General features: G+C 64.5%; 101 protein-coding genes, 8 tRNA genes and 2 riboswitches (1 of these 111 running past the window's edge). Of the genes, 60 read left to right on the forward strand and 49 right to left on the reverse strand.

The features are described 5' to 3' along the window. Positions 1-2 precede the first annotated feature (2 nt). The 3 genes from dtd to C8E02_RS13930 are packed head-to-tail and all read left to right on the forward strand — an operon-like array spanning position 3 to position 1,622. Complete coding sequence (dtd, locus tag C8E02_RS13920; RefSeq protein WP_120811909.1) at positions 3-455, forward strand: D-aminoacyl-tRNA deacylase; 453 nt, start codon at positions 3-5, stop codon at positions 453-455. Next, positions 452-1,006, forward strand: a complete 555-nt coding sequence (locus C8E02_RS13925) for a GNAT family N-acetyltransferase (RefSeq protein WP_120811627.1) — start codon at positions 452-454, stop codon at positions 1,004-1,006. The genes dtd and C8E02_RS13925 overlap by 4 nt, the downstream gene beginning before the upstream one ends. 52 nt (positions 1,007-1,058) lie before the next feature. Beyond that, positions 1,059-1,622, forward strand: coding sequence for a cysteine hydrolase family protein (locus tag C8E02_RS13930; protein ID WP_120811629.1), 564 nt, complete (start codon positions 1,059-1,061; stop codon positions 1,620-1,622). A gap of 128 nt (positions 1,623-1,750) precedes the next feature. Here C8E02_RS13930 and miaA read toward each other — a convergent pair whose 3' ends face one another. Continuing rightward, positions 1,751-2,707 (reverse strand): tRNA (adenosine(37)-N6)-dimethylallyltransferase MiaA, encoded by a 957-nt coding sequence (gene miaA / locus C8E02_RS13935; protein ID WP_120811632.1) that lies wholly within the window; start codon positions 2,705-2,707, stop codon positions 1,751-1,753. Between the two features lie 139 nt (positions 2,708-2,846). After that, positions 2,847-3,170, reverse strand: coding sequence for a ferredoxin FdxA (gene fdxA, locus C8E02_RS13940; protein ID WP_120811634.1), 324 nt, complete (start codon positions 3,168-3,170; stop codon positions 2,847-2,849). Positions 3,171-3,265: 95 nt separating this feature from the next. Here fdxA and gluQRS point away from each other — a divergent pair, with 95 nt between their 5' ends. The 5 genes from gluQRS to gcvP all read left to right on the forward strand — a co-directional run bounded on the left by gluQRS (position 3,266) and on the right by gcvP (position 10,668). After that, positions 3,266-4,174: a tRNA glutamyl-Q(34) synthetase GluQRS gene (gene gluQRS / locus C8E02_RS13945; RefSeq protein ID WP_120811637.1), complete on the forward strand. Its 909-nt coding sequence runs from the start codon at positions 3,266-3,268 to the stop codon at positions 4,172-4,174. Between the two features lie 249 nt (positions 4,175-4,423). Next, positions 4,424-5,758, forward strand: a complete 1,335-nt coding sequence (locus C8E02_RS13950) for an amino acid permease (RefSeq protein ID WP_120811640.1) — start codon at positions 4,424-4,426, stop codon at positions 5,756-5,758. A 121-nt stretch (positions 5,759-5,879) separates the two neighbouring features. Further along, a riboswitch (glycine riboswitch) is annotated at positions 5,880-5,981 on the forward strand. Between the two features lie 11 nt (positions 5,982-5,992). After that, a riboswitch (glycine riboswitch) is annotated at positions 5,993-6,087 on the forward strand. A gap of 32 nt (positions 6,088-6,119) precedes the next feature. Further along, entirely contained in the window at positions 6,120-7,205 is a 1,086-nt protein-coding gene (gene gcvT / locus C8E02_RS13955; protein ID WP_120811642.1) for a glycine cleavage system aminomethyltransferase GcvT, read from the forward strand. A 76-nt stretch (positions 7,206-7,281) separates the two neighbouring features. After that, on the forward strand, positions 7,282-7,668 hold the full coding sequence (gcvH, locus tag C8E02_RS13960; protein WP_047967190.1) for a glycine cleavage system protein GcvH: 387 nt from the start codon (positions 7,282-7,284) through the stop codon (positions 7,666-7,668). 144 nt (positions 7,669-7,812) lie between these two features. Then, on the forward strand, positions 7,813-10,668 hold the full coding sequence (gene gcvP / locus C8E02_RS13965) for an aminomethyl-transferring glycine dehydrogenase (RefSeq protein ID WP_120811646.1): 2,856 nt from the start codon (positions 7,813-7,815) through the stop codon (positions 10,666-10,668). Between the two features lie 92 nt (positions 10,669-10,760). Here gcvP and C8E02_RS13970 read toward each other — a convergent pair whose 3' ends face one another. After that, positions 10,761-11,003 carry a hypothetical protein gene (locus C8E02_RS13970; protein ID WP_120811649.1) on the reverse strand — a complete coding sequence of 81 codons (243 nt, stop codon included), beginning with the start codon at positions 11,001-11,003 and terminating at the stop codon, positions 10,761-10,763. A gap of 178 nt (positions 11,004-11,181) precedes the next feature. On the opposite strand from C8E02_RS13970, the gene C8E02_RS13975 reads away from it, so the two are divergent. From C8E02_RS13975 to C8E02_RS13985, 3 genes are all read left to right on the forward strand, one after another. Then, positions 11,182-12,117 carry a DUF808 domain-containing protein gene (locus C8E02_RS13975; RefSeq protein ID WP_047967187.1) on the forward strand — a complete coding sequence of 312 codons (936 nt, stop codon included), beginning with the start codon at positions 11,182-11,184 and terminating at the stop codon, positions 12,115-12,117. 131 nt (positions 12,118-12,248) lie between these two features. Next, the gene (locus C8E02_RS13980) at positions 12,249-13,553 is read left to right on the forward strand and encodes a hemolysin family protein (RefSeq protein WP_120811652.1); all 1,305 of its coding nucleotides are present in this window, start codon (positions 12,249-12,251) and stop codon (positions 13,551-13,553) included. A gap of 133 nt (positions 13,554-13,686) precedes the next feature. Then, the gene (locus C8E02_RS13985) at positions 13,687-15,015 is read left to right on the forward strand and encodes an O-acetylhomoserine aminocarboxypropyltransferase/cysteine synthase family protein (RefSeq protein WP_211329254.1); all 1,329 of its coding nucleotides are present in this window, start codon (positions 13,687-13,689) and stop codon (positions 15,013-15,015) included. Positions 15,016-15,115: 100 nt separating this feature from the next. Here the strand turns inward: C8E02_RS13985 and C8E02_RS13990 are convergent, their stop codons facing one another. After that, the gene (locus C8E02_RS13990; RefSeq protein WP_120811654.1) at positions 15,116-16,363 is read right to left on the reverse strand and encodes a TIGR03862 family flavoprotein; all 1,248 of its coding nucleotides are present in this window, start codon (positions 16,361-16,363) and stop codon (positions 15,116-15,118) included. A gap of 291 nt (positions 16,364-16,654) precedes the next feature. Between C8E02_RS13990 and C8E02_RS13995 the strand changes: the two genes are divergently transcribed. Then, positions 16,655-17,131: an NUDIX domain-containing protein gene (locus C8E02_RS13995; RefSeq protein ID WP_170152172.1), complete on the forward strand. Its 477-nt coding sequence runs from the start codon at positions 16,655-16,657 to the stop codon at positions 17,129-17,131. Beyond that, positions 17,131-17,472, forward strand: a complete 342-nt coding sequence (locus tag C8E02_RS14000) for a thioredoxin family protein (RefSeq protein WP_120811657.1) — start codon at positions 17,131-17,133, stop codon at positions 17,470-17,472. Before C8E02_RS13995 ends, C8E02_RS14000 begins: the two co-directional genes overlap by 1 nt. A 92-nt stretch (positions 17,473-17,564) precedes the next feature. Here C8E02_RS14000 and C8E02_RS14005 read toward each other — a convergent pair whose 3' ends face one another. The 3 genes from C8E02_RS14005 to folD form a co-directional block, all read right to left on the reverse strand. Beyond that, the gene (locus C8E02_RS14005) at positions 17,565-18,170 is read right to left on the reverse strand and encodes a hypothetical protein (protein WP_120811660.1); all 606 of its coding nucleotides are present in this window, start codon (positions 18,168-18,170) and stop codon (positions 17,565-17,567) included. A 3-nt stretch (positions 18,171-18,173) separates the two neighbouring features. Then, positions 18,174-19,034 carry a formyltetrahydrofolate deformylase gene (gene purU / locus C8E02_RS14010; RefSeq protein WP_120811667.1) on the reverse strand — a complete coding sequence of 287 codons (861 nt, stop codon included), beginning with the start codon at positions 19,032-19,034 and terminating at the stop codon, positions 18,174-18,176. Between the two features lie 86 nt (positions 19,035-19,120). Beyond that, entirely contained in the window at positions 19,121-19,972 is an 852-nt protein-coding gene (folD, locus tag C8E02_RS14015) for a bifunctional methylenetetrahydrofolate dehydrogenase/methenyltetrahydrofolate cyclohydrolase FolD (protein WP_120811915.1), read from the reverse strand. Positions 19,973-20,203: 231 nt separating this feature from the next. On the opposite strand from folD, the gene C8E02_RS14020 reads away from it, so the two are divergent. From C8E02_RS14020 to C8E02_RS14040, 5 genes are all read left to right on the forward strand, one after another. Beyond that, positions 20,204-20,280 (forward strand) — tRNA-Pro (locus C8E02_RS14020). Positions 20,281-20,298: 18 nt separating this feature from the next. Then, positions 20,299-20,375 (forward strand) — tRNA-Arg (locus C8E02_RS14025). 23 nt (positions 20,376-20,398) lie between these two features. Next, a tRNA-His gene (locus tag C8E02_RS14030) sits at positions 20,399-20,474 on the forward strand. Positions 20,475-20,523: 49 nt separating this feature from the next. Then, positions 20,524-20,599, forward strand: a tRNA-His gene (locus C8E02_RS14035). A gap of 119 nt (positions 20,600-20,718) precedes the next feature. Continuing rightward, a complete protein-coding gene (locus C8E02_RS14040) occupies positions 20,719-21,390 on the forward strand; it encodes a GntR family transcriptional regulator (RefSeq protein ID WP_047967180.1) in 672 nt (223 codons plus the stop codon). Positions 21,391-21,429: 39 nt separating this feature from the next. On the opposite strand, the gene C8E02_RS14045 is transcribed toward C8E02_RS14040, so the two are convergent. Further along, positions 21,430-22,602: an ABC transporter substrate-binding protein gene (locus tag C8E02_RS14045; protein ID WP_120811672.1), complete on the reverse strand. Its 1,173-nt coding sequence runs from the start codon at positions 22,600-22,602 to the stop codon at positions 21,430-21,432. Between the two features lie 87 nt (positions 22,603-22,689). On the opposite strand from C8E02_RS14045, the gene C8E02_RS14050 reads away from it, so the two are divergent. The 3 genes from C8E02_RS14050 (at position 22,690) to C8E02_RS14060 (ending at position 26,924) form a co-directional block, all read left to right on the forward strand. Further along, positions 22,690-25,329: a PAS domain S-box protein gene (locus C8E02_RS14050; protein WP_120811675.1), complete on the forward strand. Its 2,640-nt coding sequence runs from the start codon at positions 22,690-22,692 to the stop codon at positions 25,327-25,329. Further along, positions 25,326-25,958, forward strand: a complete 633-nt coding sequence (locus tag C8E02_RS14055) for a response regulator transcription factor (protein ID WP_047967177.1) — start codon at positions 25,326-25,328, stop codon at positions 25,956-25,958. Before C8E02_RS14050 ends, C8E02_RS14055 begins: the two co-directional genes overlap by 4 nt. A 108-nt stretch (positions 25,959-26,066) precedes the next feature. Next, complete coding sequence (locus C8E02_RS14060) at positions 26,067-26,924, forward strand: dienelactone hydrolase family protein (protein ID WP_120811677.1); 858 nt, start codon at positions 26,067-26,069, stop codon at positions 26,922-26,924. Between the two features lie 97 nt (positions 26,925-27,021). Here the strand turns inward: C8E02_RS14060 and C8E02_RS14065 are convergent, their stop codons facing one another. Continuing rightward, on the reverse strand, positions 27,022-27,600 hold the full coding sequence (locus tag C8E02_RS14065) for a DUF5610 domain-containing protein (protein WP_147424504.1): 579 nt from the start codon (positions 27,598-27,600) through the stop codon (positions 27,022-27,024). A 173-nt stretch (positions 27,601-27,773) separates the two neighbouring features. Beyond that, complete coding sequence (locus C8E02_RS14070; RefSeq protein WP_120811684.1) at positions 27,774-29,558, reverse strand: acyl-CoA dehydrogenase C-terminal domain-containing protein; 1,785 nt, start codon at positions 29,556-29,558, stop codon at positions 27,774-27,776. Between the two features lie 185 nt (positions 29,559-29,743). Here C8E02_RS14070 and C8E02_RS14075 point away from each other — a divergent pair, with 185 nt between their 5' ends. The 6 genes from C8E02_RS14075 to C8E02_RS14100 all read left to right on the forward strand — a co-directional run bounded on the left by C8E02_RS14075 (position 29,744) and on the right by C8E02_RS14100 (position 36,162). Further along, positions 29,744-30,301, forward strand: coding sequence for a DUF2062 domain-containing protein (locus C8E02_RS14075; protein WP_120811917.1), 558 nt, complete (start codon positions 29,744-29,746; stop codon positions 30,299-30,301). After that, positions 30,288-30,845 (forward strand): NUDIX domain-containing protein, encoded by a 558-nt coding sequence (locus C8E02_RS14080; protein WP_047967173.1) that lies wholly within the window; start codon positions 30,288-30,290, stop codon positions 30,843-30,845. Before C8E02_RS14075 ends, C8E02_RS14080 begins: the two co-directional genes overlap by 14 nt. Beyond that, complete coding sequence (locus tag C8E02_RS14085) at positions 30,832-31,143, forward strand: PilZ domain-containing protein (protein ID WP_238377308.1); 312 nt, start codon at positions 30,832-30,834, stop codon at positions 31,141-31,143. Before C8E02_RS14080 ends, C8E02_RS14085 begins: the two co-directional genes overlap by 14 nt. Before the next feature lie 195 nt (positions 31,144-31,338). Beyond that, positions 31,339-33,267: a PrkA family serine protein kinase gene (locus C8E02_RS14090; RefSeq protein ID WP_047967172.1), complete on the forward strand. Its 1,929-nt coding sequence runs from the start codon at positions 31,339-31,341 to the stop codon at positions 33,265-33,267. Positions 33,268-33,341: 74 nt separating this feature from the next. Next, on the forward strand, positions 33,342-34,613 hold the full coding sequence (locus tag C8E02_RS14095; RefSeq protein WP_120811690.1) for a YeaH/YhbH family protein: 1,272 nt from the start codon (positions 33,342-33,344) through the stop codon (positions 34,611-34,613). Between the two features lie 34 nt (positions 34,614-34,647). Further along, entirely contained in the window at positions 34,648-36,162 is a 1,515-nt protein-coding gene (locus C8E02_RS14100; protein ID WP_120811693.1) for a SpoVR family protein, read from the forward strand. Positions 36,163-36,394: 232 nt separating this feature from the next. Here C8E02_RS14100 and C8E02_RS14105 read toward each other — a convergent pair whose 3' ends face one another. The 5 genes from C8E02_RS14105 to C8E02_RS14125 form a co-directional block, all read right to left on the reverse strand. Next, positions 36,395-37,786, reverse strand: coding sequence for a sensor domain-containing diguanylate cyclase (locus C8E02_RS14105; RefSeq protein ID WP_120811695.1), 1,392 nt, complete (start codon positions 37,784-37,786; stop codon positions 36,395-36,397). Between the two features lie 212 nt (positions 37,787-37,998). Then, positions 37,999-38,745 (reverse strand): ATP-binding cassette domain-containing protein, encoded by a 747-nt coding sequence (locus C8E02_RS14110; RefSeq protein ID WP_120811698.1) that lies wholly within the window; start codon positions 38,743-38,745, stop codon positions 37,999-38,001. Continuing rightward, the gene (locus C8E02_RS14115) at positions 38,738-39,709 is read right to left on the reverse strand and encodes a FecCD family ABC transporter permease (protein WP_120811701.1); all 972 of its coding nucleotides are present in this window, start codon (positions 39,707-39,709) and stop codon (positions 38,738-38,740) included. The genes C8E02_RS14110 and C8E02_RS14115 overlap by 8 nt, the downstream gene beginning before the upstream one ends. Before the next feature lie 18 nt (positions 39,710-39,727). After that, positions 39,728-40,531, reverse strand: coding sequence for a 4-hydroxy-tetrahydrodipicolinate reductase (dapB, locus tag C8E02_RS14120; protein ID WP_120811704.1), 804 nt, complete (start codon positions 40,529-40,531; stop codon positions 39,728-39,730). After that, complete coding sequence (locus tag C8E02_RS14125; RefSeq protein ID WP_245961162.1) at positions 40,531-40,842, reverse strand: outer membrane protein assembly factor BamE; 312 nt, start codon at positions 40,840-40,842, stop codon at positions 40,531-40,533. Before C8E02_RS14125 ends, dapB begins: the two co-directional genes overlap by 1 nt. 158 nt (positions 40,843-41,000) lie before the next feature. Here C8E02_RS14125 and fur point away from each other — a divergent pair, with 158 nt between their 5' ends. Genes fur through C8E02_RS14140 form a run of 3 tightly spaced genes read left to right on the forward strand, consistent with a single transcriptional unit; the run spans position 41,001 to position 42,848 of the window. After that, complete coding sequence (fur, locus tag C8E02_RS14130) at positions 41,001-41,438, forward strand: ferric iron uptake transcriptional regulator (RefSeq protein WP_202902742.1); 438 nt, start codon at positions 41,001-41,003, stop codon at positions 41,436-41,438. Positions 41,439-41,473: 35 nt separating this feature from the next. After that, entirely contained in the window at positions 41,474-42,139 is a 666-nt protein-coding gene (gene aat / locus C8E02_RS14135; RefSeq protein ID WP_245961163.1) for a leucyl/phenylalanyl-tRNA--protein transferase, read from the forward strand. Next, positions 42,123-42,848 carry an arginyltransferase gene (locus C8E02_RS14140; protein WP_120811710.1) on the forward strand — a complete coding sequence of 242 codons (726 nt, stop codon included), beginning with the start codon at positions 42,123-42,125 and terminating at the stop codon, positions 42,846-42,848. Before aat ends, C8E02_RS14140 begins: the two co-directional genes overlap by 17 nt. 70 nt (positions 42,849-42,918) lie before the next feature. Here the strand turns inward: C8E02_RS14140 and C8E02_RS14145 are convergent, their stop codons facing one another. The 8 genes from C8E02_RS14145 to C8E02_RS14180 are packed head-to-tail and all read right to left on the reverse strand — an operon-like array spanning position 42,919 to position 48,854. Further along, on the reverse strand, positions 42,919-43,389 hold the full coding sequence (locus C8E02_RS14145) for an outer membrane lipoprotein (RefSeq protein WP_245961164.1): 471 nt from the start codon (positions 43,387-43,389) through the stop codon (positions 42,919-42,921). A gap of 24 nt (positions 43,390-43,413) precedes the next feature. Continuing rightward, positions 43,414-44,442, reverse strand: coding sequence for a quinone-dependent dihydroorotate dehydrogenase (locus C8E02_RS14150; RefSeq protein WP_120811712.1), 1,029 nt, complete (start codon positions 44,440-44,442; stop codon positions 43,414-43,416). Between the two features lie 44 nt (positions 44,443-44,486). Then, positions 44,487-45,077, reverse strand: a complete 591-nt coding sequence (locus C8E02_RS14155) for a malonic semialdehyde reductase (protein WP_120811715.1) — start codon at positions 45,075-45,077, stop codon at positions 44,487-44,489. Positions 45,078-45,105: 28 nt separating this feature from the next. Next, positions 45,106-45,927, reverse strand: coding sequence for a flagellar motor protein MotD (motD, locus tag C8E02_RS14160; RefSeq protein ID WP_120811718.1), 822 nt, complete (start codon positions 45,925-45,927; stop codon positions 45,106-45,108). 19 nt (positions 45,928-45,946) lie between these two features. Further along, positions 45,947-46,879 (reverse strand): S49 family peptidase, encoded by a 933-nt coding sequence (locus tag C8E02_RS14165; RefSeq protein ID WP_120811721.1) that lies wholly within the window; start codon positions 46,877-46,879, stop codon positions 45,947-45,949. A gap of 39 nt (positions 46,880-46,918) precedes the next feature. Then, complete coding sequence (locus C8E02_RS14170) at positions 46,919-47,281, reverse strand: Rieske (2Fe-2S) protein (protein WP_120811723.1); 363 nt, start codon at positions 47,279-47,281, stop codon at positions 46,919-46,921. Further along, positions 47,257-47,916 carry an HAD-IA family hydrolase gene (locus C8E02_RS14175; RefSeq protein WP_120811726.1) on the reverse strand — a complete coding sequence of 220 codons (660 nt, stop codon included), beginning with the start codon at positions 47,914-47,916 and terminating at the stop codon, positions 47,257-47,259. Before C8E02_RS14175 ends, C8E02_RS14170 begins: the two co-directional genes overlap by 25 nt. Next, positions 47,913-48,854, reverse strand: coding sequence for an RluA family pseudouridine synthase (locus C8E02_RS14180; RefSeq protein WP_120811729.1), 942 nt, complete (start codon positions 48,852-48,854; stop codon positions 47,913-47,915). Before C8E02_RS14180 ends, C8E02_RS14175 begins: the two co-directional genes overlap by 4 nt. A gap of 511 nt (positions 48,855-49,365) precedes the next feature. Here C8E02_RS14180 and C8E02_RS14185 point away from each other — a divergent pair. The 6 genes from C8E02_RS14185 to crcB all read left to right on the forward strand — a co-directional run bounded on the left by C8E02_RS14185 (position 49,366) and on the right by crcB (position 53,301). Continuing rightward, positions 49,366-52,257: an Rne/Rng family ribonuclease gene (locus C8E02_RS14185; RefSeq protein ID WP_120811732.1), complete on the forward strand. Its 2,892-nt coding sequence runs from the start codon at positions 49,366-49,368 to the stop codon at positions 52,255-52,257. 89 nt (positions 52,258-52,346) lie between these two features. After that, a tRNA-Asn gene (locus C8E02_RS14190) sits at positions 52,347-52,422 on the forward strand. 66 nt (positions 52,423-52,488) lie between these two features. Next, a tRNA-Asn gene (locus tag C8E02_RS14195) sits at positions 52,489-52,564 on the forward strand. Between the two features lie 68 nt (positions 52,565-52,632). Further along, a tRNA-Asn gene (locus C8E02_RS14200) sits at positions 52,633-52,708 on the forward strand. 69 nt (positions 52,709-52,777) lie between these two features. After that, positions 52,778-52,853, forward strand: a tRNA-Asn gene (locus C8E02_RS14205). Between the two features lie 70 nt (positions 52,854-52,923). Beyond that, positions 52,924-53,301, forward strand: coding sequence for a fluoride efflux transporter CrcB (crcB, locus tag C8E02_RS14210; RefSeq protein ID WP_120811736.1), 378 nt, complete (start codon positions 52,924-52,926; stop codon positions 53,299-53,301). Positions 53,302-53,425: 124 nt separating this feature from the next. Here the strand turns inward: crcB and alaS are convergent, their stop codons facing one another. The 3 genes from alaS to recA form a co-directional block, all read right to left on the reverse strand. Further along, entirely contained in the window at positions 53,426-56,056 is a 2,631-nt protein-coding gene (gene alaS / locus C8E02_RS14215; protein ID WP_120811737.1) for an alanine--tRNA ligase, read from the reverse strand. Between the two features lie 117 nt (positions 56,057-56,173). Next, positions 56,174-56,620 (reverse strand): recombination regulator RecX, encoded by a 447-nt coding sequence (gene recX, locus C8E02_RS14220; RefSeq protein WP_120811740.1) that lies wholly within the window; start codon positions 56,618-56,620, stop codon positions 56,174-56,176. Continuing rightward, entirely contained in the window at positions 56,620-57,684 is a 1,065-nt protein-coding gene (recA, locus tag C8E02_RS14225) for a recombinase RecA (RefSeq protein WP_047967069.1), read from the reverse strand. The genes recX and recA overlap by 1 nt, the downstream gene beginning before the upstream one ends. A 241-nt stretch (positions 57,685-57,925) precedes the next feature. Between recA and hrcA the strand changes: the two genes are divergently transcribed. The 5 genes from hrcA to recR all read left to right on the forward strand — a co-directional run bounded on the left by hrcA (position 57,926) and on the right by recR (position 63,005). After that, on the forward strand, positions 57,926-58,942 hold the full coding sequence (gene hrcA, locus C8E02_RS14230; protein ID WP_120811743.1) for a heat-inducible transcriptional repressor HrcA: 1,017 nt from the start codon (positions 57,926-57,928) through the stop codon (positions 58,940-58,942). Positions 58,943-58,989: 47 nt separating this feature from the next. Beyond that, positions 58,990-60,006 carry a lytic murein transglycosylase B gene (gene mltB, locus C8E02_RS14235; RefSeq protein ID WP_120811746.1) on the forward strand — a complete coding sequence of 339 codons (1,017 nt, stop codon included), beginning with the start codon at positions 58,990-58,992 and terminating at the stop codon, positions 60,004-60,006. A gap of 30 nt (positions 60,007-60,036) precedes the next feature. After that, a complete protein-coding gene (gene dnaX, locus C8E02_RS14240) occupies positions 60,037-61,986 on the forward strand; it encodes a DNA polymerase III subunit gamma/tau (RefSeq protein WP_120811749.1) in 1,950 nt (649 codons plus the stop codon). A 4-nt stretch (positions 61,987-61,990) separates the two neighbouring features. Next, on the forward strand, positions 61,991-62,329 hold the full coding sequence (locus tag C8E02_RS14245; protein WP_120811752.1) for a YbaB/EbfC family nucleoid-associated protein: 339 nt from the start codon (positions 61,991-61,993) through the stop codon (positions 62,327-62,329). A 76-nt stretch (positions 62,330-62,405) separates the two neighbouring features. Further along, a complete protein-coding gene (recR, locus tag C8E02_RS14250) occupies positions 62,406-63,005 on the forward strand; it encodes a recombination mediator RecR (protein ID WP_047967064.1) in 600 nt (199 codons plus the stop codon). A 215-nt stretch (positions 63,006-63,220) separates the two neighbouring features. Here the strand turns inward: recR and dapE are convergent, their stop codons facing one another. The 4 genes from dapE to C8E02_RS14270 form a co-directional block, all read right to left on the reverse strand. Further along, entirely contained in the window at positions 63,221-64,348 is a 1,128-nt protein-coding gene (dapE, locus tag C8E02_RS14255) for a succinyl-diaminopimelate desuccinylase (RefSeq protein ID WP_120811755.1), read from the reverse strand. Beyond that, entirely contained in the window at positions 64,345-64,695 is a 351-nt protein-coding gene (locus tag C8E02_RS14260; RefSeq protein WP_047967062.1) for an ArsC family reductase, read from the reverse strand. Before C8E02_RS14260 ends, dapE begins: the two co-directional genes overlap by 4 nt. 25 nt (positions 64,696-64,720) lie before the next feature. Further along, positions 64,721-65,842, reverse strand: coding sequence for a PilT/PilU family type 4a pilus ATPase (locus C8E02_RS14265; protein WP_120811757.1), 1,122 nt, complete (start codon positions 65,840-65,842; stop codon positions 64,721-64,723). A gap of 127 nt (positions 65,843-65,969) precedes the next feature. After that, positions 65,970-67,628, reverse strand: a complete 1,659-nt coding sequence (locus tag C8E02_RS14270) for a long-chain-fatty-acid--CoA ligase (protein WP_120811760.1) — start codon at positions 67,626-67,628, stop codon at positions 65,970-65,972. A 276-nt stretch (positions 67,629-67,904) separates the two neighbouring features. Between C8E02_RS14270 and rimP the strand changes: the two genes are divergently transcribed. The 7 genes from rimP to pnp all read left to right on the forward strand — a co-directional run bounded on the left by rimP (position 67,905) and on the right by pnp (position 76,977). Next, a complete protein-coding gene (rimP, locus tag C8E02_RS14275; protein ID WP_047967078.1) occupies positions 67,905-68,333 on the forward strand; it encodes a ribosome maturation factor RimP in 429 nt (142 codons plus the stop codon). Positions 68,334-68,387: 54 nt separating this feature from the next. Beyond that, positions 68,388-69,866: a transcription termination factor NusA gene (gene nusA / locus C8E02_RS14280; RefSeq protein WP_047967059.1), complete on the forward strand. Its 1,479-nt coding sequence runs from the start codon at positions 68,388-68,390 to the stop codon at positions 69,864-69,866. A 36-nt stretch (positions 69,867-69,902) separates the two neighbouring features. Next, entirely contained in the window at positions 69,903-72,851 is a 2,949-nt protein-coding gene (gene infB, locus C8E02_RS14285; protein WP_120811763.1) for a translation initiation factor IF-2, read from the forward strand. 81 nt (positions 72,852-72,932) lie between these two features. Further along, positions 72,933-73,400: a 30S ribosome-binding factor RbfA gene (gene rbfA / locus C8E02_RS14290; RefSeq protein WP_245961165.1), complete on the forward strand. Its 468-nt coding sequence runs from the start codon at positions 72,933-72,935 to the stop codon at positions 73,398-73,400. Continuing rightward, the gene (gene truB, locus C8E02_RS14295) at positions 73,397-74,323 is read left to right on the forward strand and encodes a tRNA pseudouridine(55) synthase TruB (RefSeq protein WP_120811766.1); all 927 of its coding nucleotides are present in this window, start codon (positions 73,397-73,399) and stop codon (positions 74,321-74,323) included. The genes rbfA and truB overlap by 4 nt, the downstream gene beginning before the upstream one ends. Before the next feature lie 72 nt (positions 74,324-74,395). Then, complete coding sequence (rpsO, locus tag C8E02_RS14300) at positions 74,396-74,665, forward strand: 30S ribosomal protein S15 (protein WP_047967077.1); 270 nt, start codon at positions 74,396-74,398, stop codon at positions 74,663-74,665. A 164-nt stretch (positions 74,666-74,829) separates the two neighbouring features. Further along, on the forward strand, positions 74,830-76,977 hold the full coding sequence (gene pnp, locus C8E02_RS14305) for a polyribonucleotide nucleotidyltransferase (protein ID WP_120811769.1): 2,148 nt from the start codon (positions 74,830-74,832) through the stop codon (positions 76,975-76,977). A gap of 92 nt (positions 76,978-77,069) precedes the next feature. Here the strand turns inward: pnp and C8E02_RS14310 are convergent, their stop codons facing one another. Next, the gene (locus C8E02_RS14310) at positions 77,070-77,753 is read right to left on the reverse strand and encodes a DNA-3-methyladenine glycosylase family protein (RefSeq protein WP_120811772.1); all 684 of its coding nucleotides are present in this window, start codon (positions 77,751-77,753) and stop codon (positions 77,070-77,072) included. Between the two features lie 203 nt (positions 77,754-77,956). Between C8E02_RS14310 and ada the strand changes: the two genes are divergently transcribed. Both ada and alkB read left to right on the forward strand, forming a co-directional pair. Continuing rightward, positions 77,957-79,036, forward strand: coding sequence for a bifunctional DNA-binding transcriptional regulator/O6-methylguanine-DNA methyltransferase Ada (ada, locus tag C8E02_RS14315; protein ID WP_120811925.1), 1,080 nt, complete (start codon positions 77,957-77,959; stop codon positions 79,034-79,036). Positions 79,037-79,091: 55 nt separating this feature from the next. Further along, on the forward strand, positions 79,092-79,739 hold the full coding sequence (gene alkB / locus C8E02_RS14320; RefSeq protein WP_120811774.1) for a DNA oxidative demethylase AlkB: 648 nt from the start codon (positions 79,092-79,094) through the stop codon (positions 79,737-79,739). Positions 79,740-79,940: 201 nt separating this feature from the next. Here alkB and C8E02_RS14325 read toward each other — a convergent pair whose 3' ends face one another. Continuing rightward, positions 79,941-81,587 (reverse strand): acyl-CoA synthetase, encoded by a 1,647-nt coding sequence (locus C8E02_RS14325; protein WP_120811777.1) that lies wholly within the window; start codon positions 81,585-81,587, stop codon positions 79,941-79,943. Between the two features lie 215 nt (positions 81,588-81,802). On the opposite strand from C8E02_RS14325, the gene C8E02_RS14330 reads away from it, so the two are divergent. Together C8E02_RS14330 and C8E02_RS14335 are read left to right on the forward strand one after the other, a co-directional pair. After that, on the forward strand, positions 81,803-83,842 hold the full coding sequence (locus tag C8E02_RS14330; protein WP_120811778.1) for a PAS-domain containing protein: 2,040 nt from the start codon (positions 81,803-81,805) through the stop codon (positions 83,840-83,842). Further along, positions 83,824-84,561: a response regulator transcription factor gene (locus C8E02_RS14335; protein ID WP_120811781.1), complete on the forward strand. Its 738-nt coding sequence runs from the start codon at positions 83,824-83,826 to the stop codon at positions 84,559-84,561. The genes C8E02_RS14330 and C8E02_RS14335 overlap by 19 nt, the downstream gene beginning before the upstream one ends. Positions 84,562-84,637: 76 nt before the next feature. On the opposite strand, the gene C8E02_RS14340 is transcribed toward C8E02_RS14335, so the two are convergent. Together C8E02_RS14340 and C8E02_RS14345 are read right to left on the reverse strand one after the other, a co-directional pair. Beyond that, on the reverse strand, positions 84,638-85,675 hold the full coding sequence (locus tag C8E02_RS14340) for an oxidoreductase (protein WP_120811783.1): 1,038 nt from the start codon (positions 85,673-85,675) through the stop codon (positions 84,638-84,640). Positions 85,676-85,833: 158 nt separating this feature from the next. Further along, positions 85,834-87,417, reverse strand: coding sequence for a YdgA family protein (locus C8E02_RS14345; RefSeq protein ID WP_047967049.1), 1,584 nt, complete (start codon positions 87,415-87,417; stop codon positions 85,834-85,836). 158 nt (positions 87,418-87,575) lie between these two features. On the opposite strand from C8E02_RS14345, the gene C8E02_RS14350 reads away from it, so the two are divergent. Both C8E02_RS14350 and C8E02_RS14355 read left to right on the forward strand, forming a co-directional pair. After that, positions 87,576-88,757: a DesA family fatty acid desaturase gene (locus tag C8E02_RS14350; RefSeq protein ID WP_120811786.1), complete on the forward strand. Its 1,182-nt coding sequence runs from the start codon at positions 87,576-87,578 to the stop codon at positions 88,755-88,757. 103 nt (positions 88,758-88,860) lie between these two features. Next, positions 88,861-89,205 carry a RidA family protein gene (locus C8E02_RS14355; protein WP_120811789.1) on the forward strand — a complete coding sequence of 115 codons (345 nt, stop codon included), beginning with the start codon at positions 88,861-88,863 and terminating at the stop codon, positions 89,203-89,205. Positions 89,206-89,384: 179 nt separating this feature from the next. Here the strand turns inward: C8E02_RS14355 and C8E02_RS14360 are convergent, their stop codons facing one another. Next, positions 89,385-91,178 (reverse strand): ABC transporter ATP-binding protein/permease, encoded by a 1,794-nt coding sequence (locus tag C8E02_RS14360; RefSeq protein ID WP_047967046.1) that lies wholly within the window; start codon positions 91,176-91,178, stop codon positions 89,385-89,387. Positions 91,179-91,340: 162 nt separating this feature from the next. On the opposite strand from C8E02_RS14360, the gene cysS reads away from it, so the two are divergent. From cysS to C8E02_RS14375, 3 genes are all read left to right on the forward strand, one after another. Next, on the forward strand, positions 91,341-92,711 hold the full coding sequence (gene cysS / locus C8E02_RS14365) for a cysteine--tRNA ligase (RefSeq protein WP_120811792.1): 1,371 nt from the start codon (positions 91,341-91,343) through the stop codon (positions 92,709-92,711). Between the two features lie 127 nt (positions 92,712-92,838). Beyond that, the gene (gene rpmE, locus C8E02_RS14370) at positions 92,839-93,054 is read left to right on the forward strand and encodes a 50S ribosomal protein L31 (RefSeq protein WP_047967044.1); all 216 of its coding nucleotides are present in this window, start codon (positions 92,839-92,841) and stop codon (positions 93,052-93,054) included. A 94-nt stretch (positions 93,055-93,148) separates the two neighbouring features. Continuing rightward, entirely contained in the window at positions 93,149-94,780 is a 1,632-nt protein-coding gene (locus C8E02_RS14375) for an ArnT family glycosyltransferase (RefSeq protein ID WP_120811795.1), read from the forward strand. Between the two features lie 75 nt (positions 94,781-94,855). On the opposite strand, the gene C8E02_RS14380 is transcribed toward C8E02_RS14375, so the two are convergent. After that, a complete protein-coding gene (locus C8E02_RS14380) occupies positions 94,856-96,817 on the reverse strand; it encodes an acetoacetate--CoA ligase (protein ID WP_120811797.1) in 1,962 nt (653 codons plus the stop codon). Between the two features lie 195 nt (positions 96,818-97,012). Then, positions 97,013-97,552 carry a VOC family protein gene (locus tag C8E02_RS14385; protein WP_120811800.1) on the reverse strand — a complete coding sequence of 180 codons (540 nt, stop codon included), beginning with the start codon at positions 97,550-97,552 and terminating at the stop codon, positions 97,013-97,015. Here C8E02_RS14385 and C8E02_RS17280 point away from each other — a divergent pair. Both C8E02_RS17280 and C8E02_RS14390 read left to right on the forward strand, forming a co-directional pair. Then, positions 97,529-97,774, forward strand: a complete 246-nt coding sequence (locus C8E02_RS17280) for a hypothetical protein (RefSeq protein WP_147424505.1) — start codon at positions 97,529-97,531, stop codon at positions 97,772-97,774. The two genes, C8E02_RS14385 and C8E02_RS17280, sit on opposite strands and share 24 nt — an antisense overlap. A gap of 2 nt (positions 97,775-97,776) precedes the next feature. Further along, entirely contained in the window at positions 97,777-98,541 is a 765-nt protein-coding gene (locus C8E02_RS14390; protein ID WP_120811804.1) for an IclR family transcriptional regulator, read from the forward strand. Between the two features lie 272 nt (positions 98,542-98,813). Here the strand turns inward: C8E02_RS14390 and C8E02_RS14395 are convergent, their stop codons facing one another. The 12 genes from C8E02_RS14395 to C8E02_RS14445 form a co-directional block, all read right to left on the reverse strand. After that, positions 98,814-99,152 (reverse strand): DUF2249 domain-containing protein, encoded by a 339-nt coding sequence (locus tag C8E02_RS14395; RefSeq protein ID WP_047967039.1) that lies wholly within the window; start codon positions 99,150-99,152, stop codon positions 98,814-98,816. A gap of 108 nt (positions 99,153-99,260) precedes the next feature. Beyond that, positions 99,261-99,806, reverse strand: coding sequence for a dTDP-4-dehydrorhamnose 3,5-epimerase (gene rfbC / locus C8E02_RS14400; protein ID WP_120811807.1), 546 nt, complete (start codon positions 99,804-99,806; stop codon positions 99,261-99,263). Further along, positions 99,807-100,685: a glucose-1-phosphate thymidylyltransferase RfbA gene (rfbA, locus tag C8E02_RS14405; protein WP_120811810.1), complete on the reverse strand. Its 879-nt coding sequence runs from the start codon at positions 100,683-100,685 to the stop codon at positions 99,807-99,809. Then, positions 100,682-101,593, reverse strand: a complete 912-nt coding sequence (gene rfbD / locus C8E02_RS14410) for a dTDP-4-dehydrorhamnose reductase (protein WP_120811813.1) — start codon at positions 101,591-101,593, stop codon at positions 100,682-100,684. Before rfbD ends, rfbA begins: the two co-directional genes overlap by 4 nt. Beyond that, complete coding sequence (rfbB, locus tag C8E02_RS14415; protein ID WP_120811816.1) at positions 101,590-102,657, reverse strand: dTDP-glucose 4,6-dehydratase; 1,068 nt, start codon at positions 102,655-102,657, stop codon at positions 101,590-101,592. The genes rfbD and rfbB overlap by 4 nt, the downstream gene beginning before the upstream one ends. Positions 102,658-102,849: 192 nt before the next feature. Then, the gene (locus C8E02_RS14420) at positions 102,850-103,743 is read right to left on the reverse strand and encodes a hydroxymethylglutaryl-CoA lyase (RefSeq protein WP_120811818.1); all 894 of its coding nucleotides are present in this window, start codon (positions 103,741-103,743) and stop codon (positions 102,850-102,852) included. Between the two features lie 140 nt (positions 103,744-103,883). Next, on the reverse strand, positions 103,884-105,854 hold the full coding sequence (locus C8E02_RS14425) for an acetyl/propionyl/methylcrotonyl-CoA carboxylase subunit alpha (protein WP_120811821.1): 1,971 nt from the start codon (positions 105,852-105,854) through the stop codon (positions 103,884-103,886). Further along, complete coding sequence (locus C8E02_RS17760) at positions 105,844-105,975, reverse strand: hypothetical protein (protein ID WP_281268925.1); 132 nt, start codon at positions 105,973-105,975, stop codon at positions 105,844-105,846. Before C8E02_RS17760 ends, C8E02_RS14425 begins: the two co-directional genes overlap by 11 nt. A 149-nt stretch (positions 105,976-106,124) precedes the next feature. Next, positions 106,125-106,916: an enoyl-CoA hydratase/isomerase family protein gene (locus C8E02_RS14430; protein WP_120811824.1), complete on the reverse strand. Its 792-nt coding sequence runs from the start codon at positions 106,914-106,916 to the stop codon at positions 106,125-106,127. Positions 106,917-107,061: 145 nt separating this feature from the next. Continuing rightward, positions 107,062-108,660, reverse strand: coding sequence for a carboxyl transferase domain-containing protein (locus C8E02_RS14435; protein ID WP_047967032.1), 1,599 nt, complete (start codon positions 108,658-108,660; stop codon positions 107,062-107,064). Positions 108,661-108,732: 72 nt separating this feature from the next. Beyond that, positions 108,733-109,902 (reverse strand): isovaleryl-CoA dehydrogenase, encoded by a 1,170-nt coding sequence (locus tag C8E02_RS14440; RefSeq protein WP_120811826.1) that lies wholly within the window; start codon positions 109,900-109,902, stop codon positions 108,733-108,735. Positions 109,903-110,081: 179 nt separating this feature from the next. After that, complete coding sequence (locus tag C8E02_RS14445) at positions 110,082-110,483, reverse strand: MerR family transcriptional regulator (protein WP_047967030.1); 402 nt, start codon at positions 110,481-110,483, stop codon at positions 110,082-110,084. A 132-nt stretch (positions 110,484-110,615) separates the two neighbouring features. Between C8E02_RS14445 and C8E02_RS14450 the strand changes: the two genes are divergently transcribed. Further along, positions 110,616-111,883: the 5' portion of an AMP-binding protein gene (locus C8E02_RS14450; RefSeq protein ID WP_211329257.1), read on the forward strand. It continues 433 nt past the right edge of the window; only the first 1,268 of its 1,701 coding nucleotides appear in the window; its start codon is at positions 110,616-110,618; the stop codon falls past the right edge of the window.

The raw sequence follows: 111,883 nt of genomic DNA on the forward strand, positions 1-111,883 counted from the left end.
TGATGCGAGTATTGGTACAAAGAGTGCGCGAGGCGTCGGTCACCGTCGACGGCCGGATCACCGGCGCGATCGGGGCCGGGCTGTTGTTGCTGGTCGGCATCGAGGCGCCGGACAGCCGCGCCGACAGCGAGTGGCTGGTGAAGAAGATCAGCCAGCTGCGCATTTTCAACGACGACGACGGCGTGATGAACCGCTCGCTGCTCGACTGCGGCGGCGAAGTGCTGGCAGTGAGCCAGTTCACCCTGTTCGCCACCACCAAGAAGGGCAACCGCCCCGGCTACAGCCGTGCGGCGCGGCCGGAGCAATCGTCGCCGATGTTCGACGAATTCGTGCAGTTGCTGGGTGCGGCGCTGGGCAAGCCGGTGCCGACCGGGGTGTTCGGTGCCGACATGCAGGTGGCGCTGGTCAACGACGGCCCGGTCACCATCTGGCTGGACAGCAAGGCGCCGGAATGAGCGCTTTCCCCGCGCTGCAGGGAGCACGGCTGACGTTGCGCGAATTCCGGCCTCAGGATGCGCCGGCACTGTTTGATATCTACCGCGATGCCGTGTCCATGCAATGGTTCGGCACCGAGCCGCTGCAGACGCTGGCACAGGCCGAGGCGCAGGTGGCGGTCTTTATCGGCTGGCAGCAGCTGCCCAGTCCGTGGCGGCGCTGGGCTGTCGAATCACGGGCCGATCAGCAACTGGCGGGTAGCTGCGGCCTGTTCAAGTGGAATCGCGGCTGGCGCAGTTGCACGCTCGGTTACGAGCTGGCGCCGGCTTATCGCGGGCAGGGCATGATGCGCGAGGCGTTGCAGCTGGCGCTGGACTGGGGCTTTGCGAACATGGCGCTTAACCGTATCGAGGCACAGGTCCACCCGGACAATCTGCCGTCCATCCGCCTGCTGCAGGGTTTGGGCTTTGTGCAGGAAGGGCGTTTGCGCGAGGCCGGATTCTGGCTCGGACAATATCATGACCTGCTGGCGTTTTCCTTGCTGCGGCAGGATTGGGTGCTGCCGTCCTGAACGAAGCGCGGCCAGGTTTGGCCGCGAAATTTTTAATCACGGAAAACCGATAATGACAAAACAGATCCCGGCCTTGCTGATCATCGACATGCAGCAGGCGATGGCCATGCCACAGGCCGGCGAGCGCAACAATCCGCAGGCGGAGGCCAATATCGCGCGCCTGCTCGCCGCCTGGCGCGCGGCCGGGCAGAAGGTGATCCACGTGCGCCACATGTCGCGCAAGCCGGGCTCGCTGTTCTGGCCCGGCCAGAGCGGCGCTGCGTTCCAGCCGGCTTTCCAGCCGCTGGACAGCGAGATGGTGTTCGAGAAGAACGTGCCCGATGCCTTCACCCACAGCGCGCTGGAGCACTGGCTGCACGTGCGCGGGATTCGCCGTCTGCTGCTGGTTGGCGTCAGCACCAACAACTCGGTGGAATCGACCGCGCGCAGTGCCGGCAATCTCGGCTTCGACACCCTGGTGGTCAGCGACGCCTGTTTCGCCTTCGCCAGGGCTGACTACCACGGCACGCCGCGCAACGCGGACGAGGTGCACGCGATGGCGCTGGCGAATCTGGATGGCGAGTATGCGCGGGTGTTGAGCACTGGGCAGGCACTGGCCTTGCTGGCGGCGGACTAAGAGCCGCTAACAAACCCCCTGATCCTGCGTTGCGCCTCCTTGCCGTACGACTTGTACTGTCTGCGTCGGCGCGCCTTAGCTCAGGTGCTCTGCGAGGTTTTGTTAACGGCTCTAACGACTGTCGCCGCTCAGTCCTGTCGCTGCGTCGCCTGCCAGTGTTCGATGGCGTGGCAGGCCGGGCTCAGGATGTCGTCGTGGTCGGCGGCCAGGTTCAGGTTGTCCGCCGCCATGCTGCGCAGCCAGGTGATCTGGCGCTTGGCCAGCTGGCGGGTGGCGGCGATGCCGCGCTCGACGAATTCGGCGTGGCTGTACAGGTCGTCCTGGTATTCCCACGCCTGGCGGTAGCCGACGCAGCGCATCGACGGCAGCTCCAGCGACAGCTGCGGCCAACGTTCGCGGATGCGGCTGACTTCGTCGAGGAAACCCTGCTCCAGCATGATGTGGAAGCGTAGCGCGATGCGCTGGTGCAGCCAGCTGCGTTCGTCCGGATTCAGTGCCAGCCGCAGCAGGTTGCCGCGCGCGGCGTCGTCGCGGCCGCGTGCCAGCAGCGCCGACATGGTCTCGCCGCTGAGCAGGCAGATTTCCAGCGCGCGCTGGATGCGTTGCGAGTCATTGGGGGCGAGGCGGGCGGCGGTGACGGCGTCGAGGGTAGCGAGACGCGCGTGCATGGCCGGCCAGCCGAGGCGGGCGGCGTCGGCTTCCAGCTGCTGGCGCAGCGCCGGATCGGCCTGCGGCAGGTCGGACAGGCCGTCGGTCAGCGCCTTGAAATAGAGCATGGTGCCGCCGACCAGCAGCGGCAGCTTGCCGCGCGCGTGGATGTCGGCGATCAGGCGGTTGGCGTCGGCGTGAAACTGCGCCGCGGAGTAGGCGTCCGTGGGGTCGATGATGTCGATCAGGTGGTGCGGGCACTGCGCCATCTCCGCCGCGGTCGGTTTGGCGGTGCCGATGTCCATGTCGCGGTAGACCAGGGCGGAATCGACGCTGATGATTTCGACCGGGAAGCGCTCGGCCAGCGCCAGCGCGAGGCCGGTCTTGCCGGAGGCGGTGGGGCCCATCAACAGGATGGCGGCAGGATGATCGGACATGGTGGTGTCAGGCTAAGGAAATGGCCGGCCATTGTCGCATGGCGCGACCGGCTGCGGCCAACGTTGGCCGCAGCTGCTGCTGGTGACGCGTCGCTGCGTTGTCAGCCGGCGCGGGCGGGCAACGGCGGCGTGCTGCCGTTCAGCGTTCCAGCAGGTGGCGCTTGTCCTTCACCGGCAGCCAGTCGGCGTGGTCGGGCAGCGCGTCGATCTTGGCGGACAGCACCGGCCACAGCGGCGTCAGCTCGGCGTTGATGGCGACGAAATCCTGCTGGTCGGGCGGCAGGTCTTCCTCGGCGAAGATCGCCTCCGCCGGGCACTCCGCCACGCACAGCGTGCAGTCGATGCACTCGTCGGGATCGATCACCAGGAAATTGGGGCCGGCGTGGAAGCAGTCCACCGGACAGACATCGACGCAGTCGGTGTATTTACATTTGATACAGGCTTCGGTTACAACGTGCGTCATCTGGGCGCGCTCCTTTGATGGTGGGTGTCCGGGGTAATGCTTGAGTTGTTTAGTCAATATTTTAGTCGTATCTCTCTATTTTCGCTGCTCCTGCCATGTCCGTCACTGCCCCCGTTCCCGTTTTGCCCTATCGCGGCCGCTTTGCACCCAGCCCCACCGGCCTGTTGCACGCCGGCTCGCTGACCACCGCGGTCGGCAGCTATCTGGAAGCCAAACGTCACGGCGGCGAGTGGTGGCTGCGCATGGAAGACCTCGACCCGCCGCGCGAGATGGCCGGTGCCGCCGACGCCATCCTACGCACGCTGCAGGCGTTCGGCTTCGAGTGGGACGGCGAGCTGGTGTACCAGCATGATCGCCACGAGCTGTACCGCGCGGCGCTGGCGCAGCTGGTGGCGCAGGGCGACGCCTACGGCTGCGCCTGCACGCGCAAGGAGATTGCCGCCGCCGGCCATCACGGCGCCGACGGCATGGTCTATCCCGGCACCTGCCGTCACGGCGTGGCACCGGGGCGCAGCGCACGGGCGTGGCGGCTGCGGGTGGACGACAGCCGCACCGCGTTTCACGACCGGCTGCAGGGCGAGTACGGCCAGCGGCTGCAAAGCGAGATCGGCGATTTCGTGCTGCTGCGTGCCGACGGCTTCTGGGCCTACCAGCTGGCGGTGGTGGTGGACGATATCGCGCAGGGCATGACCGACATCGTGCGCGGGGCCGACCTGCTGGTGTCGACGCCGCGCCAGCTGTGGCTGCGGCAGAAGCTGGGCGGGCCGGCGGTGACGCACTGCCACCTGCCGCTGATGGTCAACGCCGCCGGCGAGAAGCTGTCGAAGCAGACGCTGGCGCCGGCGATCGACGCCAGGTCGGCCGCCGCCGGGCTGCGGCAGGCGCTGACGCGGCTGGGGCATGCGCCGCCGCCAGAGGCGGGCGAGGTGGCCGAGCTGTGGCAGTGGGCGCGCGGCAACTGGCAGCTGGCGCGGGTGCCGGCCGGACCTATCGTCATTGCATAGTGATCCTGGTATACAATCGCCAGCCTTCCGCCAGACGGGCCTCTTTCGAGGCCCGTTTGTCATGGCAGAGCAACCGGAACAGGTTGCCAGGGTGCCGCTGCCCGGCGGCGGCACGCAGACAGAGCAACAGCGGCCGCGCCGCCCCATTCAGGACCCTCAACCCATCATGCAGGATTTCATCGCTTGCACGGCCGCCGCGCCGTGCCCGTTTCCCCGCTGGCGTCAGCGTTCTTCCGCACGGAGGACCGCATGAGTCACGCTCCGCAACCCGCCGCCAAAGGCAAACTCGGCATCTGGATGTGCACCGCGCTGGTGGTGGGCAACATGATCGGCTCCGGCGTGTTCCTGCTGCCGGCGTCGCTGGCGCAGTACGGCGGCGCCTCGCTGATCGGCTGGGTCATCACCTCGCTGGGCGCGATCTGCCTGGCGCTGGTGTTCGCTCGGCTGGCGTCGCTGCTGCCGCACAAGGCCGGCGGCCCGTACGCCTACATCCACGAAGGCTTTGGCGATTTCGCCGGCTTCCTCATCGCCTGGGGTTACTGGATCGCGCTGTGGGCCGGCAATGCCGCGCTGACCGTGGCCGGCGTCAGCTATCTGGGGGTGTTCTTCCCGCAGCTGAACCACAGCAACCTCGCCGCCGGCGCCACCGCCATCGGCCTGATCTGGCTGGTGACGTGGATCAACAGCCGCGGCGCGCAAAGCTCCGGCCGCGTGGCCATCGTCACCACCCTGATCAAGCTGCTGCCGCTGGCCGGGGTCACCGTCGCCGGCCTGCTGTACCTGAACCCCGATTTTGTCGTGTTCAACCCGCAGCACAAGCCGCTGTCGGAGGCGATCCCGGCGACCATGGCGCTGACGCTGTGGGCCTTTCTCGGGCTGGAGTCGGCGTCGGTGCCGGCCGGTGATGTAGACCGGCCGGAGCGCACCATCCCGCGCGCCACGGTATTGGGCACGCTGCTCGCCGCCGCGCTGTACATCGCCAGCACCGTCGCGTTGCAGGGGCTGATGCCGGCGGCGACGCTGGCCGCATCGGCGGCACCGTTTGCCGATGCCGCACGCAGCCTGTGGGGCGAGTGGGCGTACTACGCCGTCGGCCTCGGTGCGGTGATTTCCTGTTTTGGCGCGCTCAACGGCTGGTGCCTGATGCAGGGCCACATCCCGGCCGCCGCCGCGCGCGACAAGCTGTTCCCGGCCTTCTTCAAGCGCGAGAACCGCGCCGGCGTGCCCATCGTCGGCCTGCTGCTGTCCACGCTGCTGGTCACCATCCTGCTGGCGTGTAAGTACGCCGGCGGCGACAGCGGGGTGCAGATATTCGAGTTCGTGATTTTGCTGGCCACCGCCACCACCTTGCTGCCGTACGCGTTCTGCGCGATGGCGCTGCTGGCGGTGATGCTGCAGCGCCACCGCCAGTTCCATCCCCGCGACTGGCTGGCGCCGCTGGCGTTCTCCGGCGGCGGCTTCGTGTTCGCGCTGTGGACCATTTTCGGCTCCGGGGCCGAGGTGGTGATGTGGGGTGTGCTGTTGCTGCTGGCCGGGCTGCCGGTGTATTTGTGGCAACTGCGTGAAAATATCTTAAAAGCATAAAACGCCGCTAAAAGGTTGGCCGCAAAGCCCTTCCGGCGTTGCGGCCAACCTTCTTTGCGCCAAGTACCTGATCCTGTTGCAAAACCCGACTTGCCAAGCGCCATGGCTGCGCTGATAATGCGCCCATTCCGCAGGAGAGAGCCGCGCCGGGCCAAACCGGACGCCGCCGCCGAAGGCGCAAGTGCACCCGCAATCGCTCAGGCAAAAGGACTGCAAGAATCGGGCCGTAACCGGCCCGCAGAATCTGGAGAGCGGCGCGTACAGCGCCCACCGAAGGGGCTAACGGCGCAATGCCGGAAAATCTCAGGTGCAGGGACAGAGGGGTGTGAGGTAGGGACAAATCTCACTCCAAGGACTTGCAATGACGGCCCCGAAACGTACCCCTTTATTTGATGCCCACGTCGCTTCCGGCGCGAAGATGGTTGATTTCGCCGGCTGGGAAATGCCGATCCACTACGGCTCGCAGCTGAAAGAGCACGAGATCGTGCGTAGCGACGCCGGCATGTTCGACGTGTCGCACATGACCGTGGTCGACATCAGCGGCAGCGACGCCAAGGTCTGGCTGCAAAAGCTGATCGCCAACGACGTGGCCAAGCTCGGCTTCGAAGGCAAGGCGCTGTACTCCGGCATGCTCAACGACGACGGCGGCGTGGTCGACGACCTGATCGTATACCTGACCGCCACCGGCTACCGCATGGTGATCAACGCCGGTACCACCGAGAAAGACCTGGCGTGGATGGACAAGCAGTCCGCCGGCTTCGACGTGACGCTTACGGTGCGCCGCGACCTGGCGATGCTGGCGGTGCAGGGCCCGAAAGCCATCGAGAAAGTCTGCGCCGTCAAGCCCGCCCTGGCCGACGCCATCCAGGCACTGAAAGTGTTCCAGGGTCTGCCGTCCGGCGACTGGTTCTACGCCCGCACCGGCTACACCGGTGAAGACGGCCTCGAAATCATGATCCCGGCCGATCAGGCCATCACCTTCTTCAACGAACTGAAAGCCGCCGGCGTGGCGCCGATCGGTCTGGGCGCGCGCGACACCCTGCGTCTGGAAGCCGGCATGAACCTGTACGGCCACGACATGGACGAAACCGTGTCGCCGCTGCAGGCCGGCATGGGCTGGACCATCGCCTGGAACCCGGAAGAGCGCGACTTCATCGGCCGCAAGGCACTGGCAGCGCAAAAAGCCGCCGGCGTCCCGATGAAGCAGGTCGGCCTGGTGCTGGAAGGCCGCGGCGTGCTGCGCGAAGGCCAGAAAGTGGTCGTCGATGGCCAGGAAGGCATCATCACCAGCGGCACTTTCTCGCCGACCCTGAAACACTCCATCGCCATCGCCCGCGTACCGGCTGCCACCGGCGCCACTGCCCAGGTTGACCTGCGCGGCACGCTGACCGAGGTGCGTGTGGTGAAAATGCCGTTCGTGCGCAACGGCAAGAAAGTTTTTGAATAAGCTGGTGTATAACGACGGGGCGAGCCGAGGCAGTCCCGATCCACACCATGACAACGCATTTTTCTGGAGAGAAACCATGAGCAACATTCCTGCCGAACTGAAATACGTATCCAGCCACGAATGGCTGCGCCTGGAAGCCGACGGCTCCGTGACCGTAGGCATCACCGAGCACGCGCAAGAGCTGCTGGGCGACATCGTATTTGTCGAGCTGCCAGCCGTTGGCGCCAACCTGGCGGCCGACGAGCAAGCCGGTGTGGTGGAATCGGTGAAGGCCGCTTCCGACGTGTACGCGCCGATCGCCGGTGAAATCCTGGAAGTGAACGCCGAACTGGAAGCCAACCCGGAGCTGGCCAACAGCGAGCCGTACGCCGCTGGCTGGTTCTTCAAGATCAAGCCGGCCAACGCCGCTGATCTGGACGGCCTGCTGGACGCAGCGACTTACGCTGCCGAAATCGGCGCCTGATGAACGAGCCCTGCTGTCGTCAGACAGTAGGGCTTTTTGTTTTTTAGCCACGGACCACACGGAAACACACGCCCCACCGGCAGCCTGCCTGTCCCGTGTCCTTCCGTGTGTTTCGTGGCTTATTCAGCAAACGGAATCGAAGACATGTCGCTCTCGCAACTCTTCAATCATCAAGAATTCATCGCCCGCCACATCGGCCCGTGCGAATCCGAAAAAGCCGACATGCTGGCCGCCATCGGCGTCAGCTCCGTCGAAGACCTGGTGGCACAGACCGTGCCGGCCGGCATCCGCTTCAACCGCGCGCTGGACCTGCCGCCGGCGATGCGTGAAGCCGACGCACTGGCGGCACTGAAAACCGTCGCCAGCAAGAACATCGTCAACAAGTCCTTCATCGGTCTGGGTTACTACCCGGTACAGGTGCCGGGCGTGATCCTGCGCAACGTGCTGGAAAACCCGGGCTGGTACACCGCCTACACCCCGTACCAGGCCGAAATCGCCCAGGGCCGCCTGGAAGCGCTGCTCAACTTCCAGCAGATGGTGATCGACCTCACCGGCCTGGAGCTGGCCAACGCCTCGCTGCTGGACGAAGCCACCGCCGCCGCCGAAGCGATGACGCTGGCGCGCCGTGTATCGAAAGTGAAGTCCGAGCAGTTCTTCGTCGATCGCCGCGTGCTGCCGCAGACGCTGGACGTGCTGAAGACCCGCGCCGAATACTTCGGCTTCGAGCTGGTGCTGGGCCATCCGGAAGAAGCCGGCAACGGCGACTACTTCGGCGCGCTGTTCCAGTACCCGGGCGAATCCGGCGAGCTGCTGGACCTGACCCCGTACATCGCTGCGGCAAAAGCCCGTGGCGCGGTGGCCATCGTCGCCGCCGACGTGATGGCGCTGGTGGCGCTGAAGTCGCCGGCCGAAATGGGTGCCGACGTGGCGGTGGGCAACACCCAGCGCTTTGGCGTGCCGATGGGCTTTGGCGGCCCGCACGCTGCCTACTTCGCCTTCCGCGACGACATGAAGCGTTCCGCGGCCGGCCGCATCATCGGCGTGTCCATTGATGCCAAGGGCAAGACCGCGCTGCGCATGGCGCTGCAGACCCGCGAGCAGCACATCCGCCGCGAGAAGGCCAACTCCAACATCTGCACCAGTCAGGTTTTGTTGGCCAATATGGCCGGCATGTACGCGGTGTACCACGGTCCGGAAGGCGTCAAGCGTATCGCCACCCGCATCCACCGTCTGGCGGCGATCTTCGCCCACGCGGTGAAGACGGCCGGCGGCAAGCTGGTATTCGACCGCTTCTACGACACCGTGCAAGTTGATCTGGGCGATCGTGCGGCCAACGTTTACGCCGCGCTGCTTGCTGCCGGCATCAACGTGCGCGATGCCGGCAACGGCGTGCTGGGCGTGGCCTTCCACGAAGCCGCCACCGAGGCGGACCTGGCGCAGCTGATCGAGCTGTTCACCGGCAAGGCCGCCGACATCGCCGCGCTGGACGCGGCCGCAAGCGATGCCATCCCGGCCGCGCTGAAGCGCGAATCGGCGATCCTGTCGCACCCGGTGTTCAACGAGCACCACAGCGAGCACGAGATGCTGCGCTACCTGAAGAAGCTGGAAAACCGCGATCTGGCGATGAACCACTCGATGATTTCGCTGGGCAGCTGCACCATGAAGCTGAACGCCACCAGCGAGATGATTCCGGTGACCTGGCCGGAATTCGCCAACATGCACCCGTTCGCACCACGCGACCAGGCCGTTGGCTACCTGGAAATGATCGAAGGCCTGCAACAGCAGCTGCTGGCGATCACCGGTTTCGACGCGATCTCGATGCAGCCGAACTCCGGCGCGCAGGGTGAATACGCCGGCCTGCTGGCGATCCGTCGCTACCACGCCAGCCGTGGCGAAGCGCACCGCAGCGTGTGCCTGATCCCGCAATCGGCACACGGTACCAACCCGGCCACCGCGCAGATGCTGGGCATGCAGGTGGTGGTGGTGAAAACCGATGACAACGGTAACGTGGACATGGCCGATCTCAAGGCCCGCGTTGAGCAGCATGCGGCTAACCTTGGCGCGCTGATGATCACCTATCCGTCTACCCACGGCGTGTTCGAGCAGGGCATCAAGGAAATCTGCGAGATGGTGCACGCGGCCGGTGGCCAGGTGTACATGGACGGTGCCAACATGAACGCGCAGGTGGGCCTGACCCGTCCGGCGGACATCGGCGCCGACGTGCTGCACATGAACCTGCACAAGACCTTCTGCATCCCGCACGGCGGCGGCGGCCCGGGCATGGGTCCGATCGGCATGAAGTCGCACCTGGCGCCGTTCATGGCCAACCACGTGGTGTCGGAAGTGCCGGGCGCGGTTGCCGGCCAGAGCGCGGTCTCCGCCGCGCCGTTCGGCTCCGCTTCCATCCTGCCGATCTCCTACATGTACATCGCGATGATGGGCGCGGAGGGCATGAAGCACGCCACCGAAATGGCACTGCTGAACGCCAACTACCTGATGCAGAACCTGTCGGCGCACTACCCGGTGCTGTACACCGGCGCCAACGGTCGTGTCGCGCACGAGTGCATCATCGACCTGCGTCCGCTGAAGGCCGCCTCCGGCGTCACCGAAGTGGATGTCGCCAAGCGCCTGATGGACTACGGTTTCCACGCGCCGACCATGAGCTTCCCGGTAGCGGGCACGCTGATGATCGAGCCGACCGAATCGGAATCCAAGGCCGAGCTGGACCGCTTCATCGCCGCCATGGTCGCCATCCGTCAGGAGATCGACAAGGTGCAGAGCGGCGTCTGGCCGCTGAACGACAACCCGCTGGTCAACGCGCCGCACAGCAAGGCCGACATCACTGGCGAGTGGACGCGTGCCTACAGCCGCGAAGAAGCGTTCTTCCCGCTGCCGTACGTGCTGGACAACAAGTTCTGGCCGAGCGTGAACCGCATCGACGACGTGTACGGCGACCGCAATCTGGTGTGCAGCTGCCCGTCGGTTGAAGAGTACGAATAAGCGCGCGCCTGCGGCCAACCGTGGCCGCCACGCAAGCAAAACCCCGCCGGAGACGGCGGGGTTTTTTCATGGCCGCGGCGTGACGGGGCGGCTTACGGGCAGGGACCTTCCGGCGGGCAGGCGGCATCGCTTGCCGCTTTGGCTGGTGCCGGCTCGTCGTCGCGGGTGGCGGCGCGCACGCCGGCGGCGGTGACATCGACCGCGGCACCGACCACGGTGGCGCCGACCTTGACGGTGGTGGCCACCACGGTGACGGCGGCATCGGCGACGGCAATCACGGCACAGCCGGTGAGGGCCGGCAGCAGGCTGGCCAATAGCAGGGAACGCAAGAACATGATCGGATTCCGTTGAATGATAGCCGCCAGTGTAGGGCCTGGCGCCGTGGCTGACCACGTTTCGGCACGCCGGTGCGCAGATTGGTGATGGGGCCAGTCACGGAAAACTGCTACCATGCCTGCCGATTTTCCCACTTACTGACGACCGCCCGCCTGCGCGAGGCGGCAGGAGCCGACGATGGCAGGAGCAAGCCTGTTAACCCTGATTGACGATATCGCCACCGTGCTCGACGACGTGGCGGTGATGACCAAGGTCGCCGCCAAAAAGACCGCCGGCGTGCTGGGCGACGATCTGGCGCTCAACGCGCAACAGGTGGCCGGCGTCCACGCCGAGCGCGAACTGCCGGTGGTGTGGGCGGTGGCGATGGGCTCTCTGCGCAACAAGCTGATCCTGGTGCCGGCGGCGCTGCTGATCAGCGTGGTGGCGCCGTGGCTGATCACGCCGCTGCTGATGCTGGGCGGTGCCTACCTCTGCTTCGAGGGCTTCGAGAAACTGGCGCACCCGTTGCTGCACAGCGCGGCGGAGGATGAGGCGCACCACCAGGCACTGACGGCGGCGCTGAGCGACCCGGCCACCGACATGCTGGCGTTCGAGCGCGACAAGATCAAGGGTGCGATCCGCACCGACTTCATCCTGTCGGCGGAGATCATCGCCATCACGCTGGGTACGGTGGCGGCGGCGCCGTTCCTGTCGCAGCTGACGGTGCTGTCCGGCATCGCGCTGATCATGACCGTCGGCGTCTACGGCCTGGTGGCCGGCATCGTCAAGCTCGACGACGGCGGCCTGTACCTCAAAGGCAAGGACAGCATCGCGCTGCAATGGCTGGGCGCGCTGATGCTCAATGCCGCGCCCTACCTGATGAAGACGCTGGCCATCGTCGGCACCGCCGCGATGTTCATGGTTGGTGGCGGCATCCTCACCCACGGCCTGTCCTTCCTGCACCACGCCATCGAGCAGACCACCGCCATCGCCGGCAACCTGCCGCTGGTGGGGCGCACGCTGGCGCTGCTGACGCCGACGGTGTTGGACGCGTTGACCGGCATCGTCGCCGGGGCGCTGGCGCTGTTGCTGGTGACGGCGGGGCAGCGCGGCTGGCGCCTGGTACGCGGCTGAACGACTGAACGGTCACCTCGGCCGGGGCAGGGCGCTCGCCGCCACACCCGGCCGGCCGTGAAAAAGTTGAATCCGGCGCGCCCTGATGTAGAATCGGGGCTTCCTTGTTTCCGGGGTGACCCCACAGTCCGATGGACATATTCATAATTTTCGTGCTGTTCTTCCTGAACGGCATTTTTGCGATGGCGGAAATTGCCATCGTCTCCTCGCGCAAAGTACGCCTGCAGCAGTGGGCAGAAGAAGGACACCGCGGCGCCATTGCCGCGCTCAAGCTGGCCGATGAACCGACCCGCTTCCTGTCCACGATCCAGATCGGCATTACCCTGATCGGCATCCTGTCCGGTGCCTTCGGCGAGGCCGCCATTGCCGACCGCCTGATTCCCTATTTCGCCTCCGTACCGCTGCTGGCCGACATTGCCCGCCCGCTGGCGCTGGGCATCACCGTGCTGCTGATTACCTATTTCTCGCTGATCATCGGCGAGCTGGTGCCCAAGCGCATCGGCATGCAGAACCCGGAAGTGCTGGCCACGGTGCTGGCGCCGCCGATGCTGCTGCTGGCCAGGGCGACGCGGCCGCTGGTGCGCTTCCTCAGCCTGTCCACCGAGACGGTGCTGCGCGTGCTGGGCATCAAGAAGCCGAAAGAGCCGTCGATCACCGAGGAAGAAATCAAGGTGCTGATGGAGCAGGGCGCGGAAGAGGGCATCTTCGAACGCGCCGAGCAGGAGCTGGTGGAAAACATCTTCAGCCTCGACGAGAAGAAGGTGGTTTCGATCATGACCCAGCGCAAGGACATTATCGCGCTGGACATCGACGACCCGCTGGAAGACAACCTGCGCATCATCAAGCAGAGCGTGTTCACCCGCTACCCGGTGTGCAAGGGCGGTTTCGAGAACGTGCTGGGCATGATCCAGGCCAAGGACCTGCTGCACCGCCTGCTGGACGACAAGTCGGTGACGCTCACCGAGCTGGTGCGCCCGCCGCTGTACGTGCCGGAGGCGATCAGCCCGATGCAGCTGCTGGAGCAGTTCAAGCGCACGCGCAACCACACCGCGCTGGTGGTGGACGAGTACGGCGAGATCGAGGGTCTGGTCAGCATCAACGACGTGATGGAGGCGATTGTCGGCGACCTGCCGACCGAGGCCTCCGACAGCGACGAAGAAATCGTGCAGCGCGACGACGGCAGCTGGCTGGTGGACGGCATGATGTCGCTGGACGACTTCAAGGAGCACTTCGATCTCGACATGATCGAGGGCGAGGAAACCGGCGACTTCCAGACCGTGGCCGGCTTTGTCATCTACATGCTCGGCCGCGTGCCGGTCACCGCCGACCGCGTGGAGTGGGGCGGTTTCACCTTCGAGGTGGTGGACATGGACCGCACCCGTGTCGACAAGCTGCTGGTGACGGCACCGCCGCCGGACGCCACGCCGGAAGCGTGAGCTGTAGCAAACAACCCCGCCCTGTGCGGGGTTTTGTTTTGCGGCATTGCTTATCGGCAATCCTGCTTTGCGGCGGCAAAAAATGACGATAAAGTTTAACGGTTTTGCAACCATAAACACAGGATAGAGAGCAATGAAACTGGAAACCCTCGCCGTACACGCCGGCTACAGCCCGGACCCGACCACCAAGGCGGTGGCGGTGCCGCTGTACCAGACCACCAGCTACGCCTTCGATAGCACCCAGCACGGCGCCGACCTGTTCGATCTCAAGGTGCAGGGCAATATCTACACCCGCATCATGAATCCGACTACCGACGTGCTGGAAAAGCGCGTGGCGGCGCTGGAAGGCGGCATCGGCGCGCTGGCGGTGGCCTCCGGCATGGCGGCGATCAGCTACGCGATCCAGACCATTGCCGAGGCCGGCGACAACATCATCGCCACCAGCACCCTGTACGGCGGCACCTACAACCTGTTCGCGCACACCTTCCCGCAGCTGGGCATCACCGTGCGCTTCATCGACCCGGCGCGGCCGCAGGACATTGCGGCCAACGTTGACGACAAGACCAAGGCCGTGTTCTGCGAATCCATCGGCAACCCGCTGGGCAATGTAGTCGATTTCGGCGCCTTTGCCGCCGAGGCGCACCGCCACGGCCTGCCGCTGATCGTCGACAACACCGTGCCCTCGCCCTACCTGTGCCGCCCGTTCGAGCACGGCGCCGACATCGTGGTGCACAGCCTGACCAAATACCTCGGCGGCCACGGCGGCAGCATCGGCGGCATCATCGTCGACTCCGGCAAGTTCCCGTGGGGCGAGCACGCCGAGCGCTTCGTGCGCCTGAACACGCCGGATGTCAGCTACCACGGCGTGAATTATGTGGAAGTCCTGGGCGCCGCCGCCTACATCGCCCGTGCCCGCGTGGTGCCGCTGCGCAATATGGGCGCCGCCATCTCGCCGTTCAACGCGCACCAGATCCTGCTCGGCATCGAGACGCTGGCGCTGCGCATGGACCGCATCTGCGACAACGCACTGAAGGTGGCGAACGCACTGGCCGCGCATCCGGCGGTGGCGTGGGTGGAGTACGCCGGCCGCACCGAGCATCCGCAAAAAGCGCTGGTGGACAAGTACATGGGCGGCCGCGCCTCCGGCATCCTGTCCTTCGGCATCAAGGGCGGGGTCGAGGCCGGCGGCCGCTTCATCGACGCGCTGCAGCTGGTGACGCGGCTGGTGAACATCGGCGACGCCAAGTCGCTGGCCTGCCACCCGGCCTCCACTACCCACCGCCAGCTGTCGCCGGAGGAGCAGCTCAAGGCCGGCGTGCGCCCGGAGATGATCCGGCTGTCGATCGGCATCGAGCATGTCGACGATATCCTCGCCGACATCCGGCATGCTGGTTTGTATCGGGATAAACGCCGCTTCCTCAGCCGTTTTCGCCTTGTCTCGCGTGAGCGCGCGCGATCATGAACACGCTCTAGCACGGGCTGAACGACACTGCGGCCAACCTTGGTGACAAGGTTGGCCGCAGTGTTTTGTGAGGTGTGTCAGTGCTTGCTGCGATGCGCGCTCAGCGCGGCGCCGCCAGCCACTGCAGCATGCCCTGCGCGGCGGCGCGGCCGCTGGCGAAGCAGGCGGTGAGCAGGTAGCCGCCGGTCGGCGCCTCCCAGTCCAGCATCTCGCCGGCGACAAACACGCCCGGCAGCGCACGCAGCATCAGCTGCGTGTCGACGGCGTCGAAGCGCACGCCGCCGGCGCTGCTGATCGCCTCGTCCAGCGGCCGCGCCGCGTGCAGCGTCAGCGGTAGCGCCTTGATCGCGGCGGCGAGGCGCGCCATGTCGGTGAAACTGTCCTTGTCCAGCAACTCGCGTAGCAGGCCGGCGCGCACGCCGTCGATGCCGCACTGCTTGCGCAGGTGGTTGGCCAGCGACGCCGCGCCGCGGCCGCGTTGCAGTTCGGCCAGCAGTCGCGCCGGATCGCGGTCCGGTGCCAGGTCGAGCAGGATGGTGGCGCTGCCGTGGGCGTTGATCTCGTCGCGGATGGCGGCGCTGAACGCGTACACCAGATTGCCCTCGATGCCGTGAGCGGACACCACGCACTCGCCGCGGCGAGTCAAAGGTTGGTCGCAGGCGTCGCGGAAGGTGAGGGCGACGTTCTTCAACGCGCTGCCGGCAAACTTGTCGGCAAAGTGAGGGCTCCACTGCGCGTCGAAGCCGCAGTTGGACGGTTGCAGCTCAGCCACCGCCACGCCCCTATCCTGCAGCAGCGGCAGCCACTTGCCGTCCGAACCCAGCTTGGCCCAGCTGCCGCCGCCCAGCGCCAGCAGCACCGGGTCGGCGTGACGGACGCAGTCGCCGTTCGGGGTGGCAAAGCGCAGCCCGCCGTCGGCGTCCCAGCCCAGCCAGCGGTGGCGCACGTGGATGTGCAGCCCGGCGTCGCGCAGCCGCGTCAGCCACGCGCGCAGCAGCGGCGCCGCCTTCATCCCGGTGGGGAACACCTTGCCGGAGCTGCCGACGAAAGTGGCGATGCCGAGGCCGTGCACCCAGTCACGCAGCGCGGTGGCGTCAAAGGCATCGATGATCGGGGTCAGTGCAGCCTCGCGCTGGCCGTAGCGCGCCAGGAACGGCGCCCGCGGTTCGCTGTGGGTGATGTTCATGCCGCCGACGCCGGCGAGCAGGAACTTGCGCCCGACCGAGGGCATGGCGTCGAACAGTTCGACGTCGGCGCCATGTGCAAGCAGGGTTTCGGCGGCGATCAGGCCGGCCGGGCCGCCGCCGATGATGGCAACGCGCGGGCGGGAAGGGGAGGAATCAGGCATGGTCGGAACGTCTGCAAAGGTTGGCCGCAACGGGAGAGCGGCATTGTACCGAAATGGCGGCCGCCGCAGCAGCCGCATTTCAGCGGCCGCGGGTAGCCAGCCTTGGGCGCTCTGGCGTGCGGTTTGCCGTGTGGCGGGGCGACGTGGTCTTTTTTATTTTGTCATTTCATGCATACGGCGTTTGCAGATATTCCAAGTGGTTGTTTAAAATTGCCGATTGCTCGCCACGCCGGCGAAAGTATTGATTTTTAATTGTTTTGTTGAATTTTTCGAGAATTGAATTTTAAAAATATGCAGATTGTTTCGGAACGGAATCCACGTGACACCCGCTTGTGCCCCACCTTGCCGCGTCGCGCCACTGCCATCATCGAGTTGCCCGATGGCGTACTGATGACGGCCTCAGCCAACAGCCGTTTTTGCCTGCCCGGCGGCGTGTCGCAACGCGGCGAGCTGCGCTCGCAGGCGCTGATCCGCCAGATCCGCGACCAGACCGGCTTGCGCATCAATTCCATGCTCTACCTGTTCGATCACATCACCCAGCATAACGCGCACAAGGTGTATCTGGTGATCGCGCAGGGCCAGCCGCGGCTGCAGGAGGGCGGCAGCCGGCTGACGCTGGTGACGTCGCCGGATGCCGACATGGACATCCATATCGAATCGCGCGCCATCCTGCGCCGCTATGCCAAGCTGCGTGGCGAGGAGGGCGCCAAGAGCGAGGCGGTGCGCGCCATGCTCAAGCTGGCGCGCTATATCGCCAAGGTGGAGTGATGACGGGCTGGCAGGGGCTGGACGAATTCGGTTTCGATCACGTACTGGCGGATACGGCCGGCACGGCGCTGGTGATGTTTGGTCAGCCCGCTTGCGGCGCCTGCCGCGGCTGGTACCAATGGCTGCCACAGTGGCTGGGCAATGGCGAGGCGCGGCTGTTTTATGTCGATGTTGCCCGCGCGCAGGCGCTGGCCAACCGTTTCGAGCTGTTCCAGCTGCCGGCCTTCGCGCTGTACCGGCACGGTGAATTTCACTGCCGCTTTGCCGCGTCATTCCAGGCGGACGCGGTGCGCGCGGCACTGGCGGCCGCGCTGCTGGCCCCGGCCGAGGAAGAGCCGTGAGCCAGGTTGGCGTTTAGCGTCGCTAACAACACCTCGCTGCGCACCTGAGCCAAGGCGGCGCAACGCAGGATCAGGGCTTTTGTTAGTGGCGCTTACTGCACTTGCGCACTGTCGTCGGCCGGTTTGGCGTCGGCCTGTTGTTCCGCCTGCTGCAGCGCGCGCTGCAGCTCCTCCGGCATCGTTACCAGGCCAAGGCCGGTGGCACCATTCATCAGCACGAAAGACAGGAACAACGCCACCGGCGCGAACATCAGGGTGCCCAGCAGGATGCGCAGCTTGGTGAGGCCGCTGCCGAAGGACAGCGCCGATACCAGCAGCCATAGCCCGATCATGCCGATGGTCATGCTGGCCACGCTGGCGACGTCGTCCGGCAGCCAGCTGCTGAGCGGGTCCAGCAGCTGGATGGCGCTGGCGGCGACGATGGTGCCGGTCAGCGACGGCACGTCGGCGACACTGGCGCGGCGCAGCCACCACTGCATGAAGCGGCCGTAGAGCAGGGTTTCCAGCGTGACGTAGACGGTGAAGAACAGGATCACGTTCAGCGGCTCACCCATGCCGGCCGGCGCGCTGGCGGCGGCGACCACCCCCAGCAGCAGCAAGGCCATCGCCAGGTGTCGGGTCGGGTACTGGTAGTGCGCCAGCGGCTGGAACTGCAGGCGCAGCATGGCCAGCGCGTCGTTGATGAGGGGCAGGTTCATGGTTCAGTCAAAAATGACGGTCTTGTTGTTGTAGGCCAGGATGCGGTTCTCCAGATGCCAGCGCACCGCGCGCGACAGCACCACCCGCTCCAGGTCGCGGCCTTTCTGGATCAGGTCGTCGACATCGTCGCGATGCGAGATGCGCATCACTTCCTGTTCGATGATCGGGCCGTCGTCGAGGATCTCTGTCACGTAGTGGCTGGTGGCGCCGATCAGCTTCACGCCGCGGGCGAAGGCGCGGTGGTAGGGCTTGGCACCGTCGAAGGCCGGCAGGAAGCTGTGATGGATGTTGATCACGCGGTGCGGGTAGCGCTCGACGAACTTGTGCGACAGCACCTGCATATAGCGCGCGAGCACGATCAGGTCCACCTCGGCGCCTTCCAGTAGCGCCCACTGCTCGGCTTCGGCCTGTTCCTTGTTGTCCTTGTTCACGCTGATCACGTGGTAGGGGATGCCGTGATACTCGGCCAGACCGCGGCAGTCCTCGTGGTTGGACACGATCAGCGGGATGTCGCAGTCCAGCTCGCCGATGCGCCAGCGGTGCAACAGGTCGACCAGGCAGTGCTCGTACTTCGACACGAAGATTGCCATCCGCGGCTTGCGCGACGATAGCGACACTTCCCAGCTCATGTTGTGTTTTTCCGCAATCGGGGCAAAGGCGGCGGCGAAGCTTTCCATCGGCAGGCTGAAGCCGTGCAGGTCCCACTGGATCCGCATCAGGAACAGGTTCTCCACCGGGTCCTGGTGCTGGTCGGCGTGCAGGATGTTGGCGTTGTAGGTCAGCAGGAAATTGGCGATGGCCGCCACCAGTCCCTGGCTGTCGGGGCAGCTGACCAGCAGGGTGGCCGAGTGCTTGTTGCTCATGGTGCGCTCTTTAGTTATTGGTTTTCGGAAAACAAACGCCACAGTCGGCAGGCAGACTGTGGCGTCGAAGCGGATGCGGTCTGCGATCAGGCGTTGAGGTTGGCCGCATCCAGCGTGTTTTGCAATAGCGTGGCCACGGTCATCGGGCCGACACCGCCCGGTACCGGGGTGATGAAGCTGGCCACTTCGCGTGCCACGGCGAAGTCGACGTCGCCGCAGATGCTGCCGTCGTCCAGGCGGTTGATGCCAACGTCGATCACCACCGCGCCCGGCTTCAGCCATTCACCCTTCACGAATTTCGGGATACCGACACCGGCGACCACGATATCGGCGCGGCCAACCTCGGCGGCCAGATCGGCGGTGGCGCTATGGCATACCGTCACCGTGGCGCGCGCCAGCAGCATTTCCAGTGCCTGCGGCCGGCCGACGATGTTGGAGGCGCCGACGATCACCACGTTCTTGCCCTTCGGGTCGATGCCGTACTCTTCCAGCAGCGTCATCACGCCGCGCGGGGTGCACGGGCGCAGCAGCGGCATCTTGGTGGCCAGGCGGCCAACGTTGTACGGGTGGAAGCCGTCGACATCTTTTTTCGGGTTGATGCGCTCGATCACCAGCTGCGGGTCGATCTGCTTGGGCAGTGGCAGCTGCACCAGGATGCCGTCGATGCCGTCGTCGGCATTGAGGGTGTCGATGATGGACAGCAGTTCTTCTTGAGAAGTGCTGCCGGGCAGGTCATAGGCTACCGAGCGCACGCCGGCCTTTTCGCAGGAACGTTTCTTGTTCTTGACGTAGATGCCGGAGGCCGGATCGTCGCCCACCAGAATCACGGCCAGCGCCGGAGCGCGCTTGCCTGCGGCCACGCGGGCGTCCACGCCTTCGCGCACACGGTTGATCAGGGTTTCGGCGACGGCTTTGCCGTCGATAAGTTGTGCCGCCATGCTGCTATCCACCATTAAGGTTTGATGTAAACGAAAGACGGATTTTCTCATTTTTCCGGGGCGGTGCTCAATCTTTTAGCGCGTTGGCGGCGCTTTTTTTGTGCGGTGCGGCATTTGTGGCCGCGACAGCCGCACGGCGGCGTTGGCGGGCGCGGAGCATCCATTTCGATTTTATTGCACCGCGGGTGTTGACAGGCGGATTTTCGCCACGTATAGTTCGCCTCCTGTCGTCGGGGCGTAGCGCAGCCTGGTAGCGCATCTGCTTTGGGAGCAGAGGGTCGTGAGTTCGAATCCCACCGCCCCGACCACAGACAACCCGGCATAACGTGCCCGTAGCTCAATTGGATAGAGCACCAACCTTCTAAGTTGGGGGTTACAGGTTCGAACCCTGTCGGGTGCGCCAAGCATGTTTTAGTTTTATCTGTGGTGGATGTAGCTCAGTTGGTAGAGTCCAGGATTGTGATTCCTGTTGTCGTGGGTTCGAGCCCCATCATCCACCCCACCTCTTTTAGCCTTGTCGCAGCAATGCGGTAAAGCGCACCGCTTCAGCGGTGGATGTAGCTCAGTTGGTAGAGTCCAGGATTGTGATTCCTGTTGTCGTGGGTTCGAGCCCCATCATCCACCCCAGTTAAAAACCCGGCTTTGTGCCGGGTTTTTCCATTTCTTCCCTGTTTTCCGCTTGTGGCTGGTGAAATTCACCGTATAATCGAATACATTTGCATGTATCCGATAGCCAGAGCGTGACCATGACCACCTTGCAGCCGATCAAACGCCAGACCCTGACCAGTGCGGTTACAGAATCCTTGCGCCAGCGCATCCTGTCCGGCGAATTTGCCGACGGACAGCAGCTGCGCCAGGAGGCCCTTTCCAATGAATACGGCGTCAGCCGCGTGCCGGTGCGCGAAGCCCTGCGCCAGCTGGAGGCCGAGGGGCTGATCCAGATCATCGACCACAAGGGCGCGCTGGTGTCCAAGCTGTCGCTGGATGACGTGCTGGAGTTGCTGGACATCCGCGCCACGCTGGAGAGCGAGCTGCTGCGGGCGGCCATTCCCTGTCAGGACGAGGCGGATCACGCTGCCGCCGAGGCCACGCTGAAGGAATTCGAGCAGGCGCTGGTCAGCAACGACATCCGCCACTGGGGCGAGCTGAACGCGCGCTTCCACCTGGCGCTGTATCGTGCCGCCAAGCGCCCGAACACGCTGGCGCTGATCGAGCAGCTGCACAACAAGACCGACCGCTACACGCGGATGCAGATCCTGTTCACCCGCACCATGGAGCTGGCGCACCAGGAGCACAGCAAGCTGTTGCAGCTGTGCCGCGAGGGCAAGGCGGACGAGGCGGCGGAATTCATCCGCTTCCACATCCAGTCTGCCGGCCATGCGCTGGAGGCGTACATGAACTCCGCCGAGCGCCGCTAACCGTCATTTTTGTATACAAAACGCCGTTCCTGGCCTGGGCTAGGGGCGGCGTTTTTGCGTGCGCTCGTTGCTGTAGGCGTGGACGACTTCGCCGTGCTGCAGTTTGCCGATCACCGGTACGGCCAGATCGATGGCGTCGTGGTCGCTGGCGGAGAACGGCTGGCGGTAGGTGGTGATCACGCCCTTGACCGGTGCGGGCAGGTTTTCCAGCGCGCGGACAATGGCCTTGCCGTCGGTGCTGGCGCTGTGGCGCAGTGCCGCCGCCAGCAGCAGCAGGCTGTCGTAGCCCTGCGCCGCCGATACCGCCGACGGAATGCGGCGGCCGCCGAAGGTGTGCAGGTAGCGCGCGACAAAGTCCTGCCGCAGCGGGTCGGCGCTGTCGCTGATGAAGGTCTGCACCATGCGCGCGCCTTCGGCATTGGGGCCGGCGTCGTCGATGAAGTTGGACATCGACAGCGTCCAGCTGCCGATCAGCTGCGGCCGCCAGTCCATCTGCGCCAGCGAGTTGGCGATCTGTGCCAGCTCCGGACCGATGGCGTAGGTCAGGATCGCCTGCGCCCCGAGATCGCGCGCCCGGCTCAGCTGCGCAATCATGTCGCGCTCGCCAAGGCGGAACTGGCCGATATAGACCGGGCTCAGCCCTTGCTGGCGCAGCGCCTTGATCAGTTCTTCCTCGCCGATGCGGCCGTAATTGGTCTTGTCGTGGAAAATCGCCAGCCGGCTCAGGCCGCTGCGTTTCGCCTCGCGCACGATCAGCGGCGCCTGCTGCGCGTCGGAGGCGGCGACGCGGAACACGTAGTTGAGCGGGTATTTCGGAGGTGCAAACTGTGCGGTGACCTTGGGTGCGGTGGCGACCGCGGTGATCGCCGGGATGCCGGCCTGCTGGTAGTGGCCCTGCGAGGCCAGCGCCACGCCGCTGTTGACGAAGCCGACGCTGGCGATCACGCGCTGGTGTAGCGTCAGCTCCTTGGCAATGCGGATGCCGATATCGGAGCGGCCCATGTCGTCGCGCTCGATCAGCAGCAGTGGCCGGCCGCGGATGCCGCCGCTGCGGTTGATTTCCGCCGCGGCCAGGCGGATGCCGTTGCGCATGCTGATGCCCATCGGCGCCGAGCCGCCGGTGAACGGGCCGGAGACGCCGATACGGAGCGCTTCGGCCGCGCTAGCGGCAAGCGGCAGGCACAGCAACAGCAGGCGGAGGGTGCGATACACGGGGGATTCCTGATGGCTAGGCGGTCACAATCCCCGCTATTATCACACTTTGGCCCCGCTTGCGGCCAACCTTTGCCCGTAGCCGCCATGCGAACCCAACGCTTTTACCAGTCCCTCAAGCGCAGCCGTTTTTACCGACTGATGCCCAACAGCACCATCGTGCTGTTCTTCCTGACCATGGCGGTGATGCTGTGGACGCTGGACGCGCGCGAGACCGAACAGCTGCGTCTCGATCTGGCCAAGGACACGCTGTGGGCGGAGCAGACGCTGCGCCTGCGCCTGGACGAGCACAAGGACGAGCTGTCGCGACTGGCACGCGACATCGGCCGCGAGGCGATCGACGAGGACCAGTTCCTGGTGCAGGCCTCTGAGTTTCTCGCCAACACCCCGGAGATGGCGGCGGTGGTGTGGGCCGACAACAGTTTTACCCTGCGCTGGATCGCGCCGTACGAGGAAAGCCGGCTCACCGTCGGCTCCGGCCTCAGCGGCGTGTCCGCCTCGGCCTATCTGCAGGCGCGTACCGACGGCCGCTCGGTGATGAGCCAGCCCTACCAGCTGGAATCCGGCGAGTGGCGCTTTGACCTGATGGTGCCGGTGTTCCGCGACACCCAGTTCCGCGGCATGGTGATCGGCATCTACAAGGCCAATGTCTTCATCCGTCGCGTGCCGCCAAGCTGGTTTGCCGAAAAATACTATCTGGAGCTGAACAACGGCGAGCAGTCGCTGGTGCGCAACAGCCACGGCGCGCCGTCGTCGCGCCTGTCGCAGACCATCGTGCTGGGCGGCACGCCGCTGCGGCTGGTGGCGCGGCCGGTGCGCGGCGACCACAACAAGAGCCGCGTAATCCAGCTCGGGCTGATCGTCGGCCTGTCGCTGCTGACCCTGCTCAGCCTGATGAGCCTGTCACGCCACATCCGCCGCCGCGTCGACGCCGAGCGCGAGCGCGACCGTGTCTACGGCCTGTCGCGCGAATGGCTGGGGGTAATGCGCGAGGATGGCTACCTGCTGCACGTCAACCCGGCCTTTGTCGGCGGCCTCGGCTATCCGGCGGAACAGCTGCTGGGCACCTCCATCCTCAATTACCTGCACCCGGACGAGCGCGAGTCGACGCAGCTGCTGTTGCGGCAGGTGATCGAGGCCGGCAGCGTCGACCGCTACGTCGAGACGCGGGTGATCAACCGTGCACAGGAGGTGCGCGCCATCGCCTGGGCGATGAGCCCGCTGCCGGATGCCGGCGTGGTGTACCTGTCCGGCCGCGACATCACCGCGGAAAAACAGGCGGAGCAGGCGCTGCGCCACGAGTACATGTTCCGCAAGGCAATGGAGGATTCGCTGGTGGTCGGCATCCGCGCCATCGCGCTGGACGGCCGCATCACCTACGTCAATCCGGCGTTCTGCCGCATCACCGGCTTTGACGAGGCGGAGCTGATCGGGCTGCTGCCGCCGTATCCGTACTGGTCGCCGGATATCGCCCACCACAACTACGACGCCCTGCGCCAGACGCTGTCCGGCGAGCAGTCGCAGCAGCTGTTCGAATCGGTGATGCAGCGCAAGAACGGCGAACGCTTCTACGCGCAGATGCTGATTTCGCCGCTGATCGACGCCGATGGCCACCAGACCGGCTGGATGGCGGCACTGACCGACATGACCGAGAAACGCCACGCGCAGCAGATGCTGGAGGCGGCCAACGAACGCTTCATCGCGGTGATTGAGGGCCTGGACGCGGCGGTGGCGGTGGTGCGCGGCGAAAGCCAGCAGCTGCTGTTCTGCAACCACCGCTACCGCGAATGGTTGGCCGCACCGGAGACGGTGGACAGCTCGGAATGCTGCGACCTGCGCCTGTACCGGCTGCTGCAGCAGGCCAGCGCCGACCAGGAAATCTGGCTGGATGACCTGCAGCGCTGGTTCCTGCTGCGCTCGCGCCCGGTGCGCTGGGTCGACAGCGACATGGCGCAGATGCTGATCCTCACCGACATCACCGAGCAGCACGACGCCGAGCAGCGCTACCAGGAACAGATGGCCAAGCTGCAGGCGACCTCGCGCCTGATCACCATGGGCGAGATGGCGTCGACGCTGGCGCACGAGCTGAATCAGCCGCTGTCGGCGATTGCCAATTACCAGGCCGGCTGCGTCGAGCGCCTGCGCCAGGGCCGCGCCACGCCGGAATCGCTGATCCCGGTGATGGAAAAGATCACCGCGCAGGCGGAGCGCGCCGGCAAGATCGTGCGCCGGGTGCGCGAATTCGTGAAACAGAGCGAGCCGGTGTGCAAGCCGTGTCCGCCGTCCGACATCATCGACGCCGCGCTGGCGATCGCCGAGATCGAGGCGCGCCGCTTGGGCTCGGTGATCAACGTGCACCTTGCGGCCAACCTTCCCGCCGTCAACGTCGACCCGATCCTGATCGAACAGGTGCTGCTCAACCTGATCAAGAACGGCATGGAGGCGATGCAGCAGCTGCCACCGGAGCAGCGCGAGCTGCAGATCAGCGTGCAGCGCAGCAGCAGCAAGCGGGTGGAGGTGGCGATCGTCGATTGCGGCCACGGCGTGCCGGACGACATCAAGTCGCAGCTGTTCGACGCCTTCTTCACCACCAAGAGCGAAGGCATGGGCATGGGGCTGAACATCTGTCGCTCGATTGTCGAATTCCATCAGGGTCAACTCTCGGTGGAAGACCATCCGCTGGGTGGTACCATTTTCCGATTCACTTTGCCGGTATACGAGCCATGACTGCGAGCAAATCCATCACCATCCATATCGTTGACGACGACGAGGCGTTTCGCGACTCGCTGGTCTGGCTGCTGGAAAGCCACGACTACCGTGTGATTTGCCACGACCATGCCGAGGCCTTTCTCGCCGGCTTCCGCCCGGAGCTGAGTGTCGGCTGCCTGATCCTCGACATCCGCATGCCGGGCATGAGCGGGCTGGAACTGTACGAAGAGCTGCAGGCACGCGGCAATCGCTGGCCGGTGATCTTCATTACCGGCCACGGCGATGTGCCGATGGCGGTGCAGGCGGTGAAGCGCGGCGCCTATGATTTCCTGGAAAAACCGTTCAACCAGGAGGCGCTGCTGCTGGCGGTGAACAGTGCGCTGGAAGCGGCGGCCAGCCTGCAGCAGACCACTACGCTGGCGCAGCAGTGCGAGACGCGGCTGCAGACGCTGACCACGCGCGAGCGCGAGGTGCTGGAGCGGGTGATCGAGGGCAAGATGAACAAGGTGATTGCCGACGACCTCGGTATCAGCATCAAGACCGTCGAGGCGCATCGCGGCAAGATGATGGACAAGATGGGGGTGCGCTCGATCGCCGATCTGGTGCAGACCGTGGTTGCCTATCGCCAGCAAAAAGGCGGCGCCTGACGCGGCCGTATTTCCGGCAGCGACACTGAACTTTACTCGCTATGCTTGGCTCTGTAGCAGGACGGCGATGCAGCGGGCATCGCCGCCACTGAACCCAAGGAGCAGCCCATGTCTCAGGAACAAGCCGATCTCTTGCCGCTGCCGGATGAGGTCGATCCGCAGCGCCGCCTGCTGATTTCCGCCGTGCTGGCCGGCGGCTTTGCCCTCGCGGTGCAGCCGGTGACCGCCGCCACCATCCACACCGACAGCGACGGCCTGGTCGCCGGCTGGCACAAGGCCGGCCCCGATCTGCTGCTGTACGCCGCGCGCCCGGCGCAGGGCAGCCAGTGGCCGGTGGTGCTGGTGGTGCAGGAGATCTTCGGGGTACACGAGCACATCCAGGATGTCTGCCGCCGCCTGGCCAAGCAGGGCTATCTCGCCGTCGCGCCGGAACTGTTCCTGCGCCAGGGCGACGCCCGCGGCTATCCCGACACCGCGACGCTGATCGCCAACGTGGTCAGCAAGGTGCCGGACGCGCAGGTGCTGGCCGATCTGGACGCCTGCCTCGAGTACGCGCGGGTGCTGGGTGGCGACAGCACGCGTGCGGCGATCACCGGCTTCTGCTGGGGCGGGCGCATCACCTGGCTCTACGCCGCGCACAATCCGCGGATCAAGGCTGGTGCCGCCTGGTATGGCCGGCTGCAGGGGCAGGAGACGGCGCTGACGCCGCGCCATCCGGTGGCGGTGGCGCCACAGCTGAAGGTGCCGGTACTGGGGCTGTATGGCGGCAAGGATAGCGGCATCCCGCTGGACAGCGTGGCGACGATGAAGACCGCCTTGCAGCAGGGCAGCAGCGGCAGCGAGTTCGTGGTCTACCCCGATGCCGGCCACGCCTTCAATGCCGACTATCGCCCCAGCTACCACGCGCCGTCGGCCGAGGACGGCTGGCGCCGCATGCTGCAGTGGTTCCGCCGTCACGGAGTGTGACACCGATAGCTTTCTGCTGTGCCAAAAACGTTGCGGCCAACCTTGCCAGGTTGGCCGCAACGCTTTTTCATGATGGGCGCGAGCAAGCGATCAGCCGTCAGGCACTGCTGTCGGTGGTGGTGGCGGCCGGCAGCTTGCTGGCGAGGAAGTCGTCGTAGCCCTTTTGCACCAGTTCGTAGGTCTGCTGGATGCCGCTGGCGATGTCGCCGCCCAGCACCTTCAGCCCGTCCAGAATGTCCCTGGCCTCGTTGAAGCCCTGTTCGAAGCCGCCACGCACCAGCGCGACAAAACTGCTGGCCCGCTCTTCCTCGCTCATTTCCGGATGCTGCTGCGCGTAGGCGTCATAAAAGCCGAGCGACAGCGACAGGATGCGCTCTGCGGTCGCCTCCGCGCTGTTTTCCTGCTTGGTGGCAGCAGCCTGCAGTGCATCGGCGCCGAACTCCGGTGCCAGCAGCTCGTTAATCTTGTCGATGGCGCTGCGATACAGCAGTTGCTGCGACTTGTTGCCGGCACCGATCGACACGTTCAGATTGTCGATCAGCTGGGCGTTCATCTCGTCGCGCGCGCTGCGCTCCAGCGCCGACGGCTTGTTGAGGCGGCCGGGCGCGGTACTGGCCTCGCTGTTGTGGGCGGCGGGGGTCAGTGACGACATCCCCGGGGTGGCAAACAAGGACATGGCAAACTCCCGCAGGCTGGCACGGCATGGCTGGCGGCCACGCCCGACTGCGGCGTGACTATCTCCTTGACGTTATAGTGCTTTTTTCCGCGACTGCCGTTGTTTGCCGTGAGCCGGACGCAAAAAAGGCAGCCCGCAGGCTGCCTTTTGTCGTGACCGCCAGCAGTGCGCGATCAGAAGGCGAAGTGCTCGTCCGCCAGCGTCATCAGCGGCTTGGCGCCGCTCTTGATGGTGGCTTTCAGTGCTTCCACTTCCGGCAGCAGCTTGGCGAAGTAGAAGCGGGCGGTGGCAATCTTGGCCTTGTAGAAGTCGTCACCACCGGTTTCCAGCTTGGCGTAGGCCACTTCCGCCATCCGCGCCCACAGCCAGCCGTAGGTCAGGTGACCGAGCAGGCGCAGGTAGTCGCTGGCGGCGGCGCCGGCTTCGTCGCGGTCCTTCATTGACGCCATGCCGATGCCCATGGTGATGTCGCCGATGTCTTTCAGTAGCTTGGCCAGCGGGGCGACGAACTCGGCCAGCTGCGCGTTGCCTTCGTTGGCCTGGCAGAACTTGTGGATCTGCTTGGTGAACTTGCGCAGCTTCTGGCCCTGATCCAGCAACACCTTGCGGCCGAGCAGGTCGATGGCCTGGATGCCGTTGGTGCCTTCGTAGATCTGCGAGATGCGGCAGTCGCGCACCAGCTGTTCCATGCCCCATTCGCGGATGAAGCCGTGGCCGCCAAATACCTGCATGCCAAGGTTGGCCGCAGTGTAGCCGTTGTCGGTCATGAAGGCCTTGGCCACCGGGGTCAGCAGCGCCACCAGGTCGGCGGCATCCTGTCGCGCGTTGGCGTCCGGGTGCTTCTCTTCGATGTCCAGCTGCAGCGCCAGCAGCGCGGCCAGCGCACGGCCGGCTTCGGTGTAGGCCTTCTGCGTCAGCAGCATGCGGCGCACGTCCGGGTGCACGATGATCGGGTCGGCGGCCTTTTCCGGGAACTTGGCGCCGGCCATGGCGCGCATCTGCAGGCGGTCTTTGGCATAGCTCAGCGCGCCCTGGAACGCGGCTTCGCCGAGGCCCAGGCCCTGCATGCCGCAGCCGAGGCGGGCGGCGTTCATCATGGTGAACATGCAGGCCAGGCCCTTGTTGGCTTCGCCGATCAGGTAACCCTTGGCGCCGTCGAGGTTGATCACCGCGGTGGCGTTGGCCTTGATGCCCATCTTGTGTTCCAAGCTGCCGCAGTACACGCTGTTGCGGCTGCCGTCGGCGTGGAATTTCGGCACGATGAACAGCGAGATGCCCTTCACATCCTTCGGTGCGTCCGGCAAGCGTGCCAGCACCAGGTGGATGATGTTGTCGGCCATGTCGTGCTCGCCGGCGGAGATGAAGATCTTGGTGCCGCTGATGCTGTAGCTGCCATCGCCGTTGGGTTCGGCCTTGGTTTTCAGCAGGCCGAGATCGGTGCCGCAGTGCGGCTCGGTCAGACACATGGTGCCGGTCCAGCTGCCATCGACCAGATGCGGCAGGTAGGTGGCTTTCTGCTCGTCGCTGCCGTGGGCGTGGATAGCGGAGTAGGCGCCGTGGCTCAGGCCGGGGTACATCGACCACGCCACGTTGGCCGAGCACTGCATCTCGATGATCGGGAACGACAGCGTCTTGGGCATGCCTTGGCCGCCGTAGGCCGGGTCGCAGTCCAGTGCGGTGAAGCCCAGCTCGCAGAACTGCTTGTACGCTTCCTTGAAGCCGACCGGGGTGGTTACCGACTTGGTGGCGGCGTCGAAGGTGCAGCCTTCTTCGTCGGCCGGACGGTTCAGCGGTGCCAGTTCGTTCTCGCAGAATTGTGCCGCCGCCTCCAGATAAGACGAGAAAATGTCCTGCGTAGCTTCTTCATAACCCGGCAGCGAGGGCAGGGTATCCTGAACTTTGATCAGCTCGTTCAGGACAAAGTCAAAATCGCGCAGCGGTGCTTGATAAGCGGGCATGATGGTCTCCGTATTAATGCACGGCCCGGATGCAACGGGTCGTCTCTCGTGTCGTATTGGGGTGGCGGCACAAAACCGTGTGCTGGGGCGTAGTGTGCACAGCGACGTCCGTTTAAGTCAAACGCTTGTTTTATTTTTATTGACCGGCGCGGCGCTGCCGGTCACGGAAAGGACGCGGGTTAGCGATGAGTGTCAAACGCTGGTTATTGCGGCGTATGCCGCACCCGGGAGAGTGGCTGGCCAATTCGGCCCTGCTGCGGCCGCTGGCCCCGTATCTGGGCCATCCCGCGCTGTGGAGCCTGCAGCGGCGCAAGGTGGCGCTGGCGGTGGCGGTCGGCCTGTTTTCCGGGCTGATGCCGGGGCCGACGCAGATGCTGACGGCGGCGCTGCTGGCGTTGCTTTTTCGCATCAACCTGCCGGTGGCGCTGGCCTGCACCCTGTATACCAATCCGCTGACCTATCTGCCGCTGTACTACCTGGCCTTCGAATTGGGCAAGCTGCTGCTGGGCATCAATGGCGAACTGGTCATGCCGCCGTTCCCGGTATTCGATGGCGAACACCTGTGGCAATGGCAGCATGCGGTGCTGGCGTGGACCATGCACATGGGGTGGCCGCTGGTGGTGGGGGTGCCGGCGCTGGGACTGGCCTTGGGCCTTGGCGGATATGTTATCGTGATGCTGTTATGGCAATGTGCCGTGTTGCGACAGTGGCGCAAGCGAAAGGAAGTTCGTGGATCTGACTGAAAAGAAACTGGCCGGCGAGCAGGTGTTCAGCGGCGGCTTCATCAAGGTGCAGCGCGATAGCGTGGCATTGCCGGACGGTAGCCCGGCTTGGCGCGAGTACATCCGTCACCCCGGTGCGGTGGCGGTGCTGGCGCTATCCGATGACGGCAAGCTGCTGCTGGAGCGCCAGTTCCGCTATCCGCTGGCGCGCACTTTTCTGGAGATCCCTGCCGGCAAGATCGATCCGCAGGAGGCGCCGCTGGCGACCGCCAAGCGCGAACTGCTGGAAGAAACCGGTTACCGGGCGGCCAACTGGTTTTATCTGGGCAAGGCGTATCCGTGCATCGGCTATTCTGATGAAGTGATTCACTATTATCTGGCGACCGCGCTGACCGCCGGCGAGCGGCAGCTGGACGAGGGCGAATTTCTGGAAGTGCTGACTGTGCCACTGGCCGAGGTAATGACGATGACACTGGATGGCCGTATCTGCGATAGCAAGAGCCTGGTCGGCCTGCACTGGTTGGCCGCATGGCAACGCGGAGAGCTGCGCTGTGAAGCCCTTTGACGCGCATCACGAGCGTCGTGGCGGCAAACGCCTGCGCATGGGCTGCCGTGCCAAGATGAAATCGCGCCATACCGGCGAAACCCACTATGGCGAATGCGTGGATCTGTCGGTGGATGGCCTCGCCATCCGCTCTGCGTTCGTGCCGCAATTCGGCGAAATTCTGGAAGTCACTATCATCGTGCCGCCGGTCGGCGCGGTGTACAGCAAACCGTTCGAAACCGTGGTGGAGGTGCGCCGCTGCAATGAAGTGGAGCGCGGCAAGCTGTATGAAATCGGCGCAAAAATTATCAAACGCTAGTTAATTCACCTGCATAAATTGCTTGTACTAAAAAAGTCGCTGGAATGGCGGCTTTTTTTATTTGCAGCAGCGCTACTGTGCTATACCCAAAAAAACAGATGCAGCTTGTTAGTCCACTGATAACTTGGCAAGGGGGAAGAACGGTGCGATTGGCACCGTTCCCGCTCCGCTTGCCTCCAGCAGGAGGGTTAAGCCATGAGCCCCGACATCTTCAGCAGTTTCGCTTCCCGTTTCGATCGCACTCGCGAAGAAGAATTGACCATTCAGGAGTATCTGGAACTGTGCAAGCAGGATCGCACAGCCTATGCGTCTGCGGCCGAACGCATGCTGATGGCGGTGGGCGAGCCGGAAGTGGTCGATACCCGTCATGATCCCCGCCTGTCACGCATCTTCAGCAACAAAATCATCCGTGTTTACCCGGCATTCCGTGACTTTTACGGCATGGAAGAAGTGGTGGAGCAGGTTGTGTCCTACTTCCGCCATGCTGCGCAGGGGCTGGAAGAGAAGAAGCAGATTCTCTATCTGCTGGGGCCGGTCGGCGGCGGCAAGTCCTCCATCGCCGAGAAGCTGAAAGAGCTGATGGAACGGGTGCCGTTCTATGCCATCAAGGGCAGCCCGGTCAACGAATCGCCGCTGGGGCTGTTCAACTACGACGAGGACGGCCCGATCCTGGAAGAGCAGTACGGCATTCCGCGCCGCTACCTGCGTGGCATTCCCAGCCCGTGGGCGGTGAAGCGGCTGCACGAATTCAACGGCGACATCAGCCAGTTCCGCGTGGTGCGGCGTTATCCCTCGGTGCTGAAACAGGTGGCGGTGGCCAAAACCGAGCCGGGCGACGAAAACAACCAGGACATCAGCTCGCTGGTGGGTAAGGTCGATATCCGCAAGCTGGAAAGCTACGCCCAGGATGACCCGGATGCCTACAGCTACTCCGGCGGCCTGTGCCTGGCCAACCAGGGGCTGCTGGAATTCGTGGAAATGTTCAAGGCGCCGATCAAGGTGCTGCACCCGCTGCTGACCGCCACCCAGGAGGGCAACTTCAAGGGCACCGAAGGCTTTGGCGCCATTCCGTTTGACGGCATCATCCTCGCCCACTCCAACGAGAGCGAATGGAAGCAGTTCCGCAACAACAAGAACAACGAGGCCTTCCTCGACCGTATCTACATCGTCAAGGTGCCGTACTGCCTGCGCGTCACCGACGAAACCCGCATCTACGACAAGCTGATCCGTAACTCGTCGCTGGGCGGCGCGCCGTGCGCACCGGGCACCCTGAAGATGATGGCCCAGTTTTCGGTGCTGTCGCGGCTGAAGGATCCGGAAAACTCCAGCCTGTTCAGCAAGATGCAGGTCTATGACGGTGAAAACCTGAAGGACACCGATCCGAAGGCCAAGTCGCAGCAGGAATACCGCGATTTTGCCGGCGTCGACGAAGGCATGAGCGGGCTGTCGACCCGCTTCGCCTACAAGATCCTGTCCAAGGTGTTCAACTTCGACCACACCGAGGTGGCGGCCAACCCGGTACACCTGCTCTACGTGCTGGAGCAGCAGGTCGAGCGCGAACAGTTTCCGCCGGAGCTGGAGCAGAAATATCTCACCTTTATCAAGGAGTTTCTGGCACCGAAGTATGTCGAATTTATCGGCAAGGAAATCCAGACCGCCTATCTGGAAAGCTACTCCGAGTACGGCCAGAACATTTTTGATCGTTACGTGACCTTTGCCGATTACTGGATTCAGGACCAGGAGTACCGCGACCAGGATACCGGCGAAAGCTTTGACCGCAACTCGCTCAACGCCGAACTGGAAAAGATCGAGAAACCGGCCGGCATCTCCAACCCGAAAGACTTCCGCAACGAGATCGTCAACTTCGTGTTGCGGGCACGGGCCAACAATGCCGGCAAGAACCCGACCTGGACCAGTTACGAGAAGCTGCGCACGGTCATCGAGAAGAAAATGTTCTCCAATACCGAGGAGCTGCTGCCGGTGATCAGCTTCAATGCCAAGGCCAGCGCGGATGAGGCCAAAAAGCACGAAGACTTTGTCAACCGCATGGTGACCAAAGGCTATACCCCGAAGCAGGTCCGCTTGCTGTGCGAATGGTATCTGCGGGTGCGCAAGTCGTCCTGAGCAATAGCGGCGCCAACGTTGGCCGCGGGGCCTGCGGCCAACGTGCGTACCGCACACAAGGCTAGGAGACAATCATGTCGAATATCATCGACAGAAGACTCAACGGCAAGAACAAGTCGGCGGTCAACCGCGAGCGTTTTTTGCGCCGCTTCAAGGCCCAGATCAAGGAGGCCGTCGGCAAGGCCATCAAGGGACGCAGCATCACCGATATCGATAGCGGCGAGAGCGTGTCCATTCCGGTAAAGGACATCTCCGAGCCGAATTTTCATCATGGCCGCGGTGGCCGTAATGATCAGGTCCACCCCGGCAACGAGGAGTTCATCCGTGGCGACCGCATCAACCGTCCGCAGGGCGGTGGCGCCGGCGGTGGCGGCGGCAAAGCCAGTAACGAAGGCGAGGGCGAGGACGACTTTGCCTTCCAGCTGTCGCGCGAAGAATTCATGAACGTGTTTTTCGAGGATCTGGCGCTGCCCAACCTGATCAAGACCCAGCTGATGGGTATTGAGGAAATGAAGTCGGTGCGCGCCGGCTATACCAATGACGGCACGCCGGCCAATATCAGCATCGTGCGTTCGCTGCGCAGCGCGCTGGCGCGCCGGGTGGCGATGGGGGCACCGACGCTGCGCCAGCTGCGCGAGGCGGAAGAAGACCTCGACACGCTGCTGGAGTCCGACGCGGACTCCGGTCCGGAGGTGCGCGAGCGGCGCAAGCGCATCCACGCACTGCGCGAGAAGGTCAACCGCATCCCGTTCATCGATCCCTACGACCTGCGCTACAACAACCGTGTCAAGCAGCCCAAGCCGACCAGCCAGGCGGTGATGTTCTGCATCATGGACGTGTCCGGCTCGATGGACGAGTCGAAAAAGGACATGGCCAAGCGCTTTTTCATCCTGCTGTACCTGTTCTTGCAGCGCAATTACGAAAAGATCGAGGTGGTGTTCATCCGTCACCACACCAGTGCGGTCGAGGTCAGCGAGGAGGATTTTTTCCACTCCCGCGAATCCGGCGGTACCGTGGTGTCGTCGGCGCTGAACCTGATGCACGACATCGTGCAGAAGCGCTACGCCAACCGCGACTGGAATATCTACGCGGCGCAGGCCTCAGATGGTGACAACTGGGACAGCGACTCGGCCAACTGTGGCCGCATCATGCAGGAAAGCCTGCTGCCGTGGTGCCAGTACTTCGCCTATATCGAGATCACCCAGGGCGAACCGCAAAACCTGTGGTACGAGTACCTGAAAGTGGCGGAGCACTACAAGCACTTCGCGATGCAGAAGATCGGCTCGCCGGCGGACATCTACCCGGTGTTCCGCGAGCTGTTCAAACGCCAGCCTGCCACCCGCTAGCCCCCGGCAGCACACATATGGAGAGCGAGGCATCATGAAACCGATCTCTACCGGCTCCGAATGGACCTTTGACCTGATTGAACGTTACGACGCCGCCATCCGCGAGATCGCGCACGGCGAGTTTCACCTCGACACCTACCCGGTGCAGCTGGAGATCATTACCGCCGAGCAGATGATGGACGCCTATTCCTCGGTCGGCATGCCGGTCAACTACCAGCACTGGAGCTTCGGCAAGCACTTCGTGCAGACCGAAAAAGGCTACAAGCGTGGCCAGATGGGGCTGGCCTATGAAATCGTGATCAATTCCAATCCCTGCATCGCCTACCTGATGGAAGAGAACACCATGACCATGCAGGCGCTGGTGATCGCGCATGCCGCCTATGGCCACAACAGCTTTTTCAAGGGCAACTACCTGTTCCGCACCTGGACTGACGCCTCGGCCATCATCGACTACCTGGTGTTCGCAAAGCAGTACATCAGCCGCTGCGAGGAGCGTTACGGCATCGATGCGGTGGAAGAGCTGCTGGACTCCTGTCACGCGCTGATGAACTACGGTGTCGACCGCTACAAGCGGCCACAGAAACTGTCGCTGGCCGAGGAGCAGGCACGGCAGGTCGAGCGTGAAAACTACCTGCAGCTGCAGGTCAACGACCTGTGGCGCACCATCCCGCGCCGGGAAAAGGACGGTGCCAGCCGCGCGGCGCCGCGCTTCCCGTCGGAGCCGCAGGAAAACATCCTCTATTTCATCGAAAAATCGGCGCCGTTGCTGGAGCCGTGGCAGCGCGAAATCGTGCGCATCGTGCGCAAGGTGGCGCAGTATTTCTATCCGCAACGCCAGACCCAAGTGATGAACGAGGGCTGGGCCACCTTCTGGCACTACACGCTGATGAACCGGCTGTACGACAAGGAGATGCTGACCGATGGCGCGATGATGGAATTCCTGCAGAGCCACACCAATGTGGTGTACCAGCCGCCGGTGACCGCGCGCTGGTACAACGGCATCAATCCGTACGCGCTGGGTTTCTCCATGTACCAGGACATCAAGCGTATCTGCGAGGCCCCAACCGACGAGGACCGCGAGTGGTTCCCGGACATTGCCGGCACACCATGGCGGCCGGTGCTGGAGTTCGCGATGAAAAATTTCAAGGACGAGAGCTTCATCTCGCAATACCTGTCACCCAAGCTGATCCGCGATTTCCGCTTTTTTGCCATCCGCGACGACGACCGCGACGACAAGCTGGAGGTGTCTGCCATTCACGACGAGCAGGGCTACCAGGCGATCCGTGCCAAATTGTCGGAGCAGTACAACCTCGGCTCGCGCGAGCCGAACATCCAGGTGTGGTCGGTGAACGTGCGCGGTGATCGCGGCCTGACCCTGCGCCATACCCGCCACAATCGCAAACCGCTGGACGAGGCCAGCGCGCAGGAGGTGCTGAAGCATGTCGCCAGGCTGTGGGGCTTCGGCGTCAAGCTGGAAAGTGTCGACAGTGACGGCACGGTGCAGCAGCGTTTCGACTGTCATCCGGAGGTGGCGGCAGCCAGCCTCTGAACTGCCGGCAGCAGCCGGTTACCTGCTTCGAACTTGCGGCCAACGTTGGCCACAAGTCGTTTGTGCAGCCCGCCGCGCGGGAGTCGTTGATGTGCTGATGGCGGTGAATTGTGAGCTGGGCACCGCTGTGAATGTGTCGCCATGGCTGGCAGCGGATGACTAGCGGGGCGGTGTCTTCGGCGGCAAGCCGCTACCCGCCGTCGGCCGGACCGCCGCGCCGGCAATATTACGGTCAGCCCGTCGGCAAGGCTGCCCCCGACAGGCGACAGACCCGGTTGCGGCCCTGATGCTTGGCGAGGTACAGCGCCTTGTCGGCCAGCTCGACCAGCTGGTGTTCCGCCGTCAATGCCGTTGCTGGCTGGCAATGCAGCCCGATGCTGACGGTCACCACCGCAGCTTGCGCCGCAGTATCGCTGGCCGCGGGAATGGCCAACTGCTCCACCGCGCAGCGGATGCGCTCGGCAATCTGCGCCGCATGCAGCTCGTCACAGCCATCCAGGATCGCGATGAATTCCTCGCCGCCGTAGCGAGCCAGGGTGTCGCCATCGCGCAGCTGCTGCGCCATACAGGCGGCAATCTGCCGCAGGCAGTCGTCGCCCTGCACGTGGCCGAAGCTGTCGTTGTAGCGCTTGAAATGGTCGATGTCGGCCATCAGCACCGTGAACGGGCGCGTCTGCTCCGGTGGGCGCTGGCGGAGGGTGTCCAGTGCGCTGTCGAAGTGGCGGCGGGAGAACAGGCCGGTGAGGCTGTCGCGGATTGAGGTCTCGTACGCCTGACTGTAGGAGCTTTGCAGCCGTTTTTGCAGGCGGAACACCTCGAACAGCAGGGCCCCCAGCATGATGGTGGCGGCGAACTGTTCGAAAAAGCGCGAGGCATACCAGCCGACCGTCAGCCGCTGGCTGGAGGAGAACACCAGCACCAGGTACAGCAGATAACCATAGCAGCACAGCGCCAGCCAGCAGTGAAAGGCGCTGCGCAAGCGCGTGACCAGCAGCACGCTGGCCAGTGCACCGCCCCAGCTAAGCAGCAGGGCAATGGGCAGGCCGCTGTCACGCAGCGCCCGATAGTCGCCTTGCTGGCTGACCAGTCGACTCAGGTCGGGCAGATGAGGTGGCAACCACTGCGTCACCAGCCATACCAGCGATAGCGCCAGCAGCAGACAGCCGAGCAGGAAGCCGCTGCTCAGGCGCGGCGACAGTGGCGGTTTCGGTTGCCACGCCAGGCACAGCATCGCCAGCATGATCAGCATGGCAAAACCGGCGAGGCGGGCGAACCACAGCCAGATGCTCAGGTGCGAGCCGAGTTGCAGGCCCAGTTGCCCGGGAAACACCTCGGGCAGCATCAGCAGCTGGTAGATGGCCATCAGCGCCGAGTAGGCGAACGCGGCACCGAGCAGGCCGGTGGCGGGACGGCGCTTGACGTAGAAATGCAGCAGGATCAGGTAGGCAATGATGCTGTTGTTGACCGCCAGCGCGGTGATCAGCACCGGCCGCAGATTGCTGCCGGCGGTGGGCTGGTTGGCGTAGGGCAGCAATAACGCGGCCGCTGCCGTCATCAACAGCATCAGCACACCGGCCAGAATCATGGCCGGGCGACTGGGGGCGGCGGAGAAATTGTCTTTCATGCGGTGACTCGGAGCGGACGACGCGGTAAAGGCTAAACGCTGCGGCGCACGGATATTGCCGGCAACGCTGGTGGTTGGCCGATTGTAGCCTGCCGCAATGGCGTGCTGGCAGCACTTTATGACATTTTTAGTGTGGCACGCACAATGACAGCGGGCTTCGATAGGCTTTTCTTGTGTAGCCGACGGCTTAGCATTGGCCGTCGCTTGCCCGCTCAGCAGGCGATGAAGGCGCGCTGGCCGTGGCCGTCGCCCAGCTCGGTGAGGCGGGTGTCGTAGACCTGCTCCAGTCGACTCTGCGTCATCACCTGTGCCGTGTCGCCGTGGGCGATTTGCATGCCGTCCTTGAGCAGCAGCACCTTGTCGGCATGGCGCAGTGCCAGGTTGACGTCGTGCAGCACCGCGACCATGCCCAGCTGCCAGCGCTGCGCCAGTTGCCGCAGGATTGCCAGCTGCTGGTTGGCGGCGCCGATATCCAGCGCGGCGGTCGGCTCGTCCAGCAGCAGGTAGCGCTGTGCAGCCTTGCTGGCCAGCAGCTGGTGCAGCACCCGCGCCAGGTGCACGCGCTGCAGTTCGCCGCCCGACAGGCTGGCGCAGTCGCGTGCCAGCAGCGTCTGGCAGCCGCACAGGTCCAGTGCCTGCGCCAGCATCGCGCGATCGGCTTGCGCCACGCCGATGTGCAGCAGATCGGCCACGCGCATGCCCGCCGGCCGTGCCGGATGCTGTTCGATCAGCGCGCGGCAGCTGGCGAGGCGGGCGGCGTCGATGCCGACGAGGGGTTCGCCGGCGAGCAGGATTTCGCCCACCGCTGCCGGGTAGTAGCCACCGATGGCGTGCAGCAGCGTGCTTTTGCCGGCGCCGTTGGGGCCGAGGATGACGGTGACTTCGCCCGCGGTGCAGGCAAAATCGATGTCGTGCAGTGGGGCGGGGTGGCGCAGCGACAGCCGGCGGATTTCAAGCATGGGTCGGCTGCTTGCGGGTCAGCAGGTACAGAAAGAACGGTGCACCGGCGAGGCTGGTGATCACCCCCACCGGCAACTCGGCCGGGTACAGCAGTTCGCGCGCGGCCAGATCGGCCAGCAGCGTGAGCAGGGCGCCGGCCAGTGGCGCCAGTTTCAGCAGCGTCGGTAGGTGCAGCCCGGTCAGGCGGCGCAGGATGTGTGGCGCCATCAGCCCGACAAAGCCGACCATGCCGCATTGCGACACCACCACGCCGGCGGCCAGCGCTGCCAGCGCGATGGTGACGGCACCGTTGCGGCCAACGTTGAAGCCGCTGTAGAACGCGGCACGGTCGCCCAGTTGCAGCGCCTGCAGGAAGCGCCCCTGGTGCTGCAGCGCCACGGTGACGGTGACGGCCAGCAGCGCCAGCAGCCATGCCTGGCGGCCGTCGCTGCCGGCAAAGCTACCCATCAGCCAGAAGGTGACGCTGCGCAGCGCGCCATCGGGCAGGGTGCTGATCAGCAGCGTCAGCAGGCTGCCGCACAGCGCGTTGACGGCGACGCCGGCCAGAATCAGCGTGGCGGTGGCGCGGCCGCGGGCCAGATGGCTGACCAGCAGCAGAGCCGCCAGCGCCCCGCCAAAGGCGGCGATGGAGACCGCCAGCGTCGGCCAGCGGGCGGCCAGCGCCAGCGCGGCGGCCAGTGCCGCACCGCCGGAGATGCCGATCAGGCCGGGTTCGGCCAGGTCATTGTGAAAGCGGGCCTGGATGGCGAGGCCGGCGGTGGCCAGTAGCGCGCCGGCGGCGGCGGCACTGACCACGCGCGGCAGGCGCAGCGCCAGCAGCAGCTCGCGTTCCAGCGCATCGTGGCCGGGCAGCGCGAACAGGGCGGCCAACCTGGCTGCGGCGTGTTCGCCGGCGAGCAGGGAAATAAAGAAGGCCAGCCCGGTGAGGCTGGCCAGCAGGATCAGCAGCGTGCGTGCCGACATCTCAGTGCGGAGCGGGCATCAATGCAGGCCCAGCACATCCTGCATGTCGAAGACGCCGTGCGGCTTGGCGGCCAGCCACTTGGCGGCGCGCACCGCACCGTTGGCGAAGGTGGCGCGGCTGGAGGCCTTGTGGGTGATCTCCACGCGCTCGCCCAGCGCGGCGAACAGCACGGTATGGTCGCCGACCACGTCGCCGGCGCGCACGGTGGCAAAACCGATGGTGCCCGGATCGCGTTCGCCGGTGACGCCTTCGCGGCCGTAGACGGCGCACTGTTTCAGGTCGCGGCCGAGGGCTTCGGCCACCACTTCGCCCATGCGCAGCGCGGTGCCGGACGGGGCGTCCACCTTGAAGCGGTGGTGCGCCTCGGTGATCTCGATATCGTAGCCTTCGTTCAGCACGCGGGCGGCCATGTCCAGCAGCTTGAAGGTAAGGTTCACCCCCACGCTGAAGTTGGCCGCAAACACGATGCCGATCTGCTCGCCGGCGGCGGCGATGGCGGCCTTGCCGGCGTCGTCAAAACCGGTGGTGCCGATGATCATCTGCACCTTTTTCTCGACGCAGGCGGCCAGATGCGCCAGCGTGCCTTCCGGGCGGGTGAAGTCGATCACCACGTGCGCGCCATCCAGCGCCGCGTTGAAGTCGGTGCTGATCTTGACACCAGTGTCGCGGCCCATGAACAGGCCGGCGTCCTGGCCGAAAAACGGCGACCCTTCGCGTTCCAGCGCCGCGTGCAGGCGGGCTTCAGGGGTGTCGAGTACGGATTCGATCAGCGTGCGGCCCATGCGGCCAGCGGCGCCGACGATGACAATGTTCAGGCTCATCAATTCTGTCCGGCAGGTGGTGGGTTGTCGATAGCGGGGCGGGTCGCCGGGAAGGCGTTGCCTTCCACGCGGGTGACGGTGTCCTTGTCAAAGAACACGGTCAGGCGTTTTTCTTCTGCCGGCTGGCCCTGGCGCTCGATGCGGTAAGGGTAGTCCCAGCGGTCGGCATGGAAGATGTCATTCAGCAGCGGGGTGCCCAGCAGGAAGCGCACTTGCGAGCGGGTCATGCCCGGCTTGACGCGGGCGACCGCGTCTTCTGTCACGTAATTGCCTTGCTGGATCACCATGCGGTGAGGCGAGAACCAGGTCATCGGGTTAACCGAGGAGCAGGCGGACAACAGCAGGCTGGTTATGAAAAGCGTAGAAATTGTCTTGAACATCGTGACCACACCACCGTACGGGTTGGGGAATCCTGGAAAAGGTTTTATCATACTGTAAGACCACTCACCAAAGATACCCACCCCCCATGATGAACAAAGCCAGCCATCTCAAAGACATCGGCCTGAAAGCAACCGGCCCGCGCCTGCGTATCATGGAGCTGTTCGAGAACAGCAAGGATCGCCATCTGTCGGCCGAGGACGTGTACAAGAAGCTGATCGCCGAAGATGCGGATATCGGTCTGGCCACCATCTATCGCGTGCTGACCCAGTTCGAACAGGCCGGTATCCTGATTCGTCATCACTTCGAATCCGGCAAGGCGGTCTACGAGCTGAACGAAGGCGGCCATCATGACCACATGGTGTGCTACCGCTGCGGCAAGGTGACCGAGTTCTTCGATCCGAAAATCGAGGAACTGCAGAACCAGATCGCCGCGCAGCACGGTTTCAGCATCCAGGACCACTCGCTCTATCTGTACGGTGAATGCGAAGACTGCAGCAAGAGCGAGCGCAAGCCTTTCCGTCGATGATTCCCTGGCTTGGGCGGAGTCTGGAATTCCCGCCCGTGTCGCTGGCAATGGCCGAGCCGGATGGCTTGCTGGCCGCCGGCGGCGACCTGTCCGTTGCCCGTCTGCTTGCCGGTTACTCGCACGGCATCTTTCCCTGGTTCTCTCCGGAAGACCCCATCCTGTGGTGGTCGCCATCGCAGCGCATGGTGGTGGAGCCGGGCGCGCTGAAAGTCTCGCGCTCGATGGCCAAGGTGCTGCGCAACCGCCATTACCGCGTGACCACCGACCGTGCCTTCGGTGCCGTGATGCAGGCTTGCGCCGTGCAGCGCGACGAGCAGGGCGGCACCTGGATCACCGCGGAGATGATCGCTGCCTATACTGAATTGCATCGGCAGGGTTATGCCCATTCCTTTGAAGTGTGGATGGACGACGAGCTGGCCGGCGGGCTGTACGGTGTCGCCATCGGCGGCATGTTCTACGGCGAGTCGATGTTCCACCGCCGCCGCGACGCCTCCAAGATCGCCTTCATCCACATGGCACAGCATCTGTTTGCCCACGGTGTCGGGCTGATCGATTGCCAGATGCCGACCGCGCACCTCGCCAGCCTTGGTGCGCGCCTGATCGGGCGAGAGCCGTTTGTCGCCCGGGTGCAGCAGCTGCTGCGTTGTCCATTGCCGGATACAGTGTGGGATTACGTCTACGATCATGAGCCATCGCGATAACGACGCCATTGCCATCATCCATTTCTACGCCACGGCACCGTATGCCTGCAGCTATCTGGATGACCGCCAGGCCCGCTCCCAGGTTGCGGTGCCGGCGGAAGCGATCGACAGCACGGTCTACAGCCAGCTGGTGGGGCTGGGCTTCCGCCGCAGCGGCCACTTCACCTACCGGCCGTATTGCGATGCCTGCCGCGCCTGTGTGCCGGTGCGCATTCCGGTGGCGCGCTTCGTGCCGGATCGCAGCCAGCGGCGCGCGCTGCGCCGTCATGGCGAGCTGAGCACGCGCATCCTGCCGCTCGGCTTTGTCGACGAGCATTTCCAGCTGTACCGCCGCTACCAGCAGGCACGCCACGACGGTGGCGGCATGTCGGAGGACGACCCGGGGCAGTACGCGGAGTTCATCCTGAAAAGCCGGGTCGAGAGCTGGCTGGTGGAGTTTCGCGAGCAGGGCGTGCTGCGCATGGTCAGCCTGATCGACCGGCTGGATGACGGCCTGTCGGCGGTGTATACCTTTTTCGATCCGGACCAGCCGCGCACCGCCTACGGCGTTTACAACGTGCTGTGGCAGGTCGATCTCGCGCGCCGGCTGCAGCTGTCCTATCTGTATCTCGGCTACTGGATCGCCGAATCGCCAAAGATGGCCTACAAGACGCGCTACCGGCCGCTGGAGCGGCTGGACGATGGCCGCTGGCGCGCGTTCGAGCCCTGATTGCGGCCAACCTTGCCATGCATGAAAACAGGCACCCCGGGGTGCCTGTTTTTTTGCGCGTGCTGCCCGCTTACAGCGGGCTGACGCGGGTGGTGCCGCCGCCGCTCAGGACCCGCACGCGCTGGCCCTGGCTGAACGGCACATCGGCCTCCTGCACGATGGACAGCATCTTGCCGCCGTTATCCAGCTTCACCGTGATTTCCAGCGCCGGCTTGGTGTTCAGCGTCTGTTGTGCCGATTGCGCCGCCAGTCCGCCGGCGATGGCGCCGACGATGGCACCGGCGACGGCGCCGCTACCCTTGCCGATATTGCTGCCGGCCAGGCCGCCCAGCGCGGTACCGCCCATGGTCAGCAGCTCGTTGCGGTTGCCTTCCATCAGCACGTTCTTGACGGCGATCACCTGGCCGAACTCGACCACGTGCGCCTGGCGCATCTGGTCCTTGCTGTAGACCTGGCCGGAGTCTGAGGTGTTGGCGCAGCCGGTGGCCAGACCGGCGGCCAGCAGGGCGATGCCGCCCAGTTGCAGTAGTCTGCGGTTCATGATGCTTCCTTTCATGGGCGGATGTCAGCCGTGGCGCTTGCCGCGCAGCGCTTCGGCGCATTCGTTGATCAGGCCCGGACCACGGTAGATCAGGCCGGAGTACAGCTGCACCAGCGTGGCGCCGGCGTCGATCTTCTCCTGCGCGTCGGCCCCGGACAGGATGCCGCCGACACCGATGATCGGCAGCGCGCCGTCCAGCGCCCGCGCCAGGTTGCGGATCAGCTGCGTCGAGCGCTCGCGTACCGGCGCGCCGGACAGGCCGCCGGCCTCGCCTTGCAGCGGATGGCCGGCGATCTCGCTGCGCGACAGCGTGGTGTTGGTGGCGATCACCGCGTCCAGCTGGTGTTCGGTCAGCAGGCGGGCGATCTCCTGTGTCTGTTCGGCATCCAGGTCCGGCGCGATCTTCACCGCCAGTGGCACATAGCGGCCATGCTGGTCGGCCAGTCGCGACTGGCGGTTCTTCAGCGCGGCGAGCAGCTCGCCCAGCTCATCGGACTGCTGCAGCTGGCGCAAGTTCTTGGTGTTGGGCGAGGAGATGTTGACGGTGACGTAGCTGGCGCACTCGTACACCTTGTCGAGGCAGGTCAGGTAGTCGTCCTTGGCGTTCTCGATCGGCGTGCTGGCGTTCTTGCCGATATTGATGCCGAGGATGCCCTGGAAGCGGCTGTTGCGCACGTTCTCCAGCAGCGCGTCGACGCCCTTGTTGTTGAAGCCCATGCGGTTGATGATGCCTTCGTGCTCCGGCACGCGGAACAGGCGCGGCTTGGGGTTGCCGTCCTGCGGGCGTGGCGTCACGGTGCCGATCTCGATGAAGCCGAAGCCGAGTGCGGCGAGGGCGTCGATGTGGTCGCCGTTCTTGTCCAGACCGGCGGCGAGGCCGACCGGATTGGGGAAGGTCAGGCCCATGGCTTTTACCGGATTGCGGCCAACCTTGCGGCTAAGCAAGCCGGTCAATTGCAGGCGATACGCGGTATCCAGCAGCGACAGGGTGGTTTCGTGCGCGGATTCGGCATCGGTGCGGAACAGCAAGGGGCGTAACAGCGGGTAAAGCATGGCTTTCTCCGTAAGGCGCGAGCACGGCTCGCGCCACAACAGGGTTAAAGGATCTGGCAGGCGTCGTCAAAACCAAGGCGTGGTGCGCGCGGGAACAGCTTGCTGGCGTCACCGTAGCCGAGATTGATCAGGAAGTTGCTCTTGATGTGGCCTTGCGGGAAGAAGGCGGCGTCCACGGCGGCGTTGTCGAAGCCGGACATCGGGCCGCAGTCCAGCCCCAGCGCGCGGGCGGCCATGATCAGGTAGGCGCCCTGCAGCGAGCTGTTGCGCATGGCGGTGCTCTGGATCGCGGCATCGTTGCCGGCGAACCAGCTGCGGGCGTCGGTGTGCGGGAACAGGCGCGGCAGCTGCTCGTAGAAGTGCAGGTCCATGGCGACGATCACTGTGACCGGTGCCGCCATGGTCTTGTCCCGGTTGCCTTCCGACAGGCAGGGCTTGAGTCTGGCCTTGGCTTCCGGCGACTGCACGAACACCAGGCGTGCCGGCGAGCAGTTGGCACTGGTCGGTGCCATTTTCATCAGCTCGAACAGCTGGTGCAGGGTTTCCTTGCTGACCGGGCGGTCTTGCCAGTGGCTATGCGTACGGGCATTGAGGAACAGTTGTTCCAGAGCGGCGTGGCTGACAGGTGTGCTCATGCGGAGGATCTCTCTCTTTGGCGGTAATTCAGGGCGCGGTGGCGGAGGTCGGTAGCAGGTTATTTGCCGGTGCTGCTGTGGCGGCGCCGATGTCCTCGCTCTTGCCGCTGGTCTTGGCGATGATGGTGATCGCCACGCGGCGGTTGCGGGCGCGGCCGTCGGCGGAAGCATTGTTGGCCACCGGCATGGTTTCGGCGCGGCCAACGGCCACCAGCCGTTCCGGCGCGATGCCGTTTTCCATGAACAGGCGCACGATGCTGCCGGCACGGGCGGCGGACAGTTCCCAGTTGGACGGGAAGAAGGCGTTGCGGATCGGGATATTGTCGGTAAAACCTTCCACCCGCACCTCGTTCGGCACCTGCGCCAGCTGCTGTGCCACCGCCGACAGGATCTGCGGCGAGTTGCCGGACGGCAGCGCCTGGCCGACCGGGAACAGCGCGGTGTCCTTGATCTCGATATGGATGCCTTCGTCGTCCTGGCGCATGCTGACCTGACCACCCTGCATCAGCGGAGCCAGGCTCTTGCCGATGTCATCGGCCAGCTGTTTCAGGCGGGCACGCTCCTGCAGCCGCTGCTGGCCCTCGACCGCGGTGGCGATCGGCTTGGTGTTGGGGATCTCGATCATGGTATTGGCGTTGCCGGACGGCGGCGTGGCCTGGATCGCCAGGTTGCCGCTGCGGAAGGCGTCGATCATCGACGTCGACAGCACCCGGTACTTGCCTTCGTTGACCTGCGAAATGGCATACATCACGACGAAGAAGGCAAACAGCAGGGTGATGAAGTCGGCGTAGGAAACCAGCCAGCGTTCGTGGTTTTCGTGGACTTCTTCCTGTTTGCGGCGTCGTGCCATGAATGCTCCGTGTCAGAGGTCAGAAAAGGCGGGTGTCAAACAGCGCGCGGATGCCGCCGGCAAAGCTGACGCCGATGCGCTTGGCAAAAAAGTCGCCGAGGCCGTCGCTGGGGGTGAAGTCGACCAGCTCTTCGGCCTTGATCTGCTCGCGCGCCACCGAGCTGACCGAGCCCAGGTCATCGGCCAGTCCCAGCGCGATGCTGCCGCTGCCCAGCCATACCCGGCCGCTGAAGACTTCGGCGTCGGCCTTCAGCCGGCTGCCGCGCCCCTGCTTCACCACCGCGATGAACTGCTGGTGGATTTCGTCTAGCAGCGACTGGTGGATGGCCTGCTGCTGCGGGTCGCGCGGCGAGAACGGGTCGTTCATTGCCTTGTTGCTGCCGGCGGTGGTCAGCCGGCGCTCGATGCCGAGCTTCTCGATCGCCTTGTCGAAGCCGAAGCCGTCCGACACCACGCCGATGGAGCCGATGATGCTGGCCTTGTCGACGTGAATCTTGTCGGCGGCGGCGGCGATGTAGTAGCAACCGGAGGCACACACTTCTTCCACTACCACGTGCAGCGGAATGGTGGGGTGCAGTTTTTTCAGGCGGCGGATTTCGTCATTGGCGATGCCGGACAGCACCGGGCTGCCGCCGGGGCTGTTGGCGCGGATGATAATGCCCTTGGTGTTGCGATCGTTGTAGGCGTGCTCCAGCCCTTCCAGCAGCCGGCCGCTGGCATTGCTGTCACTGTCAATGGCGCCGTCCAGCGAGATCACCGCGGTGTGCTTGCCGCCCAGCGTGCCGCTGTCCTGTTCGTCCTGCCAGAAAAACATCGCCAGCAGCGTGCCGATCAGCAATAGCCACGCCAGCCGGAAGAAGGTCTTCCATTGGCGGGTGCGTTTCTGTTCCAGCAGTGCCGCGCCAGCCAGCTTTTCAATCAGCTGGCGCTCCCATTTGGGTTCTTGCTCCATGCTTGCCTCAATCTTCCGCAACGTTGGCCGCAACGCGCATCAGGCGCCGTCGGCTTGCGGCAAATAGTATATCCGACCCTCGTGCTCGGCGACTGCGAGTGACTGCAACGATAGTCCGCGGCAGGGGCCGGCAACGCAGTAGCCGTTGTCCGGCAGGTACAGCGCACCGTGCATGCTACAGATCAGGTAGCCGCCGTCGCCATCGAAGAAGCGACCTTCCTGCCAGTCCAGTTCCACCGGCACATGACGGCAACGGTTGAGGTAGCCGTATACCACGCCGCCATGACGAATGACAAATGCGGCCGCCGTCTCGCCGTGCAGCCGGATCTCGAATCGCACGCCGTTGCCGCCATCCCGCAGTACATCTGCATCGCAGATCAGTTGCGCTGCTGGATCAGCCATTGCTGCAGATCGTCAAAGACATCGAAAATAGCCAGCGGTTCGCAATCGAGCAGGTCTTCCACCGGATGCGCGCCGTAGCTGACGCCGACGCTGAGGGTGGCGGCGTTGAGCGCCATCTGCAAGTCGTGGGTGGTGTCGCCGACCATCAGCGTGCGCGCAGGCGCAACGCCCAGCTGGTCGGTGATGTCCAGCAGCATCTGTGGATGCGGCTTGGAGTGGCATTCGTCGACGGTGCGGGTGGTGAGAAAGTGCGGCGCCAGACCGGTGACGTTCAGCGCGCGGTCCAGGCCGACGCGGCTCTTGCCGGTGGCCACCGCCAGCAGGTAGCCGGCGGCCTCCAGTGCGGCCAACCCTTCGGCCACGCCGTCAAACAACTCGATGGTCTCGTCGCCGGCCAGATAGTGGTGGCGGTAGGCCTGCACCATGTCCTGGTAGCGCGCCTCCGGCAGGCCGGGACAGACCACGCGCATGGCGTCGACCAGGCCGAGGCCGATCACGTGGCTCGCGCGCTCGCGCGGCGGGATCGGCAGGCCGAGGTCCTGGCAGGCCGCCTGGATGGAACGGGTGATGTGGGCAGTGGAATCCATCAGGGTTCCGTCCCAGTCGAACACGATCAGATCGAAACGGGTAGTCATGATTGGGGTAGGGTATCCAGAAAGCGGGTCAGTTCGGGCGGCAGCGGTGCCTGCAGTTGCAGCTCCTCGCCGGTGAGCGGGTGCGGCAACACCAGGTTGGCCGCATGCAGGAACATGCGCTTCAGGCCGTGGCGTTGCAGCTCGCGGTTGGCACTGAAATCGCCGTATTTTTCGTCGCCGGCAATTGGGCAGCCGTTGGCCTGCATGTGCACGCGGATCTGATGGGTGCGGCCAGTACGCAGCAGCGCCTCGAGCAGGGTGAAGTCGCGGTAGCGTTGCTGCACCGTGAAAATGGTGTGCGCGTAGATGCCGAGCGTCTCGTCGACGCGCACCATGCGCTCGCCGCTCGGGGTGTGGAAGCGGTGCAGCGGCAGCTTCACGTGGCGGATCTTGTCCGGCCATTGGCCCAGCGCCAGCGCGAAGTAGCGCTTCTGCGGCACGTCGTTGCGGATCATCTCGTGCAGCTTGACCAGCGCCGAACGCTTCTTGGCGATCATCAGCAGGCCGGAGGTTTCGCGGTCGAGGCGGTGCACCAGCTCCAGGTAGCGCGCGTCCGGGCGCGCCTTGCGCAATTGCTCGATGACACCAAACGATACGCCGCTGCCGCCGTGCACGGCGACGCCGGCCGGCTTGTTGATTACTAGCAGTGCGTCGTCCTCGTACACGATCGGGAAGTTGGCGCCGGGCACCACCTGACCGTCGGTCGCCTTGGCGGCGAGGCGGATCGGCGGAATGCGCAGTTCGTCGCCTTGCTGCAGGCGCTGCATCGCGTCGGCACGGCCCTTGTTCACGCGGATCTCGCCGGAGCGGATGATGCGGTAAATATGGCTTTTTGGCACACCCTTGAGCAGGCGCGTCAGGTAGTTGTCCAGGCGCTGATCGGCACCGTTTTCGTCGACGGTGATGAATGTAACGGAATCTTTGCGAATGTCAGTCATATTGCTTATACTCCGTTGGCTCCTTCGCCTGAAATAGTGCGATGTGTAGCACACCGGAAATGGGTCGCAGACAATACTGCCTGTGGCGCTGCTGCGCAACAAAAACCGGCCGGCAGGACATTGGTCCTGACCTGACGCCGGTTGTACCGGGCGCAGCCATGGTTATCTCGCTCACCCCGAAGTAGCGATGTTAATGCATTTAGATGCATGACGCACTCACGCCAGTTTCCCGTTTCGGGGCGATAAGGCCCGCCCCGAAGCTTTGCAGCAAAATTTGACCCGACGTGGCCACCCGATTTTGCCTATCCTGCCGCCAAGGCAGGGTGGGTTTGGTAAGCGCCGAAGCATGGCGCAGCAGGGGCCGCGTGTAGAACAAGAAGTTGGCTTAACCCGATCGCAGTTCAGTTGCTCTTTACTCCGACACTTCTTAACGGCATGCGCTCATTACACTCATTGAGCCGTCAAATACTTGCTGTACCCCTAGCGTGAGTGCACGCGTAGGGACATATTAATGAAACGCATGCTTTTTAATGCGACACAGGCAGAAGAACTGCGTGTCGCCATCGTCGACGGGCAAAAGCTCATCGACCTCGATATCGAAACCGTCGGTAAAGAACAGCGCAAGGGCAACATCTACAAGGGCACCATCACCCGGATCGAGCCATCGCTGGAGGCGTGTTTTGTCGACTACGGCACCGACCGTCACGGTTTCCTGCCGTTCAAGGAAGTTTCCCGCAGCTATTTCCAGCAGCACGAAGGCGGCCGTCCGCGTATCCAGGACGTGCTGCGCGAAGGCATGCAGGTTGTCGTGCAAGTCGAAAAGGACGAGCGTGGCAACAAGGGCGCCGCGCTGACCACCTACGTCAGCCTGGCTGGCCGCTATGTGGTGCTGATGCCGAACAACCCGCGTGGTGGTGGCGTGTCGCGCCGCATCGAGGGTGAAGAGCGTCAGGAGCTGAAAGACCTGCTGTCGCAGCTGGAAGTGCCGGGTGGCATGAGTCTGATCGCGCGCACCGCCGGTATCGGCCGTTCGCTCGAAGAGCTGCAGTGGGACCTGAACTACCTGCTGCAACTGTGGCGTGCCGTTGACAGTGCCGCCGGTGCCCAGTCTGCGCCGTTCCTGATTCTGCAGGAAGGCAGCCTGGTGATTCGCGCCATCCGCGACTACTACCAGCCCGACATTGGCGAAATCCTGATCGACACAGAAGAAATCTACGAACAGGCGCGCCAGTTCATGAGTCACGTGATGCCCAACAACGTTGGCCGCGTGAAACTGTACAAGGACCCGGTGCCGCTGTTCTCGCGCTTCCAGATCGAACACCAGATCGAAACCGCGTTCTCGCGTGCCGTCACCCTGCCGTCCGGCGGTGCCATCGTCATCGATCACACCGAAGCGCTGGTGTCGGTCGACGTCAACTCGGCGCGTGCCACCAAGGGTTCCGACATCGAGGACACCGCGTTCCGTACCAACCTGGAAGCGGCGGAAGAAATCGCCCGCCAGCTGCGCCTGCGCGACCTGGGTGGCCTGATCGTGATCGACTTCATCGACATGGAAAGCCAGAAAAACCAGCGTGACGTGGAAAACCGCCTGCGCGACGTGCTGAAGCATGACCGCGCCCGCGTGCAGATGGGCAAGCTGTCGCGTTTCGGCCTGCTGGAACTGTCGCGTCAGCGCCTGCAGCCTAGCCTGGGTGAAACCAGTCACGAAGCCTGCCCGCGTTGCCACGGTATCGGTTTCATCCGCGGCATCGAATCCTCCGCCCTGCACATCCTGCGCATCATCCAGGAAGAAGCGATGAAGGAAAACACCGGCGCGGTGCACGCGCAGGTGCCGGTCGATGTGGCCACTTTCCTGCTCAACGAGAAGCGTGCCGAGATCTACTCCATCGAAGCGCGTCTGGATGTGGCGGTAGTGCTGATTCCTAACCTGCATCTGGAAACCCCGCACTACAAGATCGTGCGCGTACGTCACGACGATCTGGCGGAAGTCGGCGATGCGCCGAGCTATCAGCGCGTCGAAATGCCGGAAGAAGACACCTCGCACCCGTTCGGCCAGGAAAAGCCGAAGCTGGAGCGTCAGGAAGCCGCGGTCAAGGGTGTGACCCCGGCCCAGCCGGCACCGCAGGCTGCCGAACCGGTTACACCGGTCGCTGCCGCACCGGTGGTGGTTGCCGAGCCGGGTCTGCTGGCCCGTGTGGTCGGCTGGTTCAAGTCGGTGCTGTCGCCGGAACCGCAGGTGAGCGAAACCAAGCCGGTGGTCGAAGAAAAGCGTCCGCAGCGTGAAGCGCGCAATCCGCGCCAGCGTAATGGCGAGCGCCGCAGCAACGGCCGCCGCGAGCGGGAGGAGCGTGTTCCGGGTGAAGGCCGTGCCGAACGCCAGGAGCGCCAGCCACGCAACGACAATCGTCGCAATGAAGTGCGCGAAGAAGGTCAGGCGCCGGCCCGTGCCGAGCGTGCGCCACGCCGCGAACGCGAACCACGTGAGCCGCGCGATAACGCGAATGCAATGGTGGCGCGCAGCGATGCCGCGACTGATGGTGCCGTGAAAGAGCAGCGCGACAACCAGCGTAACGACCGTCGCCGTGAGCGCGAGCAGCAGCGTGTTGCCAAGGAACAGCAAGTGGTGCAGGCGCCGGAGCTGGAAACCGAACAGCCAGTGGCGGATGCAGTGGTAACGGAGGCCGTGGTTGCGCCGGAGCAGGGCGAGCGCGAAGCGCGCGAGCCACGTGAGCGCCGTCGTCGTCGCAGTCGTCGTGACCGTCGTGATGACACGGCCGTGGCCGGTGACGCTGGTGCCGAAGTGACTGCCGAACAGCAGGCAACCGAGGTGGTAGCCGATGCAGTTGTGGTGGCCGAGGTGGCGCCAGTGGCTGCCGAGGAAGTGGCACAGCCGGTTGCTGTGGTTGAGGTGGTGGAAACCGAAGTTGCCGAGGCCGTTGCAGTGGTCGCTGTCGAGCCGGCTGCGCCGGAACTAGTTACTGTCGAGGTGGTAGAGCCTGCGCTTGATGAGACTGTGCTGGTGACGCCTGTGGTCGAAATCCAGCCAGAGCCTGCGGCCAACGTTGCGGCAGTGGTTGAAGTGGTGTCCGAGCCAGTGGCGGAAGTGCCTGCCGAGCTCGTTACCGAAGCCGTTTCCGAAGCCGCTGCGGTCGAGGAAGTGCTGGCGCCGGTGGCGGAAGTAGTGGCCGAGCCGGCACCAGTGGCGGTGCTTGATGCCGCGGCGACAGCCGGTCTGGTGATGGTGACCACGCGTGCTGCCAGCGAGCTGCCGGAAGTGGTGCAACCAGAGCCGGTGCTGAAGGGCAAGCGTCGTCGCGAAGTGGTGCGCCAGGCTGAAGATGGCGAGGCGCCTGTCGAACTGGTACAGGTTCAAACTCAGGCCCCGGCTAGCCCGGACGCCTAAGTTGATGCAGACGTCAAGCCCGGAAAATTCATTTTTCGGGCTTGACGAATCGGCGATCGCTGTCTAAACTGCGCACCTCTTTAGGCAATTCCCTGATAGCTCAGTCGGTAGAGCGACGGACTGTTAATCCGCAGGTCCCTGGTTCGAGTCCAGGTCGGGGAGCCAAAATATCCAGTGCAGCAAGCCAGCGATGTGATGTTGGTTTGATGTCAGCAGTAACAAGTTTGATGTTCCCTGATAGCTCAGTCGGTAGAGCGACGGACTGTTAATCCGCAGGTCCCTGGTTCGAGTCCAGGTCGGGGAGCCAAAATATCCAGCGCAGCAAGCCAGTCGATGTAATGTCAGGCTTGATGTCAGCAGTAACAAGTTTGATGTTCCCTGATAGCTCAGTCGGTAGAGCGACGGACTGTTAATCCGCAGGTCCCTGGTTCGAGTCCAGGTCGGGGAGCCAAAATATCTAGCACAGCAAGCCGGTCGATGTGATGTCGGGCTTGATGTCAGCAGTAACAAGTTTGAATGTTCCCTGATAGCTCAGTCGGTAGAGCGACGGACTGTTAATCCGCAGGTCCCTGGTTCGAGTCCAGGTCGGGGAGCCAGCCAAATCAAAAACCCGCCTTCCGGCGGGTTTTTTGTTGAGCATGTGGCAGTGGCAATGGAGAAAACGGCATGATCAAGTCGGTAGTGGCGATTGCCAGTGGGGCGGTGCTGGGCGCCTTGCTGCGCTGGAGCTTTGCGGCGCAACTCAACCGTCTGTTTCCGGCCATTCCGCCGGGTACTGTGGTCGCCAACTGGCTGGGCGCGTATCTGGTGGGGCTGATCGCCGGCCTGTTCGTGGCCAATCCGCACTGGCTGCCGGAATGGCGGCTGTTTATCTTCACCGGTTTTCTCGGCGCACTGACCACGTTTTCCACCTTCTCGCTGGAGGTGGTGTCCTTGCTGCAGTTGCAGCGCTATGGCACCGCACTGCTGGCGGTGTCGCTGCACCTGTTCGGCTCGCTGCTGCTGACCATTGCCGGCTTCGCCACTGTGCGCTGGCTGGGTTAGGGCATTCTGCCATCGCAACCCTGTTGTCAGGGCGATCGGCTCTGACCCGCACCATGCTGGCGGCGAGAGCGCATAAAAAAAGCCCACCTCGGAAGGTGGGCTTTTTGTTTGCCGCTGGTGTGACTTACTTGGCGGCCAGCCAGTCCTTGGCGCTGGCGATGGCCGCGCTCAGGTTTTCCGGCTGGGTGCCGCCGGCCTGGGCCATGTCCGGACGACCGCCGCCCTTGCCGCCGACCTGCTGTGCCAGATGGTTGACCAGCTCGCCGGCCTTGAAGCGGCTGGTGAGGTCCTTGGTGACGCCGGCAATCAGCGCCACCTTGCCGTCGGACTTGCTGCCCAAGGCAATCACGGCAGAGCCGAGCTTGTCCTTCAGCTTGTCGAGCAGGTCGCGCAGCGCGGCGCTGTCGGCGCCGTCCAGCTCGGCGGCCAGCAGCTTGACGCCGTTCACCTCGATGGCCTGTTCCGCCAGGCTGTCACCGGCGGAGGCCGCCAGCTTGCCCTTGGCCGCGGCCAGCTCCTTCTCCAGTGCCTTCAGTTCGCTTTGCAGCGTGCCGATCTTGCTGAGCACCTCGTCGCTGGTTTGCGCCTTGAGGTTGGCCGCAGCGCTCTTCAGCAGGCTGTCCTGGGCCTGGACGTAGGCGACCGCGCCTTCGCCGGTCACCGCTTCGATACGGCGCACGCCGGCAGCGACGCCGCCTTCGGCCACGATCTTGAAGAAGCCGATATCACCGGTACGGTTGACGTGGGTGCCGCCGCACAGTTCGGTGGAGAAGTCGCCCATCTGCAGCACGCGCACTTCGTCACCGTACTTCTCGCCGAACAGCGCCATGGCGCCGGCACGGATGGCGTCGTCGTAGCCCATCAGGCTGGCCTTGACTTCGTGGTTGGCCGCCACCACGTGGTTGACCACGCGTTCGATCTCGGCGATCTCTTCGGCGCTCAGTGGCTGGCCGTGGGCGAAGTCGAAACGGGTGCGCTCGGCGTTGACCAGCGAGCCTTTCTGCGCGACGTGGCTGCCCAGTACCTTGCGCAGCGCGGCGTGCAGCAGGTGCGTGGCCGAGTGGTTGCGGGCGGTGGCCAGGCGCTTGTGCAGGTCGATGGTGGCCTGCACGGTATCGCCGATGTTGAGGCTGCCTTTGGCGAGGCGGCCGGTGTGGCCGAAGACCGCCGACTTGATCTTCTGGGTGTCGGTGACGTCGAACAGGGCGCCCACGCCACCGGCGGCGGAGATCTCGCCGATGTCGCCGACCTGGCCACCGCCTTCGGCGTAGAACGCGGTGTTGTCCAGTACCACGATGCCTTCATCGCCTGCGGCCAACGTTTGCACCGGCTCGGTACCCTTGTACAGCGCGATCACCTTGGCATCGACGCTGTGGTTGCTGTAACCGTGGAAGCTGGTATCGGCGCCATCGTAGCTGACGCTGCCGGCGACCTTGAATGCGGACGCGGCGCGGGCACGGGTGCGCTGTTCTTCCATCGCGCGCTCGAAACCGGCCATGTCGACCTCGATATGGCGCTCGCGGCAGATGTCGGCGGTGAGGTCGACCGGGAAGCCGAAGGTGTCGTACAGCTTGAACACGGTGTCGCCGTCCATCGCGGTCTTGCCGCCGGCAAGCGCGGCATCAACCAGCGCCATGCCGGTTTCCAGTGTCTCGGCGAACTTGATTTCTTCCTGGCGCAGCGCGTCCTCGATCACCGCCTGCTTCTGGCGCAGCTCGGGGTAGGCATCGCCCATCTCGGCCACCAGGTCGGCGACGATCTTGTGGAAGAACAGGCCTTTCTGGCCCAGCTTGTAGCCGTGGCGGATGGCGCGGCGTGCGATGCGGCGCAGTACGTAGCCGCGGCCATCGCTGGACGGCAGGATGCCGTCGGCGATCATGAACGAGCAGGCGCGGATGTGGTCGGCGATCACCTTCAGCGACGGCACGCTCTGGCTGTACTCGACGCCGGTTTCGCGCGCGGCGGCGCGCACCAGGCAGGCGAGGGCGTCGGTTTCGTAGTTGGATTTCACGTGCTGCAGCACGGTGGACAGGCGCTCCAGGCCCATACCGGTATCCACCGACGGCTTTGGCAGCGGGTGCAGGGTGCCGCTCTCGTCACGGTTGAACTGCATGAACACGTTGTTCCAGATTTCCATGAAGCGGTCGCCGTCTTCGTCCGGGCTGCCCGGTGGGCCGCCGGCGACTTCTTCGCCGTGGTCATAGAAAATCTCGGTACAAGGGCCGCACGGGCCGGTGTCGCCCATGGTCCAGAAGTTGTCGGACGCGTACGGTGCACCCTTGTTGTCGCCGATGCGGATGATCTTGTCCGCCGGCAGGCCGACGGTTTTGTGCCAGATGTCGTAGGCTTCGTCGTCGCTGGCGTAGACGGTCACCATCAGCTTGTCTTTGGGCAGCGCCAGCCATTGCTCGCCGGTGAGGAACTCCCAGGCGTAGGTGATGGCGTCCTGCTTGAAGTAGTCGCCGAAGCTGAAGTTGCCCAGCATTTCGAAGAAGGTGTGGTGACGCGCGGTGTAGCCGACGTTTTCCAGGTCGTTGTGTTTGCCGCCAGCGCGCAGGCACTTCTGGCTGGTGGTGGCGCGGGTGTAGTCGCGTTTTTCGAAGCCGAGGAATAGGTCCTTGAACTGCACCATGCCGGCCACGGTGAACATCAGGGTCGGGTCGTTGCCGGGAATCAGGCTGCTGGAGGCAACCACCTGATGGTTTTTCGAGGCAAAGAAGTCGAGGAACTTCTGGCGGATTTCAGCTGTTTTCATGGTGATTGGTCAGTATCTTCAGTGAATTCGGGTTGCGGCCAACCTTGCGGTGGCGCGGTGCAAAAAGTGATGCCCGATTGTGGCAAGCGTGGCCGGTGCTGGCAAGTGCGGCGCAGCCTATTCGTCGTCGGGCTCGCCGCGCAGCACGCGCTGGATGATGTCCATGCCGAAGCCGCGGCTGGCGAGAAAGCGCATCTGCTTCAGCCGCTCCTGCTGGTCGGCCGGCGGCCGGCCGAACTTGCGCTGCCAGATGGCGCGTGCGGTGGCCAGATCGTCCTGCTGCGCCAGCGCGGTCTGGATGGTGTCGCGGTCGATGCCGCGTTCGCGCATTTCCTGCGCCAGGCGGCGGCTGCCGTACTTGTGGCCGCGGCTGTTCGCAAACTGCTCGGCAAAGCGGCTGTCCGATTGCCAGTGGTCGGCGGCCAGCTGTTCCAGCAGCGCGTCGACTTCTGCTTCGCTGTCGGCAAACGGCGCGAGCCGCCGCTTCAGTTCCAGCCGCGAGTACTCGCGGCGGGACAGAAGATCGACGGCTCGCGCCTTCAGGCTTTTTTCAGTACCGGCCATCAGGCATCAAAGGTGTCGTCGAGCAGCTCTTCTTCGTCTGCCGCGTCATCCTTGTTGGCGACTACCTGGACGCCGACGGTTTCGCGGATCTTGCGCTCGATTTCCTTGGCGATCTCCGGATTGTCCTTCAGCCACTGGCGGGTGTTGTCCTTGCCCTGGCCGATTTTCTGGCCGTTGTAGGCATACCAGGCGCCGGACTTGCTGATGAAGTCGTGCTCGACGCCCATGTCGATGATTTCGCCTTCGCGCGAGATGCCTTCGCCGTAGAAGATGTCGAACACCGCCTGCTTGAATGGTGGCGACACCTTGTTCTTCACGACCTTGACGCGGGTCTCGTTGCCGATGACCTCTTCGCCCTTCTTGATGCCGCCGATGCGGCGGATGTCCATGCGCACCGAAGCGTAGAACTTCAGTGCGTTACCGCCGGTGGTGGTTTCCGGGCTGCCGAACATCACCCCGATCTTCATGCGGATCTGGTTGATGAAGATCACCAGCGTGTTGGTGCGCTTGATGTTGCCGGTCAGCTTGCGCAGTGCCTGCGACATCAGGCGCGCCTGCAGGCCGACGTGGCTGTCGCCCATTTCGCCTTCGATTTCCGCCTTCGGCACCAGTGCCGCCACCGAGTCGACCACGATGATGTCGACGCCGCCGGAGCGCACCAGCATGTCGCAGATTTCCAGTGCCTGTTCGCCTGTATCCGGCTGCGAGATCAGCATCTCGTCGACCTTGACGCCCAGCTTTTGCGCGTAGGACGGGTCGAGCGCGTTTTCCGCGTCGATGTAGGCGCAGGTGCCGCCCAGTTTCTGCGCCTCGGCGACCACTTGCAGACACAGCGTGGTCTTGCCGGACGATTCCGGACCGTAGATTTCCACCACGCGACCACGCGGCAAGCCGCCAACGCCCAAGGCGAGGTCAAGGCCGAGCGAACCAGTGCTGATTACCTGCAGGTTTTCATGCACCTGGTTGTCGCTCATGCGCATGATCGAGCCTTTGCCGAACTGCTTTTCGATCTGGGCCAGTGCTGCGCTCAGGGCCTTGCTCTTGTCTTCGGAACGCTCCGCCATGCTTGCTCCATTCATTCAACGGTGTGGTGTAAGGGATTGGGTTTGATTATGTACGTTTTCATCTGGCGTGCCAAATAAAAGCGACAGGCAACGATGCGTGCGCGCCACAAGGGCAGGGGCGCGCGGGATATCAAGCGCCGGATTATCGCACAAAACCCCCGGCGGCCAAGCTTGCTTCTGGCATAGCCGGCGGCGCAAGTAATGCTTTTGGCGGCAAGCCAAGCTGTGCCAGAATGGCCGCATGTTGAATGAACGTACGCAACGCCTGCTCAAGGTGCTGGTCGAGCGCTATATCGCCGACGGCCAGCCAGTCGCCTCGAAAACGTTGGCCGCAGTCTCCGGTCTGGAGCTGTCGCCGGCTTCCATCCGCAACATGCTGGCGGACCTGGAGGCGATGGGCCTGATTGCGTCGCCGCACACCTCGGCCGGACGGGTGCCGACGCAGCGCGGCTATCGCCTGTTCGTCGATCGCCTGATCACCATCCAGCCGCTGGCGGCGCCGATGGTGCAGGAGCTGCGCCACAACCTGCAGCCGGACAGCCCGCAGCGCGTGCTGCAGGCGGCGTCGCAGATGCTGTCGGAGCTGACCCAGTTTGCCGGCGTGGTGATGACGCCGCAGCGTCCGGATGGCGCCTTCCGCCAGATCGAGTTTTTGCGCCTGTCCGAGCGGCGGGTGCTGCTGATTCTGGTGACGCTGGAAGGCGATGTGCGCAACCACCTGTTCAATACCCCGCGCGATTACAGCGGCAGCGAGCTGATCGAGGCCGCCAATTTCCTCAACCAGCACTACGCCGGCCAGGCGCTGGCCGGGGTGGTCGAGCGCATGGAGCAGGAGCTGACCTGCCTGCAGGGCGACATCTCCGGGCTGATGACGGAGGCGATCCGTTTCGGCCGCGAGAGCCTGAGCAGCGACGAGGTGATGGTGTCCGGCGAGGGCAAGCTGCTGTGCGCCAACGACTTCGGCGGCGACCTGCAGCGCCTGCGCGAGCTGTTCGACACCTTCCAGCGCAAGACCGAGCTGCTGCAGCTGCTGGAGCAGAGCCGGCAGGCGCCGGGCGTGAACCTGTTCATCGGCGACGAGTCTGGTGTGGTGACACTGGACGACTGCAGCGTGGTGATCGCGCCGTACCGGATGGGCGGCCAGGTGGTCGGCACCCTCGGTGTGGTCGGCCCGACGCGCATGGCCTACGAGCGGGTGATCCCCATCGTCGACATCACCGCGCGGCTGGTCTCCAGCGCACTCAATTTCAACGACTAGAATTCAATCACCGGCCGCCTTGCGGCCAACCTTTTGACGGATCCGCCATGTCTTTTCTGCCCAAGATGCTGTTGTCCCTGCTGGCGCTGTGCGCCGCGCTGGCCCGTGCCGATGCCGCCTTTCTGGCGCGGCCGGACGTGCAGCGCTACATCGACGAACAGGTCGCCGCCGGTGCGCTGACGCGGCCGGAGCTGGAGGCGGTGTTCGCCAATGTCGAACTCAAGCCGAACATCATCAACATCATGGACCGGCCGTCCACCGCGCGGCCGTGGTACCAGTTCCGTCCCAATTTCTACAGCGAGCGGCTGATGGGCGAGGGCGTGGCGTTCTGGCAGGCCAACGAGGACGCGCTGCGCCGTGCCGAGCAGCAATACCATGTCGCACCGGAAATGATCGTCGCCATCATCGGCATCGAGACCCGCTACGGCGGCAACACCGGCAGCTTCCGCCTGGCCGATGCGTTGTCCACGCTGGCCTTCGACTACCCGCGCCGCGCCGCGTTCTTCCGCGACGAGCTGACCGAGCTGCTGCTGCTGGCGCGCAGCGAGAACGTCAATGCCTTGTCACTGAAGGGCAGCTACGCCGGGGCGATGGGCCTGCCGCAGTTCATGCCGTCCAGCTTCCGCAAGTGGGCGGTGGATTTCGACGGTGACGGCCATCGCGACATCTGGAGCAACCGCGTTGACGCCATCGGCAGCGTCGGCAACTACTTCCAGCTGCACGGCTGGCTGGGCGGCGACGACGTGGTGGTGCCGGCCGAGGTGGCGCCGGGCGAGGCGCTGGACAAGCTGCTGGCCGACAAATTCAACCTGCACTACAGCGTGGCCGAGCTGCGCGCGATGGGCGTGTCACCGCTGGCGCCGGTGCGTGACGATGCCAAGGCGGTGCTGTTTGCGCTGGAAGTGGCGCCGGGCGAGACGCGCTACTGGCTGGGACTCAATAATTTCTACACCATCACCCGCTACAACAAGAGCACGCTGTACGCGATGGTGGCGCACGAGCTGGCGCAGGAAATCCGCAACCGCTACCTGGCGGCGCGTTTTGCCGCGACGCCTGCTCCCTGAATCGGGCGCAAACTGCTAGAATCGCCCGCCATGACCTATCAAGTTCTCGCCCGCAAATGGCGCCCCAAACGCTTCGCCGATCTGGTCGGCCAGGAGCACGTGGTGCGCGCGCTCAGCAATGCGCTGAAAGAATCGCGCCTGCACCACGCCTACCTGCTGACCGGTACCCGCGGCGTGGGCAAGACCACCATTGCCCGCATCCTGGCCAAGAGCCTGAACTGCGAAACCGGCACCACCGCCGAGCCGTGCGGCGTGTGCCAGGCCTGCACCCAGATTGACGCCGGCCGCTTTGTCGACCTGCTGGAGATCGACGCCGCGTCCAATACCGGCATCGACAACATCCGCGAAGTGCTGGAAAACGCGCAGTACACGCCGACCATGGGCCGTTTCAAGGTCTACATCATCGACGAAGTGCACATGCTGTCCAAGAGTGCCTTCAACGCGATGCTGAAGACGCTGGAAGAGCCGCCGGCACACGTCAAGTTCATCCTCGCCACCACCGACCCGCAAAAAGTGCCGGTCACGGTGTTGTCGCGCTGCCTGCAGTTCAGCCTGCGCAACATGACGCCGCAGCAGGTGGCTGGCCATCTGGCGCACGTGCTGGATACCGAAGGCGTGAGCTTCGAGGCACCGGCGCTGGCGCTGCTCGGTCGTGCCGCCGCCGGTTCGATGCGCGATGCGCTGTCGCTGCTGGACCAGGCCATCGCCTACGGTGTCGGCGACGTGCGCGAAGACGGCGTGCGCGCGATGCTGGGCGCGGTCGATCAGCGCTACCTGTTTGCCCTGCTGGAGGCGCTGGCCGATGCCGATGGCGCGCGCCTGATGCAGGAAGTGGAAGCACTGGTGGCTCGCGGTATCGGTTTCGACAGCGCGCTGGCGGAGCTGGCGATGCTGCTGCACCAGCTGGCGCTGGCGCAGACGGTGCCGGACGCCATTGCCGCCGACGAGCCGGAGCGCGACGCGCTGTTCGCGCTGGCGCTGCGTCTGGGTGCCGAGGACGTACAGCTTTACTACCAGATCGCGCTGCATGGCCGTCGTGATCTGGCGCTGGCGCCGGACGAACACGCCGGTTTCAGCATGACCATGCTGCGCATGCTGGCCTTCCATCCGGCACAGGGCGGTGCCGAGGTGGCGCCGCGTGCCGCCGCACAGAACCGCCCGGCGCCGGGCGCGCCACAGCCTGCGGCCAACCTGGCGCCGGCAGCGGCGGCGCCATCGCCGGCGCGCGCGCTGCTGGCCAATATTGGTGGCAAGTCGGCGGTGACGCCGCCTGCCGCCGCCGAGCCGCTGCCGGCGGCAGAAACGGAACCCGAGCCCGCCCCCGCGGCGGCGCTTGCCGTCGCACCACCAGCGGCTGACACTGCGCCATTACCGCCGGCCGATCTGGCGCCGTGGCACGAGGCACCGGTGGCACCGTCTGCGGCAGCGACCGCGCCGATGCTGGCCGTGTCCGAAGAAGTTGACGCGGCCGATACGGTCGACGACGAGATGGTCGAGCTGCCGGCAGCCGGCGACGCCGACGGCGAACTGGCCGAGTACGCGCTGCTGCAGGCGGAGGCCGATGCCACGCCGGCGGAGCCGGCGGTCATCGCCTTCGATGGCGACTGGTCGGCGCTGATCGGCCAGCTGGGCGCCAAAATGGGCGCCGCGCGCATGCTGGCGCAGAATGCCGCGCTGAAACTGTGGGACGGCGAGGTGTTCCACCTCGCGGTGCCGGAGGCGTTCCGCAATATGGCGGGCCGCGATTTTCAGGACAAGCTGCGCACGGTGCTGGGCGAGCATCTGGGCCGTGCGGTGCAGATCAGCGTGTCGATCGAGACGCTGGATGTGGAAACCCCGGCGATGCGGGATGCCCGCTTCAAGCGCGAGCAGCTGGCCGAGGCCAGACTGATCATGCAAAACGATAAGGTGGTACAGCAACTCGTGCAGGAAATGGGCGCGACCTTGCTGGCCGAGACGATACAACCCGTTCAGGAGTAAGACGATGTTTGGTAAAGCCGGAATCGCGGGTCTGATGAAACAGGCCCAGCAAATGCAGGAAAACATGAAAAAGGCGCAGGAAGAACTGGCCAAGGTCGAGATCGAGGGCCAGTCCGGCGCCGGTCTGGTCAAGGTGGTGATGACCTGCAGCCACGACGTCAAGCGCGTCAGCATCGACGACAGCCTGCTGGACGATGCCAAGGAAGACAAGGAAATGCTGGAAGACCTGATCGCCGCTGCATTCAACGACGCCAGCCGCAAGGCCGACGCGCTGTCGCAGGAGCGCATGTCCGGTTTCACCGCCGGCATGAACCTGCCGGCCGGGATGAAGCTGCCGTTCTGAGTCATGCCCCGACAAAGGTTGGCCGCAAGCCGCGCGTGCTTGCGGCCAACCTTTTTTGTGATCAATAGGTCCTGTCATGAAAAATCCACCGTCCCTCGATCAACTGATCGCCGCGCTGAAAGTGCTGCCCGGCGTCGGCCCCAAGTCGGCACAGCGCATGGCCTTTCATCTGCTGCAACGCGACAAGGCCGGCGCCGACAAGCTGGCGCGGGCGCTGGATCGGGCGCTGCTCAATCTGCGCCACTGCGAGCGCTGCCACACCTTCAGCGAGACGCCGTTGTGCAATGTCTGCGCCGACGACAAGCGCCGTCAGGAGGTGCTGTGCGTGGTGGAGATGCCGGCCGACCTGCTGATGCTGGAGCAGACCCGCTGCTACGATGGTCTCTACTTCGTGCTGATGGGGCGGCTGTCGCCGATGGATGGGGTCGGCCCCAAGGACATCGACCTGGAGCGGCTGATCGCGCGCGCCTGTGACGGCGTGGTGGCCGAGGTGATCGTGGCCACCAACTTCACCGCCGAAGGCGAGGTCACCGCGCACCTGATCGCGGAAATGCTGAAGGCGCAGGGGCTGAAGGTGACGCGCATCGCGCGCGGCATGCCGGTCGGCGGCGAGCTGGAGTATGTCGATCCGGGCACGCTGGCGCAGGCGATGTACGAGCGGCGCACGCTGAGCTGAGTGCTGGCCGGCCATGAAAAAACCGCCCGATCCGGGCGGCTTTTTTGCGGCCAACCTTGGACCTGGCCGAGCAGCTGTGTAGCCCGGATAAGCGTAGCGCATCAGGGGAAGGTTTGAGTGAGTGAAAAAGCCGCACCTTGTGGTGCGGCTTTTTGTTGGCTTGCGAGGCCCCGGTTGCGCCTGCGGCTTGTCCGGGCTACGAGGGGGTGATGTCGTCAACCCAGCAGCTTGTGCAGGGTCTTCTCGTACACCTGCGACAGCGGCTCGATGTTGTCGACGCTGACGCACTCGTTCAGCTTGTGGATGCTGGCGTTGATGGGGCCGAATTCCACCAGCTCGCGTGCGATGCGCTTGATGAAGCGGCCGTCGGAGGTGCCGCCGGTGGTGTTCAGCTCCGGCTCCACCCCGGCAACCTCGTGGATCGCGCTGCTGATGGCGTCGGTCAGCGCGCCCGGCGCGGTCAGGAACGGGTTGCCGGACAGCAGCCAGTGCAACTCGTAGGCCAGGCCGTGCTGGTCCAGGATCTGGTGCACGCGGTCCTTCAGTGTCTCCGCGGTGTGCTCGGTGGAGAAGCGGAAGTTGAACTTGATGTCGCAGCTGCCGGGGATGATGTTGGTGGCACCGGTGCCGGCGTGGATGTTGGAAATCTGCCAGCTGGTCGGCGGGAAGTACTCGTTGCCGTGATCCCACACCTCGGCGGCCAGTGCCGCCAGCGCCGGCGCCGCCAGGTGCACCGGGTTCTTGGCCAGGTGCGGGTAGGCGATATGGCCCTGGATGCCGTGCACGATCAGGTGGCCGGACAGCGAGCCGCGGCGACCGTTCTTGATGGTGTCGCCGAATTGCTGCGACGAGGTCGGCTCGCCGACGATGCAGTAATCGATCACGTCGCCGCGTGCTTCCAGTGCATCGACCACGCGCACGGTGCCGTCGGTGGCAATGCCTTCCTCGTCGGAGGTAATCAGGAAGGCGAGGGTGCCCTTGTGCTGCGGGTTGGCCGCGACAAAGCGTTCGCTGGCGGTGATGAAGGCGGCCAGCGACGCCTTCATGTCGGCGGCGCCGCGTCCGAACAGGTGGCCGTTGCGGATCACCGGCTGGAACGGGTGGCTGTCCCACTGGTCGACCGGGCCGGTGGGCACCACGTCGGTGTGGCCGGCAAAGCACAGCAGCGGGGCGCCGTGGCCGCGATGGGCCCAGAAGTTGCTGACGTCACCGAACGGCATGCGCTCGATGGTGAAGCCGAGGTCTTCCAGGCGCGCGATCATCAGTTCCTGGCAGCCTTCGTCGCGTGGGGTGATCGAGTCCAGAGCGATCAGGGTCCGGGTCAGTTCCAGGGTTGCGCTCATTTGCCGAATGCCTCCTGGTAGTCGGCTTCCTTGAAGCCGAGGTGCAGCTTGCCGTTGTGCTCCAGCACCGGGCGCTTGATCAGCGACGGCTTGCAGATCAGCAGGTCGATGGCGCTGGCCGGGATGGTCGCCAGCGCCTTTTCGGCGTCGCTGAGTGCACGCCAGGTGGTGCCCTTGCGGTTGATCACCTGCTCGAGGCCGAGGCTGTCTATCCATTGCGCCAGCTTGTCGGCGGCGATGCCCTGTTTCTTGAAGTCGTGAAAGGCGTAGTCAATGCCCTGCGCGCTGAGCCATTGGCGGGCTTTTTTGACGGTGTCGCAGTTGGGAATGCCGTAAAGGGTAATCATGGTGGGTGTAATCGTCGGCTGTGGTTCAGTGGGATAGGGTAAAGCCGGCAAAGCTTTCGCCGTCTTCCGGCTTGCTGTCTTCCGGCTTGCTGTTGTCGTGGTTGATCAGCCAGTACAGGTTGGTCGGCGAGTCGGCGTTGTGTAGCGCCTCTTCCAGCGAGATCAGGCCGTCCCTGTACAGGCGGAACAGGGACTGTTCGAAAGTCTGCGCGCCCTCGGTCATGCTGGCCTCGATCGCTTCCTTGATCTTGTCGATCTCGCCATTGCGGATCAGGTCGGCAATGTGCGAGGTGTTGATCAGCACTTCCAGTGCCGGGCGGCGCTTGCCGTCGCTGGCGGGGATCAGCCGTTGCGAGATCACCGCCTTCAGCGCGGCCGACAGGTCCATGAGCAGCGCGCTGCGGTTTTCCAGCGGGAAGAAGCTGATGATGCGGTTCAGCGCGTGGTAGCTGTTGTTGCCGTGCAGGGTGGAGATGCACAGGTGGCCGGATTGCGCGTAGTTGATGGCGTGGGTCAGTGTTTCGGCGTCGCGGATCTCGCCGATCATCAGCACGTCCGGCGCCTCGCGCATCGCGCTTTTCAGCGCGTTCTGGTAGCTGTGGGTGTCGACGCCGATTTCGCGCTGGTTCACCAGCGAGCGCTTGTGTTCGAAGATGAATTCGATCGGGTCTTCCACCGTCAGGATGTGGCCGGTCTGCGTCTGGTTGCGTTGTTCGATCATCGCCGCCACCGTCGAGCTCTTGCCGGAGCCGGTGGCGCCGACGACAAAGATCAGGCCGCGCTTGAGCGAGGTCAGCTCCTTCAGCGTTTCCGGCAGGTTGAGCTGGCCCAGCGACGGAATCTTCGGCGCGATGTAACGGATGACGATGCCGATGCTGCCGCGCTGACGGAAGATGTTGACGCGGTAGTTGCCCAGCTCGTTCACCGCGGTGCCGAAGTTCATCTCCAGCTCGCGGTCGAATTCGTCGATCTGCTTCGGACTCATCAGGCTGTGGGCGAGGCGCTGCACGTTTTCCGCGCTCAGCGGCTTGTCGTTGACCGGCAGGGTGTGGCCGTCGATCTTGATCTGCGGCGGGGCGCCGCAGCTGAAAAACAGGTCGCTGGCCTTCTTGTCGGCCATCAGTTTCAGGAACGGGAGCATGAGCATGGTTGCGGGTTGCCTTGTGGTCGCCTCGGGTGGCGCTAGTCTAGCCCGAATGGTAGCCGGCTGTAGAGAGTCCGGCCATGAAAAAACCCGCCTGGCGGCGGGTTTGTCGGTGACGGGTGCGAGGGCGTCAGGCGCGCAGCGCGCGGCGCAGGATCTTGCCGACGTTGGTTTTCGGCAGCTCGTTGCGGAACTCGACCGCCTTGGGCACCTTGTAGCCGGTCAGGTTGGTCTTGCAGTGCTCGATGATGTCTTTTTCGCTCAGGCCCATGTCCTTGCGTACCACGAAGACCTTGACCACCTCGCCGGACTTGTCGTCGGGGACGCCGACGCAGGCCACTTCCAGTACCCCCGGGTGCATGGCCACCACGTCCTCGATCTCGTTCGGGTACACGTTGAAGCCGGACACCAGGATCATGTCCTTCTTGCGGTCGACCAGCTTCACGAAGCCGTCGTCGGTGATCACGGCGACATCGCCGGTGGCGAGGAAGCCCTGGCTGTCGATGACCTTGGCGGTCTCGTCCGGGCGGTTCCAGTAGCCCTTCATCACCTGCGGACCACGAATGCACAGCTCGCCGGCCTCGCCGCGCGCCACCGGCTTGCCGTCGTTGTCACGCAGCTCAATCTCGGTGGACGGCACCGGCACGCCGATGGTGCCGTTGTATTCCTTCAGGTCCAGCGGGTTGATGCAGGCGGCGGGGCTGGTTTCGGTCAGGCCGTAGGCTTCGATCAGCGGCGTGCCGGTGACCTGTTTCCACTTTTCTGCCACCGCCTTCTGCACCGCCATGCCGCCGCCCAGCGCCAGGCGCCAGGTGGAGAAGTCGACGGTCTTGAAGTCCGGATGGTTGAGCAGCGCGTTGAACAGGGTGTTGACCCCGGTCATCGCAGTGACCTTGTACTTCTTCAGCTCCTTGATGAAACCGGGGATGTCGCGCGGGTTGGTGATTAGCACGTTGAGGGCGCCCAGCTCGGTGAACACCATCAGGTTCGCGGTCAGCGAGAAGATGTGGTACAGCGGCAGGGCGGTGATGATGATTTCCTGGCCTTCGCGTACCACCGGTTTGACCCATTCGCCGGCCTGCAGCATGTTGGCGACGATGTTCTTGTGCAGCAGCATCGCACCCTTGGCGACGCCGGTGGTGCCGCCGGTGTACTGCAGGAAGGCGATATCGTCATGGCCGAGGGCGACCTTGCGCAGCGGCTGCTTGCTGCCCAGTGCCAGCGTGTCGTTGAAACGGGTGTGGCCCGGCAAGTGCCACGGCGGCACCATTTTCTTGATCTTGCGCACCACGAAATTGACGATCAGCGACTTGGGGAAGCCGAGCATGTCGCCGATGGCGGCAATCACCACGTTTTTGACCGGCGTGCGCGCAATCACGTCCTCCAGTACGCCGGCAAAGTTCTCCAGGATAACGATGGTGTCGACGCCGGCATCCTTGAGCTGGTGTTCCAGCTCGCGCGGGGTGTACAGCGGGTTGACATTGACCACGGTGCAGCCGGCGCGCAGGATGCCGAATACCGCTACCGGATACTGCAGCAGGTTGGGCATCATGATGGCGACGCGGGCGCCCTTGGTCAGCTGCAGGGTATTTTGCAGATAGGAGGCAAAATTGGCCGACAGGGTGTCCAGCTCGCCGTAGCTCAAGATTTTGTCCATGCACGCCATGGCCGGGCGGTCGCGGAATTTGTTGACGCTGCGCTCAAAAACCTCGACGACCGACTGGAATTCGTTGATGTCGATCTCGTGGGCAACACCGGCTTGGTAGTTTTTTAGCCAGATTTTTTCCATAACGTGTGGCTTCTCCATCGTGCTGTTTATGCGATGCCGCAGCCGAGCCCCTCGGTGCGGTGTGTTGTATCTATCTTTTTTAGCATTATTCAAAGCTGCATTCCAAACGCTCGTTCGGAATCATTGCAAATGTACAGGATGTCACTGCAAGTGCAAAGCGCGGGCTCCGGCGTGTACTTGGTGCATTGGTTTTCATCTGTCGTGAAATCAGGTATAATCGCGCCATTTTAAGGGATGGGCGGTTCGCCCATTTTTCATTTCTGGAATCGAATGCCCATGGATGTACGTTTGCTGCTTGAGAATACGCTGCCCGGTCTGGGGTATGAACTGGTTGATTTTGAATTGACCCCCGGTGGTGGTTTCCGCGTATTCATCGACAAGCCGGGCGGCATTACGGTCGAGGATTGTGTCAGCACCAGTAATCACCTGACACGTCTGTTCATGGTTGAAAACATCGACTATGACCGACTGGAAGTGTCCTCGCCGGGTCTTGATCGCCCCTTGAAAAAGGAGGCGGATTATGTGCGCTTCCAGGGGAGCCTGGCCAAGGTAAGAACCCGTTTGCCGGTCGAGCAGCAGAAGCGTTTCATGGGCCGTATCGCGGGCATCCAGGACAGCGTCTTGCAGCTTCAGCTCGAAGATGGTCGCATTGTGGCCATTCCCCTGTCCAATATCGACAAAGCCAGGCTGGAGCCTGAGTTCTGATCGGGCAGGATGTTGGCCGCATATATAAGGTAAAGAAAAAATTCGGAGGGTTGGATGAGTCGTGAAATCTTGTTGCTGGTGGATGCACTGGCAAGTGAAAAGAACGTCAGCCGTGAAGTGGTATTCGGTGCGCTGGAACTGGCCTTGGCCTCGGCGACCAAGAAGAAGTTCAATGAAGATGAGCTGGATATTCGTGTCGAGATCGATCGCCATACCGGTCAGTACCATACTTTCCGTCGCTGGACCGTGGTCGATGCCGAAGCGCTGGAATTCGAAGATCGCGAACTAAGCCTGGAAGAAGCGCGCGAGCGTGATCCTGCCATCGAGCTGCATGGCGTGATCGAAGAGCCGATGGAAGCGGTCGAGTTCGGCCGTATCGGTGCCCAGGCCGCCAAGCAGGTCATCCTGCAGAAAATCCGTGATGCCGAGCGCGAGCAGCTGCTGAACGAATTCCTGCAGCGCCGCGAGAGCATCGTGGTCGGTACCATCAAGCGTATCGAGCGCGGCAATGCCATCGTCGAGTGCGGTCGTCTGGAAGCGGTGCTGCCGCGTGACCAGATGATCCCCAAGGAAAACCTGCGTGTCGGTGACCGCGTCAAGGCCTACCTGATGCGTGTTGACCGCCAGGGCCGTGGCCCGCAGCTGATCCTGTCGCGTACTGCGCGCGAATTCCTGGTTCAGCTGTTCGAGCTGGAAGTGCCGGAAATCGAAGAAGGCACGCTGGAGATCAAGGAAGCCGCACGTGATCCTGGTCTGCGTGCCAAGATGGCGGTGAAATCCAACGACGCACGTCTTGATCCGCAGGGTACCTGCATCGGCATGCGCGGTTCGCGCGTGCAGGCGGTGACCCAGGAACTGGCGGGTGAGCGCATCGACATCGTGCTGTGGTCGCCGGATCCTGCCCAGTTCGTCATCAACGCCTTGTCGCCTGCCGAAGTCAATCGCATCATGATTGACGAAGACAACCACAATATGGACGTGGTGGTGGAGGAAGAGCAGCTGGCACTGGCTATCGGTCGTAGCGGCCAGAACGTGAAGCTGGCTGCCGAACTGACCGGCTGGGGTCTGAACATCCTGACCGTGACCGAGGCGGAAGAAAAGCATCTGGAAGAAGATGCCAAGCTGCGCGAACACTTCATTCAGCATCTTGGTGTCGATGAAGACATGGCCAACCTGCTGGTGCAGGAAGGTTTTGCTACGCTGGAAGAAGTGGCGTATGTGCCAGTGGCGGAAATGCTGGAAATCGAAGGTTTCGACGATGCGTTGGTGAATGAACTGCGCAGCCGGGCCCGCGATGCCATCCTGACCCTGGCCATTGCCTCGGAAGAAAAAGTGGAAGAAGTGGCCGACGAGCTCAAGGATCTGGAAGGTATGGATGCCGAGCTCTTGCGCAAGCTGGCCGAAAACGGCGTGACTAACCGTGACGACCTGGCCGATCTCGCCGTTGACGATCTGGTCGACATGACCGGCATGGAGTCCGAGGCTGCCCGCGCCTTGATTATGAAGGCTCGTGAGCACTGGTTTGACCAGTAAGGCCCGGAACGATTGCTAGAGGAATTAGGAATACGCATGGTTTTGACAAATATTAAGCAGTTTGCCAGTGAGCTTGGCCTTTCTCCTGAAAGGCTCGTTGAGCAGTTGAACAAGGCCGGTGTCGCCAAGCGCGGCCTGGAAGAAACCCTGACCGAGGGTGACAAGAAGCGTTTGCTGGACTTTCTGAAAACCTCGCACGGTGCGCGCGACGGTAACCAGGTGACCTTGACCCGCAAACAGACTTCCGAAGTGCAGAGCGCGACGGGTAGCACGGTGAAGGTGGAAACCCGCAAGAAGCGCGTGTTCGTGCGTCCGGAAGACGAGGCACCGAAGGCGGTTGCTGCGCCAGTGGAAGCGGCGCCGGTAGCGGTTGCCGCACCAGTGGTGGAAGCCAAGCCCGAGCCAGTCGTGGTTGCCGAGCCAGCCAAAGTGGAAGCGGCGAAGCCGGTAGAAGCCAAGCCGGTTGCTGCCAAAGTGGAAAAGCCTGCCGAAAAAGCACCGGAAGCCAAGGTGGAGGCCAAGGTGGAGGCCAAGCCTGCCGCTGCGGAAACTCCGGCAGCGCCAGTGAAACAGCCGACGCTCAGCCGTCCGGCATCGATCCTGTCTGACGCCGAACTGGCCTCCCGCGCAGCGGAAGAAGCTCGTCAGGCCGAATTCCGTGCCCGTCAGCAAGCGCTGATGCGTGAAAAGCAGGAGCGTGAAGCCCGCCGTACCGCCGCCCGTCTGGAAGCCGCAGCGCCGGCGCCGGTCGCCAAGCCGGCACCGGTGGAAGCCAAGCCTGCCGCGCGTACTGAAGACATGCCACGTTCGGCCAAGCCAACCCAGCCGCGCATGCAGCCTGCTGCTGGTAGCCGTGACGGCGCCGCGCCGCGTCCCGACGGTGCCCGTCCGCAAGGCGGTCAGCGTCCTGCAGGTGCCGGTGGTCAGCGTCCGGGTCAGGGTGGTGCAGGCCGTCCTGCCGGTGCGGGTGCCCGTCCGGCACCCGGTGCCGCTCCGTCGCGTCCGGCTGCGCCTGGCGCACCTGCCGCCGCTCCGGCGCCAGCCGGTGATGCCCGTCGCGGTCCGGCGAAAAAAGGTGGTGCCGGTGGTCGTGACTGGAATGACGGCAAAAAAGGCAAAGGTCTGAAAACCCGCGGTGGCGATGCCAGCAATGACTGGAAGAGCCGCAAGGGTGGAAAGCACAAGAACAGCAACAACGCCCACGCCTTCCAGGCGCCAACCGAGCCTATCGTGCACGAAGTGCTGGTGCCGGAGACCATCACCGTTGGTGACCTCGCTCACAAGATGGCGGTGAAGGCTGCCGAAGTGATCAAGGTGCTGATGAAGATGGGCATGATGGTGACCATCAACCAGGTGCTGGACCAGGAAACCGCGCTGATCATCGTGGAAGAAATGGGTCACGTCGGCAAGGCCGCTCAGGCGGACGATCCGGAAGCGTACCTGGACAAGGATGAAGTGGCGGAAGCCGTCGAGGCGCTGCCGCGTCCGCCGGTGGTGACCGTGATGGGTCACGTTGACCACGGTAAGACCTCCTTGCTCGACTACATCCGTCGCGCCAAGGTTGCTTCCGGCGAAGCCGGTGGTATTACCCAGCACATCGGTGCCTACCACGTGGAAACTCCGCGCGGCGTGGTGACCTTCCTCGATACCCCGGGTCACGAAGCGTTTACCGCAATGCGTGCCCGTGGTGCCAAGGCCACCGACATCGTGATTCTGGTGGTGGCTGCCGATGACGGCGTGATGCCGCAGACCATTGAAGCGATTCACCATGCCAAAGCGGCCGGTGTGCCGATCGTGGTGGCGGTGAACAAGATCGACAAGCCTGAGGCCAACGTCGAGCGCCTGCGTCAGGAACTGGTTGCCCACGAAGTGGTGCCGGAAGACTGGGGTGGTGACACCATGTTTGTCGAAGTGTCGGCAAAAACCGGTCAGGGCATCGACTCGCTGCTGGAAAGCATCCTGCTGCAAGCCGAAGTGCTGGAACTGACCTCGCCGGTCAATGCGCCGGCCAAGGGTGTGATCGTCGAAGCGCGTCTGGACAAGGGTCGCGGCCCGGTATCCACGCTGCTGATTCAGTCCGGTACCCTGAAGAAGGGCGACGTGATTCTGGCTGGCACTGCCTTTGGTCGTGTTCGTGCCATGATCGACGAAAACGGCAAGCTGATCGACGAAGCCGGTCCATCGATTCCGGTGGAAATCCTGGGTCTGTCCGACGTGCCTTCCGCTGGTGAAGACGCGATGGTGCTGACCGACGAACGCAAGGCGCGTGAAATTGCGCTGTTCCGTGCCGGCAAGTACCGTGACGTGCGTCTGGCCAAGCAGCAGGCTGCCAAGCTGGAAAACATGTTTGCCCAGATGGCGGAAGGCGAAGTGCAGAGCATGTCGCTGATCATCAAGGCCGATGTGCAGGGTTCTTACGAAGCGCTGGCACACAGCCTGCAGAAACTGTCGACCGACGAAGTGCGCGTCAACATCCTGCACTCCGGCGTGGGCGGCATTTCCGAATCCGACATCAACCTGGCGATTGCGTCCAAGGCCATCGTGGTCGGCTTCAACGCCCGTGCCGATGCCGCTGCGCGCAAGCTGGCGGAGAGCGAAGGCGTCGAGATCCGCTACTACAACATCATTTACGATGTGGTAGACGACGTGAAGGCTGCCATGTCCGGCATGCTGGCACCGGAGAAGAAGGAGCAGATCCTGGGTACCGTCGAGATCCGTCAGGTGATTTCGGTGTCCAAGGTGGGCAACATCGCCGGTTGTATGGTGACCGACGGCATCATCAAGCGTTCGGCCAGCGTGCGCCTCATCCGTCACAACGTGGTGGTGCATACCGGCGAACTCGACTCGCTCAAGCGCTTCAAGGACGACGTCAAGGAAGTGCGTCAGGGTTACGAGTGTGGCCTGATGCTGAAGAACTTCAACGACATCCAGGAAGGCGATCAGCTGGAAGCGTTCGAGATCGTGGAAGTCGCCCGTACTCTGTAAGTGTTAAGCTGCAGGCGAGCGTTGTCCCGGCCACTGGCTGGGCAGCGCTCGCCTTTGTCTTTCTGGAACAGGACACAAGACATGGCAAAAGCCAAAAAAGGTTTCTCCCGCTCGGATCGCATCGCCGAGCAAATCCAGCGCGAGCTGGCCGAACTGATCCGCAAGGGTCTGAAAGACCCGCGCGTCGGCTGGGTCACCATCACCGCGGTGGAAGTGACCCGCGACTACTCCCACGCCAAGGTGTTTTACACGGTGATGGAAGAGGGCAAGCGCGAGATCACCCAGGAAGCGCTGGAGAGTGCCGCCGGTTACCTGCGCAACGGCATCGGCAAGGTGTTGCAGATTTTCACTACGCCGCAGCTGCACTTCATCTATGACGATTCCATCGAGCGTGGCGTGTACATGAGCCGCCTGATCGATGAGGTCAACGGCACGGCGGTGACGGTGGCCCAGGACGCGGACAGCGATGCGGATGAGCCGGTGGCGGACGAAGCCGAAGGCGACGAGCCGATCGACGACGCGGATGACGAGGCTGGCGACAAGGCATGAGTGCACCACGTCGGGTGAAATTGCCGATCAACGGCGTGCTGCTGCTGGACAAGCCTTACGACGTCAGCTCCAACGGAGCCCTGCAAAAGGCGCGCTGGCTGTACAGCGCCGCCAAGGCCGGGCATACCGGCGTGCTCGATCCGCTGGCGACCGGCCTGCTGCCGGTGTGCTTCGGCGAGGCGACCAAGTTTTCGTCCTATCTGCTGGATGCCGACAAGGGCTACCGTGCCACCGTCAAGTTCGGCCAGGTCACCACCACCGGTGACATCGAGGGCGAGGTGGTCATCGAGCGGCCGGTGACGTTTGACCGCGCGGCGCTGGAGCAAACGTTGGCCGCATTCTGCGGCGTGATTACCCAGGTGCCGCCGATGTATTCGGCGCTGAAATTCCAGGGGCGGCCGCTGTACGAGTATGCGCGCGAAGGCATCGAGATCGAGCGTGCCGGGCGCGAGGTCAGCATCCATCGCATCGAGCTGCTGTCGTTTGACGGTGTCGATACCGCGGTGATCGAGGTGCTGTGCAGCAAGGGCACCTATATCCGTACCCTGGCACAGGATGTGGGCGAGCGGCTCGGTTGCGGCGCGCACCTCACCGGCCTGCGCCGTACCACCACCGGCGGTTTCCGCCTGGAAGACGCGCATACGTTGGAAGCCATCGAGGCACTGCCGCGCGAGGCGCGCGACGGCTTGCTGCTGCCGGTCGATATCCTGGTGTTGCATTTCCCCGAACAAACGTTGGCCGCAGAAGACGCACGCCGTTTTTGTCACGGCCAGGCCGTGCGCGGTGCCCAAAACTGTGCGACAATGCAGCGCTTTCGTGTTTACCAAGCGCAGACACGGGAGTTTCTCGGACTGGCGGATGCAAGCGAAGATGGCTTGCTTCAACCGGTACGGGTAATGGTTGCTCCGGCAACCGTCTTGTGAAGTGTGGATGGGTTTCGGCTCGCTACACTTGTCGGGTGGCAACACCCTAAACCGATATCGGAGTTTATTATTATGGCAATGACCGCCGCTCAAAAAGCACAGATCGTTAAAGACTACCAGCGCCAGGAAGGCGACACCGGTTCTACCGAAGTTCAGGTAGCGCTGCTGACCGCTCGTATCAACGATCTGACCCCGCACTTCAAAGCGAACACCAAGGATCATCACAGCCGTCGCGGCCTGCTGAAACTGGTTAGCTCCCGTCGTCGTCTGCTTGACTACCTCAAGCGCACTGACGTCGCTGGCTACCGCGCTCTGATCGCTCGTCTGGGTCTGCGTAAGTAATCGGTTTAAATTCGAAAAAGTCGCAGCCTGTCTGCGACTTTTTCGTTTCTGCAGTATCTTATTGAGTCAACGGGGGGAGCCTCTAGGAATCGGTATCGGTTACGGTGTTGATTGCTAGGGGTTCCCGTTGCAAGTTCTATTCCTTAAATCAAAGGAAACCTCACGTGTTTAATAAAGTTACCAAATCGTTCCAGTACGGTCGCCACACCGTGACCCTGGAAACCGGCGAAGTTGCCCGTCAGGCATCCGGTGCCGTTGTCGTTACTGTTGAAGATACCGTGGTGCTGGTATCGGTTGTCGGCTCCAAGAACGTCAAGCCGGGCCAGGACTTCTTCCCGCTGACCGTGGATTACCTGGAGCGTACCTACGCTGCCGGCAAGATCCCGGGCGGCTTCTTCAAGCGTGAAGGCAAGCAGTCGGAAAAAGAAATCCTGACCTGCCGCCTGATCGACCGTCCGATCCGTCCGCTGTTCCCGGAAGGCTTCTACCACGACGTACAGATCGTGGCCACCGTGATGTCGCTGAACCCGGAAGTGGATTCCGACATCCCGGCGATGATCGGTGCTTCCGCCGCTCTGGCGATCTCCGGCCTGCCGTTCAACGGCCCGATCGGCGCCGCCCGTGTCGGCTACGCCAACGGCGAATACATCCTGAACCCGACCAGCACCGAGCTGCTGACTTCGGAAATGGATCTGGTCGTTGCCGGTACCCAGCGTGCGGTACTGATGGTGGAATCCGAAGCCAAGGAACTGTCCGAAGCGATCATGCTCGGCGGCGTGGTATTCGGCCACGAGCAGCTGCAAGCGGCGATCAACGCCATCAACGAATTCGCTGACGAAGTGAACCCGGTGATGTGGGACTGGACCGCACCGGCCCAGAACGACGAGCTGATCGGCAAGATCCGTGACATCTCCGGCGAAATGATCGCCAACGCCTTCCGCATCCGCCAGAAGGGCGCCCGTTCCGAAGCACTGGGCGCCGCCTGGTCCGCCGTGAAGAGCGCACTGATCAACGAAGACACCGACACCCTGCTGGCCAACGAGATCAAGGGCATCTTCAAGTCGCTGGAAGCCGAAATCGTGCGTGGCCAGATCCTGGCCGGCGAACCGCGTATCGACGGTCGCGACACCCGTACCGTGCGTCCGATCGCCATCCGCACCGGCGTGCTGCCGCGCGTACACGGCTCCGCGCTGTTCACCCGTGGCGAAACCCAGGCCATCGTGACCACCACGCTGGGCACCAAGCGTGACGAGCAGATCATCGACGCGCTGGCCGGTGAATACACCGACCGCTTCATGCTGCACTACAACTTCCCGCCGTACTCCACCGGTGAAGCCGGCCGCATGGGCCCGCCGAAGCGTCGTGAAATCGGTCACGGCCGTCTGGCCAAGCGCGCGCTGGCACAGGTGCTGCCATCGGAAGCCGACTTCGGCTACACCATGCGTATCGTGTCGGAAATCACCGAATCCAACGGCTCCTCGTCGATGGCATCGGTATGCGGCGGCTGCCTGTCGCTGCTGTCCGCCGGTGTGCCGCTGAAGGCGCACGTGGCCGGTATCGCCATGGGCCTGATCCTGGAAGGCAACCGCTTCGCGGTGCTGACCGATATCCTGGGTGACGAAGACCACCTCGGCGACATGGACTTCAAGGTTGCCGGTACCGCTGCCGGTATCACCGCGCTGCAGATGGACATCAAGATCCAGGGCATCACCAAGGACATCATGCAGATCGCGCTGGAGCAGGCCAAGGAAGGCCGTATCCACATCCTCGGTCACATGAAGGAAGCGATCGAAGGCCCGCAAGAGCTGTCGACCCACGCGCCACGCCTGTACGTGATGAAGATCAACCCGGAGAAAATCCGTGAAGTGATCGGCAAGGGTGGCGAAACCATCCGCGCCATCACCAAGGACACCGGCTGCGAGATCAATATCGGCGAAGACGGCACCATCACCATCGCTTCGGTTTCGACCGAGAGCGCGGAAGCGGCCAAGAAGCGCATCGAAGAGATCACTGCCGAAGTGGAAGTGGGCAAGGTCTACGAAGGTCCGGTCGTGAAGATCCTCGACAACAACGTCGGCGCCATCGTTTCGATCATGCCGGGCAAGGATGGTCTGGTGCACATTTCGCAGATCGCCCACGAGCGCATCAAGAACGTGGCCGACTACCTGCAGGAAGGCCAGATCGTGAAAGTGAAAGCGATCGAGATGGACGACCGCGGTCGCGTGCGTCTGTCGATCAAGGCGCTGCTGGACAATCCGGCTGCCGCTCCGGCCAGCGGCGACGCTGCCTTCGGCCTGAAAACCGGCGCCTAAGCCCGTACCCTGACGCCAGTATCAACCGCCTGTCCGGCTTGCCGGGCAGGCGGTTTTTTATTTGCGGCCAACCTTTACGGTTGGCTGAGGTGTCAGCTGGTGCCGGTCGCCGCCGAGCGGCGCTTGCCCGGCCGCGGCTGGTAGTCGGCGAGGCTCGGCACCTGCCACAGATACCAGGTCGCGACGCTGCGGTAGGGGCTGCAGGCGGCGGTGGCGGCCTGCAGCTCGCGCCGGCCGGGCAGCGCCGGCAATGCTTTCAGGAAGCGGTAGCCCTCGCGCACGCCGAAGTCATCGACGGGCAGGATGTCCGGCCGTGCCAGGGTGTAGAGCAGCAGCATTTCCACCGTCCAGCGGCCGATGCCCGGCAGCGTCACCAGCCTTTCGATCAGCGCGTCGTCGGATAGCTGCGCCGCCTCCCGCCGCGACGGCACGCGGCCGTCCAGTGTGGCGGCGGCGATGACGTGGATGGTGGCGGCCTTGCGTCCGGAAAAGCCGCAGCCACGCAATTTCCCGGTGTCCAGCGCCAGCAGTTGTGCCGGCGTCGGGAACGCTGGCTGCGGCTGACCGGCCAGCAGCCGCGCCAGCATGGCATCGCCGGCGCGCACGTGCAGTTGCTGGTAGGCGACGGCGCGCACCAGCGCCTCGTACGGCTCGCGCGCCGGCTTGGGCTGCAGCCGGCAGTGGCCGACCTCGGCCACCAGCTGCGCCCAGTCGGCGTCGATGGCGGCCAGATGCCGGCTGGCGGCGTGGTAGGAGTCATGCGGCAGGGTAGACATGGGCGGCAGGGTGGCGGATGGCAGACAGGGCACGCTAACCCTGCGCCGTGGCGGCCGCATCCTGTTTCTTGCGCCGGCCTGTTGCAATGGCGGTCACTGTCGCAAAATAGGCGAATTCGACAGCAAGCGGCGGGGTGCCGGGCGCCGCCGCGTTGGCTACAGTAGGCTCATACGGTGGCTGACGAGTACAAAAGGACATGACCATGACCGCGACAGCAAAACGCCGCGCCCTGGCGGCGGCAACGGAGGGCGATCCGCGCTGGGCGGCGGTGCTGGCACGCGATGCGCGCGCCGACGGCCGCTTCTATTACTCGGTGCAGAGCACCGGCGTCTACTGCCGGCCGTCGTGTGCGGCGCGGCAGGCGCGGCCGGAGAATGTGCGTTTTCACGCCAGCTGCGCCGATGCCGAACGCGCCGGCTTCCGCCCCTGCCAACGCTGCAAGCCGGACCAGCCGCCGCTGGCGCAGCAGCACGCGCAGAAGGTCACCGCCGCCTGCCGCCTGATCGACAGCGCGGACACGCTGCCGGACCTGGCAACGTTGGCCGCAGCGGTCGGCCTCAGCCGCTATCACTTCCACCGCCTGTTCAAGCAGCACACCGGGCTGACACCGAAGGCCTACGCCGCCGCGCGCCGCGCCGAGCGCGTGCGCAACGAGCTGCAGCAGCACGACACGGTGACGGCGGCGATCTTCGATGCCGGTTTCAATGCCAACAGCCGCTTCTACGCGCAGGCCGACGCGGTGCTGGGCATGACGCCCGGCGACTACCGCGCCGGTGGTGCGCGCACGGTGATCCGCTTCGCCATCGGCCAGTGCACGCTGGGCGCGATCCTGGTGGCGCAGAGCGAGCGCGGCGTGTGCGCGATTTCGCTGGGCGACGACGCCGAGGCGCTGCTGCACGAGCTGCAGGACCGCTTCCCGCGCGCGGAGCTGATCGGTGGTGACGCCGACTTCGAGCAGCTGGTGGCGACGGTGGTCGGCTTTGTCGAGGCGCCGGCGCTGGGGCTGGACTTGCCGCTGGACGTGCGCGGCACCGCCTTTCAGCAGCGGGTGTGGCAGGCATTGCGCGAGATTCCGCCCGGCGAGACCGCCAGTTATCGCGACATCGCCCGGCGCATCGGCGCGCCGCAGGCAGTGCGCGCGGTGGCCGGTGCCTGTGCGGCCAACGTGCTGGCGGTGGCGATTCCCTGCCATCGCGTGGTGCGCACCGACGGCAGCCTGTCCGGCTACCGCTGGGGCGTGGCGCGCAAGCAGGCGCTGCTGGCGCGCGAGGCCAAGCCGTGAGCGCGGGCGCTTGTGGCGCGGCGATGGCCGCTGCGTTCAAACCAGGGCGCGGGCGATGACCATCGACCTGTTTGCCGATCAGCCGCCACAGTGGCAGGAGTCGCTCGGGGACGGCGCGCTGGTGCTGCGCGGTTTTGCACTGCCGTACGCGGCGGCGCTGCTGCAGGCCTTGCCGCCGCTGCTGGCGCAGGCGCCGTTGCGCCACATGCTCACCCCCGGCGGCCAGCCGATGTCGGTGGCGATGAGCAGCTGCGGCGACTACGGCTGGGTCAGCGATCGCCGCGGCTACCGCTACGCGGCGCAGGACCCGGCCAGCGGCGTGTCGTGGCCACCGCTGCCGGCGGACTGGTTGCAACTGGCCGCCAGTGCGGCGGCGGCGGCCGGTTTTGCCGGCTTTGCGCCGGATGCCTGCCTGATCAACTGCTACCAGCCGGGTGCGCGCATGGCGCTGCATCAGGACCGCGACGAGCGCGATTTCAGCCAGCCCATCGTGTCGGTGTCGCTGGGCCTGCCGGTGGTGTTCCTGTTTGGCGGCCTGCAGCGCAGCGAACGCGCGCAACGGGTGCCGCTGGCGCACGGCGACGTGGTGGTGTGGGGCGGGCCGGCGCGGCTGCGCTACCACGGCGTGCTGCCGCTGCAGCCGGGCAGCCATCCGCTGCTGGGGGCGCAGCGCATCAATCTCACCTTCCGCAAGGCGCGCTAGCGGCGGGCCTTGACCCGGCCGTGCCCGGTCGTGCGGCTGGCGTTGCCGCTACCGTTCAGCACCCGTTGCGGTAACAACGCCGCACCCCACAGGCTGGGGCGCGGTGTTGGTTTTTATTGCCTGACCGGCATCACCGCCACGGCCGGGCGGTGCGGGTAAGCGCGACAAGGTTGGCCGCAGCGTTGCGGCCAACCTTGCGGCTTACTCGATGGCCGAGTTGGCGCGCGTCTGCTGTCGCAGCAGGAATTTCTGGATCTTGCCGGTGGAGGTGCGCGCAATCGGGCCGAAGATGATGCGCTTGGGCACCTTGAAGCGGGCGAGGTGGGCGCGGCAATGTTCGATCACCGCCGCCTCGTCGCCGCTGACGCCTTCGCGCAGCTCGATGAAGGCGCACGGCACCTCGCCCCATTTCGGGTCCGGCAGCGCCACCACCGCCGCCGCGATCACGTCCGGGAAGCGGCACAGCACGTCTTCCACTTCCAGTGACGAGATGTTCTCGCCGCCGGAGATGATCACGTCCTTGGAGCGGTCCTTGATCTTGACGTAGCCGTCGGGCTGGATCACCGCCAGGTCGCCGGTATGGAACCAGTCGCCGGCCAGCGCCTCGGCGGTGGCCGCCTCGTTCTTCAGGTAGCCCTTCATCACCAGGTTGCCGCGGAACATGATCTCGCCCATGGTCTCGCCGTCGTGTGGCACTTCCTGCATCGTCTCCGGATCCAGCACCGTCATGCCGTGCTGCATGGTGTAGCGCACGCCCTGGCGGCCGTTGCGCTCGGTGCGGCTGGACAGGTCCAGCGCCTGCCACGCCGGCTGCTTGGCGCAGACCGCGGCCGGACCGTAGGTCTCGGTGAGGCCGTAGACGTGGGTGATGTTGAAGCCGAGCTTCTCCATGCCCTCGATCACCGCCGACGGTGGCGCGGCGCCGGCCACCAGGCAGCTGACCGGGTGGTCGATGCCCTGTTTGCACTCGGCCGGCGCGTTGATCAGCATGGTGTGCACGATGGGCGCGCCGCAGTAGTGGCTGACCTTGTGCTGCTTGATCAGCTCGAAAATCAGTCGCGGGTCGACACGGCGCAGGCAGACGTTGGTGCCAACGTTGGCCGCAACCGTCCACGGGAAGCACCAGCCGTTGCAGTGGAACATCGGCAGCGTCCACAGGTAGATGGCGTGGTGCGGCATGCCCCAGTCGACGATGTTGCTGATGGCGTTGAGGTAGGCACCGCGATGGTGGTAGACCACACCCTTGGGGTTGCCGGTGGTGCCGGAGGTGTAGTTCAGCGCGATGGGGTCCCATTCGTCGGCCGGCAGCTGCCAGGCGAACTCCGGGTCGCCGCCGGCGAGAAAGTCCTCGTACTCCATCTGCCCCAGGCGCTCGCCGGGGCCGTCGTATTCCGCGTCGTCGACATCGATCACCAGCGGCGGCGTTTCCAGCAGCGCCAGCGCCGGCGCGATGGTGAAGCTGAACTCGCGGTCGGTGATCAGCACCCGCGCCTCGCCGTGCTGCAGCATGAAGGCAATCGCCTCCGGGTCCAGCCGGGTGTTGAGGGTGTTCAGTACCGCACCGGACATCGGCACGCCGAAGTGGCACTCCACCATCGCCGGGATGTTGGGCAGCATCACCGCCACGGTGTCGCCGGCGGTGACGCCGTGGCGTTGCAGCGCCGAGGCCAGACGTCGGCTGCGGGTGTAGGTGTCGCGCCAGTTGCGCTGCAGGCTGCCGTGGATCACGGCGATGTGTTCGGGGTAGACGCTGGCGGCGCGCTCGATGAAACCCAGCGGCGACAGCGCGGTGAAATTGGCGGCGGTCTTGCAAAGACCGGTCTGGTAGGGCTTGCGTGCTTGTGACATCCGGCTCTCCTGTGGTGCTGCTTTGTGTCGTGCCGTCCGGCCCGGCTCGGGGCAGGGCGGCGCCAACTGTTATCTGGACGATGGTTGCGGCAAAACCTTGCGCAACTTTGTGTCAAATGTAACGAATCGTTGCCACAGGGCATTTTGTGGTGCCGCTGCTCTAAAATGGGGTTTTTACTCGCTATGCCAGTGTTTTCTGGCCAAGGAGCGTCGTGATGATGCAACACCCGCCGCCAGAGGCCGCGCCCGGCGCCATGCTGCTGTCCGGGCTGGACCTGCTGGACCAGGGCGTCACCGTGTTCGATGCCGAGCTGAAGCTGGTGGCCTGCAACCAGCGCTTCCTGACGCTGCTGGATTTCCCGCCGCAGCTGGCGGCGGTGGGCACGCCGTTCGAAGCCTATATCCGTTATAACGCCTGCCGCGGCGAATACGGCCCCGGCAATGCGGAGTTGCAGGTGGCGGAGCGGGTGGTGCGCGCGCAGCGCTTCGAGCGCCATGACCTTGAGCGCCTGCGTCCGGACGGCTCGGTGCTGCGCGTGCGCGGCGAGCCGTTGCCACAGGGCGGATTCATCGCGCTGTACACCGACCAGACCGAACAGCAGGCCTACGCGCGGCTGCTGCAGCAGCAGAAGCAGGATCTGGAAGGTCACGTCGGGCAGCGCACCGCCGAGCTGGAGCAGGCGCGGCACCAGCTGCGTGCCGCGCAGGCGGCCAACGTGCAGCTCGGTGCCGACTTGCAGCGCAGCGAACAGCGGCTGCGGCTGATCACCGACACCATCCCGGCGCTGATCGCCTATTTCGACCACGGCCAGATCTACCGTTACGCCAACAAGGGCTACGCCGACTGGTTCGGCCGCGACAGCGCGCAGATGAGCGGGCGCCACATCTCGCAGGCGCTGGGCAGCAAGTTCTACGCCGCGGTGCAGCGCTACGTCGAAGCGGCGCTGACCGGCAAGCAGCTCAGCTACGAATACTCGATGGAAAAGGACGACGGCAGCACCATCTTCGCGCGCAGCACGCTGGTGCCGGAGATCGCCGCCGACGGCGAGGTGCTGGGCTGCTTCGTGCTGTCCTTCGACATCACCGAGCAGAAACAGACCCAGGCGGCGCTGGTGCAGGCGCAGAAGATGGAAGCCATCGGCCAGCTGTCCGGCGGCATGGCGCACGACTTCAACAACATGCTGACCGTGGTGCTGGGCAATCTCGGCGAATTGCGCCGCCATCTGCAGCAGCAGCCGGCGTTGCTGGACTATCTCGATCCGGCGCTCCACGCCGCCGGGCGCGGCGTGGAGCTGGTGCGGCGGCTGCTGGGTTTTGCCCGCCAGCAGCCGCTGCTGGCGCAGCCGGTACGCATCGGCGAGCTGATCCGCGGCATGATGCAGCTGCTGCAGCGCTCGCTGCCGGAAAACATCGTGCTGGATTGCCAGCTGGCGGCGGAGCTCGACTACGTGATGGCCGACGCGAACCAGCTGGAAAGCGCCATCCTCAACCTGGTGCTGAACGCGCGCGACGCGATGCCGGACGGCGGCAGGCTGCAGATTGCGGCCAACGTCGAGACGCTGGATGCGCGTGCCGCTGCCGAGTGGCAGCTGGCCGCCGGCGACTATATCCGCATCGACGTGACGGACAATGGCTGCGGCATGGCGCCGGCGCTGCAGCTGCGCGTGTTCGAGCCGTTCTTCACCACCAAGCAGTTCGGCAGCGGCAGCGGCCTCGGGCTCGCGATGGTGTACGGCTTTGCGCGTCAGTCCGGCGGCCAGGTCAGCGTCAGCAGTCAGCTGGGGCGCGGCAGCGTGTTCAGCCTGCGCCTGCCGCGCACCACGCCGACGGCGCAGCCGCACGGCCTGCTCGATTTCAGTGGCAAGGCCGGTGGCCGTGAGCGGCCGCTGGTGCTGTTGGTGGAGGATGATCCGGAAGTGCGGCGCGTGGTGCAGCGGCAGCTGAGTGCGCTCGGCTACCCGGTGGTGGAGGCGGAAAACGGCGATGAGGCGGCGACGCTGCTGGCCAGCATCGCCGATATCGGCCTGCTGCTGAGCGACATCGTGATGCCGGGGCAGCTCGGCGGCCGCCAGCTGGCGGCGCTGGCGCGGCAGCAACGGCCGGCGATCCGCATCCTGCTGATGAGCGGCTACGCCGCGCCGCCGGAAGCGGAGGACGACAGCACCCGCGACATTCCGCTGCTGGCCAAACCCTTTACCGAGGCCCAGCTGGCCCGGATGCTCGACGAGGTGATGCTGTGTCCCAGAACGAACTGACGGCGGCGGTGCCGGCCGAAAAACTGATCTACGTGGTGGAAGACGATCTGGCCGTGGCGCGGCTGATCAGCGGCGTGCTGGCGGAGTACCAGTTCCGTCACGAAACCTTCCGCGCCGGCCACGCCTTCCTGCAACGGCTGCGGCAGCAGGCGCCGGACCTGTGCATCGTCGACCTCGGCCTGCCGGACATGGACGGCATGGCGCTGGTGCGACAGATCCGCGAGCGCCATCGCTGCGGCGTGATCATCCTCACCGGCCGCGGCCATGTCGGCGACCGGGTGATGGGGCTGGAAAGCGGCGCCGACGACTACATCATGAAACCGTTCGAACCGCGCGAGCTGGTGGCGCGGGTGCGCAGCATCCTGCGCCGCTGCGAGGCGCCGGGCGAGATCGGCGATGCGGCGCGGCAACGGGTGGCGCATTTTTCCGGCTGGCGCTTCGACGTGGCGCGGCTGTCGCTGTACGCGCCGGACGGCGGCGAGCGCCCGCTCAGCGCCGGCGAGGGGCTGATGCTGCTGCGCTTCCTGGAGCGGCCCAACCGCGTGCTGCCGCGCGAGCAGCTACTGGGGCAGCACGACATCTCGCCGTTCGACCGCAGCATCGACGTGCGCATCTCGCGGCTGCGGCGCAAGCTGGAAGACGACTCCTACAATCCGCGCCTGATCAAGACCGTGTACGGCGCCGGCTACCTGTTCGTCAGCAGCGTGGTGTGGGAATAGCGCGTTCGCGCGTTGCGGAACAAGGCTGCGGCCAACCTTGTGCTCAAGGTTGGCCGCAGCGTTTTGACATTTGCCCTTACACCGGCAGTTCGCAGCCGCTGCGGGCGCTGTCCAGCCCCAGCTCGATCAGCTGCATCACCGCAATCGCGTCGTCCGCCGGCACCGGGTTGGCGCCTTCGCCGCGGATTGCTGCCGCCACCGCACTGTAGTAGTGGCGGTAGTCGCCGTTCAGGGTGGGCACCACGTCGCCGTGCTCCTCGCCATCCTGCTGCCAGTAGTGCAGGCCGTGCAGCGTGTCCTCGCCCCAGCCGGCGCAGCCCGGCGCCTCGCCGCGTTTCAGCGCCGCTTCCTGGGTGTCCAGCCCGTATTTCACGTAGCTGCCCAGCGTGCCGTGCACCGCGAAGCGCGGTACGCCGCCGCTGATCAGGCTGCTGGCCGACAGCCGCACCCGCAGCCGGCCGTAGTGCAGCTGCACGTGGAAGTAGTCGGTGGCGACGGCACCGCAGCGCTGCGCGGCGAAGTCGGCGTGGATGGTGCGCGGCCGGCCGAACAGTTGCAGTGTCTGGTCCAGCAGGTGCGGGCCGAGGTCGAACCACAGCCCGCCGCCGCCGCCGGCGGATTCGCGCCAGCGCGCCTGCACCTGCGGCCGGTAGCGCTCGAAGCGCGACTCGAACAGCGCGATGTCGCCCAGCGTGCCGTCCTGCAGCAGCTGGTGCACGGTGAGGAAGTCGGCATCCCAGCGCCGGTTGTGAAACGCCGACAACAGGCAGCGGTGCACGCCGGCCATCACCTGCAGCTCCTGCGCCTCGGCCGCGGTCAGCGTGAACGGCTTGTCGACCACCACGTGCTTGCCGGCGGCCAGTGCCGCCGCGGCCAACGGGAAGTGGCTGTCGTTGGGGCTGGCGATCACCACCAGGTCGATGTCCGGATCGGCCAGCACCAGCGCCACGTCACTGAGTACGCGGCTGCCGGGGTGCTCGTGCAGCAGCTGTTCACCCTTGCTGCTGACGATGGTGTGCAGGCACAGCTGCGGGCAGGCGTGCAGCAGCGGGGCGTGGATGGTACGACCGGCGTAGCCATAGCCGATCAGGGCGACGTTCAGGGGCATGCTCATGGTGGGTCTTCCGGTGGGTCTCTGCTTTCAGCCTAGTCCAAGCGTGGCGGGCGGCTGGATTCATTGCGTGGCCGGTGGCGCTTTAATGGCCTGGCATGAGGGGACGGGACGGGGGCAAGAAAAAGGCCCCGTGTCGTGGTGACACGGGGCCGCTGGCCTTACTGGGCGGCCGAGGCGGCCGGCGGTGCGTCTTCCTCGGCGGCTTCCTCCCACGGCAGGGCAACACGGGTGCTGTTGACCAGTAGCGTGCCGTTCTTGAAGTCGATCTTGGTGGCCAGCTGGCCATTCTGCTGCGAGATCAGCTTCTGGCTTTCCCATTCGCTGAGCTGGGCGTCGAGCAGGCTCTTGGCCAAGTTGTCGATTTCGCCGAGATCCGGTTGCTCTTCGGCGCTGGCGTCGACGGTGAACAGGTTGCGCGCCTGCGCCACCACCATGTTTTCCAGCGTCTGGCGCGGCAGCTCGATGTTGAGCAGCGCGATGAAGCGCTTGATGAATTCCAGCGGCGTCTTCAGGTCGCTTTCTTGCAGCCCCTGCAGCGCGATCTGGCCGTCAAGCTTGGCCTCGCCGGTCGGCATGCGCAGCGAGAAGGTGTTGATCATGATCTTCGGATCGTTGATCAGCAGCGGCAGGCCCTGCTTGGTGATCGCCTCGATGTAGCGCTTGCGCAGCTGCGTCGGGTCCTTTTCCTCGAACGGGATGCGGGTGAAGGCCTGGTCCAGCTTCACCAGCGTCGGGCCGTGCAGGTGGTTGGCGGAGATGTCCAGCTTCAGCGGCCCGTACACGCTGTCGTTGTAGCTGAAGGTGTCGAAATCCAGCTTGCCGCGGGTATTGATGAATTCTTCCTGCTCGCTGGTGACGATCTGGTACTTCAGGTTTTTCAGCTCGACATTCGACGGGCGGAATTCGCCGCTCGGGTTGATGAACTCGCCGACGCGCACACGGCTGACCAGGTGGATCAGCTCGTTGAGCTTGATGCTGTACGGAATGCTCTCGTTCCACTTCAGGCTGACATTGGCCACCGACAGCTCGCCGGTGCCGAGCTTGACGCCGGTGTTGCCGGGGCGCACGTCGGACAGGTAGCGGATGTTGTCGAAGCTGAAGCGGCCCTTGGGGCCGGCTTCCAGTACGAAACCGGGCGATACCGATTCGGCCTGGTATTCCTTGTAGCCGTCGGCGTAGTTCAGGCGCAGGTCGAAACCGCGCCAGGTCATCTTCACGCCGGCGAGGGTCTCCTCGTAGTCGAATTGCGGCACCGCCACGCTCAGTTCGCCACCGCCGGCAAGGCCGAGGCGGTTGACCACGGTGATCGGCTCGGCGTCGCCAAAGAAGCGCTGCAGCGTCTTGCGCGTGCCCTCGCTCATGTCGAAGGTGGTCTCGACACGGGCACGGCCGGGGCTGAAGTGGCCGCTGAGCAGGCCCGGCAGCGGGCCGTGCGCCACGTCGTGGTGGTAGCGGATGGTGCCCTGGAACAGCGGGCGCACGTTTTCCGGCAGCAGGCCGATGTAGGGGCCGAGCAGTTCCTGGTTGAACTCCAGCTCGGTGGTTTCCTGCGACGAGAACCAGCCGCGCTGATACTGGTGCGACTTGACCTTGAACACCGACATCGCCGCAATCATCTGGTGTTGCTCTGCCAGCGTCTCCTCGGCCTTGATGCCGGCCCAGTAGGAAAAAGCGCCATAGAAAGCAAAAGTGCCGGCGACAGCGGCGGCGGTGAGTTTGATAGCGTGCTTGTTGACGTTCACGATCCGGCCTGAGTGACGAAATGACTGCGTATCTTACAATAGCCGCGCCGGTGTGACGAATCGGTACGCTGGCGACTGTCGATTCTTTTGCCGTTTACGCCGGCGAATTGTGTAAAATGCCGCGTTATCTCTATTAAAACCAAGAGGTTTGACTACGAATGGAATGGCTTAACGGTCTGATCGACCTGCCCTGGTGGGGTTATATCGTGGTGGCATTGGTCCTGACCCACATCACCATCGCGTCGGTGACCATCTTCCTGCATCGTCATCAAGCGCACCGCGCACTGGATCTGCACCCGATTCCTAGCCACTTTTTCCGTTTCTGGCTGTGGCTGACGACCGGCCAGGTCACCAAGGAATGGGCGGCGATTCACCGCAAGCACCATGCGCGCTGCGAAACGGCGGAAGATCCGCACAGCCCGCAAGTGCTGGGCATCAAGAAAGTCATGTGGGAAGGCGCCGAACTGTACCGCGCTGCCTGCAAGGACCGCAGCATCATGGAAAAATTCGGCCACGGCACGCCTGACGACTGGCTGGAACACAATCTGTACACCAAGCACACCGGCAAGGGCATCCTGCTGATGCTGGCCATCGACGTGCTGCTGTTCGGTGCCGCCGGCCTGTCGATCTGGGCGGTGCAGATGGCATGGATTCCGTTCTTCGCCGCCGGCGTGATCAACGGTATCGGCCACTTCTGGGGCTATCGCAACTTCGAGAACGAAGACGCCTCCACCAACGTGCTGCCGTGGGGCATCCTGATCGGTGGTGAAGAGCTGCACAACAACCATCACACCTTCGGTACCTCGGCCAAGCTGTCGTACAAGTGGTTCGAGTTCGATATCGGCTGGATGTACATCCGCATGCTGGAGATCGCCGGCCTCGCGAAGGTGCGCAAGGTGGCGCCGCGGCTGGTGGAAGAGCAGCGTACCCAGCAGCTGGATCTGGAGCACCTGCAGGCAATCATCGCCAACCGCTACGCGGTGGCGGCGCGCTATGCCCGCGAGCTGAAGGACGTGTACCGCGTCGAGGTGGAAAAGCTGCACCTGCCGGAGCTGAAGGCGCCGCAGCTGGTGCGCAAGATGAAGGTCTGGCTGAAGCAGGACGCCAAGGACACCCCGGCGCAAGAACGCGAACAGCTGGCGGTGGTACTGGAAAAGAGCCAGGTGCTGCACACCGTGTACTCGATGCGCCAGGAACTGTCGCGCCTGTGGGAGCGTTCGTCGCTGACCCGTGACGAGCTGCTGAAGGAACTGCAGGACTGGTGCGCCCGCGCCGAAGCCAGCGGTATCGAATCGCTGCAGCGTTTCTCGCAGAGCCTGCGCCGCGCCTCGGTGGCCTGATCACCGCTGTTGTCTGAATCCAGCGCCGGAGCGAGTCTCCGGCGTTTTGTTTGGTGCCGCTGGTCGGCACCCGTGCCCACCATCCATTTATTCGGGAGTCGCAATGAGTCTGTATCGCCACAAACCAGGCAAGCGCATGTCGGAAGCCGTGGTCGTCAACGGCCTGATCTACACCGTACAGGTACCGGAAAGCGGCGAGGGTGATGCCCGCGCGCAGACCGCCGAGACCCTGGGCCTGATCGACACCGTACTGGCCGAGCTGGACAGCGACAAGAGCAAGATCGTGGAAGCCACCATTTTCCTGACCGACCTCACCGATTTCGATGCCATGAACGAGGCGTGGGACGCCTGGGTGGCGGAGGGCAATGCCCCGGTGCGCTGCACGGTACAGGCGAAACTGGCCCACCCCGACTGGAAGATCGAGATCCGCATCGTCGCCAGCCGTTAAGCTTGGCGTGCGCCGGCCGTTTGGCCGCCGCGCAAAAAGGCCGCCAGCACCCTCACCGGTGCTGGCGGCCTTTTGCATGCCATATGGCCGGCCTTTTTCCGTATCCGCGCGCAAGGATGCGGGGCTTGAGTGGGGGCAAGGTTGGCCGCAACGCATTGCGGCCAACCTTGGTGGTGGGCTTATTCGCTGAGCGACTCCAGCTTCCACTCGCCACCGCTGCGCAGCGTCAGCGCGAACTGGTGGTGGATCAGCAGCGTGCTGCGGTGGCCGACGCTGACCAGCGTGGCGTGCGGCAGGCGGCTGCGCAGCAGGCGGTACAGCGCCTCTTCCAGCCCTTCGTCCATCGCCGAGGTCGCCTCGTCGAGGAAGATCACCTTCGGCGCCGCCAGCAGCAGACGGCCGAAGCCCAGCCGCTGCTGCTCGCCCAGCGACAGGATGCGGCCCCAGTCGGCCTCTTCGTCCAGTTTGTCGATCAGGTGGCCCAGCTGCACCGAACGCAGTACTTCCGCCGCGCGCTCGTTGTTGGCCGAGGCCGGGTGCGGGTAGTGCAGCGCCGCGCGCAGGCTGCCCAGCGGCAGGTAGGGGCGCTGCGACAGGAACAGCACCTCGCTCTGCGGCGGGCGCTGGATGTGGCCGTCGCAGTGCGGCCACAGCCCGGCGATGGCGCGCAGCAGCGTGGTCTTGCCGCTGCCGGACGGGCCGCGGATCAGCAGCGCCTGGCCGGCGCTGAGGCTGAAGCTGAGCTGGGACAGCAGCGTCTGGCCGTCGGGGGTGCGCAGCGACAGCTGTCGCACGCTGAGGCCTTCGCTCTGCGGTGTCAGCTCCGGGGTCGGCAGCTGGTCGGCGCTGTGGATGGCGTCGATGAAGCCGGTCAGACGATCCAGCACCGCCTTGAAACCGGCGAACTCGTCGTAGGCGCTGCGGAAGAAGGACAGGTTGCTTTGCAACTGGCCGAAGGCCTGCGAGGTCTGCACCATGTCGCCAAGCGTGATCTGCTTGGAGAAGAAGCGCGGCGCCTGCAGGATGAACGGGAAGATCACCCCGGTCTGGCTGACGATCAGGTTGAAGCCGGACAGCTTCAGCGTCCGGTGCACGATGTCCCAGGCGTTGCCGATCACCTGGCGGAAGCGCAGGCGCAGGGTGGTGCCCTCGACCTTCTCGCCGCGGTAGAAGGCGATGTTCTCGCCGTACTCGCGCAGCCGCACCAGCGCATAACGGTAGTCGGCGCCGAATTTCTCGTTGAGGAAGTTGAGCCGGATCAGCGGCTTACCGATGCGGAACGCCAGCACGGTGGCGACGATCACGTAGATGTAGACCATGAACACCAGCCCGCGCGGGATCTCGACGCCGAACAGCGCGAACACGCCGGACAGCCCCCACAGGATCAGCGTGAACTCGAAGGTGGACACCAGCGCGTCGATCACCCCCATCGCCAGCGACAGTGAGGAGCCGACAAAGCTGCTGATGTCCTGCTGGATACGCTGGTCCGGGTTATCCGCCGGCTTGGCCAGGTGCTGGCTGCGGTAGTAGCCCTGCTTGTCCAGCCACTTGCCGAGGAAGTACTCGTTGAGCGACTCCCGCCAGTGAATGGCAAACACCTGACGCAGGTAGTACTCCAGCAGCGAGCGGCCAACGTGTACCGCCGCCAGCACCCCGAAAATCAGCATCGAGGCCCAGAACAGCTTCACGTTCAGCTGTTGCAGTGCGCTGTACATATCGTTGTACCAGCGCGAGAACAGCACGTTGACGCGCACCCCGGCCAGCGTGATCAGCAGGATGGCGCCCAGGCTCAGCAGCGGTTTCCAGCCGCTGATGCGCGGGGTGAAAAACGGTGCCGCCAGCCGCCAGAACTGGCGTCCCCACATGGTGGTGCGCGCCAGCGCGACCCCCAGCAACAGTGATACCAGCAGCGTGATGGCGGTAGCCTTGCCCAGCCAGATGGCGCTTTGCAGCAGTTCCTGACTCCAGTTCATCGGTTCTCCTTATGGCGCAGTAATGCAAAACCCGGTTCGATATGGCCGCCAGCATAGCGTTTTTTGCGCGGGCGGGGCAGCGGCAAACTCCGCTGCGGGGGGATTGACAGCTTTGCTACAATAGCGGTTCACCAATAACCAACTGCACAGGCTCATCCAGTCATGCTTAATCTTTACAACACACTGACCCGCCAAAAAGAAGCATTCAACCCGATCGAACCCGGCAAGGTAAAGATGTATGTGTGTGGCATGACTGTCTACGACCTGTGCCACATCGGCCACGCGCGCATGCTGACCGCCTTCGACGTGATCTACCGCTGGTTTGCCGCCTCCGGTTATGACGTCACCTACGTGCGCAACATCACCGACATCGACGACAAGATCATCAAGCGCGCCGCCGAGCGCGGCATCAGCGCCGAGGCGCTGGTGGAAGAAACCATCGCCGCCATGCACGCCGACACCGGGGCGCTGGGCCTGTTGCGGCCAACCTTCGAGCCGCGCGCCACCCAGCACATCGGCGGCATGCAGGACATCATCAGCAAGCTGATCAGCCGCGGCAAGGCCTACCCGGCGGCCAACGGCGACGTCTACTACGCGGTGCGCGAGTTCGACGGCTACGGCAAGCTGTCCGGCAAGACGCTGGACAACCTGCGCGCCGGCGAGCGCGTCGAGGTCGACCCCAACAAGCGCGACGCGCACGACTTCGTGCTGTGGAAAGCGGCCAAGCCGGGCGAGCCGCAGTGGCAGAGCCCGTGGGGCGCCGGCCGTCCGGGGTGGCATATCGAGTGCTCGGCGATGAGCTGCCACCACCTGGGCGAGCATTTCGACATCCACGGCGGCGGTGAAGACCTGCAGTTCCCGCACCACGAGAACGAAATCGCGCAGAGCGAGGGCGCGCACGGCCAGCAGTACGTGAACTACTGGATGCACAACGGCTTCATCAACGTCGACGGCGAAAAGATGTCCAAGAGCCTGGGCAACTTCTTCACCATCCGCGACGTGCTGGGCCATTTCGACGGCGAGGTGATCCGCTTCTTCATCGTGCGCAGCCACTACCGCAGCCCGGTCAACTTCACCGACGGCATCCTCAACGACGCCAAGCAGGGCCTGACCCGCCTCTACACCGCCTTGCGCGGGCTGGAGCTGCCGGCGACGAGCGGCATCGACTGGAACAATGCCTACGCGGCGCGTTTCAAGGCGGCGATGGACGATGACTTCGGCACTTCCGAGGCGATCTCCGTGCTGTTCGAGCTGGCCGGCGAAGTCAACAAGAGCCGCGACGTGCAGCAGGCGCGCCTGCTGAAAGATCTGGCCGGCGTGCTGGGCCTGTTGCAGCGTGATCCGGAAGCCTTCCTGCAGGGCGAAGCCGGCGACGGCCTGTCGGCGGCGCAGATCGAGGCGCTGATCCAGGCGCGCAAGGACGCGCGCGCCGCCAAGGACTGGGCCGAGTCCGACCGCATCCGCGACCAGCTGACCGCCGCCGGCATCGTGCTGGAAGACAGCGCCGGTACCACCACCTGGCGCCGTGCCTGAGCACGGGCGGGCAGGGCTGGCCGCTGGCCAGCTTTTGCTTGCCAAACCCTTACCAAGTGCGGATAATGCTGCGTTTTAGATGAAGCGCAGGCAAAACCCCTGCGCCCGATTGAAAAGGAAACCGAACATGCAAGCTGACATCCAGCCGAACTACAAAGAAGTTAACGTGACTTGCTCTTGCGGCAACACCTTTGCCACCAAGTCCACCATGGCCAAAGACGCCTTCCACATCGAAGTGTGCTCCGAGTGCCACCCGTTCTACACTGGCAAACAGAAGATCGTTGACACCGCTGGCCGTGTTGACCGCTTCAACCAGAAGTTCGGCAGCTTCTTCAAGCGCTAATTACGCTTGCAGCAGTCCGGAAAAAGGCAGCCACGGCTGCCTTTTTTGTTGTTCCGGTTTATCCTGAAGCCCATTGTCCGAGTACGGCTGTCCCATGCTGACCTATAGCGACTCCTCCCAGTCCCGCCTGCCTGCCGCCACTGAAAAGCCGTGGCTATTGTTGTTGCTGACCTTTGTCTGGCTGTGGCCGGGCATTGTGGGGCACACGCCGTGGAAGCCGGACGAACCCTACGTCACCGCCGTGGTGCAGCACATGCTGGCCGGCGGCCCGTGGTGGCTGCCGGCGATCGACGGCCAGGCGTATCTCGACAGCGCGCCGCTGTATTACTGGGTGGCGACCCTGTTCGCGCGGCTGCTGTCGCCGTGGCTGCTGCCGCTGCATGATGCGGCGCGGCTGGCGACGCCGCTGTTCATGGCGATCGGCCTCGCTTTTGCCGGCGGTGTCGGCCGCGAGCTGATCGGTCGCCGTCATGGCCGCAGCGTGGTGCTGATCCTGATCGGTTGCCTGGGGCTGATCGTCACCGGTCACGAGATGAACCCGGTGGTGGCCGGCTTTGCCGGTTTTGCCGCGGCGCTGTACGCGCTGGTGCTGACGCGGCGGGCGCCGGCGCTGGCCGGTGCCATCCTCGGCGCGGCGACAGTGGTGCTGTTTCTGGCCACCAGCCTGCTGCCGGTGCTGCTGGTGTGGAGCGTGGCGCTGATGCTGCCGGCCTTCGTCAGCTGGCGCAACAAGGGTTACGCCATCACGTTGTTGATGGCGCTGCTGTTTGCCTTGCCGCTGGCGGCACTGTGGCCGCTGGCACTGTATCGCGGCGCGCCGGCGGTGTTCCATGCCTGGTGGCAGTTCCACGCGCTGGGGCCGCTGGACGGCTTCGGCGGCCTCGGCCTGTTCCACGAGTTCGGCTACTACCCGAAGCTGATGCTGTGGTACGCCTGGCCGGCGTGGACGCTGTGGAAGAACCGCCGCTACGAGTTGCCGCTGCTGCAGTTGCCGCTGCTGTTCTTCGCGGTGATCCTGCTGCTGCTGACCTTCTCCAATCGCAGCCATACCGAGGACGCGATGCCGCTGCTGCTGCCGCTGGCGGTGCTGGCGGCGGTGGAGCTGGACAGCCTGCGCCGTGGCGCCGCTGCCTTCCTCAACTGGTTCGGCCTGATGGCATTCGGCCTGTTCTCGCTGCTGGTGTGGCTGGGCTGGGCGGCGATGAACTTCGGTTGGCCGGCCAAGCTGGCGGAGCGCGCCAGCTATTTCAGTCCCTACTATGAGCCGCAGGTATCGTGGCTGGCGCTGCTGCTGGCGCTGGTCGCCACCGCGCTGTGGGGCTGGGCGGTGACGCGGCGCCATCTGCGCGGCCGCCAGGCGGTGACCAACTGGGCCGCCGGACTGGCGCTGCTGTGGGGGCTGCTGATGACGCTGTGGCTGCCGTTCCTCGATGCCGCCAAGAGCTATCAGCCGGTAGTGCAGGGCATGATGCGGGCGATGCCGGCCGGCGAGCACTGCGTGTCGGTATCGGCCAGCCAGCAGCTGGCGCGCATCAGCTGGGGCTATTACGCCGGCCTGCGCCTGCAGCCGGTGGCCGACGGTGCCGCGCCGGCCTGCAACCTGTTGCTGATGGTGCGCGATCGTCGTGTCGATACGCCGCCGCTGCCGGGCTGGCAGGCGCGCTGGAGCGGCAACCGCGCCCGCGACAAGCGCGAGCAGTTCGTGTTGTGGCAGCGCCTGCCGTAAGCGCTCGCCGCCAACAAAAACGCCACCTGACGGTGGCGTTTTGCATGCGGTTGCGGCCAACGTTGGCCGCAGGCGCTAGCTCTGCAGCTCGGGCAGATCGACAAACAGCTGCAGCGCCTCCGGGTTGGCCAGGGCGGTGAGGTTGGTCACCGGCAGGCCGTGGATCACGTTCTTCACCGCCAGCTCGACGATCTTGCCGCTGATGGTCTTCGGAATGTCGGCGACGGCGATGATCTTGGCCGGCACGTGGCGCGGGCTGGCGCCGTTCTTGATCTTGTCGCGGATGGCGGCCTGCAGCGTCTTGTCCAGCTCGCAGCCGTCGCGCAGCTTGACGAACAGCACCACGCGCTCGTCGTCCAGCCAGCGCTGGCCGACGACGATGCTGTCCAGCACCGCGTCGAAGGTTTCCACCTGGCGGTAGATCTCGGCGGTACCGATGCGCACGCCGCCGGGATTGAGCACCGCATCGGAGCGGCCGTAGATGATCATGCCGTCGTGCTCGGTCAGCTCGGCGTAGTCGCCGTGGCACCACACATTGTCGAAACGCTCGAAGTAGGCCTTGCGGTACTTCTCGCCGTCCGCGTCGCCCCAGAAGCCGACCGGCATCGACGGGAACGGTTTGGTGCACACCAGCTCGCCCTTTTCGCCCTGTACCGGCTGGCCGGCATCGTTCCAGATATCCACCGCCATGCCCAGGCCGCGGCACTGCAGCTCGCCGCGATAGACCGGCAGGCTGGCGCAACCCAGCGCGAAGCAGGACACGATGTCGGTGCCGCCGGAAATGGAGGCGAGGTTGATGTCGTCCTTGATCGCGTCGTAGACCCAGTCGAAGCTTTCCGCCACCAGCGGCGAGCCGGTGGAGAACACCGCGCGCAGGCAGCTGAGGTCGTAGTCGCGCTTCGGCTGCAGGTCGATCTTGCGCAGACCGTCGATGTACTTGGCCGAGGTGCCGAACTGCGCGCAGCGATAGGCTTCGGCGTATTGCCACAGGATGTGGCCGCCCTTGGCGAACGGCGAGCCGTCGAACAGCATCAGCGTGGCACCGCTGGCGAGGCCGGACACCAGCCAGTTCCACATCATCCAGCCGCAGGTGGTGAAGTAGAACAGGCGGTCGCCGGCGTGCACGTCGGCGTGCAGCTGGTGCTCCTTCAGGTGTTGCAGCAGGGTGCCGCCGTGGCCGTGCACGATGCACTTGGGCTTGCCGGTGGTGCCGCTGGAATAGAGGATGAACAGCGGGTGGTTGAAGCCGACGCGGCGGAACAGCAGCTCGCTGGCGACAAAGCTGTCGACGAAGCGCTCGAGGGTGACGGCCTTGGGCACCGTTTCCGCGAAGGCGTCGGCGCGCTCCAGGTAGGGCACCACGATCACTTTTTCCACCGATGGCAGGCCGCTGGCGATGATCTGCATCTTCTCGCTGATGTCGACCTGCTTGCCGTTGTACCAGTAGCCGTCCGGGCAGAACAGCAGGCGCGGCGCGGTCTGGCCGAAGCGGTCCAGTGCGCCGTCGGTGCCGAAGTCCGGCGAGCAGCTGGTCCACACCGCGCCAATGCTGCTGGTGGCCAGCATCGCGGCCACCGTCTCCGGCATGTTCGGCATGTAGCCGGCGACGCGGTCGCCTTCGACGATGCCGTGCGCCAACATCGCCTGTTGCAGGCGCGATACCAGATCGGACAGCTCCCACCAGGTCAGCTCGCGTTTGACCTTGTCCTCGCCCCAGAACACCATCGCCAGCGTGTCATCGCGGCGGCGCAACAGGTTTTCCGCGTAGTTGAGTGCGGCCTGCGGGAAGAAACGCGCGGCGCGCATGCCGTCCTTGTCTTCCAGCGCCACGCTGCCCTTGTCTCCGATCACGCCGGCGTAATCCCACAGCTGGCTCCAGAAGCGTTCCGGGCGCTCGATGCTGGCGTGCCACAGACTGGAATAGTCGGGATAGCGCTGGTTGTCCAGCGTTTCCGCCAGCCGGGTAAAGGCGGTCAGGTGGGTCGCGCTCAGGCGGGCCGGCGACGGCTGCCAGATCGGATGGTCTGCTGCGTGCATATCAAGTCTCTCCTCAGGAAGCGTGTGGGGTCGCTCAAGGGTGTCGTTCTTTATTATGAAAGCTGTTTGTCGGCCAGTTTACTGCACAGCCATGCCTGCGGTATAGGCCGCCGGCCACGCGATCCGTGCCGCGTGTGGCCGGCTGGCGGCGTGTTGCGGCCAACCTTGAGCAGGGTTGGCCGCATGCGCGGCGGCTCAGTCTTCCGAATAGCTGCCGTCGTGCATCCAGCGCGCGTGCTGCGGTGCCTTCCGCGTTTCTGCCCATTCGTTGAGCATGTCCCACTTCACCTCGTCCAGCATCTGCATCATCTTCGGCGTGCCGGTATTGCAAGCCAGCTCCAGGCGGTGGCCGTTGGGGTCGAAGAAGTAGATCGACTTGAAGATGGTGTGGTCGGTGGGGCCGATCACGTCGATGCCGGCGGCCTGCAGGCGTGCCTTGGTGGCGAGCAGTGTGTCCAGCGAGTCCACTTCCATCGCCAGATGCTGCACCCAGTTGGGCGTGTTCTGGTCGCGGTCCATCGGCGGCCGCGTCGGCAGCTCGAAGAAGGCGAGGATGTTGCCCTGGCCAGCGTCGAGGAATACGTGCATGTACGGGTCCGGCGCCTTGGTGGACGGTACTTCGTTTTCGGCGATTGCCAGCACGAACTTCATGTCGAGGTGTTTCACGTACCACTCCACCGTTTCCTTGGCGTCCTTGCAGCGATAGGCGACATGGTGAATTTTCTTGATCAGCATGATGGTTCTCTCCGTGAGCGGTGGCCGTGGTGCGGCGCTGATTTCAGTCTGGCACTGATCGCGGTGGCGGCCAGTGGCGATGCTGGCAAGTTAACCATTAATTCGTTATTGGTCAATTTGTTCGATAATAACAAATATTATCGCCGTTGCTGGCGTGGCGAAAATGCTAGAATTGCCGCCGTTTCAACAACACTGACCATGCCAGCGGGCAAGACGGGGTAACGATGGAAAAAGACCGGCGCGGAATCCAATCAATCGAGGTGGGCGGCAGCCTACTGCAGACGCTGGTGCGTCACGGTGCGCCGATGATGCTGAAGGACCTGGCCGGCGAGGCCGGCATGCCGGCGGCGAAGGCGCATCCCTATCTGGTGAGTTTTGGCAAGCTGGGGCTGATCGAGCAGGATGCGGGCAGCGGCCTGTACAAGCTGGGGCCGTTTGCCTTGCAGATGGGGCTGGTGGCGCTGCACGAACTGGACGCGGTCAAGATCGCCACCGAACGGGCGGCGGCGCTGTCGCTGGACATCCAGCAGAACGTGGCGCTGGCGGTGTGGGGCAACCACGGCCCGACCGTGGTGCGGATCCAGGAGTGCAATCGCGTGGTGCACATCAATATGCGGACCGGCACGGTGATGTCGCTGCTGGACTCGGCAACCGGCAAGGTGTTTGCCGCCTACCTGCCGCCGCGGCTGACCGAGGAGATGATCGCCAGCGAGATGGCGGCGCGGCAGGCTGGTATCGAGGAGCAGGCCGCGTTCCAGTCGGCGCTGCAGCGGGTGCGCGAGCGCGGCATGGCGCGCGCGGTGGGCTATCCCTTGCCCGGCATCAACGCTTTCAGTGTGCCGGTGTTCGATCACGCCGGCCAGCTGGCACTGGTGATGACCACGCTGGGGCCGGCGGCGACGTTTTCCTCGGACTGGAACGGGGTGATCGCGCAGCGGCTGCGCAGCGCGGCGGCCGACATCTCCGCGCAGATCGGCTATCGCGGCTGAGTCGTGGCGTCACAGGTGGGTGTCTGACTGCATTCACTGTCGTCGTGACGCCGGCGCCGCGGGTGCGGCGCTCACAAAAAGAAAAACGGGCTGGCAGATGCCAGCCCGTTGCCGTATTGCTTAGAACCTGTTCACGATCTGCTGCGGCTGATATCGATGGGCGATACGGCGCTGAAAACGGCTTCGAATGCTTGTTTGTATCTGGAGAAACGCCGCGTCCTCAGCTGTTTTCGCCTTGTCTCGCTCTAGCTCGCGAGATCGTGAACACGTTCTTAGCCGCCGGAGCAGCCGCAACCGCCGCCGCCGCCACAACCGCCTTGCTGGGCTGCTGGCGCCTGGGCCGGTGCCGGCTCGCTGTCGGCGACATGGATGGTGAAGTCGATGACGACCTGTTGCGGCGAGCGCTCCACGTAGTTGATCAGCACCTGGCCACCGTAGCGCTGCTCGATCTGGCCGAGCAGTGGCAGCGGATCGTGGTCGTTGACGAAGCGCATGCGCTCGCCGTGGTTCAGCGATTCCAGCGCGCCAAAAATGGCGGCATGACGGAAACGCTTGGCCACGCCGCGCGCATCAAAAGGGAAAACCGACAAATCAGAGGTGTGGGTGTGCATGGATGGACTCCTGTCTGTAACAGTGCCCAGCTTACGCACCCGCCGCGCCGCTTTCCTTGAGGCAAAATAAGCGCCGGCGCCGCAGTGCCAGGGTTCGGTATTCGGCGTTCAGTATTCGGCGTCGGCCAGCAACGGCGCGGCGCGATCCCTGGCCGACAGCTGCAGGCCGTCGCACAGCGGCCAGGCAATCGCCAGTTGCGGGTCATCCCAGCGCAGCGCGCGCTCGTGCTGCGGGCTCCAGTAGGCGGTAGTCTTGTACAGCACTTCGGCGTGTTCGCTCAGCGTGACAAAACCATGGGCGAAGCCTTCCGGTATCCACAGCTGGCGATGGTTGGCCGCCGACAGCAGGGTGCCGAAGTGGCGGCCGAAGGTGGCGGAGTCGCGGCGCAGATCGACGACGACGTCGAATACCTCGCCGGCCACACAGCGCACCAGCTTGCCTTGCGCCTGCGGCGGCAGCTGGTAGTGCAAGCCGCGCAGCACGCCGCGGCTGGAGCGGGAGTGGTTGTCCTGCACGAACTCGACGTGGCGGCCGATGGCGGCATCGAATTGCTGCTGGTGGAAGCTCTCGTAGAAAAAACCGCGTTCGTCACCATGGATGCGGGGTTCGATCAGCCACAGGCCGGACAGGCCGGTTTCGCGGAACGGGCTCATTCAGCACCCTTCTTGCAGCAATTGCAGCAGGTAGCGACCATAACCGGTCTTGGCCAGTGGTGCGGCCAACCTTTGCAGCTGGCCGTCGTCGATGTAGCCCATGCGCCACGCCACTTCTTCCGGACAGGCCACCTTCAGGCCCTGGCGTTTTTCGAGGGTGGCGATGAACTGGCTGGCCTCCAGCAGCGAGTCATGGGTGCCGGTATCCAGCCAGGCGTAGCCGCGGCCCATGGTCTCGACTGTGAGCGTGCCGCGTGCGAGGTAGGCGGCATTGACGTCGGTGATCTCCAGCTCGCCGCGCGGCGACGGCTTGATCGACTTGGCAATATCGACCACTTGTGCGTCGTAGAAGTACAGGCCGGTGACGGCGTAATGGGACTTGGGCTGCGCCGGTTTCTCTTCGATGCTGATGGCCTGGCCTGCGCCATCGAACTCGACCACGCCGTAGCGCTCCGGGTCGTTGACGCGATAGGCGAACACGGTGGCGCCCTGTGCTTGCGCCGCGGTGTGCTGCAACTGGCTGGCCAGCTCGGCACCGTAGAAAATATTGTCGCCCAGCACCAGTGCCGACGGCGCACCGGCGAGGAAGGACTCGCCGAGGATGAAGGCCTGTGCCAGGCCATCCGGGCTGGGCTGCACCGTGTACTGCAGCCGGATGCCCCACTGGCTACCGTCGCCCAGCAGTTGCCGGAAGCGGGGGGTGTCCTGCGGCGTGGAAATGATCAGGATGTCGCGGATGCCGGCCAGCAACAGCGTGGTCAGCGGGTAGTAGATCAGCGGCTTGTCGTAGACCGGCAGCAGCTGCTTGCTGACGGCCAGGGTGGCCGGGTACAGGCGGGTGCTGGCGCCACCGGCGAGGATGATGCCTTTACGGTTCATGGTTTTCTTGCGTTATCGAGGGTCTGGAACAACTGCGCCACGCCTTCCTGCCATGACGGCAGCTGCAGGCCGAAGGTGAGCCGCAGCTTGCTGCAGTCGAGCACGGAATTGGCCGGCCGCGTGGCCCGCTGCGGGTACTCGTCGCTGCTGACCGCGTGCAGGCCGTCCGGCGGCAGCATCAGCGTCCAGCCTGCATCGCGGGCCAGCGCGATGACGTGGGCGGCGTAGTCGTGCCAGCTGGTGCGGCCGCTGGCGGCAAGGTGGTAGGTGCCGTAGCTGGTGCTGTCAGGGTAGTTGGCGTAGTGCGGCAGCAACAGCGCGCACACGTCCGCCAGCAGGCTGGCCGGGGTCGGGGCGCCAAACTGGTCGTCGACCACGGCCAGGCGGTCGCGGGTTGCGGCCAGCCTGAGTATGGTTTTCAGGAAATTCTGGCCATAGACGCCGGCCACCCACGAGCTGCGCAGGATGTAGTGGCGGCAGCCGCTGTCGCGGATGGCCTGTTCGCCCAGCCATTTGCTGCGGCCATACACCGATTGCGGATTGGCGCTGTCGTCTTCCAGCCAGGCGCCGAACTTGCTGCCGTCGAACACGTAGTCGCTGGAGTAGTGCACCAGCAGCGCGTTGTGCTGTGCCGCCCACTGAGCCAGCTGCGCCGGTGCTGCAGCGTTGACGGCATGGGCCAGCGCGATTTCATCCTCGGCCTGATCGACCGCGGTATAGGCCGCGGCATTGACAATGATGTCGGGCTGTAAGGCGTCCAGCGTCGCGGCCAGGGTGTGCGGTGCCGCCAGATCGAATTGCTGGCGGCCGGGGCAGCTCAGTACCCCGTGCAGCGCCAGCGCGCGCTTGAGCTCGAAGCCGACCTGGCCGCTGCCGCCGGTGATCAGGATTTTTGCCGGGTAGCTCATGACTGGCCTCCGTATTGCCGGGTCAGCCAGTCGCGGTAGTGGCCGCTGCTGACGCCCTCGACCCAGTCCTGGTTGTCCAGATACCACTGGACGGTTTTGCGGATGCCGGAGTCGAAGGTTTCGGCCGGTTTCCAGCCCAGCTCGCGTTCCAGTTTGCGTGCGTCGATGGCGTAGCGGCGGTCGTGGCCGGGGCGCTCTTGCACATGGGTGATCTGTTCGGCGTAGCCTTTGCCGTCGGCGCGCGGACGCAATTCGTCCAGCAGGCTGCAGATGGTGCGGACCACATCGAGGTTGGCTTTCTCGTTCCAGCCGCCGACGTTGTAGGTTTCGCCGGTGGTTCCGGCCGCCAGTACGCGGCGGATGGCTGCGCAGTGGTCTTTGACGTACAGCCAGTCACGGATCTGCTGGCCGTCGCCGTAAATCGGCAGTGGCTTGCCGGCCAGAGCATTGAGAATGACCAGCGGGATCAGTTTTTCCGGGAAGTGGTAGGGGCCGTAGTTGTTGCTGCAATGGGTGGTCAGTACCGGCAGGCCGTAGCTGTGGTGCCAGGCCCGTACCAGATGGTCGGACGCCGCCTTGCTGGCAGAGTACGGGCTGTTCGGCTCGTAGCGGTGATCTTCGGCGAACGGTGCGTCCTCTGCGGCCAAGGTGCCGTAGACTTCGTCGGTGGAGACGTGCAGCAGGCGGAAGGCGGTCTTGCCTGCGGCAGGCAGGTCGTTCCAGTAGGCACGTACCGATTCCAGCAGCTTGAAGGTGCCGACGACATTGGTCTCGATGAAGTCGCCCGGACCGTGGATGGAGCGGTCGACGTGGCTCTCGGCGGCAAAGTTGAGTACCGCGCGCGGCTGGTGCTCGGCCAGCAGGCGGCCCAGCAGCGCGCGATCGCCGATGTCGCCGTGCACGAAGCGGTGCCGGTCGTCGCCTTGCAGGCTGGCCAGCGTCTGCAGGTTGCCGGCGTAGCTCAGCTTGTCCAGATTGACGACTAGCTCGTCACTGCCGGCCAGCCAGTCCAGCACGAAATTGCCGCCGATAAAGCCGGCACCACCGGTTACCAGAATGGTCATGTTGCTCTTTGCTTGCGGAAGTCGGTCGGGAAGGTCGCAGTGCGGCGGCGCGCCGCCACGGCACTGCTTGTTGCCGGATTGTACTTGCCTTGGCGGCGTAACACGAGCCGCCGCTATAACGCCGGCAGCGGCAAAGCACAACGGCCAGCCGGCGACCGTTGGTCGCCGGCTGGCCGCATAAACGGCAAGGACTCAGCTGCGCAGGCCGCGTGCCTTGGCATACTTGGAGCCCGGCTCGCGCACCAGTGCCTCGGCAATGAACCAGGCGGTATCGGCCAGCTGCTCCAGATCCACCCCGGTGTGGTAGCCCAGCCCGTGCAGCAGGTAGACCACGTCTTCGGTGGCCACGTTGCCGGAGGCGCCCTTGGCATACGGGCAGCCGCCCAGCCCGGCCACCGAGCTGTCGAAGGTGCGTACCCCGGCCTGCAGCGCGGTGTGGATATTGGCAATCGCCATGCCGTAGGTGTCGTGGAAATGGCCGGCCAGCTTGGCCACCGGTACCACCTCGGTCACCGCATCCAGCATCGCGGTCACCTTGTTGGGGGTGCCCACGCCGATGGTGTCGCCCAGCGAGATTTCGTAGCAGCCCATGTCGTACAGCGCACGCGCCACCTCGGCCACCTTGTACGGGGCGGTGTCGCCTTCGTACGGGCAGCCCAGCACACAGGACACATAGCCGCGCACCTTGATGTTTGCCGCCTGCGCCCGCTTCATCACCGATTCGAAGCGCAGCAGGCTCTCGGCGATGCTGGCGTTGATGTTCTTGTGGCTGAACGCCTCGCTGGCGGCACCGAACACCGCGATCTCGCGCACGCCGGCTTCCAGCGCCGCATCCAGCCCCTTGTCGTTGGGCACCAGCACCGGGTAGTCGATGCCGGCGTCCAGGTCCAGCGCCTGCAGCACCTGCAGGCTGTCGGCCATCTGCGGCACCCACTTGGGCGACACGAAGGCGCCGGCCTCGATAGTGCGCAAGCCGGCTGCGGCCAACCTTTCAATCAGCTCCAGCTTGGTAGCCAGGCTGATACTGTGCTTTTCATTCTGCAGCCCGTCGCGCGGGCCGACTTCGACGATTTTTACGTGGGTCATGCTGAGTTCCTTTTTCGCCACGGAAGGCACGGAAGAAAATCCCGTCCCGAAGGTATGCCGTTGTTGCCCCTTGCTGGGGATGGGTGTTGTGCCTTTGGTTTTGTCCGTGGCTTCCGTGTGCTTTCGTGGCAACCAACAAATCAATCCGCCTCGAAATCCACCAGCTCGTCGCCGTCGCTGACCTGCTCGCCGGCGGCAAAGTAGAACGCCAGCACCTTGCCGTCGGCCGGCGCGGTAATGGTGTGTTCCATCTTCATCGCTTCCAGAATCAGCAACGGTTCACCCTTGGCCACGCGGGTGCCGGCTTCGGCCAGCAGCGCCACCACGCGGCCCGGCATCGGCGCCTTCATGTGGGTTTCGCCGTGCACGCCTGCTTCTTCATAGGCGTAAGGATCGAGGTAGTCCACGGCAATGCGCTCGCCGTCGGCAAACAGCACGCGCTGCGCGCCGTGGCGTACCAGTGTGGCGCTGATCTGCTTGCCGCCCAGGTTGGCCGTAAGCTGCTTGCCCTGCAGGCTGGCGCGCAGCGGGATGTCGCTGCCGTTGACGCTGACCAGCTGCTGCTCCTGTTGTTGCTGGCGCAGCAGCACCTCGATGCGGCTGTCGCCGTGGGCAAAGCCGAGGCGACGCTCCAGCGTGCCGTTCAGGCGCCAGCCCTGCAGCGCGCCGAAGGCATGGTTGTCGTCGCTGGCTGCGGCCAACGTTTCACCCACTGCCAGCAGCGCCAGCTGTTCGCTGGACGGCGCGGCGGGGGCGGGCAGCAGGCTGTCGTGGTAACGGGCGATCAGGCCGGTATCCACGTCGCCGCTGGCAAACGCCGGGTTGGCGGCAATGCGGCGCAGGAAGCGGATATTGGTGGTGACGCCCACCACCTGGTAGGCGGCCAGCGCCGCGTCCAGCTGCTGCAGCGCCGCCTCACGCGTTTCGCCCCACACGATCAGCTTGGCGATCATCGGGTCGTAGAACGGCGAAATGGTGTCGCCCTCCAGTACACCGGTATCGACGCGCACATGGGCGTTCTCCGCCGGCGGTTGCAGGTGCACCAGCGTGCCGGTGGCCGGCAGGAAGCCCTTGTCCGGGTCTTCGGCGTAGATGCGCGCCTCGATGCTGTGGCCGTGGATCGCCAGCTGCTGCTGTTGCAGCGGCAGCGGCTGGCCGCTGGCCACTTTCAGCTGCCAGGCCACCAGGTCCTGGCCGGTGATCATCTCGGTAACTGGGTGCTCCACCTGCAGGCGGGTGTTCATTTCCATGAAGTAGAACTGCCCCGACTCCACATCCATGATGAATTCCACGGTGCCGGCGCCGACATAGCCGACGGCGCGCGCGGCAGCTACCGCCGCTTCGCCCATCGCCTGCCGGGTTGCCGCCGGCAGGTGCGGTGCCGGGGCTTCTTCCAGCACTTTCTGGTGGCGGCGCTGCACCGAGCAGTCGCGCTCGAACAGGTAGACACAGCCGCCCAGACTGTCGGCAAACACCTGGATCTCCACGTGGCGCGGACGGGTCAGGTATTTCTCCACCAGCACCTTGTCGTCGCCAAAGCTGGCGCGCGCCTCGCGCTGGCAGCTGGCCAGCGCAGCGATAAAGTCGTCACTGCGCTCCACGATGCGCATGCCCTTGCCGCCACCGCCGGCACTGGCCTTGATCAGCACCGGGTAGCCCATCTTGTCGGCTTCGGCCTTCAGGAACTGTTCATCCTGATTGTCGCCGTGATAGCCCGGCACCAGTGGCACGTTGGCTTTTTCCATCAACGCCTTGGCGGCGGATTTGCTGCCCATGGCGGCAATGGCGCTGGCCGGCGGGCCGATGAAGGCGATGCCGGCAGCCTCGCAGGCGGCGGCGAAGTCTTCGTTTTCCGACAGGAAGCCGTAGCCCGGATGCACCGCCTGCGCGCCGCTTTGTTTGGCAATGTCGAGGATCAGCCCGGCCTTGAGGTAGGACTCGGCGGCCGGCGCCGGCCCCAGACGGTAGGCTTCATCCGCCAGTTTCACGAAGCGGGCGCTGGCGTCGGCATCGGAATACACCGCCACGGTGCGGATGCCCATGGCGCAGGCGGTCTTGATCACGCGGCAGGCGATTTCGCCACGGTTGGCGATGAGGATCTTAGTGAACATGGTGCTCTCCCGTGGCGAACTCGCCGCGGCACTGGCGTGCCGTCTGGCAATTTTGCTGCGCAGCTGCGCAGCCTTGCGGCTGCTGGTCGCCACGGTTGGCGATGAGGATCTTGGTGAACATATGGGAGCTTTCCCTTTTCTTGTCTGTTCGCTGCAGAGAGGACTAAGCGGCGGAATCCACCCGTTCAAATTTGCCGGTGGGACGCAGTGTTTTGCCTACCCGGGGTTGCTTGCGGCCAAGGTCAAAGGTTGGCCGCAAGGGCGGGGTGGTCAGTCCTTGATCCACTGTGGCGGACGCTTGTCGAAGAAGGCGGCCAGGCCTTCGCGCGCCTCGTCGGTGACGCGGGTGGCGGCGATGGTGTGCGCGGTGTCGTCCAGCAGCGTGTCGTCCAGCGGCGAGCCCTGTCGCAGGTCGGCCAGCAACTCCTTGGCGGCGGTCAGCGCGTGCGGACCGCCACGGACCAGCTCGGCGGCCACTTCGGCAACGCGTGTATCCAGTGCCTCGGCTGACACCACCTCATGCACCAGGCCGATGCGCTCGGCGGTGGCGGCGTCGATGCGCTCGGCGGTCAGGAAGTAGCGTCGTGCCTGGCGCTGGCCGATGGCATCGGCGACATAGGGGCCGATGGTGGCCGGGATCAGGCCGAGGCGCACTTCGGTCAGCGCGAACTTGGCGGCGTCGGTGGCGATGGCGATGTCGCATACCGCGGTGAGACCGGTGCCACCGGCCATTGCCGCGCCGTGGATGCGCGCGATCACCGGCTTCTTGCTGCGGTAGATGCCTTTCAGCATCGCCGCCAGCTTGCGCGCGTCGTCGAGGTTCTGTGCCTCGCTGTAACCGGCGGCGCGGCGCATCCAGTCCAGATCGGCGCCGGCGGAGAAGCTCTTGCCACGTCCGGCCAGCACGATTACGCGCACGCCGGCATCCTCGTTCAGGATGCGGAAGGCGGCGGTGAGATCGGCGATCAGGTGCTCGTTCATCGCATTGTGCAGCTCCGGGCGGTTCATCCACACGGTGGCGACCTGACCGGCGCGTTCGATTTCCAAGGTGCTGTAAGTCATTGGAAAGCCCTTTCTTTTATTTGCCACAGAAACCACGGAAGAGCACAGAAGTCATGGCAGCCCGGCTGGGTATCTCTACGCTGTGGCGGCCGTCAAGGCGGGCGCCGTTGTCCGTGTTTTCTGTGGATTCCGTGGCTAAAGAAAACTACATGCGGAACACGCCAAAGCGTGTTTTTTCCACCGGCGCCGATAGGGTCGCTTCCAGCGCCAGGCTCAACACCTCGCGCGTTTGCGCCGGGTCGATCACGCCGTCGTCCCACAGTCGCGCGCTGGCGTAGTAGGGGTGGCCCTGCTGCTCGTACTGCTCGCGCACCGGCGCTTTCAGCGCTTCTTCCTGCTCTGGCGTGAAGGCGTCGCCCAGCTGTTCCTTCTTCACCTGCGCCAGCACGCCGGCGGCCTGTTCGCCGCCCATTACCGAGATGCGGCTGTTCGGCCACATCCACAGGAAGCGCGGCGAGTAGGCGCGGCCGCACATGCCGTAGTTGCCGGCGCCGAAGCTGCCGCCGATCAGTACCGTGAACTTGGGTACGCTGGCGCAGGCCACCGCGGTCACCAGCTTGGCGCCGTCCTTGGCGATGCCGCCGTTTTCGTACTTCTTGCCGACCATGAAGCCGGTGATGTTCTGCAGGAACACCAGCGGAATGCCACGCTGGCAGCACAGCTCGACGAAGTGCGCGCCCTTGAGCGCGGACTCGGAAAACAGGATGCCGTTGTTGGCGATGATGCCGACGCGGTAACCGTTGAGACGGGCAAAACCCGTCACCAACGTCGTACCGTAGTTCTGTTTGAATTCGTCGAAGTCGGAGTTGTCGACTAGGCGCGCGATGATCTCGCGCACATCGAACGGCTTTTTCGCATCGGCCGGGATTACGCCGTAGATTTCCTCGGCGCCGTAGCGCGGCGGGCGCGGGTCGATGCGGTCGAGCGTGCCCTGTTTCTGCCAGTTGAGGTCGGACACGATGCGGCGGGCGATGGCCAGCGCGTGGGCGTCGTTCTGCGCCAGATGGTCGGCGACGCCAGATATTCTGGTATGCACGTCGCCGCCGCCCAGCTCTTCCGCCGTCACCACCTCGCCGGTGGCGGCCTTCACCAGCGGCGGGCCGCCGAGGAAGATGGTGCCCTGGTCCTTGACGATCACCGTCTCGTCGCTCATCGCCGGCACGTAGGCGCCGCCGGCGGTGCAGCTGCCCATCACCACCGCGATCTGCGGGATGCCGTCGGCAGACAGCTTGGCCTGGTTGTAGAAGATGCGGCCGAAGTGGTCGCGATCGGGGAACACCTCGTCCTGCAGCGGCAGGAAGGCGCCGCCGGAATCGACCAGGTAGACGCAGGGCAGGCGGTTTTCGCGGGCGATTTCCTGTGCGCGCAGGTGTTTTTTCACCGTCATCGGGTAGTAGGTGCCGCCCTTGACGGTGGCGTCGTTGGCGATGACCAGACACTCGATGCCGGAAATGCGGCCCACCCCGGTGATGACGCTGGCGCCGGGGGCGTCGTCGCCATACATGCCGTAGGCGGCCAGCTGCGACAATTCGAGGAAGGGCGAGCCGGGGTCGAGCAGCAGGTTGATGCGCTCGCGCGGCAACAGCTTGCCGCGGGCGACGTGTTTCTCGCGCGCCTTGTCGCCGCCGCCCAGCGCGGCCTTGGCGACTTTTTCTTTCAGGTCGGCCACCAGCGCGCGCATCTTGTCGGCATTGGCCTGGAAGTCGGCGGCGCGGGGGGAGAGCTTGGATTCGATGATGGGCATGGTTGCGCCTCTATCGGTACGGAACAAGGTGCGGCAAGGTTGGCCGCACCGCTTGGGCTTGGCGGGCCGCGCTTAGCGGGTCTCGGCCATCAGTTCGCGGCCGATCAGCCAGCGGCGGATTTCGCTGGTGCCGGCGCCGATCTCGTACAGCTTGGCGTCGCGCAGCAGGCGGCCGGTCGGGTATTCGTTGATGTAGCCGTTGCCACCCAGACACTGGATGGCGTCCAGCGCCATCTGCGTCGCCGCTTCGGCGGCGTAGAGGATGGCGCCGGCGGCGTCCTTGCGCGTCTGGCGCCCGGATTCGCCACGGTCCAGCGCCTGGCCGACGGCGTAGACGTAGGCGCGGCTGGCAGAAAGCTTCACGTACATGTCGGCCAGCTTGCCCTGCATCAGCTGGAAGTCGCCGATGGCCTGGCCGAACTGCTTGCGGTCGTTCAGGTAGGGCACGGTCACGTCCATGCACGCCTGCATGATGCCCAGCGGGCCGGCGGACAGCACCGCGCGTTCGAAGTCGAGGCCGCTCATCAGCACCTTGACGCCGTTGCCTTCGCCGCCCAGCACGTTTTCTTCCGGCACGAAGCAGTCGTCAAAGAAGATCGGGTAGGTGTTGGAGCCGCGCATGCCCAGCTTGTCCAGCTTGCTGCCGTGGCTGAAGCCGGCAAAGCCTTTTTCGATGATGAAGGCGGTAATGCCTTTCGGGCCGGCGTTGACGTCGGTCTTGGCGTACACCACCAGCGTGTCGGCGTCGCCGCCGTTGGTGATCCACATCTTGCTGCCGTTGAGCTTGTAACCGCCGTCGACCTTGTCGGCACGCAGCTTCATGCTCACCACGTCGGAGCCGGCATTCGGCTCGGACATTGCCAGCGCGCCGACGTGTTCGCCGGAGATCAGCTTGGGCAGATACTTGCGTTTCTGCTCGTCGTTGCCATTCTTGTAGATCTGGTTCACGCACAGATTGGAGTGCGCGCCGTAGGAGAGGGCGACCGAGGCGCTGGCGCGGGAGATTTCTTCCATCGCGATCATGTGCGCGAGGTAGCCCATGTTGGCGCCGCCGTACTCTTCGCTGACGGTGATGCCCAGCAGGCCGAGATCGCCGAACTTCTGCCACAGGTCGGCCGGGAACAGGTTGTCGCGGTCGATGTCGGCGGCGCGCGGGGCGATTTCGCTCTGGGCGAAGTCGCGCACCGTTTCGCGCAGCATGTCGTAGGTGTCACCGTGGGCAAAGCGCAAGCTGCTGTACATGTGTCTCTCCTTTGTGCGAACTGCCCGGTGCCGTTGGCATCTCGTGGCGGCTATCTCTGTGTTGTAGCGGATGGTGGCGATTGCGCCATCTGCGCTGCGGCATGACTTAATCTTGAATTACGCTTACGTTAACGTCAATACAAAATGACGAAACCATCCTTCAGGATGGCGGGAAAGCCTCAGGCTGTGGCGTCCTTGCCGGTCATGGTGTCGATCACCTGGCGGCAGTGGCCTTCCAGTACCACAATCTCGGACAGCACCGCGTCGATATCGTTGCGCTGTTCTTCCAGTTGCTTCTTGCGCTCGGACAACAGCTGCAGCAGCTTCAGCGACTGGCTGGCCTCGTCGCGCGCCAGTTCGTACAGGTCGAGGATCTCGCGGATCTCCGACAGCGCGAGGCCGATGCGCTTGCCGCGCAGGATCAGCTTCAGCCGTGCGCGGTCGCGGTGGGTAAACAGGCGCTGGCGGCCTTCGCGCTGCGGCTCGATCAGGCCCTGTTCCTCGTAGAAGCGGATGGTGCGCAGGGTGATGTCAAAATCCCGTGCCAGGTCGGAAATGGTGAAAAGGCGTTCTTCGCTCATGATGGTTCCTGTTGGTCTGGCGCGATTGTAGCGTTTTTTGCCGGCCTTGCCGCGACAAGGCTTGAGTTTACGTTAACGTAATAGTAAGTTTGTGGCAAAGCGATAACAGCACAATGCAACGGAGAACACACCATGACGTCGATGTCCGCTCTACCCAGTTATGTGCACGGCACCGGTGACAAGCCGCTGATCGGCCAGACCATCGGCCAGTTTTTTGACGACGCCTGCCGCCGTTTTGCCGAACGCGACGCGCTGATCGTGCGTCACCAGGGCATACGCTGGCGTTACGCCGAGCTGCAGGAGCAGGTCGAGCGCCTTGCCTGCGGCCTGCGCCGGCTGGGGCTGCAGACTGGCGAGCGCATCGGCATCTGGTCACAGAACAACAGCGAGTGGCTGCTGATGCAGTTCGCCACCGCCAAGGCCGGACTGGTGCTGGTTAACATCAATCCCGCCTATCGCCGCAGCGAGCTGGAATATGCGCTGAACAAGGTCGATTGCCGCGCGCTGGTACTGGCGCCGAGCTTCAAGAGCAGCGACTACCTCGCGATGGTGAACGATCTCGCGCCGGAGCTGGCCGCAAGCCGGCCGGGCGAATTGCAGGCGGCGAAGCTGCCGGCGCTGCGCTGGGTGATTCGCCTGGGCGAGGAGGTGACGGCGGGCATGCTCAACTTCCCGGCCTTGCTGGCCGAGCCGACGGCGGCAGAGCGGCAAACGTTGGCCGCAATCGGCGACGCGCTGCAGTTCGACGACGCCATCAATATCCAGTTCACCTCCGGCACCACCGGCAGCCCGAAAGGCGCCACGCTCACCCACCACAACATCCTCAACAACGGCTTTTTCGTCGGCGAGGCGATGCGCCTCACCGAGCACGACCGGCTGTGCATCCCGGTGCCGCTCTACCACTGCTTCGGCATGGTGCTGGGGGTGCTGGCCTGCCTCACCCATGGTGCGGCGATGGTGTTCCCGTCGGAAGCGTTCGAGCCGCTGGCGGTGCTGCAGACGGTGGCGGAGGAGAAGTGCACCGCGCTGCACGGCGTGCCGACCATGTTCATCGCGGTGCTGGATCACCCGCGCTTCGCCGAATTCGACCTGTCCGCACTGCGCACCGGCATCATGGCCGGCAGCCCGTGCCCGATCTCGGTGATGGAGCGGGTGGTGGCGCAGATGCACATGGCCGAGGTCACCATCGCCTACGGAATGACCGAGACCAGCCCGGTCAGCTTCCAGAGCGCGACCGATACCCCGGTGGCGAAAAAAGTGGCCACCGTGGGCCGCATCCATCCGCACGTGGAGGTCAAGATCGTCGACGTCGAGGGCCGCATCGTGCCGCGCGGCGAAACCGGCGAGCTGCTCACCCGCGGCTACTCGGTGATGCTCGGCTACTGGGGCGACGAGGAAAA

The sequence above is a fragment of the Vogesella indigofera genome, from assembly GCF_003633895.1.
Lineage (GTDB): Bacteria > Pseudomonadota > Gammaproteobacteria > Burkholderiales > Chromobacteriaceae > Vogesella > Vogesella indigofera.

Coding starts and splice junctions, on each gene's coding strand:
- dtd (WP_120811909.1), top strand. CDS start 3: ATGCGAGTATTGGTACAAAGAGTGCGCGAGGCGTCGGTCACCGTCGAC.
- C8E02_RS13925 (WP_120811627.1), top strand. CDS start 452: ATGAGCGCTTTCCCCGCGCTGCAGGGAGCACGGCTGACGTTGCGCGAA.
- C8E02_RS13930 (WP_120811629.1), top strand. CDS start 1,059: ATGACAAAACAGATCCCGGCCTTGCTGATCATCGACATGCAGCAGGCG.
- miaA (WP_120811632.1), bottom strand. CDS start 2,707: ATGTCCGATCATCCTGCCGCCATCCTGTTGATGGGCCCCACCGCCTCC.
- fdxA (WP_120811634.1), bottom strand. CDS start 3,170: ATGACGCACGTTGTAACCGAAGCCTGTATCAAATGTAAATACACCGAC.
- gluQRS (WP_120811637.1), top strand. CDS start 3,266: ATGTCCGTCACTGCCCCCGTTCCCGTTTTGCCCTATCGCGGCCGCTTT.
- C8E02_RS13950 (WP_120811640.1), top strand. CDS start 4,424: ATGAGTCACGCTCCGCAACCCGCCGCCAAAGGCAAACTCGGCATCTGG.
- gcvT (WP_120811642.1), top strand. CDS start 6,120: ATGACGGCCCCGAAACGTACCCCTTTATTTGATGCCCACGTCGCTTCC.
- gcvH (WP_047967190.1), top strand. CDS start 7,282: ATGAGCAACATTCCTGCCGAACTGAAATACGTATCCAGCCACGAATGG.
- gcvP (WP_120811646.1), top strand. CDS start 7,813: ATGTCGCTCTCGCAACTCTTCAATCATCAAGAATTCATCGCCCGCCAC.
- C8E02_RS13970 (WP_120811649.1), bottom strand. CDS start 11,003: ATGTTCTTGCGTTCCCTGCTATTGGCCAGCCTGCTGCCGGCCCTCACC.
- C8E02_RS13975 (WP_047967187.1), top strand. CDS start 11,182: ATGGCAGGAGCAAGCCTGTTAACCCTGATTGACGATATCGCCACCGTG.
- C8E02_RS13980 (WP_120811652.1), top strand. CDS start 12,249: ATGGACATATTCATAATTTTCGTGCTGTTCTTCCTGAACGGCATTTTT.
- C8E02_RS13985 (WP_211329254.1), top strand. CDS start 13,687: ATGAAACTGGAAACCCTCGCCGTACACGCCGGCTACAGCCCGGACCCG.
- C8E02_RS13990 (WP_120811654.1), bottom strand. CDS start 16,363: ATGCCTGATTCCTCCCCTTCCCGCCCGCGCGTTGCCATCATCGGCGGC.
- C8E02_RS13995 (WP_170152172.1), top strand. CDS start 16,655: ATGCAGATTGTTTCGGAACGGAATCCACGTGACACCCGCTTGTGCCCC.
- C8E02_RS14000 (WP_120811657.1), top strand. CDS start 17,131: ATGACGGGCTGGCAGGGGCTGGACGAATTCGGTTTCGATCACGTACTG.
- C8E02_RS14005 (WP_120811660.1), bottom strand. CDS start 18,170: ATGAACCTGCCCCTCATCAACGACGCGCTGGCCATGCTGCGCCTGCAG.
- purU (WP_120811667.1), bottom strand. CDS start 19,034: ATGAGCAACAAGCACTCGGCCACCCTGCTGGTCAGCTGCCCCGACAGC.
- folD (WP_120811915.1), bottom strand. CDS start 19,972: ATGGCGGCACAACTTATCGACGGCAAAGCCGTCGCCGAAACCCTGATC.
- C8E02_RS14040 (WP_047967180.1), top strand. CDS start 20,719: ATGACCACCTTGCAGCCGATCAAACGCCAGACCCTGACCAGTGCGGTT.
- C8E02_RS14050 (WP_120811675.1), top strand. CDS start 22,690: ATGCGAACCCAACGCTTTTACCAGTCCCTCAAGCGCAGCCGTTTTTAC.
- C8E02_RS14055 (WP_047967177.1), top strand. CDS start 25,326: ATGACTGCGAGCAAATCCATCACCATCCATATCGTTGACGACGACGAG.
- C8E02_RS14060 (WP_120811677.1), top strand. CDS start 26,067: ATGTCTCAGGAACAAGCCGATCTCTTGCCGCTGCCGGATGAGGTCGAT.
- C8E02_RS14065 (WP_147424504.1), bottom strand. CDS start 27,600: ATGTCCTTGTTTGCCACCCCGGGGATGTCGTCACTGACCCCCGCCGCC.
- C8E02_RS14070 (WP_120811684.1), bottom strand. CDS start 29,558: ATGCCCGCTTATCAAGCACCGCTGCGCGATTTTGACTTTGTCCTGAAC.
- C8E02_RS14075 (WP_120811917.1), top strand. CDS start 29,744: ATGAGTGTCAAACGCTGGTTATTGCGGCGTATGCCGCACCCGGGAGAG.
- C8E02_RS14090 (WP_047967172.1), top strand. CDS start 31,339: ATGAGCCCCGACATCTTCAGCAGTTTCGCTTCCCGTTTCGATCGCACT.
- C8E02_RS14095 (WP_120811690.1), top strand. CDS start 33,342: ATGTCGAATATCATCGACAGAAGACTCAACGGCAAGAACAAGTCGGCG.
- C8E02_RS14100 (WP_120811693.1), top strand. CDS start 34,648: ATGAAACCGATCTCTACCGGCTCCGAATGGACCTTTGACCTGATTGAA.
- C8E02_RS14105 (WP_120811695.1), bottom strand. CDS start 37,786: ATGAAAGACAATTTCTCCGCCGCCCCCAGTCGCCCGGCCATGATTCTG.
- C8E02_RS14110 (WP_120811698.1), bottom strand. CDS start 38,745: ATGCTTGAAATCCGCCGGCTGTCGCTGCGCCACCCCGCCCCACTGCAC.
- C8E02_RS14115 (WP_120811701.1), bottom strand. CDS start 39,709: ATGTCGGCACGCACGCTGCTGATCCTGCTGGCCAGCCTCACCGGGCTG.
- dapB (WP_120811704.1), bottom strand. CDS start 40,531: ATGAGCCTGAACATTGTCATCGTCGGCGCCGCTGGCCGCATGGGCCGC.
- C8E02_RS14125 (WP_245961162.1), bottom strand. CDS start 40,842: ATGACCTGGTTCTCGCCTCACCGCATGGTGATCCAGCAAGGCAATTAC.
- fur (WP_202902742.1), top strand. CDS start 41,001: ATGAACAAAGCCAGCCATCTCAAAGACATCGGCCTGAAAGCAACCGGC.
- C8E02_RS14140 (WP_120811710.1), top strand. CDS start 42,123: ATGAGCCATCGCGATAACGACGCCATTGCCATCATCCATTTCTACGCC.
- C8E02_RS14145 (WP_245961164.1), bottom strand. CDS start 43,389: ATGAACCGCAGACTACTGCAACTGGGCGGCATCGCCCTGCTGGCCGCC.
- C8E02_RS14150 (WP_120811712.1), bottom strand. CDS start 44,442: ATGCTTTACCCGCTGTTACGCCCCTTGCTGTTCCGCACCGATGCCGAA.
- C8E02_RS14155 (WP_120811715.1), bottom strand. CDS start 45,077: ATGAGCACACCTGTCAGCCACGCCGCTCTGGAACAACTGTTCCTCAAT.
- motD (WP_120811718.1), bottom strand. CDS start 45,927: ATGGCACGACGCCGCAAACAGGAAGAAGTCCACGAAAACCACGAACGC.
- C8E02_RS14165 (WP_120811721.1), bottom strand. CDS start 46,879: ATGGAGCAAGAACCCAAATGGGAGCGCCAGCTGATTGAAAAGCTGGCT.
- C8E02_RS14170 (WP_120811723.1), bottom strand. CDS start 47,281: ATGGCTGATCCAGCAGCGCAACTGATCTGCGATGCAGATGTACTGCGG.
- C8E02_RS14175 (WP_120811726.1), bottom strand. CDS start 47,916: ATGACTACCCGTTTCGATCTGATCGTGTTCGACTGGGACGGAACCCTG.
- C8E02_RS14180 (WP_120811729.1), bottom strand. CDS start 48,854: ATGACTGACATTCGCAAAGATTCCGTTACATTCATCACCGTCGACGAA.
- C8E02_RS14185 (WP_120811732.1), top strand. CDS start 49,366: ATGAAACGCATGCTTTTTAATGCGACACAGGCAGAAGAACTGCGTGTC.
- crcB (WP_120811736.1), top strand. CDS start 52,924: ATGATCAAGTCGGTAGTGGCGATTGCCAGTGGGGCGGTGCTGGGCGCC.
- alaS (WP_120811737.1), bottom strand. CDS start 56,056: ATGAAAACAGCTGAAATCCGCCAGAAGTTCCTCGACTTCTTTGCCTCG.
- recX (WP_120811740.1), bottom strand. CDS start 56,620: ATGGCCGGTACTGAAAAAAGCCTGAAGGCGCGAGCCGTCGATCTTCTG.
- recA (WP_047967069.1), bottom strand. CDS start 57,684: ATGGCGGAGCGTTCCGAAGACAAGAGCAAGGCCCTGAGCGCAGCACTG.
- hrcA (WP_120811743.1), top strand. CDS start 57,926: ATGTTGAATGAACGTACGCAACGCCTGCTCAAGGTGCTGGTCGAGCGC.
- mltB (WP_120811746.1), top strand. CDS start 58,990: ATGTCTTTTCTGCCCAAGATGCTGTTGTCCCTGCTGGCGCTGTGCGCC.
- dnaX (WP_120811749.1), top strand. CDS start 60,037: ATGACCTATCAAGTTCTCGCCCGCAAATGGCGCCCCAAACGCTTCGCC.
- C8E02_RS14245 (WP_120811752.1), top strand. CDS start 61,991: ATGTTTGGTAAAGCCGGAATCGCGGGTCTGATGAAACAGGCCCAGCAA.
- recR (WP_047967064.1), top strand. CDS start 62,406: ATGAAAAATCCACCGTCCCTCGATCAACTGATCGCCGCGCTGAAAGTG.
- dapE (WP_120811755.1), bottom strand. CDS start 64,348: ATGAGCGCAACCCTGGAACTGACCCGGACCCTGATCGCTCTGGACTCG.
- C8E02_RS14260 (WP_047967062.1), bottom strand. CDS start 64,695: ATGATTACCCTTTACGGCATTCCCAACTGCGACACCGTCAAAAAAGCC.
- C8E02_RS14265 (WP_120811757.1), bottom strand. CDS start 65,842: ATGCTCATGCTCCCGTTCCTGAAACTGATGGCCGACAAGAAGGCCAGC.
- C8E02_RS14270 (WP_120811760.1), bottom strand. CDS start 67,628: ATGGAAAAAATCTGGCTAAAAAACTACCAAGCCGGTGTTGCCCACGAG.
- rimP (WP_047967078.1), top strand. CDS start 67,905: ATGGATGTACGTTTGCTGCTTGAGAATACGCTGCCCGGTCTGGGGTAT.
- nusA (WP_047967059.1), top strand. CDS start 68,388: ATGAGTCGTGAAATCTTGTTGCTGGTGGATGCACTGGCAAGTGAAAAG.
- infB (WP_120811763.1), top strand. CDS start 69,903: ATGGTTTTGACAAATATTAAGCAGTTTGCCAGTGAGCTTGGCCTTTCT.
- rbfA (WP_245961165.1), top strand. CDS start 72,933: ATGGCAAAAGCCAAAAAAGGTTTCTCCCGCTCGGATCGCATCGCCGAG.
- truB (WP_120811766.1), top strand. CDS start 73,397: ATGAGTGCACCACGTCGGGTGAAATTGCCGATCAACGGCGTGCTGCTG.
- rpsO (WP_047967077.1), top strand. CDS start 74,396: ATGGCAATGACCGCCGCTCAAAAAGCACAGATCGTTAAAGACTACCAG.
- C8E02_RS14310 (WP_120811772.1), bottom strand. CDS start 77,753: ATGTCTACCCTGCCGCATGACTCCTACCACGCCGCCAGCCGGCATCTG.
- ada (WP_120811925.1), top strand. CDS start 77,957: ATGACCGCGACAGCAAAACGCCGCGCCCTGGCGGCGGCAACGGAGGGC.
- alkB (WP_120811774.1), top strand. CDS start 79,092: ATGACCATCGACCTGTTTGCCGATCAGCCGCCACAGTGGCAGGAGTCG.
- C8E02_RS14325 (WP_120811777.1), bottom strand. CDS start 81,587: ATGTCACAAGCACGCAAGCCCTACCAGACCGGTCTTTGCAAGACCGCC.
- C8E02_RS14330 (WP_120811778.1), top strand. CDS start 81,803: ATGATGCAACACCCGCCGCCAGAGGCCGCGCCCGGCGCCATGCTGCTG.
- C8E02_RS14340 (WP_120811783.1), bottom strand. CDS start 85,675: ATGAGCATGCCCCTGAACGTCGCCCTGATCGGCTATGGCTACGCCGGT.
- C8E02_RS14350 (WP_120811786.1), top strand. CDS start 87,576: ATGGAATGGCTTAACGGTCTGATCGACCTGCCCTGGTGGGGTTATATC.
- C8E02_RS14355 (WP_120811789.1), top strand. CDS start 88,861: ATGAGTCTGTATCGCCACAAACCAGGCAAGCGCATGTCGGAAGCCGTG.
- C8E02_RS14360 (WP_047967046.1), bottom strand. CDS start 91,178: ATGAACTGGAGTCAGGAACTGCTGCAAAGCGCCATCTGGCTGGGCAAG.
- cysS (WP_120811792.1), top strand. CDS start 91,341: ATGCTTAATCTTTACAACACACTGACCCGCCAAAAAGAAGCATTCAAC.
- rpmE (WP_047967044.1), top strand. CDS start 92,839: ATGCAAGCTGACATCCAGCCGAACTACAAAGAAGTTAACGTGACTTGC.
- C8E02_RS14375 (WP_120811795.1), top strand. CDS start 93,149: ATGCTGACCTATAGCGACTCCTCCCAGTCCCGCCTGCCTGCCGCCACT.
- C8E02_RS14380 (WP_120811797.1), bottom strand. CDS start 96,817: ATGCACGCAGCAGACCATCCGATCTGGCAGCCGTCGCCGGCCCGCCTG.
- C8E02_RS17280 (WP_147424505.1), top strand. CDS start 97,529: ATGGTGAATTTTCTTGATCAGCATGATGGTTCTCTCCGTGAGCGGTGG.
- C8E02_RS14385 (WP_120811800.1), bottom strand. CDS start 97,552: ATGCTGATCAAGAAAATTCACCATGTCGCCTATCGCTGCAAGGACGCC.
- C8E02_RS14390 (WP_120811804.1), top strand. CDS start 97,777: ATGGAAAAAGACCGGCGCGGAATCCAATCAATCGAGGTGGGCGGCAGC.
- C8E02_RS14395 (WP_047967039.1), bottom strand. CDS start 99,152: ATGCACACCCACACCTCTGATTTGTCGGTTTTCCCTTTTGATGCGCGC.
- rfbC (WP_120811807.1), bottom strand. CDS start 99,806: ATGAGCCCGTTCCGCGAAACCGGCCTGTCCGGCCTGTGGCTGATCGAA.
- rfbA (WP_120811810.1), bottom strand. CDS start 100,685: ATGAACCGTAAAGGCATCATCCTCGCCGGTGGCGCCAGCACCCGCCTG.
- rfbD (WP_120811813.1), bottom strand. CDS start 101,593: ATGAGCTACCCGGCAAAAATCCTGATCACCGGCGGCAGCGGCCAGGTC.
- rfbB (WP_120811816.1), bottom strand. CDS start 102,657: ATGACCATTCTGGTAACCGGTGGTGCCGGCTTTATCGGCGGCAATTTC.
- C8E02_RS14420 (WP_120811818.1), bottom strand. CDS start 103,743: ATGACCCACGTAAAAATCGTCGAAGTCGGCCCGCGCGACGGGCTGCAG.
- C8E02_RS14425 (WP_120811821.1), bottom strand. CDS start 105,854: ATGTTCACTAAGATCCTCATCGCCAACCGTGGCGAAATCGCCTGCCGC.
- C8E02_RS17760 (WP_281268925.1), bottom strand. CDS start 105,975: ATGTTCACCAAGATCCTCATCGCCAACCGTGGCGACCAGCAGCCGCAA.
- C8E02_RS14430 (WP_120811824.1), bottom strand. CDS start 106,916: ATGACTTACAGCACCTTGGAAATCGAACGCGCCGGTCAGGTCGCCACC.
- C8E02_RS14435 (WP_047967032.1), bottom strand. CDS start 108,660: ATGCCCATCATCGAATCCAAGCTCTCCCCCCGCGCCGCCGACTTCCAG.
- C8E02_RS14440 (WP_120811826.1), bottom strand. CDS start 109,902: ATGTACAGCAGCTTGCGCTTTGCCCACGGTGACACCTACGACATGCTG.
- C8E02_RS14445 (WP_047967030.1), bottom strand. CDS start 110,483: ATGAGCGAAGAACGCCTTTTCACCATTTCCGACCTGGCACGGGATTTT.